Here is a 113,947-nt window from a genome sequence, read left to right as displayed (position 1 = left end):
GGCGACGAGCTCTTCGAGCTCTACAACGCCACCACCGGCGCAGTCGACGGCGGCTGGCAGGTCGGCCGCCACTGGGAGTCCCTCCCCCACCAGACCTGGTCGGCCACCGCGTACCTCCGCCTGATCCACGAGTCCCTCTTCGGCCTCCACTTCACCCCGTCCGGCATCACCATCTCCCCAGTGGTCCCCGAGGGCCTGGGCGACCTCCACTTGACAGGCCTCCCCTACCGCTCCGCCACCCTCGACCTCACCCTCACGGGCTCCGGCACCCACTCCCAGGTCCTGCTCGACGGCCGGCCAACCACCGCCGTACCGGCTGACCTGACCGGCCACCACACGCTGACAATCGAGGTCAGTTGACCGACTGCCACCACCCCCTGGCCGGCGGACGTCCGTAGGTAGAGCGTCGGCGGGCGGTTGTCCGTGGGTGGAAGTAGGGTCTGAGGTATGGACTTTCGGTATCTCGGAAACAGTGGACTGAAGGTCAGCGAGATCTCCTACGGGAACTGGCTGACCCACGGGTCGCAGGTGGAGAACGAGCAGGCCAAGGCCTGTGTGAAGGCGGCGCTCGAGGCCGGGATCACCACGTTCGACACCGCGGACACCTACGCGAACACCGCGGCGGAGACCGTGCTCGGCGAGGCGCTGGAGGGGCAGCGGCGGGAGTCGCTGGAGATCCTCACCAAGGTGTACTGGCCGACCGGCCCGGGCGGACCGAACGACGTCGGCCTGTCCCGCAAGCACATCCACGAGTCGGTCAACGCGTCGCTCAAGCGGCTCAAGACCGACTACGTCGACGTCTACCAGGCGCACCGGTTCGACACCGAGACGCCGCTCGAGGAGACGATGGAGGCCTTCGCCGACGTCGTCCGCCAGGGCAAGGCGCTCTACATCGGTACGTCGGAGTGGACCGCCGACCAGCTCCGCGAGGGCCACCGGCTGGCCCGCGAGCTGCGCGTCCCGCTGATCTCCAACCAGCCGCGGTACAACATGCTCTGGCGCGTCATCGAGGCCGAGGTCGTCCCGGCCTCGGAGGAGCTCGGCATCGGCCAGGTCGTGTTCTCCCCGATCGCGCAGGGTGTGCTGACCGGCAAGTACAAGGCGGGCCAGCAGCCGCCGGAGGGTTCGCGCGCGACCGATGCCAAGGGCGGCGCGAACATGATCGGCCGCTGGCTCAAGGACGACGTGCTCAACCGCGTCCAGGAGCTGCAGCCGATCGCCGACGAGGTCGGGCTGAGCCTGTCCCAGCTGGCCGTCGTCTGGGTCCTGCAGAACCAGAACGTCTCCTCGGCGATCATCGGCGCGTCCCGCCCCGAGCAGGTCATCGAGAACGTCAAGGCGTCCGGCGTGAAGCTCGAGGACGCGCTGCTGAAGCGGATCGACGAGGTGCTCGGCTCCGCGATCGAGAGCGACCCGGCCAAGACCGCGCAGGACGCGCCGCAGACCCGGCCGGGCTCGTGAGCTGGACGTGGCGGTTCGAGACCGCCGCCGGTGAGCCGGCCGACCCAGGCGACCTGGGAGCCACGGACTTCTCCGCCCAGGGCGACGCGGAGAGCTGGCTCGGCGAGATCTGGCGCGAACTGGCCGACCAGGGCGTGGCCCAGGTCTACCTGCTCGAGGACGACCGCGAGGTCTACGGCCCGATGAGCCTGGCCGCACAGGAGTAGCACCGAGCAGGAGCCCGTACGGCGAGGTGGTGGTCCACCGCCTCGCTGTACGGGCGCTCGGCGCGTGTGGGGTGGCGCACGTTCGGCGTACGGGCTCACGCGCGCCTGGGCGCGGCGGCGGTAAGCTGCGGCCGAACTACTGCTGTGCCGCAGGGAAGCCGGTCCGAAGCCGGCGCTGACCCGCAACCGTAGGCCGCACCCGGACTCCACCGGGCGGCGGTGAGCCGGAACACTGCGTCCAGGCAGCAGGCTCACCGACCCGCCGAGGACCGCGGGAGGAGCCGGCCCCGTGTTCCCGGCGGTGCACCTCTCCTCTCGCAGGCCCGGCCCGAGCGAGGACACACGAGATGACTGCACACCGGACCCCGCGCCTGGTCCTCAGCCTGCTGGCGGGTTTCCTGCTGGCGGGGACCGTCACCGTCAGCGCTGCCCAGGCCGGCGGCACCACGCAGACCGGCGGCACAGCCCAAGTCGGCACCACTACGCAGACCGGCGCCACCAGCCAGACCAGCGGCGCGGCTCACGTCGGCACCACCGCCCAGGCCGGCCGCACAGCCCCCGCAGGCGTCAGCTCGACCACCGAGGACGGCTTCCGGTTCTGGGGCTACTACCAGTGGACCAACGGCAAATGGGCGTTCGCGCAGAAGGGCTCCGACCAGGTCGTCCCGGCCGACGGCGCCGTCGAGGGCTGGCGGTACGCCCTCGGCGGCAACACCCCCCGCGTCCCCCGCGCGACCGGTGACTTCGAGGCGATCTGCGGCGCGACCCCCGCCGAGACCGGCAAGAAGCGCGTCGCCCTGATCGTCGACCCCGGCACGCCCGTCGACTCCGAGAGCGGCGTCGCCCCGCCGCCGGCGACCGGCACCTGTGTGGTGACCGACGCGAAGGCGACCGGCGCCAAGGTGCTGGCCGCGACCGGTCCGGTGCGGATCGAGAAGGGCCTGACCTGCGGCATCGAGGGCTACCCGGCGACCGGCTGCGGCACCGCGGTGAAGAACATCAAGGTCCCCGCGACCGACGCGCCGGTCACGCTGGAGATCGGTCCGGCCGTCGGCTCGGCCGCGTCCCCGACCCCCGCGCCGAACCCGACCAACGCCGCCCAGCCGCCGACCGCTGACGAGGACGAGGGCGGCGCTCCGGTGACCGGCATCATCGTCGCCGCGGTCGTCGTACTGCTGCTGGCCGGCGGTGGCTTCGTGCTGGCTCGCCGACGCGCGCAGAGCTGATCAGGTGCGCGCGGTCCACCACCTGACTCTCCCCCGGGCTCTGCACCCGGGGGCGTGGTGGTTGTGGGCCCTGGGCTTGGCCGTAGCCGCCAGCAGGACCCGCAATCCGGTCCTGCTCATCCTGATCCTAGCGGTGGCGGGCTTCGTCGTGGCCGCGCGCCGCAGCGACGCCCCCTGGGCCAACAGCTACCTGGCCTTCCTCAAGCTCGGCCTGGTGGTGATCGGCCTCCGCGTCGTACTGCAGGCGCTCCTGTCGACCCGCTCCCAGGGCAACACCCTGCTGTTCACCCTGCCGCAGGTCCCCCTGCCGGACTGGGCCAGCGGCGTGAAACTCGGCGGCGAGGTGACCGCCGAGGCCCTGGTCACCGCCCTGTACGACGGCGGCCAGCTCGCCGTCATGCTGTGCTGCATCGGCGCGGCCAACGCCCTGGCCAGCCCGCGCCGCCTGCTCAAGTCGTTGCCCGGGGCCCTCTACGAGATGGGCGTCGCCTGCGTGGTCGCACTCACCTTCGCGCCGCAGCTGGTCACCGACGCGCGCCGGATCCGCGGCGCCCGCCGCCTGCGCGGCCGCACCCGCGGCTCGTTCCGTACGACGGCCATGCCGGTCCTGGAAGGCGCCCTGGACCGTTCGGTCGAGCTGGCCGCGGCGATGGACTCCCGGGGCTACGGCCGTACGGCGCACGTCCCGCGCCGCCAACGCCAGATCACCGGTGCCTCGGTCCTGCTCGGTCTGCTCGGCATCATGCTCGGCGTCTACTCCCTGCTCACCGATGCGATGGCCGCACCGGCAGCAGGCGGGGCGCTGGCGTTCGGCGTACTGCTGGCGACCGGTGCGATGGCTGTCGGGCGGCAGCGGGTCACCCGCACCCGCTACCGGCCGGACCCGTGGGCCCTGCCGGAGTGGCTCGTCATCGCCTCCGGTGCACTCGCTGCGGCCGCGCTGATCATCGCAGCGGCTCGTGGTGTCGAGGGGCTGGTGCTGCCGGGTCCGCTGGTCGTGCCGCCGGTCCCGCTGCTGCCGGTGCTCGGCATCCTGATCGGCCTGGCCCCCGCGGTCGCAGCTCCTCCCCTGACCCGACGACGTGAGCTGGTGGCGGCATGATCGAGTTCGACCGGGTCACCGTCACGTACGACGGCGCCGCCGCGCCCGCGCTCCGGGACGTGAGCTTCACCGTGCCCGAGGGCGAGCTGGCGCTGGTGATCGGCCGGACCGGTTCCGGCAAGTCCACGCTGCTGCGGGCGATCAACGGGCTGGTCCCGCACTTCACCGGTGGGACGCTGGCCGGCCGGGTGCTGGTGAACGGCCGCGACACCAAGGACTACCGGCCGCGCGACCTGGCGGACGTGGTCGGCATCGTCGGGCAGGACCCGATGGCCGGGTTCGTCACCGACACGGTCGAGGACGAGCTGGCCTACAGCATGGAGTCGCTCGGCGTCCCGCCGGACGTGATGCGGCGCCGGGTGGAGGAGACACTCGACCTGCTCGGGCTGGCCGACGTACGGGACCGGCCGCTGACCGCACTGTCAGGCGGGCAGCGGCAGCGGACGGCCATCGGGGCTGCACTGACCTCTCACCCGGCTGTCCTCGTGCTGGACGAGCCGACGTCGGCGCTGGACCCGCAGGCGGCCGAAGAGGTGCTGGCCGCGCTGCAGCGGCTGGTGCACGACCTGGGCGTGACGGTGGTGATGGCCGAGCACAGGCTCGAGCGGGTGATCCAGTACGCCGACCGAGTGGTCGAGATCTCAGGCGCCGTCACCGGCGGGCTGCCGGCGGGGAGAGCCGGGGCGGTGTCGACCGGCCTTCCCGCTGACCTCATGGTGACTGCACCGGTCGCACCCCCGGTGGTGGAGCTGGGGCGACTGGCTGGATGGTCGCCGATGCCGCTGTCGGTGCGGGACGCACGCCGGGCGGCCGGCGTACTGCGGGAGCGGTTGGGCGACCACCGGCCGATCTCCCGGGTCGCGGTGATCGGCAAGGAGATTGCCCGGTGCAACGACCTGGTGGTCAGCTACGGGAACGTACCGGCCCTGCGGGGCGTCTCGCTGACGTTGCAGGCCGGTGAGGTGATCGCACTGATGGGCCGCAACGGCGCCGGCAAGTCCACGCTGCTCAACGCACTGGTGGGGCTCGTCCAGCCGCGCTCCGGCAGTGTGGCGGCCGCGGGGCTCGACCCACGGCGTACGAAGCCCAAGCAGTTGGTCAAGGCGGTCGGACTGGTACCGCAGGAGCCCGCTGACCTGCTGTACGCACCGACTGTGGCCGAGGAGTGCGCCGGAGCCGACAGCGACTTCCGGGTGGCGGCTGGTAGCTGCCGGGCGCTGCTGGAGCGGCTGGCTCCGGACGTCGACGACCAGATGCACCCGCGCGACCTGTCGGAGGGACAGCGGCTCTGCCTGGCGCTGGCCGTCGTACTGTGCGGTGCTCCTCCCCTGCTGCTGCTCGACGAGCCGACGCGCGGGCTGGACTACGGCGCGAAGCGGCGACTGGTCGAGATCCTGCGCGAGCTCGCTGCGGACGGGCACGCGGTCGTGCTGTCGACCCACGACGTCGAGATGGTCGCCGAGGTCGCGACGCGCGTCCTGGTCCTGGCCGACGGCGAACTGGTCAGCGACGGCGACACCGCGACAGTCATCGCCGGCTCCCCGGCGTTCGCGCCGCAGGTCGCCAAGATCCTTGCGCCGTTGCCGTTCCTGACCGTCGGCGAAGTCGCCACCGCGCTGGAGCGCGCCTCGTGACGACGCTGCAGGTGCCTTCGCGGCTGGTGCGGCTGAAGCCCCGCAGTACGGCGACGCTGCTGCTGGCGTCAGCGGTCGGCCTACTGGCGTTCGGCTGGCCGCTGATCTGGCAGACCGACCAGGGCGGCGCCTCCGCGCTCGGCCACACCACTGACGCGCCCTGGCTGTTCGTCCTGCTGCTGCCGTTGCTGGTGGCCGTCGTACTGGCTGAGCTGGCCGAGTCAGGCATCGACGCGAAGGTCATCTCCCTGCTCGGCATGCTGGCCGCAGTCGGCGCCGCACTGCGGGCGCTAGGGCCCGGCACGGCAGGGCTGGAGCCAGGCTTCTTCCTGCTCATCCTGGCCGGCCGAGCCTTCGGCGCGGGCTTCGGCTTCGTCCTGGGCGCTGTGTCGCTGCTGGCCGGTGCACTGATCAGCGGCGGTGTCGGGCCGTGGATGCCGTTCCAGATGCTCGCCTGCGCCTGGGTCGGCTGCCTGGCCGGCCTGCTGCCGCGGGTCGGTGGCCGGCTCGAGCTGCTCCTGCTGGCGGCGTACTCGCTCGTCGCCGGCATCCTGTACGGCGTGGTGATGAACCTCTGGTTCTGGCCGTACGCGACCTTCGGCAGCGACTTCTCGTTCATCCCCGGCGACGGCCTGGCCGAGAACTTGCACCGCTACTTCCTGTTCGTCGTCGCCACGTCGCTCGGCTGGGACATTCCGCGCGGCATCCTGTGCGCCGTACTGGTCCTCGCCCTGGGACGCCCGGTGCTGAAGGCCTTCCGCCGGACGGCGCGGAAGGCCGCGTTCGACGTACCCATCAGCTTCGACCGCACCGATGGCTGAGCTCGTCACCGGCCCCGACGGCGCGACCGTCGACGGCGTCCTGCGCCTCGGCGCCGCCGGCTTCACCCCGGCCGAGGGCTACCAAGTCACGAGCACCCGGACCGCGACCGGCATCCGGTACGACGTACTGACGCCCTCGGGCGACCAGCTCTCGTGGACCGCACCTGGGGCTGCACGGCGGACGCTCGTCCTCGGCGGGGCCCGCTCCGGCAAGTCGACGGAGGCCGAGCGGCTGCTCGCGGCGGCCGCGGACACCTTGTACGTCGCGACCGGCGGCGACGGCTCGGCGGATCCCGAGTGGGCCGACCGCATCGCCAAGCACCGCGCGCGCCGGCCGGCCTCGTGGGGGCTGGCGGAGACGATCGATCTCGTTCCCCTGCTGGCGTCCGACGGGCCGCCGTTGCTGATCGACTGCCTCACGTTGTGGCTCGCCCGCACGATGGACAGCTGCGACATCTGGGAGCGTCCGGAGAACGTGGATCAGGTCGAGCAGCGGATCGAGCAGCTCGCCGCCGCGTGGTCGGCCACGGCTCGCCAGGTAGTTGCCGTCAGCAATGAGGTCGGCTCGGGCGTGGTACCGGCCGACGCGGGCACGCGGTTGTTCCGCGACTTGATGGGCCGGCTGAACGCAACGATCTCCCGGGAGTCCGACACCGTCCTGTGGTGCGTGGCCGGACGGACGATCGCACTGTGAGAGGCACAGCATGAGGTACGACGGGCTGCGGCTGGCGTTCGGGACTTTGACGGTCCTGCCTACTCCAGCGCCTCGGCAGGTGGATCGGGCGACAGCCGGCGGAGCGATGCTGCTGGCGCCGGTGGCCGGCGTGGTGATCGGTGGGCTGGCGGCCGCGGTGGTCGCGATCGTCCAGGCCCTGCAGCCGGGCGCGGACCTGTTGGCGGCGGTGCTGGGGGTGGTCGCCCTGTGCGCGCTCTCCGGCGCACTCCACCTCGACGGGCTCGCGGACACGGCCGACGCCTTCGGCAGCCGCCGCGACCGGGAGACCAAGCTCCGCATCATGAAGCAGAGCGACATCGGCCCGTTCGGCGTGGTCGCGATCGCCGCCGTCCTGCTGATCGACGTCGCCGCCCTCACCACCTGCATCCAGGCGGGCTTCGGCTGGCAGGCCGTTCTCGTCGCGACCGTCGCCGGCCGGCTCACGCTCCCCTGGTCCTGCCGCGTCGGCGTACCGTCCGCACGGCCCGACGGCCTCGGCGCGATGGTCGCCGCCACGGTCCGCCCGTACGCCGCCGTACTGGTCACCTCGGCGGCCTTGGCCCTGCTCCTCGCGCTCGCCTGGCTCACTGCATCCACCACTGCACCGGCCCTCGTCGGCACCATCCTGACCGTATTGCTCGGCGTCGCCCTGGCCCTCGCCGCCACCCGCCGAGCCCGCGCCGCTCTGGGCGGCATCACCGGTGACACCCTCGGCGCGACCGTCGAACTCGCGGTCCCGATCGGCCTCCTCGCCCTCGCTTTGTCGCTCTGACTCCTGACTCTTCGGAGTCCGACCGCCACCGCGTGTAGTGCCTGGACAGCCCTCCGTGGGTTCCGGCGCGGGTGGGACTGATGGTGCATTAGTGTCGCGGCGGACGTCCTGACGGTCAGGACTACGCGTAACGGCGAGGACACATGGCGATCACGGTCAGACCGAGGGGCAGCATTCCGGCGACGGAATCCCTCCGATCCGTTATCTTTATGTAATGAACGCAACCCGCCCGGCACCTGGCTCACAGGCTTCGCTCCGCGAAGCCAACCGTGAGCGTGTTCTGGGGGTTGTCCGGCAGCACGGTCCGCTCACCCAGGTCGAGATCGCCGCCGCCTCCGGACTGTCCGCCGCCACGGTGTCGAACATGGTCAAGGAGCTCGACCAGGCCGGCCTGGTCGGGGTGTCGCCCAGCATCCGCAACGGCCGCCGCGCCGTCCTGGTGTCGCTCGCCTCCGGCGGCGGCCTGCTCGCCGGGGTCGCGTTCGGCGAGCGCGACGTCCGGGTCGCGATCGCGTCCGAGAGCCGCGAGATCCTCGCCGAGCAGCTGATGCCGCTGCAGGCCGACCACGTCGCCGACGACGGGATGGAACGCGCCGCCCGGCTGCTCGCCGACCTCGCCGAGACCGTCGGCCAGGGCGTCGAGGACATCGGCGCGATCGGGTTCGGCCTGCCGACGCCGGTCGACTCGGTCAGCGGCGAGGCCGGGTCCGACGCGGTCCTGCCCGGCTGGCGCGGGGTCAACATCGCCGCGGCGATGGCCGGGTACCTGCGCGCCCCGGTCGCGCTCGACAACACCGCCAACCTGGCCGCGCTCGGCGAGCTGCGGGCCGGCGCGCTGCGCGACGTACGGCACGGGTGCTACATCAAGTTCTCGTACGGCGTCGGCGCGGGCATCGTGCTCGGCGGCGAGGTGTTCCGCGGCTCGGCCGGTACGGCGGGCGAGATCGGCCACCTGACCATCGACGAGAACGGCCCGATCTGCCGCTGCGGCAACCGCGGCTGCCTGGACACCTTCGTCGGCTCCCGCGCGCTGCTCAACTCGCTCGCCGCCTCGCACGGCCCGCTGCGCCTGCGCGACGTCATCACCCGCGCCCTGGCCGGCGACCTCGGCTGCCGCCGCGTCGTCGAGGACGCCGGCCGCCGCGTCGGCGTCGCCGTGGCCGGCCTGGTCAACCTGTTCAACCCCGAGGTGATCGTCGTCGGCGGCAGGATGGCCGAGGCCGGCGACCTCATCCTCAACCCGATGCGCGAGGCCCTCGACCGCTGCGCCATCCCCAGCGCCGCCGCCACCGTCGACCTGCGCCCCGCCGAGCTCGGCGACGCCGCCGACGTCCTCGGCGCCATCGAACTGGCCTCCGTCCTCAGCCACACCCGCGTAGCCCGCGCGTAACGCGGCGGGAGGTTCCAGGCCTCGGCCCGTGAGCGCTCTCATGCTCCAAGGCATCTGTGTGACAACGATATTTCTATTTCTTGAATTCAAGGCTTGACGTCAAGCCTCGAGCGAGCTTGACTTCGATTAGGCCTACTCGGGCCCTCACGTCAAGGAGTCACCAGATGTCCGTTTCACCAACTCGTCTCGTCGGCCTCGGTATCGCCGTGTCGGCCCTGGCTGTGTCCCTGGTCGCCTGTGGATCGGACGACGGAGGCTCCGACTCGGCCGGCGGCTCGGGCGGCAAGAAGATCGCCCTGCTGCTCCCCGAGTCCAAGACCACCCGGTACGAGGCCCTCGACCGGCCGCTGTTCACCGAGGCTCTCAAGGCCGCCTGCGCCGACTGCGAGCTGATCTACAGCAACGCCGACCAGGACGCCGCCAAGCAGCAGACCCAGGCCGAGGCCGCGCTGACCCAGGGCGCCAACGTGCTCGTGCTCGACCCGGTCGACGGCAAGGCCGCCGCCGCGGTCGTCGCCTCCGCCAAGGGCCAGAACGTGCCCGTCATCGCCTACGACCGCTTCATCGAGGGCGCCAACTACTACGTCTCGTTCGACAACGAGACCGTCGGCAAGCTGCAGGCGCAGACCCTGGTCGACACCCTGAAGGCGGCCGGCAAGACCACCGGCAACCTGGCCATGATCAACGGCGCGCCGACCGACCCGAACGCGGCCGACTTCAAGAAGGGCGCGCACAGCGTGCTCGACACCAGCGGCTACAAGATCGCCGCCGAGTTCGACACCCCGGACTGGAGCCCGGACAAGGCCCAGGCCTGGATGGAAGGCCAGCTGAGCGCGATCAAGAACGGCCTGGTCGGCGTGTACGCCGCCAACGACGGCACCGCGGGCGGTGCGATCGCGGCCCTCAAGGGTGGCGGCGTGAACCCGCTCCCGCCGGTCACCGGTCAGGACTCCGAGCTCGCCGCGATCCAGCGGATCGTCGCCGGCGACCAGGCGATGACCATCTACAAGGCTGTCAAGCCGCAGGCCGAGGCCGCCGCGAAGGCCGCCGTCGCCCTGGCCGGTGGCGGCGAGGCCGAGTCGACCGGTGACTTCAAGGGCGTGAAGTCCACGATCCTGGACCCGATCGCCGTCACCAAGGCCAACATCAACGACACTGTGGTGAAGGACGGCATCTACAAGGTGACCGACATCTGCACCGCGTCGTTCGCGACCGCCTGCACGGCCGCCGGCCTCAAGTAAGGCAGCCCACCCCGGTTGGCACCCCCGGCTCTGAGGAGGCCGGGGGCGCCACCGGGGTGACGGCCGTGAACGAACCTCTCAGGAGCTGAATCGATGACTGTCACACCCACCCCCGTCGCCACCGGCACCGTGCTGGCGCTACGGGGCGTCTCCAAGCGCTTCGGCGCGGTCCAGGCCTTGAAGAACATCGAGCTGGACGTCCGGGCCGGCGAGGTGCTCGCCCTGGTCGGCGACAACGGCGCCGGCAAGTCGACGCTGGTCAAGACCATCGCCGGCGTCTACACCGCCGACGACGGCACGATGGTGTTCGACGGGCAGGAGGTACGGGTCGGCAGCCCTGCCGAGGCGCAGCAGCTCGGCATCGCCACCGTCTTCCAGGACCTGGCCCTGTGCGACAACCTCGACGTGGTCGCGAACCTGTACCTCGGTCGCGAGCTGCGCAAGGGCAAGGTGCTCGACGAGGTCGAGATGGAACGCTCCTCCTGGGAGCTGCTCCGCCAGCTGTCCGCGAAGATCCCCAGCGTCCGGATCCCGGTGGCCAGCCTGTCCGGCGGCCAGCGGCAGACCGTCGCGATCGCCCGCAGCCTGCTCGGCCAGCCCAAGGTCGTGATGCTGGACGAGCCGACCGCGGCGCTCGGCGTGGCCCAGACCGCCGAGGTGCTGAACCTGGTCGAGCGGCTGCGCGAACGCGGCCTCGCGGTCATCCTGATCAGTCACAACATGGCCGACGTGATGGCGGTGGCCGACCGGGTCGCCGTCCTGCGGCTCGGCCGCAACAACGGCGTCTTCACGGTCGCCGAGACCAAGACCCAGGACATCATCGCCGCCATCACCGGCGCGACGGACAACGCGGTCTCCGAGCGCGCGGCGCGCCGGACGCAGCAGGAAGGTACGGCATCATGACCACCCCGGTCGACGGTTCCAAGGCGGCCGTGCAGGACACGGTGCCCGAGGCAACGAACGGTGGCGCCGCGCTCCCGGCCGACCTGCAGGACGAGCGGCTGATCGCCAGCCACGGCCTCGGCGGCGCGGTCTCCGCCTTCACGGCGCGGCTGCGGACCGGTGATCTCGGCTCGGTCCCGGTCGTGGTCGGCCTGGTGATCATCTGGGCGGTGTTCCAGATCTCCAACAGCAACTTCCTGTCCAGCCGCAACCTGGTCAACCTGACCCTGCAGACCACGTCGGTCGGCGTGATCGCGATCGGCATCGTGCTGGTCCTGCTGCTCGGCGAGATCGACCTGTCGGTCGGTTCGGTCAGCGGCCTGGCGGCCGCCGTACTGGGTGTCACCTTCGTCAACGAGGGCTGGCCGCTGGTGCTCTCGCTGGTCGCCGGTGCGGGGCTCGGTCTGGTGATCGGGTTGTTCTACGCCGCGCTCTACAACCGGTTCGGGGTGCCCAGCTTCGTCATCACGCTGGCCGGCCTGCTCGGTTTCCTCGGTCTGCAGCTGCTGGTCCTGGGCAAGGAGGGTTCGCTCAACCTGCCCTTCGACTCCGCGCTCGTCGGGTTCGCGACCCGCAGCTTCCTGTCGCCCGCGCTGGCCTACGGGCTGATCGCGGTCGTCGTCGCCGTGTACGTGCTGACCCGGCTGCGCGGTAGAGGCGCCCGCGCCGCGGCCGGGCTGTCGGCCGCACCGACGTCGATGATCGCGATCAAGGCCGGCGCGCTCGCCCTGGTGCTGCTCGTACCGGTCCTGGTGCTGAACGGCGACCGCGGCGTCTCGTCGATGTTCGTGCTGTTCCTCGTCCTGGTGGTGGCGACGGACTTCGCGATCCGCCGGACCCGCTGGGGCCGCTCGGTGATGGCGGTCGGCGGCAACGTCGAGGCCGCTCGCCGGGCCGGCATCAACGTCCGGTTCATCTACCTGTCGGTGTTCGCCGCCTGCTCGACCTTCGCCGCCGTCGGCGGGCTGCTCGCCGCGGCCCGGCTGGTCGCGGTGAACCAGAGCAGCGGTGGCGCCGACACGAACCTGAACGCGATCGCCGCCGCCGTCATCGGCGGGACCAGCCTGTTCGGCGGCCGCGGTTCGGCGTACTCGGCACTGCTCGGCGCGCTGGTGATCATGTCGATCTCCAACGGCCTGGCGCTGCTCAGCCTGGACTCCAGCGTCCGCTACATGGTCACGGCCGGCGTACTCCTGGTCGCCGTGACGATCGACTCGCTCAGCCGCCGCAGCCGCCAGGCCCACGGCCGAGCCTGACTGTGCGATTTTTCTAGGCAGGTGGGTTGCTGCCTGACCCCTGCATCGGCAGCAGCCCGCCGTACCACCAACGGACCGCGACTCCCCCGCCCGGGAGTCGCGGTCCGTTCTCTGTACGCCGTACCGCCGTCGAGCGCCTTCGGAGGCACAATGTCGGCCATGAGCACACGACGGCCGCCGATCAAGGCGCAGGCCACCTCCGAGGACCAGACGGTCACCACGCTGGAGCTCTTCTTCGACCTGGTGTTCGTCTTCGCGCTGACCCAGATCACCGCGTTGATGGCGCACGACCTGACCTGGGGCGGCGCGGTCCGCGGGCTGCTGCTGATCGGGCTGCTGTGGTGGAGCTGGATCGGCTTCTCCTGGCTCTGCAACCTGGTCAAGGCCGACGAAGGCTCGGTCCGGACGGTGATGCTGCTGGCGATGGGAGCGATGTTCCTGATCGCGCTGGCCATCCCGGAGGCGTTCCACGACCTGCCGGGCGGGCTGCCGGGGCCGGTCGTGATCGCGATCGCGTACTTCCTGTTCCGGGCGCTGCACCTGGTGCTGTTCTGGGTGATCGCGGACGGCGACAAGACCCTGCGCCGTACGCTCGTCCGCTTCGCGCCGGCGATGCTGGCCGGTACGGCGTTGCTGCTGGTTGCGTCGCAGTTCGACGGCCGCACCCAGACGCTGCTGTGGGCCGCCGCGCTGGCCGCGGACTACGGCGGCACCTACCTGATCGACGCACGCGGCTGGCGGCTGCGCTCGGCCGGTCACTTCGCCGAGCGGCACGGGCTGATCGTGATCATCGCGCTGGGCGAGTCGATCGTCGCGATCGGCGTCGGCGTCACCGACCTGCCGATCTCCTGGCCGATCATCATCGCGTCGCTGCTCGGGCTGGCGGTCTCGGCGGCCCTGTGGTGGATCTACTTCGACGCGACCGTGCACTACGGCGAGCAGGCGCTCGCGGCCGAACCGCACGAGACCCGGCCGAAGCTGGCCCGGGACGCGTACACGTTCCTGCACTTCCCGATGGTGGCCGGCATCGTGCTGCTCGCGCTCGGACTGAAGAAGGTCCTCGAGTACGTCGGCGACACCGAGCACCACCACCTCGACGACCCGCTGAAGGGGATCGGGCTGTACGCGCTGTTCTTCGGCGTCGTGTTCTACCTGCTCGGCCATGTCGGGTTCAAGTACCGGACGACGCACACGATCGGATGGAGCCGGCTGATCACGGCCGCGCTCTGCGTCGTCGCGGTGTTCGCCCTGGCCAAGGTCCCGGCGCTCGGGCAGGTCGGCGGACTGGCGGTGCTGCTGGCCGGGCTGGTCGCGTTCGAGTCGGTGCGGTTCGCACAGGAGCGGGACGAGCTCCGGCACGGACATTCGAGCTAGCTGAAGGTTTCCCGCGCCGCGGCCGCTCCTAGGCTGCGGCGCGTGAAGCTCGTAGCAGACCAGCAGGAGTTGGCCGCCCGCGTCGGCTGGGTCGCCGGCGGACTCCCCCACCGCACCAGTACGCCGGTACTGCTCGGCTTGTTGTTCACGGCCGGCTCCAGCACGACCGTTGCCGGGACCGATCACGCGATGACCGCTCAGGTCAGGCTGGACTGCCAGGTCGATGCCGAGGGCACCTGCTTGGTCCCGGGCCGGATGCTCGCGGAGATCACCAAACTCCTACCACCCGGCCCGGTGGAACTGACCGCCGCCGACAACCGCTTCGTCGTGCGCAGCGGAGATGCTGTCTACTCGCTGCCGTTGCTACCGGTGGCCGACTACCCGACGAACACCGCCGAGCGGAGCCAGGCACCGCTCGTAGCCGAGCGAAGCGAAGGCGGGGGCGACGCTGCCTCCTCACCCTCCCCCCGTTCAGCGGTGGATGCTGGTGAGTTCGCCGTCGCGGTGGGGCAGGTGGGGGTTTCTGCTGCCCGGGACGATGTGGTGCCTGCGCTGGCCGGGATCAATCTCAGCTTCTCCGGCGACACCGTGGAGCTGGCGAGCACCGATCGGTACCGGCTGGGAATCGCTCAAGTCCGCCTGACTGAGACGGTGGCGGCGTTCGACGTACTGGTGCCCGCGAAGGCGCTCGGTGACCTGTCGCGCGCGTTCGCCGCCGACGGCGGGCAGGTGCTGCTGTCGCTGGCCGACGAGACCTTGCTGCTGCGCAACAACGACCGGTCCGCCTGGGTGCGCACGCTCAGCGGCCCGTACCTTCCGTACCGGCGGATCGTCCCCGCCGACACCCCGATCAGCGCGACCGTCGACCGAGCGGCCTTGCGCGACGTGGCGAAGCGGCTGAGCATCGTCGCGGACGGGATGACACCGATCTGGCTCGAGTACGGCGCAAGCTCGGTCCGCGTGTACGCCGGATCGGGTGACGACGCGTCCGGTGCCGAGACGCTTGCGATCACCGGCTCGGGTGATCCGCTGACGGTGGCGTTCACCGGCCGGCTGCTGCTGGACGCGATCAACTCGTTCACCGGTGATCGGCTGACCATGTCGTACACGGGCGGCCGTCAGCCCGCGGTGCTCACGAGCGAGCCGAACTACCTGCACGTCATCACACCGCGGCTACTCCCCCAGGCCTGACGACCGGCGACGGCGGGGAAGACATGACTCGGCCCCGGCCTGCGTGCAGCAGGGCGGGGCCGAGGTCGGCGTACTCAGGCCGTGGCGGCGGTCAGGTCGACCTTCGGCTCGGCGAAGTGACAGGCAGCGGTGTGCCCGTTCGTCGAGCGCGGCTTGATCTCCAGCAGCGGCTCCTGCGTGGCGCAGATGTCCTCCGCCTTCCAGCACCGGGTCCGGAACCGGCAGCCGCTCGGCGGGTCGATCGGCGACGGAACGTCCCCGACCAGCCGGATCCGCTCCTTCGGCGGGACACCACGGATGGTGCCCAGGTCGGGAGCGGCCGACAGCAGCGCCTGCGTGTACGGGTGCTGCGGAGCGGTGTAGATCTGCTCCCGCGGGCCCTGCTCGACGATCTTGCCCAGGTACATCACGGCCACGGTGTCGCAGAAGTGCCGGACCACGCCGAGGTCGTGCGCGATGAAGACGAACGCGATGCCCAGGTCGCGGCGCAGGTCCTCCATCAGGTTCATCACCTGCGCCTGGATCGACACGTCCAGCGCCGAGACCGGCTCGTCGGCGATGATCACCTCGGGCTCGACCGCGAGCGCCCGGGCGATGCCGATCCGCTGCCGCTGACCGCCGGAGAACTCGTTCGGGTAGCGGTTGTGGTGCTCGGGGTTCAGGCCGACCCGCTCCAGCAGCTCCTGGACACGCTCGAGCTCCTTGCCCTTCTTCACCAGGTTGTGCACCCGCAACGGCGTACTGATGATGTTGCTGACCGTCTGCCGCGGGTTCAGCGAGCTGTACGGGTCCTGGAAGACGATCTGCAGCTCCCGGCGGAACGGGCGCAGGTCCTTCTCCTTCAGCCGGGCGATGTCGGTGCCCTTGAACAGGATCTGGCCGGCCGTCGGGGTCAGCAGCCGGGTGATCATCCGGCCGGTGGTCGACTTGCCGCAGCCGGACTCGCCGACCAGGCCGAGGCTGCCGCCGGGGGCCAGGTCGAAGCTGACGCCGTCGACGGCCTGGACCACCTTGCGGGTCCGGCCGAGACCGGCGGCCTCCTTGATCGGGAAGTGCATCTTGAGGTCGCGGACCTGCAGCAGCGGCGTGGCCTGCGCGGCGGGTCGGGCGTCCTGCACGGGGTTGCTCATCTCTCTCCTCAGCCCAGTCTCGGTGCGACCTCGGCCTCGTAGATCGAGGCCTTGTCGTGCAGGTGGCAACGGGACGTGTGGGCACCGGCGCCGTCGACCGGCAGCAGCTCGGGCAGGTCGGTGGTGCAGCGCTCGCCCTTGACCCGCTCCTTGTAGGGGCAGCGGGGGTTGAACGAGCAGCCACTGGGCAGGTTCAGCAGGCTCGGCGGCAGACCCTTGATCGGGCGCAGCCGCTCGCTGGCCGCCGACACCGTCGGGATCGACTCCAGCAGGCCCCAGGTGTAGGGCATCCGCGGCTGGGCCAGGACGTCGGCGGCGGTGCCGTACTCGACGCAGCGGCCGGCGTACATGACCAGGACGTCGTCGGCCATCTCGGCCACCACGCCGAGGTCGTGCGTGATCAGCACGATCGCCGAGCCGAACTCCTTCTGCAGGTTGTTCAGCAGGTCCAGGATCTGCGCCTGGACGGTGACGTCGAGCGCGGTGGTCGGCTCGTCGGCGATCACCAGCTTCGGGTCGTTGACCAAGCCCATCGCGATCATCGCGCGCTGCCGCATACCGCCGGAGAACTCGTGCGGGTACTGCTTGAACCGGCGGACCGGGTTCGGGATGCCGACCAGGTCGAGCATCTCCAGGGCGCGCTTCTTGGCGACGTCCTTGGACACCTTGTGGTGCACCAGGTACGCCTCGGAGATCTGGTTGCCGACCGTGTAGAGCGGGTGCAGCGACGACTGCGGGTCCTGGAACACCATCGAGACGGCGTCGCCGCGGACCTTCATCAGGTCGCTCTCGGGCAGGCCGACGATCTCGTCGCCGCCGAGCTTGATCGAGCCGGTGATCCGGGTCCGCTTGCGGTCGTGCAGGCCCATCACGGCCATGCTGGAGACCGACTTGCCCGACCCGGACTCGCCGACGATCGCCAGCGTCCGGCCCAGCGGTACGGCGTACGACAGGCCGTTCACCGCGCTGACCAGGCCGTCGGCGGTCGGGAACTTGACCGTCAGATCGGTGACCTCGAGGTACGGCGTCTCGCCGCTCGGGCTGAGCGATCCGGCCCGGCGCTCGCGGGTCGCGATCGACGGTCCGCGGCCGGCGTCGGCTGCGTGCTCGCTCATCGGGTTACTGTCCTTCCCGGGCTCGTTGGTGGGTGTGCTCATGACAGCCTCACCCGCGGGTCGACGATGCTGTAGGCGACGTCGACCAGGAAGTTCATCGCGACCAGGATCACCGACGCGATCAGTACGGTGCCCATGATCACCGGCAGGTCGTAGGTCTGCAGGCTCTCCAGCACCAGGTTGCCCAGGCCGGGAAGGTCGAAGATGCGCTCGGTGAAGATCGCGCCGGCCAGGCTGCCGGCGATGTCCAGACCGAAGATCGTGATCACGGGGATGAGGCCCGAGCGCAGCGCGTGCTTGTAGGTCACCTTCCGGTCCGACAGACCCTTGGCCCGCGCGGTCCGGATGAAGTCCTCGCTCAGCGTCTCGACCATCGAGCCCCGCGAGTAGCGCGCGTACTGCGTGCAGTTGTAGACCCCGATCACCAGCCAGGGCGTCAGGAAGCCGAGGAACCACTTGGCCGGATTGTCCGTCAGTGGCGTGTAGCCACCGCGCGGCAGGATCGGGTAGAGGATCGTCAGGTAGAGCGAGACCATCAGCGCCACGATGTAGAACGGCACCGAGCTGAGCACCAGCGTGCTGGTCATCAGCACCCGGTCGCCCACGCTGCCGCGTCGTTTGGCGGCCATCGAGCCGACGAACACACCGATGGTCAGCACCAGGATGGCGTAGCCGGCGACCAGCGACACCGTGACCGGGATGCGCTCCTTCAGCATCTGGGTCACCGGGCGGTCGTTCTTGAACGAGAAGCCCAGACAGGGCACGTTGCACTTCTGCACGACACCGGCGGTCTCGAAGGTCCGCCCGGCGAAGATTCCCGCCGTGTACTCGGCGAACTGCTGCACCTTGGGTCTGTCGAGGTGCAGGTTCTCCTTGATCTCGTTGTAGCGCTCCTGGGTGCAGTTGCGCTCACCGCAGATCGCCGCGGCCGGGTCGGTCGGGGCGACGAAGAACAGCGTGAAGGTCGCGATAAGCGTGACCAGTACGACGCTGAGCGCGCTCACCAGCCGGCGCGCCACGAAGTAGAGCACGGGGGTTTTCTCCTCACCGATCGGGGTGGTGACCGAACCGAGGTCCGGTCACCACCCCACCATCAGATGATCAGACTGCTAGTTGTCCCGGCGTACCGGAACCTGTGGTTCCGGCGAACCGGATCAGGGCTGCTTCAGGTAGATCGAGGTGAACTCGGGCATGCCCTGCGTGACGTCGTTGATGACGTGACCGAGGTTCTTGCCGATCGGGAACGCGCTCGCGCTGTAGTACAGCGGGATCGCGGGCAGGAAGTCCTCGAGGATCTTGCGGTCGACCTTCGACCACTCCTTCAGCTGCTCGTCCGGGGTCAGTGCCGCGACCCGGTCGATCTCGGCGTCCAGGGCCTTGTCCTGGATCATGCCGATGCTGTTGTTCAGCTTGACCGCGTCGGACCGGAACAGCACCGGGAACCAGCTGGTTCCCTGCGGCCAGTCCGAGCACCAGCCCGCGGGGCCCTGACCGATGTTGACCGGAGCGTTCATGTCGTTGGTCAGGCTGCGGATCTTGGCCTTCGGCACACCGACCGACTTGACCTTGAAGCCGGCCGCGGTGAACACCTGGGTCCACAGCTGGTTCTGCTGCTGACGGATCTTGTCGTCGTTGGAGTAGTAGTAGCTCAGCTCGAAGTTCTCCTTGCCGAGCTCCTTCAGCTTGCCCTTGATCTCCTCCGCGACGGCCGGGTCCTCGGCGCCCTTACCGGATCCGGTCAGGCCCGGCAGCTCGAACTTCTCGTAGCCCGGGACGGCCGGCGGCAGGATGGTGGAGGCCGGGATGGCGCTGTCCGGGGTCAGACCGCGGACCTTGCGCCAGCTGGCGTACGGGAAGGCCTGCGCGACCAGCTTGCGGACCTCCATCGGGATCTTCCGCACGTCCATGCCGAGCACGATGGTGCAGGGCGAGTTACCGCGGACGATCTGGCTCTGGTCCTTGACCTCGGGCACCAGGCTGGCGTCGAGGTTGCTGTAGTTCAGCGCGTTCGCGTCGGCCCCGTTGCTGGCCAGCACCTGGCGCTGCACCTTGAGCAGGTCCTGGGAGAACTTGAAGTCCCACTTGTCGACGTACTGGTGCCGCACCGGGTCGGAGTTGGCGTCCCAGTTCGGGTTCTTGGTGAGCTTCAGCTGCGTCCCAGCGGTGTAGCTCTCGACCATGTACGGACCGGTCGTCATCGGCTTCTGGTCGTAGGACTGCTTGGTGTCCTTGGCCTTCGGGATCGGCGTGAACATCGGGAACGCCGCGTAGAACGGCAGGTCGTCGAACTTCTTCGCCAGGCGGATGACCAGGGTCGACTCGTCCGGGGTCTCGACGCCGGCGTAGTTGTCGCCGTCGGCGTACGGCCCCATGTACTTCTCGCCGTCCTTGAAGAACTGCTGCTGGTACGTCGGGCCGGAGTCGTACAGGTCGTGCGCGAACGACCGCTTGATCGCGTACGCGTAGTCGGCGGCCTTGACCGGCGAGCCGTCCATGTACTTGATGCCCTGCTTGAGCTTGAACGTCCAGGTCAGGCCGTCGGCCGACTTGGTGCCCAGGTCCTCGGCGAGGTCGGGGACGAGGACCGGCTTACCGGTCTTGTCGTCCAGCTTGTACTGGGTCAGCGCCCGGTACATCAGCTTGCCGATCTGGTTGCCGTCGACGTAGTAGATGTTGGTCGGGTCGAAGGTGCTCGGCGTGACGTCGGACAGCACCGTCGCGGTGCCGCCCTTCTTCGCGCCCTCGACCTCGGGGGCCGGGCCCTTCAGAGTCGGGTCGGTGGCCTTCTCCTGCGCCGTGCCCGCGTCGCCCGCTTTTCCGTTGTCGCCGCCGTTGTTCGACGACGGCGTGCCACAGGCCACGGCGGTCATCATGACCGTCGCCGCGACAGCGGTGATCCGCTTCCACTGCATTGTTGTCTTTCTCCTTTTCTGCCGCTGGGGCAACGCCGGGCTACCGGCGAGTCTTCGGGTCGAAGGCGTCACGGACCGCATCGCCCAGGAGGGCGAGGGCCAGCACGAGGGCCGTGATGCCGAGCACCGGCAGCCACAGGTACAGCGGGTCGGCCTTGAACCAGTTGGTCGCGGTGGCGATCGTCTGACCCCACGACGGGATCGGCTCGATCAGTCCAACGCCCAGGAACGAGAGCCCTGCCTCGGCCGTCACGTACGCCGGCAGCGCCAGCGACGCCGAGATCACGATCGGCGCGACCAGGTTCGGCAGCAGCTCCTTGAACAGCACCTGCCGCGTCGGCACACCGATCGCCTTCGCGGCCAGCACGAACTCACGCTCGCGCAGCGACAGCACCTCACCGCGGATGATCCGCGCCAGTCCCGCCCAGCCGAAGAACGACAGGACGAAGATCAGCACGAAGAACCGGGTCGAGGCCTGCTCGTCCGGGGTCAGGTTGAACGAACCGCCGCGCATGTTCTCCACGATCGGCACCATCGCGATCGCGAACAGCAGGTAGGGCAGGCTGAGGACGAAGTCGATGATCCAGGAGATCACCCGGTCCACCCAGCCGCCGAGGAAGCCGGCCAGCAGGCCCATCACCACGCCGACGGCGGTGCCGAACAGCGTCGCGACGAACGCGACGATCAGCGACGGGCGCGCGCCGTACACCCAGCGGGCGAAGTTGTCCCGGCCGGTCTTCGGCTCGACCCCGAACCAGTGGTCGGGGGTGATGCCGATGACCGGGAAGCCGTACTCGTCGACCAGGTCCGGGGAGAACGTGCTGATGTCGCCGCCCTCGAGCTTGGTCAGCAGCGGCGCGAAGATCGCGATCAGGACGAAGAACAGCACCACGAACACACAGATCACCGCGACCCGGTCCTTGCGGAGCCGGTCCATCGCGATCCGCGTCGGCGATTTCCCGTGCGCCACACTCGCGTCGCGTACGGGCTCCGCCGACGACGGGTGGTCCTCGACACCTACGGTCGAGTCGGGTGAACCGATGCTCATTCGCACTCCGTCAGCTCTGTCAGCCAGATTCCGGGATGGGACCGGCCACGGTCTGTAGATCGGGCCAGGCCCTGGGGTGGAACTACGTGCAGCCGAAATCCCTTGACAACGACCGCCGCCACAACCGCGCGCTAGCCTGCCCGACACTCCGGCACCTTGCCAGCCGCTTCCTGCAGCAGTGTACAAATCGTTACCGGAACGAGTACCAGGGCGGTACATTCGGAACGAATGTTCACGCTCCGCAACCGATCGTCCACAAATTGCGGCGGCACAGCACCGACAATGGCCATTTTGTGCCAGATTGTCACAGACAGTGCAGGAACCCGGCCGCTCGGTCGATGATGACAAAGAGTCACCAGCTCGCCCGGCGGCCGGCTTCGACCGACTACATCGGTCAGTCCTGGCGGACGTTGACGGTGACGAAGGGGGGCTTGACGACCTCGAAGGGCTCCTGGCGGCCGCGGATGTCGACGGTGACCTGGTCGCCTTCCTTGACGGTGGCGTCGAGCAGGGCGAGGGCGATGCCCTTCTTCAGGGTCGGGGAGAAGGTGCCCGAGGTGACCTCACCCAGCGGGCCGTCGGCGCCGGCGACCGTCATGTGCGGGCGGGGGATGCCGCGGCCGACGGCGCGCAGGCCGCGGAGGATGCGCCGCGGGCCGGCCTCCTTCTCGGCGCGTAGGGCGGCGTCGCCCCAGAAGTGCTCCTTCTTCCAGCCGACCGCCCAGCCCGAACGCGCCTGCACCGGCGTGATCTCCGGCGAGATGTCCTGCCCGTGCAGCGGGTACCCCATCTCGGTCCGCAGCGTGTCGCGCGCGCCCAGACCGGCCGGCACGATTCCGTACTGCTCCCCCGCGGTCAGCAAGGCGTCGAACACCGCGACGGCGGCGTCGTTCGGTACGACCAGCTCGTAGCCGCGCTCACCCGTGTAGCCCGTGCGGCACACCACGACCGGCGTACCGGCGAAGTCCGCGACGGCGAAGGCCATGTAGTCGTGGCCCGTCGGCAGCCCGATCGCGGCGACGACGTCGTCGGAGTGCGTGCCCTGGACGGCGAGGATCGCGTAGTCGTCGTGGGTGTTGGTCACCACGACCCCGTCCGGCGCCTGCTCGGCGAGCCGGCGGACGACCTCGGCCGTGTTCGCCGCGTTCGGGATCAGGAACACGTCGTCGTCCGCGTGCAGGTACGCGATCAGGTCGTCGACCACGCCGCCGTCCTCGGCACAGCACAGCGTGTACTGCGCCTGGCCGGGCCCGATCTTGCCCAGGTCGTTGGTCAGGCAGGAGTTCACGTACGCCGCGGCGCCCGGCCCCTTGACCGTCGCCTTGCCCAGGTGGCTGACGTCGAAGACGCCGACCGACGTCCGGACGGCGGTGTGCTCGGCCACCACCCCGCCGTACTCCAGGGGCATCTCCCAGCCACCGAACTCGGCGAACTTGGCTCCCAGGGCGACGTGCCGCTCGTGCAGCGGGGACTTCTTCAAGCTGGTCATGCAGCGGAACCTACCGGACCGCCCTACCGGCGCGGGATCGCCCGATGGGGCAGCCTCGATGGTGTGGCACGCATCTCCCGCCACGCTCCCACGTAGCATGCTGACGCAGCATTCACGTACCGTCACGACCGGCGCACCTGCCATCCGGTCAAGGAGGACTGAGGATTTCGTGAGCACCATCACCCTGAGCAAGTCAGATGCGGCCGGCGTCAAGACCGACGTCGTCGTCATCGGTGTCGTCAAGCTCGACGGCGGCGTCGCGCTGCCGGCCGGCACCGAGTCGCTGAACGCCGCGTACGACGGCCGGCTGGTGGAGGTGCTGTCCGGGCTCGGAGCCACCGGCAAGGCCGGTGAGGTCACCAAGGTTCCCGGCCCGAAGCCGGGCAAGTCGGCCACGCTGATCGCGGTCGGTCTCGGTGCCGCGCCGGACGGCGCGCTGAAGACCGAGGACCTGCGCACCGCCGCGGGCGTCGGCGTCCGGGCCGCGAAGACCGCGCAGTCGGTCGCGTTCGCGCTGCCGACGCCGGACGCCGACTGCGTCCGGGCCGTCGCCGAGGGCGCGCTGATCGGCCGCTACTCCTTCAACGCCTACAAGTCCGAGGCCTCGTCCGACGCCCCGGGCAACCTGACGCTGCTCACCGACCTGGCTCGCAACAAGGACGCCAAGGCGGCGCTGGAGCGCGCCCAGGTGGTCGCCGACGCGGTCCACCAGGTCCGCGACTGGGTGAACATGCCGCCCTCGGACCTGCACCCGGCCGAGTTCGCCGCGCACACGCAGAAGCTCGCCAAGGAGTACGGCGTCAAGGTCGAGGTGCTGGACGAGAAGGCCCTGGCCAAGGGCGGGTACGGCGGCATCCTCGGCGTCGGCCAGGGCTCGGACAACCCGCCGCGGCTGATCCGGCTCAGCTACACGCCGAAGAAGCCGGTCACGCACCTGGCGTTCGTCGGCAAGGGCATCACGTTCGACTCGGGCGGCCTGTCGCTGAAGACGGCGTCCGGGATGATCAGCATGAAGGCCGACATGGCCGGCGCGGCCGCGGTCGTCGGCGCGACGATCGCGATCGCGCGGCTCGGGCTGCCGGTCCAGGTCACGACGTACGCCGCGATGGCCGAGAACATGCCGTCGGGCTCGGCGGCGCGGCCGTCCGACGTCCTGACCATGTACGGCGGCAAGACGGTCGAGGTGCTGAACACCGACGCCGAGGGCCGGCTGGTGCTGGGTGACGCGCTGGTCCGCGCGTCCGAGGACGAGCCCGACCTGATCGTCGACGTGGCGACACTGACCGGTGCCTGTGTCGTTGCCCTGGGCACCAAGGTGGCCGGTGCGTTCGCGAACACCGACACCGCCCGCGACCGGGTCGTCGACGCCGCGCTCGCGGCCGGCGAGGCGATGTGGCCGCTGCCGATCCCGGCCGAGATGCTGGACAAGCTGCGCTCGCACTCGAAGGTCGCCGACCTGGCCAACATCACCGGCGAGCCGTGGGGCGGCGCCCTCGCCGCAGCCGCCTTCCTCGGCGACTTCGTTGCCGAGGGCATCGACTGGGTCCACCTCGACGTCGCCGGCCCCGCCTTCAACGACGGCGGCCCGTCGGGCTACACCCACACCGGCGGCACCGGCTACTCGGTCCGCACCCTGGTCGAGCTCGCCGCCGCAGCCAGCTGAGCTGACTTGTCCCGGCGCGCTCACCAGCGCGCCGGGACGGCAGTCGGCGCGCGGGCAGCTGGACCCTTCCTACCCGGCCGGGTAGCGGATCTCCAGCATCGTGCAGCCCTCGTCCGTGCTGTACGGGCCGTGCGGCATCCCCGGGTGTCTCGCGGCGTACTCACCTGGACCGAACGTCCGCTGGAGCGTGAGATCCGTCAGCGAGCCCTCCAGCAGGTAGACCTCCTCGAAGTACTCGTGCCGGATCACCTCGTCGGTCGTCGTCCCCGGAGCCCAGCGGGCGATCCGCGTGAGGTTGTCCTCGGGTCCTTCGCTCAGGATCCGTTGGCTGATGCCGTTCCCGGCGTCGGTCCATTCGACCTGGTCCACGGGAAAGAATTCGCGCTCAGCCTTCATTTCAGTCCCACGCCGCGGCGAGCTGCTCGACGGCGTACTCGATCCGGCTGGTCAGTCCGCGCGGGTCGGTGAGCTCCACCCGCCACGCGTCGGCGAACTGATCCACCCCCGCGATCATCGGGATCGTCCCACTCAACAGCACCGTCCCGGGCCGCAGCAGGTCGCCCAACTCCTTCACCCAGTACGACGGCGGCAGCAGCTGCGCCAGCGTGCCGTCCTGGATCAGCTGCTCCCCGTCGCCGTGCCGCACCCACGCCTTCAACGTGAACGCATCCAGCTCCCCCTCCACCGACGCCAGCGGCCACGCGACATCGCCCAGCGCGTCCGGCGCCGTCTGCTTGCTCCAGGCGACCCCGTGCACCTCCAGCGCCCGATCCGTGTGGTCGCACGCCACAGTCAGCAGCAGGTCGTCCGGCCCGTCGCCGACCACCAGCGCCCACTCCGCCTCCCCCGACGTCCGCCCGTGCGCGACCTGGACCACCTCCGGCCGGCTGACCAGCGACGCCGACAGCGGGTAGAGCGTCGGGATCCGGCCCGGCGCAGGCACACCCAGCTCGGCCAGCTCGTCGACGTGGTGCTGAACCTGCTCGGTGTCGCGCCCGGCGTACCCGGCGTTGAGGGCGTACCGCACCTCGATCTCCCGCACCGACCCGTCCGGGAGCGTGAATCGCAGAACCTGGGACATCAGAACCTCCACCGATTATCGTGCGGCAGCTTGCGTGAACACGTTGTATACGACGAGTATGGAGCATCGTCCCAAGGAGGTCCAATCGATGCCGACGCCCACAGGCAAGACGCCCGACGGCTCACCGCCCACCGGCTCCACGCCGGTCGCCCCCGGCCCGCAGCACCCGCCCGCCGCGGCTCAGGGCGATCGCCGGAGTCTGTACAAGGCCTTCGCCGCGAGCCTGTCCGGCACGTCGCTGGAGTGGTACGACTTCGCCGTCTACAGCTCCGCCGCCGCGCTCGTCTTCGGCGACCTGTTCTTCCCCGGCAGCGACCCGCTGACCGGAACCCTGCAGGCCTTCGCGACGTATGCCGTGGGGTACGTCGCCCGCCCGCTCGGCGGGATCTTCTTCGGCCGGCTGGGCGACGTCATCGGCCGCAAGCGCGTGCTCGTCGCGACCCTGCTGCTGATCGGCGTCGCCACCTTCTTCATCGGACTGCTCCCGACACACGCCCAGGCCGGTGCGATCGCGCCGACCCTGCTGGTGTTCCTGCGCTTCGTGCAGGGCGTCGGAGTCGGCGGTGAGTGGGGCGGAGCCGTCCTGCTCAGCAGTGAGTTCAGCCAGGCCGGCCAGCGCGGCTTCTGGGCGTCGGCCGCGCAGGTGGGGCCGCCGCTGGGCACGCTGATGGCCAACGGCGTGCTGGCTGTGCTGGCCGGCGCACTGTCCGAGGACGCGTTCCTGAGCTGGGGCTGGCGGGTCGCGTTCCTGCTGTCCGCCGTACTGGTCGGGTTCGGTCTGCTGATCCGGACCAAGCTGGAGGAGACTCCGGTGTTCAAGGAGTTGGAGGCGCGCGGCGACCGGCCGACCGCGCCGGTCACCGAGGTGCTGCGGACGCAGGGCCGCGGGCTGGTGGCGGCCATCCTGGCGCGGGTCGGGCCGGACGTGCTCTACGCGATGTTCGCCGTGTTCGTGCTGACCTACGCGACGCAGGAGCTCGACATGAGCCGCGGCCAGGCAGTGACCGCCGTACTGGTCGGCTCGGCGTTCCAGGTCGGGCTGATCCCGCTGTCGGGCTGGCTGTCCGACCGGTATGGGCGCCGGCTGATCTACGGGATCGGTGCGGTCGGCGGGGCGGTGTGGAGCGTGGTGTTCTTCGCCATCGCGTCGTCGCTGGCGACCGTGCTGCCCGGTGTGGTGATCGGGCTGGTGTTCCACTCGCTGATGTACGGGCCGCAGGCGGCGTTCGTGTCCGAGCAGTTCACCGCCCGGCTGCGCTACACCGGCAGCTCACTCGCGTACACCTTCGCGGGCGTCATCGGCGGAGCCTTAGCGCCACTGGCGTTCACGTACTTCCTGGCCAAGGCCGGTACGGGGTACGTGATCGCGGCGTACATCGTGGTGGCGTGCGTGGTGACACTGGTCGGGCTGCGCTTGGGCCGAGCGGTCCAGGACGACGTCGAAGCCGGCCCGCAGGACGCTGTGGCTACGGCATGACTCAGCCGTGCATGAGGATGCGGCCGGTGGTGTCGAGGTGGCGGAGGATCGCCGCCTCGGCTGCCGCGGTGTCGCCGGAGGCCAGGCCGTCCACGATGGCCTGGTGCTCGGTCAGGACTTCCTGGCGACGGGTGGCACTGCGCCGGAGCGCAACCACGCCCAGCAGCACGTGCCGTGCCCGCAGGCTGTCGTACAGGCGAATGAGCACCGAGTTGCCGGTCGCCCCGATCAGCAGCGCGTGGAACTGGCTGTCCAGCTCGATGAACTCCCTGGCATCGCCGGACTCCACGATCGAGCGCTGCTCCTCCAGGACCTCGGACATCAACGCGACCGGCGCCGTACCGGCCGCCTGGCAGCTCGTCGCCGCCCAGCACTCGATCACCCCGCGGGCCTGCATCATCTCGGCGATCTCCCGGCCCGGCACCGGCGCGACGAACGCGCCGCGGTGCGGGACCAGCTGCACCAGGTCCTCGGCCGCCAGCATCAGCAGCGCCTCGCGGACCGGCGTCCGGGAGACCCCGACCTCGGTCGCGACGGCCTGCTCGTTGATGAACGTGCCGGAGACCGCGGGGTCGCTCAGCACGGTCCCCCGCAGATACTGGTAGGCGCGGTCGCGGCCGGAGTCCCCACTCAATTGCATACTCAATGTATACAGCCTTGGAGGGTTCATGACATCTGTGTCCACGCTGCGGGTCGCCGCCGCCCAGATCCTGGCCGGCGCTGACCCGGTCGCCAATCTAGCCGGTGCGACCGACGCCGTACGCCGGGCCGCTGACGCCGGGGCCGAACTGGTCGCGCTGCCGGAGGCGACGCTCGCGGCGTTCGGGAGCGACCTGCGGGCGGTGGCCGAGCCGCTCGACGGGCCGTTCGCGACCGGGCTGCGCAAGGTCGCCGAGGAGACCGGCGTGGTCGTCGTCGCGGGGCTGTTCGAGCCGTCGGCCGACGGGCGGGTGTTCAACACGCTGCTGGCGACCGGGCCGGGCGTCGAGGCGTCGTACCGGAAGATCCACCTGTACGACGCCTTCGGCTCGCGGGAGTCGGATCTGGTTGCCCCTGGCAAGGAGCTGGTGACGTTCGCCCTTCGGGGCGTGACCGTCGGGCTGGCGACCTGCTACGACCTGCGGTTCGCGGACCAGTTCAGCGCGCTGGGGCGGCTGGGCGCGGAGCTGCTCGTCGTACCGGCTTCGTGGGGCGCCGGGCCGGGCAAGGAGGAGCAGTGGGACCTGCTGACCCGGGCACGCGCGTCGGACGCGCAGGCCTGGCTGCTGGCGTGCGACCAGGCGTGGACTCCGCCGGCCGGGACTGATCCGCTGGGCATCGGGCGGAGCGTGCTCGCCGACCCGCTGGGACGGGTGAACGCGCGGCTCGGCTCGGAGCCCGGCCTGTTGCTGGGCACGGTCGACACCGAGCTGGCTGCTTCAACCCGCCAACGCGTGCCGATCCTCTAGCCCGCCGGACCGCTAAGCCAGCCCGTTCTTCTTCTGGCGGGCGTTGTACTCACGCATCCGCGGCGGGTACCCCACCACGGCCGCGTCGTACGACGGGATCCCCAGCTTGTTGGCAAAGGTGTGCGCCCACTCGACGGAGGGCACCCGGCGCCGGGTCCACTCGCCGTCGACGGCGACCAGGAGCATCGTGTACTCCGTGACGGCGGTACGCGGCTCGACGAACCCCTCGACGCCCTGCCGCGTCTGGACGAACTCGCGCAGATGCGCCTGGTCGGGGTTGTCCGACTTGCGCAACGTGCCGGGCTTCTGCCGGCGACCGAACCACTTCATGGACAAAGTGTCCCCTATTCGTGCAAATTCGTCGCCGATCCAACGGAGCGCGCCCACCACGTGCCGCCGCGGCCACCCCTCGCTGCCGCCGTCCTCCTCGCCGAGGACGGCCACGACCGCGGCCGCACGTGGCTCCCGAACCGTCCGGTCCCCCGAGGACCCCCGCCTCCGGACGGCCCGTCGTACGGGCTGCTGAGTACGACGCGGTCCCGGCCGAAGAAGTTCGGACGGCGTCTCACTTCGCTCAGCCGCCTCGCCGGACACCGGACCGCCGCTCGGCACCCTGAGCGGACGCGCCGGCAAACAGCAGCCGCCGTACGGCGAGCCCGGGCACGACGCACCGCGCGCTCGGTGACAAGATGACGCCGGGCCGGAACTCCGCGACCCGGGGCCGCCCGCCGACCTGTTGACCCACGGAGGAACCTGTGACGACCACGGCAGACAGCAAGACCTACGACCTGGTGATTCTCGGCGGAGGCAGTGGCGGGTACGCCGCCGCGCTGCGCGCCGCCGTCCTCGGGAAGTCCGTTGCCCTCGTCGAGAAGGACAAGCTCGGCGGGACCTGCCTGCACCGTGGCTGCATCCCCACCAAGGCGCTGCTGCACGCCGCCGAGGTGGCCGACTCCGCCCGCGAGGGCGAGCAGTTCGGCGTCCGGACGACACTCGAGGGCGTCGACATGGGCGGCGTGAACAAGTACAAGGACGGCGTCGTCGACCGGCTGTTCAAGGGCCTGCAGGGGCAGATCAAGTCCCGCGGGATCACCGTGATCGAGGGCGAGGGACGGCTGACCTCCCCGACCACGGTCGAGGTCGGCGGCACGACGTACACGGGCAAGAACGTGATCATCGCCTCCGGCTCGTACTCGCGCTCGCTCCCCGGCCTCGAGCTCGACGGCCACCGCGTGATCGCCAGCGAGCACGCGCTGACGCTGGACCGCGTGCCGGAGTCCGCGGTAGTGCTCGGCGGCGGCGTGATCGGTGTCGAGTTCGCCAGCGCGTGGACCTCGTTCGGGACCAAGGTGACGGTCGTCGAGGCGCTGCCGCGACTCGTCCCGGCCGAGGACGCCGACTGCAGCAAGACGCTCGAGCGGGCGTTCCGCAAGCGCAAGATCGGCTTCAAGACCGGTACGTCGTTCGAGTCCGTCGAGGTGACCGACAACGGCGTCCGGGTGACCGTCGCCGGCGGCGAGGTGATCGAGGCCGAGCTGCTGCTGGTCGCGGTCGGCCGCGGCCCGAACACCGCCGGGCTCGGGTACGAGGAGGTCGGCGTCGCGCTCGACCGCGGCTTCGTCACGGTCGACGAGAACCTGCAGACCAGCGTGCCGGGCGTGTACGCCGTCGGCGACATCGTGCCCGGGCTGCAGCTCGCGCACCGCGGTTTCCAGCAGGGCATCTTCGTCGCCGAGCACCTCGCCGGGCTGAACCCGGCCCAGATCGACGAGGCCGGCATCCCGCGCGTCACCTACTCCGAGCCGGAGGTCGCGTCCGTCGGCCTGACCGAGGAGCAGGCGCGGACGGCGTACGGCGAGGTCGAGGTCCTCAACTACAACCTGGGCGGGAACGGCAAGAGCCAGATCCTGAAGACCCAGGGGTTCGTGAAGCTGGTCCGGGCCAAGGACGGCGCGGTGGTCGGCCTGCACATGGTCGGCTCCCGGGTCGGCGAACTGATCGGCGAGGCCCAGCTGATCTACAACTGGGAAGCGTTCCCGGCCGACGTCGCGCCGCTCGTGCACGCCCACCCGACCCAGAACGAGGCCCTCGGCGAAGCGCACCTCGCGCTGGCCGGAAAGCCTTTGCACTTCCACGAGTAAGTTGGTGGTGCGCCGCAACGGGCGTGTCCGCCGTGACCCGGCGGCGCCCCGTTCCGGCGGCACCGTAGGCTGACTTCGAGACCGATCGACGAAGGAGCAACGACCGTCATGCCGACCTCTGTATCCCTGCCGGCCCTCGGGGAGAGCGTCACCGAAGGAACCGTCACCCGCTGGCTCAAGCAGGTCGGTGACACGGTTGCCGTCGACGAACCCCTGCTGGAGGTCTCGACCGACAAGGTCGACACCGAGATCCCCTCCCCCGTGGCCGGCACCCTCCTGGAGATCAAGGCCGCCGAGGACGAAACCGTAGAGGTCGGCGCCGAACTGGCCGTCATCGGCGACGCCGGCGAATCCACCGGTGGCGACTCTGTCCCGGCAGACTCCGCCGACCAGGCCGGCGGGACCGAGTCCGCTCCCGCCGCCGACCAGCCCGCAGCTTCCGCCGAGGCCCCGGCCGCACAGCAGGCCGCCCCGGCCGAGCAGGCCCCCGCCGAGCAGCAGGCGCAGGCGGCCCCGGCCGAGCCGCAGGCGCAGGCCTCCGGCGACAACACCTCCAACTCTTCTCCGGCCGAAGCGGCCTCAGCCCCCGCAGCCTCCCCGGCCGCATCGGCACCGGCGGACACCCAAGCGTCCTCCGGCGGCTCCGGCTCCTCCGGTGGCACCTCTGTCACCCTCCCCGCCCTCGGCGAAAGCGTCACCGAAGGCACCGTCACCCGCTGGCTCAAGCAGGTCGGCGACGACGTAGCCGTCGACGAGCCGTTGCTCGAGGTCTCCACCGACAAGGTCGACACCGAGATCCCGTCGCCGGTCGCCGGCAAGCTCCTCGAGATCAAGGTCGCCGAAGACGAGACGGTAGAGGTAGGCGCCGAGCTGGCAGTAGTCGGCTCCGGCGACGCGGCCCCCGCCCAGGAGGCTCCGAAGCAGGAGCCCCCGGTCGAGCAGCCGAAGCAGGAAGCTCCCGCCCAGGAAGCCCAGGCCCCGGCCCCGGCTCCGGCAGCCCAGGCCCCCGCCCCGCAGGCGGCTCCGGCCCCCCAGGCCGCCCCGGCTCAGGCTCCCGCCCAGGCACCAACTGCTCAGGCTCCGGCCCCGCAGCAGGCCCCGCCGGCCCAGGCCCCCACGCAGGCCCCGGCCGCGCAGGCAGCCCCCGCCCCGCAGCCGACCCAGGCGCCCGCCGCCCAGGCCCCGGCAGCCCAGGCTCCGGCCGCCAGCTCCAACGGCTCCTCCTCCGAGGGTCCGAACTACGTCACCCCGCTGGTCCGCAAGCTCGCCGCGGAGAACAACGTCGACCTCGGCGCCGTACAGGGCACCGGCGTCGGCGGCCGCATCCGCAAGCAGGACGTCATCGCCGCGGCTGAAGCAGCCAAGGCCGCCCCGGCCCCCGCGGCAGCAGCCCCGGCAGCAGCGGCCCCCGCGGCCACGGCGCCGGTCAGCCCGCTGCGCGGCACCACCGAGAAGATGAGCCGGATCCGCAAGGCGATCGCCAGCCACATGGTGAACTCGCTGAAGGTCTCCGCCCAGCTGACCACGGTCGTCGAGGTCGATGTCACCGAGATCGCCAAGCTGCGCACCGCGAAGAAGAACGAGTTCTTCGCCCGCGAGGGCGTCAAGCTGTCCTTCCTGCCGTTCTTCGCGCTCGCCGCGATCGACGCGCTGAAGCAGTACCCGAAGCTCAACGCCTCGATCAACGAGGAGGCCGGCGAGGTCACGTACCACGCGGCCGAGCACCTGGGGATCGCCGTGGACGCCGAGAAGGGCCTGATGGTCCCGGTCGTGCACAACGCCGGCGACCTGAACATCGCCGGCCTGGCCAAGAAGATCGCCGACCTCGCCGACCGCACCCGCAACAACAAGGTGCTGCCGGACGAGATGGCGGGCGGTACGTTCACGATCACGAACACCGGCAGCCGCGGCGCCCTGTTCGACACCCCGATCCTGAACCAGCCCCAGGTCGGCATGCTCGGTACCGGCGCGGTCGTCAAGCGCCCGGTCGTCATCACCCACCCCGAGCTCGGCGAAACCATCGCGATCCGCCAGATGGTCTGCCTGGCCCTCACCTACGACCACCGCCTGGTCGACGGCGCCGACGCCGCCCGCTACCTGACGGCCGTCAAGTCCCGCCTGGAAGAAGCCCAGTTCGACGTCTGACCCCGGCACGGCGCCGAGCCCACCTCGGCGCCGCTCGGGCACGACCCCAGGCCTTGTGCACCATCCACCTGGGGTACGGCGCCAACACTCCTGGCGCCGTACCACCCAGGTCGGCCCAGTGCTCATCGCTCGGGGGCGTCAAATCACTTCAGCACCGTCCACCGGTCGCCCAACGCCAGCCCACCGGCCGGCTCAGCGCCCCAGTCCCACTGCAACCGACCCGCTCGGGCCACCCGCCCGCAGCGGGTCTTGCATTTCTCCTGCACCTACATGCTGCGCTTTCCCTGAGTTCCCCTCCCCCTCCCCGGCGCCCTCTCCACCACCTCACCGCACCTTCTCTCCGCACTTTCTCCACAGCAGCACACCGGCTACTCCCCTCCGCCCCACCCATTAACAGAGCCCACCCGATCTCCCCCAGCACCAACTGACCGTCCGTCTCCCTGGCCCGTTCTGCTCATCTCCCGGAGGTTCGCGTGAAGTACGTCCTGGCCGGCGCATCCGGCTTCCTCGGTACGGCGCTCGCCCGCGATCTCGTTGCCGACGGCCACCAAGTCACCCGCCTGGTACGCCGTACCCCCGCCTCCCCCGACGAACTCCAGTGGAACCCCACCACCGGCCAACTCGACCCCAAGCCCCTCGCCGGCGCCGACGTCCTCATCAACCTCGCCGGCGCGAACATCGGCCGCCCCTGGACGCCGACGTACCGCAAAACCATCCGCGAGAGCCGCGTCCGCACCACCGCCACCCTCGCCGAGGCGGCAGCCCAACTCGACCGCAAGCCCGCCTTCCTCACCCAGAGCGGCATCGGCGGCTACGGCACGGACTGCGGCGACGATCTCCTCACCGAGTCCTCCCCGCTCGGCGACGGTTTCCTCGCCGACGTAGTCCGCGTCTGGGAAGGCGCCGCCGACCCCGCCCGCGCTGCAGGCTGCCGAGTAGCCACCCTCCGCACCGGCATAGTCCTAGCCCGCCAGGCCCCCGCGTTCCAACTCCTCTCCCTCCCCTTCCGCCTAGGCGTAGGCGGCCGCCTGGGCCCCGGCACCCAGTACTTCCCCGTCGTCTCCCTCACCGACTGGCTCCGAGCCGTCCGCCACGTCGCCGAACACACCACCGTCGAAGGCCCGGTCAACATCACCCTCCCCACCCCCATCACCAACCAGACCCTCACCAAAACCCTCGCCGCCCAACTCCACCGCCCCGCCCTCATCCCCGTCCCCGCCAAAGCCCTCACCACCCTGCTGGGCGAGTTCGCCTGGGAACTCCTGGGCAGCAAACGAGCCCTCCCCACCACCCTCCAAACCACCGGCTTCACCTTCACCCACCCCTCTCCCCAACAGGCCATAGCAGCAGCCCTCACTGACTAGCCCGCCCTAGTCCGCGAACCCACCCGCCCACGCCCCAACCTGCTCTCGCCTGCCCTGCCCGTACCTCCACCCAACTCCCGCCCGACCTGCCGCGCGCACCGGCCAACTCCCGCCCTGCCCTGCCCGTCTGTCCGCCTGCCCGTCCCCGTCGATCCCCAACGCGACGCCGCAATCGCCGCGGCGAGCTGCCAGTTCCCCGGCGACGTTCTCGCTGTGCCAGGTCGACGTCTGGTTCGGCGCGACGAAGACCGCGCCACCCGCGAGATCGTGGAGAAGCTCCGCGCGGTGCGCTTGCTGTACTGACCAGACGCGGTGCGCTTGCTGTACTGACCAGACGCGGTGCGCTTGCTGTACTGACCAGACACGGTGCTTGAGGCCTAGTCGGGCCTGCTCGCCGCATGGCCTGCCCGGGCTGCTGATGTACGCCGCGGGGTTCGCCTTGGCCCGCGGTGATCGCGATCCAGCTTGCCTCGCCAGCGGGACGGCGCGGGCGGGCTCGAGGTCGTCTGCAGCAGGTTGGCAGCCTGCTGGAGTTGGGCGCGTTCTGCTGAGGTTCGTTTGCTCGTCGTCGGTACGCCCCTTCGGGCCGGACGGGGCTACTCGCCGGCGGTACGACGGGGGCGGGCTCGAGCTGGTCTGCGGCAGGTCGGCGGCGTCCCGGAGTTGGACGCGATCTGCCGAGGCTGGCCAGCTCTCCGTCGGCACGGCACCTCCGCCCGGATGGGCTCGCCAGCGTAACGGCGCGGTTGGGCTTGAGCTGGCCTGCGGAAGGTCAGCCGCGCTGGAGATGGGGCGCGATCTGCCGGACGCCGGCCATCCGCGGTGTCCGCGGGCGAACAGCTCGTCCAGGAACCGGCGCCGCTCGCTGAGGTTGGCTTGCTCGCCGTCGGTACCCCACTTCGGGCTGGATGGGCTACTCGCCCAGCGGTACGGCGCGGGTGGGCTCGGGCTGGTCTGCGGCAGGTCGGCGCCGCGCTGGAGTTGGGCGCGTTCTGCTGAGGTTGGCTAGCTCGGCGTCGGTACGCCGCTTGGGCTGGGTGGGCTACTCGCCAGCGGTACGGCCCGGGTGGGCTCGGGCTCCTCTGTGGCAGGTCGGCGGCGTGCTGGAGCTGGGCGGTTCTGCTGAGGTTGGCTAGCTCGCGTCGGTACGCCGCTTGGGGCTCGAGGGGCTACTCGCCAGCAGTGCGACGTGGGTGGGTTCGTCGGCCCGGTTCAGCACCAGCGGGGCGGGCGTCAGGTCTGCGGCCGGTCGGCGGCGTCCTGGAGTTGGGTGTGGGATCTGCGGTGGCTGAGGGGTGCTGGAGGGAGATGACTTCCGGGTCGGGGCTCGTTGGAGGGCTCGGGTGGGCCGGGTCGCGGGTGCTGGTTTCGGGGGCGGGAAGGTTGGCTTCTCGGGCCGTTAGCAGCTGCAGGCGGTGGGGGCTGGAGGTTGGTGAGGTTGGTTTGGGCGGCGTCGAGGGGTGACAGCATTTCGCTGGCGGTTATCGATGTTGCGGGGCGCTCGTCGCAGTACGACATTCGGATCAGTCTCCTGGGTTGCGTTTGTTTTCAAGGGGTTTAGGCGGGGGTGATGGTGGTGATGCGCCAGGTCTTGCCTGTTGGGGTGAGGGTGATTCGGCGGGTGGTGGGTGGGCCGGGTGGGAGTTGGGTCTTGCCGGTGGGGGTCAGGGCGGTGGCGGAGATGAGGCGGTCGGTGACTCGGAGGGTGATGGTGGGGCCGGGGGTGGGTTCTTGGGTGAGGTGCTCGATGTGGAAGCGGAGGTTGGCGATTCGGATCTTTTGGGCTTGGTAGGTGGCCAGGGCGGCTCGGTCTGTGGTCCAGGGGTGGCTGCCTGGTTGGTAGACCGTGTCCAGTTCGGCGGGGTTAAGGGTCCAGAAGGCGTGGGCTCGGCGTTGGTCGAGGGCTTCGAGGGTTTGTTGCCAGGCTTTGGAGTTGGGTGAGGGTGCGGGCGAGACCACGGGCGCTGGGCTGGCAGAGGTTGGGGTGGTGGGCGTGGGTGATGGGGGTGCGGCTGCTGCTGGGTTGGTGGTGGGGGTGTCGAGGATGCCGAGGGTGGTTAGCGCCAGGGCGGTGACTACTAGGGCCGCGAGGGCTGCGGCGGCTAGTACTCCGTAGGCGGTTCGGCGGGAACGGGGGGCTCGGTGGGTGGTGTTGGCGAGGATCTGGTTGAGGCGGGTGGTGTTGTCGCGGCGGGCTCGGCGGGTGCTGTCTCGGCGGGTGCTGTCTCGGCGGGGTTTGCGGCGGCTGTTGGGGCGGCGGGGGTGGGCGGTGGGGATCACGCTGGGGGTGGAGATTGGAGTCGGGGCGGGGGCCGGCCTTGGGGTGAGAAGGGGATTGGGCGTGGGTGGGAGTTCGGCGGCGGCGGAGTGGTCCGGGAAGGCGAGGTTGAGAGGGGTGGGTGGGGAGAGGTCCAAGACTTTGCGGGCCAGGGTTGGGACGGTGGTGTGGGTGAAGAGGGTGGCGGGGAACGGCGTGGTCGTGCCGGCGGCCAGCTGGGTGAGGGCTGACAGGGCTCTCACGTCGTCGGCTTGGGTGGTGGTGGGGTCTTGGGAGCGGAGGGCTGTGTCGGTGATGACGGGACGGCCGTCGGCGTCGAAGAGGATGTTGGCGGGGGTCAGGCGGCCGTGGTGGAGGCCTTTGTGATGGAGGAGTGAGAGGGCTTCGGCCAGAGGACTGATCAGGGTGACGAGCTCGCCCAGGGAGAGGTCGCCTCGTCGGCCCAAGAGGGCTGTGAGGTTGCCTGCCGGGATGTGCTGGCCGAAGAGGAGCCAGTCGGACTCGGACTGGCGGACTTCGATCAGGCGGGCGATGTGCGGGTGGTTGAGCGCGAGCAGGGTCGTGAGGTCCCGCTCGAAGACGGTGGGGTTGGTGATGGTCGGGGTGGGGATGCGTTTGAGAACGGCGTGGCGGCCGGAGGCGAGGTCGCGGACCAGCCAGACGGTGCCGGCCGATCCGGACCCGAGCTTCCGGCGCAAGCTGTAGCCGGCGATGTCGTCGAGTGCCATGCCAAGAGGGTGCACGAATCGTCGGTGTCGGCCGTTGAGTTATCCACAGGTGGGCGTCCGGGCGGGGGCCGTGGACAGTGGGCGACGTCGGGATGAGGGCGAGGCATACACTCGAACGCGTGAGGGCTATCAAGTACGTGGAGGCCGGGTTCGGCGCCGAGGCGGTTGACTACGAGCAGGCGTGGGACGAGCAGCGGCGGCTGCACACCGCGGTTGCCGAGGGCACCGGTGAGGACACGGTGATCCTGCTCGAGCACCCGCCGGTGTACACGGCCGGCAAGCGGACCGAGCCGCACGAGCGGCCCGTGGACGGTACGCCGGTGGTGGACGTGGACCGGGGCGGCAAGATCACGTGGCACGGGCCGGGGCAGCTCGTGGGGTACCCGATCGTCAAGCTGGCCTCGCACGTGTACGTGGTGGACTACGTTCGGCGGCTGGAGGAGGCCTTGATCGCGGTGTGCGCTGAGTTCGGCGTACAGACTGGGCGGGTCAAGGGGCGTAGTGGGGTTTGGGTTCCTGCCGACGAGCGTGGGCGCGAGCGGAAGATCGCGGCGATCGGGATCAGGGTGGCGCAGGGCGTGACCATGCACGGGTTCGCGCTGAACTGTGGCAACGATCTGGCGTGGTTCGACCGGATCGTGCCGTGCGGGATCTCGGACGCCGACGTGACGACGTTGTCCAAGGAGCTTGGGCGGGATGTCGGCGTGACCGAGGTGCTGGTGGCGGTACGGCGGGAGCTGGATCGGATGCTGGCGTGGGACGAGTACGAGCGGACGCCTGATCTGGATCACGTGGAGGCGGCGCCGGCGGGGATCACGTACGGGTTGGCTGTTAGTCCGTAGGTGCGCCGGGGAGCTGTTGTGTCTCCCGTGGGGTGAGCGTCGCTGCGGTGGCCGGTACTTGTGAGGCCGGCGGGGGATAGCATTGTCGCGAGGGCCCGGCGCCGACGAGCCCGCCGCCGAGGGCGTTGGGTGTTGGCCTTCGGGTGGGTTGGGCCTGGATTTATGGGGTTTTGAGGTTCGGTGACCGACCGTAGGTGAAGGTCGGGCGGGGCGCCGAAGTGTCGTCGCTGTCTGTGGGGGAAACGTCGCTACGGTGGGGACGTGTCCAAATTCCTTGGTTTCCTTCTCGGGATCGTCGTGGCGCTGGCGGGGCCGGCCGCGTTCGGAGTGCTGACTGCCGACGGCGGGATCGAGCTGAACGCGAAGGAGATGGCGCTTGCCTACGGCATCGGAGCGCTGATCTTCTGGGCCGTGGTGTCGTACTTCTCCGGGGCGGCCGCGCTCGGTGCCGCGCTGACGTTCGGCGCGATGATCTACGCGGTGCACTGGATCCCCAACCGGACGACGAACTTCCTGAACGACGTCCCGGGCGTGACCACCGGCATGATCGACGGCGTCAAGACGTACACGCTGAACGGCGTGGTGCCGATCCTCGCGGTGATCTCGCTGGTGTACGCCGTGCAGCTGATCGTGCAGTCGGTACGGCGGCGCCGGCGGGAGCGGGCCGAGGCCGAGCGGCGGCAGCGGGAGCAGGAGCTCGCGCAGGCGCAGCAGGAGGCTGAGGTCGCTGCTGTTTATGCGCCGCCGGTTGCTGCTGAGTATCCGCCGGCTGCCGCGGACAATCGGTTCCAGAACTTCGGGAACACGAGCTACGACGACCTGTTCGACGACGAGCCGGCGCCGGTGCAGCCGCGGAGCCAGGCGGACGAGCACACGATGCAGTTCGCTGAGGCGGATGCGCGGGGCGGGCGGGAGACCACCGCGGTGGTCGGTGCGGTGAGCAACGATGCGGACGAGACGGTGCAGGTCGCGCCGGAGCGGGACGAGCCGCAGCGGGTTGAAGCGCAGCAGAGCGACCCGGAGGACACGCAGCTCGTTGCAGCGGGCGAGAGCCCGCAGGCCGACGAGACGCAGGTCGTTGCCGGGGACCAACGCCCGCAGGCTGAGGAGACGCAGGTTGTCGCGGCTGACTCGGATGCGACGCAGCAAGTGCCGGTGAATCGGGACGAGACGCAGCAGGTGCCGGTTGCCGAGGCGCCTGAAGCTGTTGAGGACGACAAGGACGATGAGCCGCCGGCCGCAGCAACGCCGACAGCGGCGGGGGCGACTGCGGTTGGAGTGAGCCCGGCACCGGCTGCACCGCCGGCCAACCCCCCGACGCAAGCAGCACCGCCGGTCGAGGCTCCGAAGGCAGAAGAGCCGAAGGTGGAAGCACCCAAGCCCGAGGCCCTGCGGCCCGAGCCTCCCCAGCCCGCAGCCCCGCAGCCCGAGACCCCGCAGCCTGAGGCCCCCAAGAACCACGGCCAGCAGTCCTTCGTGCGGCCCAAGGAAGAGGTCGGGCAGCAGTACCGCGAGCGGATGGACGATCCCGAAGACACCGGAGAGTTCTTCGTCGGCCAGTTCAGACCAGCAGGAGCTTGAGCACCCGCACCACCTACACAAACAAAGGCCCGGCCGCTACCAAGCGACCGGGCCTTCGTTGTGCGCCTCAGGCAACGTGCATGCGTTGGTGCTGCCCCCAGCGGGCGTGTTCGGCGAAAGCCTCGTCGTACGCGTGGATGGCCATCTGGCACACGTCCGACGCCATCTGCGCCCGCGGCGAGTCGGTGCTCCACGCCAGCAGTAGGCGGCGATGGATCGGATCACCGGCGATCGGCCGCGTGGTCACGTCGCTGGAGAGCATCCGGTACGACGTCGGCGAGATCAGCGCGACGCCCTGACCGCTGGTCACGAAGCCCATCAGGACCGACGTGTCGACCGAGTGGTGCTCGATGCGCGGGGTGAAGCCGGCCTGCTCGCACGAGGCGCGGAACAGGACGTGGAAACCGCTGTCGTCCGGCGGTTCACCGATCCACTCCTCCCCCGCCAGGTCGGCGAGGTCGATGTCGCCGCGGTGCCGGCTGGCGATCGCCTTCGGGTGGTCGGCGGCCAGTACGACGTACGCCGATTCGGACTCGACGATCGTGCACGCATCGACGCCGGTCGGCAGCCGCAGCTCGAAGCCGGGGAACTCGCGCAGCAGCGCGAAGTCGAGCCGGCCGCTCTCCAGCTGCTGCAGCAGCACGCTGGTCGACCACTCGACCTCGATGCTGACCTGCTCGATCTCGCCGTGGTCGCGCAGCCGGGAAGCGATCCCGGACATCGGCGCGGTCGGGAAGCCGCCGAGCCGGACCGCGCTGGACTCCACCGCGGTCATCGCGGAGACCGTCGCGGACAGGTGATCGACGTCGACCAGAATCGCCCGGGCCCGGTCCACGGCGTACCGGCCGAGTGGGGTCGGGGTGACGCCGGTGCGGGAGCGCTCGAACAGCTCACCGCCGAACGCCGACTCGATCCGTTTCAGCTGCGCGGTCAGACTGGGCTGACTCACCTTCATCCAGCGGGCGGCCCGACCGACGGACCCCGCTTCTGCCACCAGGACCACCACCCGCAGGTGGCGCAGCTCGACGTTCATGCATTGGGACCGTAGTCGAGGTTACGCCGCAGTACACAGTTGACGCGTGTTGCGGTTATGTCACAGCCGGGCAATTGTCTGTAACGTTTGCCCGGCTGTGACGATAAGTAACAGCGGTCAGGACGTCTTGAGGGTCAGCGCCTCTCGGTAACCGAGTTTGCGCCCGGTCTGCAGCAGGGTCCGCTCGTAGAGCTTCGCCCCGAGCCGGATGATCAGCACCGTCGCGGCCAGCAGCAGCACGATCGCCACCAGCGGCTGCCACAGCGGCACGTCCTCGGTCAGCATCCGCCCGGGCATCGCCATCGACGACGCGATCGGTACGAACGACGCCCAGGTCTTGGCCGTCCCGCCGGCGAAGACCGAGAAGAAGAACGGGACCATCAGGATCATCTGCCCCGGCAGCGTGGTCGAGCCGAGATCCTCCTGCCGGGTGGCCAGCGAGCCGGCAACGGCCCACAGTCCGGCCAGCGCCAGGAACCCGAGCACGAAGAACACCACGAACCAGCCCGCGACCGGCGCGATCACCTCGAGGATGTCGGCCTGCCCGGTCACCAGCAGCCCGATCAGCGACGCGGCCGCGATCACGACGATCTGCGACAGCGCCATCACCGTGTTGCCGACCACCTTGCCCCACAGCAGCGCCCGGATCGGGATCGCGGCGGCCAGGATCTCGACCACCCGGCTCTCCTTCTCCTGGACGACGCTCTGCGCGATCATCATGCCGAAGCCGAGCGCGGTCATGTAGAAGGCCAGCGCGAGCCCGATGTTGACGAACTCGGCCACGATCTCGGGCAGCGGTCCGGGGTTGAGCAGCTGCTCCTGCACCGTCGTACCAGCCTGCAGCTGCTCGGGCGTCAGCCCCGCCTTCGCGGCGTTGTCGAACATCCCCAGGTTGGTCACCGCCTCGCGCAGCGCGTTCTGGAGTCCGCTGTCGACCTGGTCGTCCCCGAGTACGACGTACCCGTTGTCGGCCGGCAGCAGCGCCGCCTTCGCGTCACCGGAGGTCACGGCCTGCTCGGCCGCGGCGCGGTCGGCCACCCGGGTCGTCTCGAGCGCGTCGTCCCCGTTGAACTGGTCGGCCGCCTGCACGATCCGCGCGCCGGCGTCGTTGACGACGGCGATCTTGTCCGGCGAACCGTTGCCGGAGATCAGCGCCGGGACGATCACGGCCAGCATCACCACGACCAGCATGAACAACGTCGAGCCGATGAACGTCTTGTCCCGCAGCTTCGTGCTGATCTCCCGCAGCGCCACCAGCTGCCACGGATGCCGCAAACCCTGCTTCTGGTCGTTCATCGGGTCGCCTCCCGGAAGACGTCGCTCAACGCCACGCGCTCGGGCCCGAACTCGAGCACCTGCCCGCGACTCATCGCCTGCTGCAGAACTTGTTGCTCCTGGCCCGCTTCGACCACGTCGAAGAGCCCGGACGAGCCGTCCACGTCGCGCACCTTGATCCCCCGGACGTCGCGCAGCCAGCCCGCGTCGACATCGGTGACCAGCCGGTACGTCGTACTGGAGCCGGCCGACAGCGAGGCCACCGACCCGGCCGCGACGACCTTGCCGCGGGAGAGCACGACCAGGTCGTCGCAGAGACGTTCGACCAGTTCGAGCTGGTGGCTGGAGAACAGCACCGGCACCTCCGGCGTGACCTCCTCGCGGAGCAGGTCGACCATCGCGTCGACGGCCAGCGGGTCGAGCCCGCTGAACGGCTCGTCGAGCACCAGCGCGATCGGCTCGTGCACGAGCGCGGCGGCGATCTGGACGCGCTGCTGGTTGCCCAGCGACAGCGTCTCCAGCGTGTCGCCGGACCGCTCGGTCAGGCCGAGCCGGTCGATGATCTTGTCGGTCCGCTCCCCCGCCCGCACCGGGTCGAGCCCGTGCAGCCGGCCGAAGAAGACCAGCTGGTCGCGGATCTTCATCTTCGGGTACAGCCCGCGCTCCTCCGGCATGTAGCCGAAGTCGCTGCGGATCGCGTGGGTCAGCGGTGCGCCGTCCCACAGCGCCTGCCCCGCCGAGGGTGCGAGCACCCCGAGCATGATCCGCATCGTCGTCGTCTTACCGGCTCCGTTGGCCCCGACGAAACCGGTCATCCGCCCTGGTACGACGTCGAACGTCACGTCGTCGAGTGCGAGGTGATCACCGAACCGCCGGGTCAGCCCAGCAACGCTCAGCATCCTGTTCACCGTTCCTCTGCTGCTTCGGCCCCCGGACCAGGCAACCAGCGCCCAGCCACTCCCGCCGTGGGAGTGGTACCAACGCTAGTCAGCCGGAGGCGTCCGCACGTCGGTCCTTAGTGTGACCAGCGGGGTCATCCGCAGGAGGGATCCCGGTGCCAGGCGGTCAGCTTGGCGGGGTTGAGGATCAGCCACAGGTGGGTGACGACCTCGTCGGCGACGTCCAGGCACAGCACCGCCTGGGCGCGGCCGGAGCGCCGTACGACGATCGCCGGCAGGCCGTTGACGCGCTCGACGGACAGGTCGGCGCCGGGGCGGGTGCAGTGGACGGTGATCACCCGGGCGATCTCTCCGACGCCGTGGACAGGCCGCAGCGGTACGGCGACCTGCCCGCCGCCGTCGGAGACCAGTACGGCGCCGGGCGCGAGCAGGGGTTCCACCTGTCCCGACCGCAGGGCCGCGACGAGGTGGTCGATCATCAGCCCACCCCAGCGAGCTTGGTCGGGTTCATCTGCCAGTAGATCCGGTCGATGCCCTCGGCCGAGGCCACCACGGTGACCATGGCGAACAGCCGGCCGTCGAGCCGCAGCAGGGCCGACGACGAGCCGTTGACCGTGGCAAGCTCCACATCGACACCGACCCAGAAGCGGTCGGCGAAAGCCCTGTAGTACTTGGCGACCCGCTCCGCCCCGTGCACCGGGAACTTGGAGGCCCGGACGATCCCACCGCCGTCGGAGTAGCTGGACACGTCCGCAGCGAACAGGCTCTCCAGTGCGACCAGGTCGCCCGTCCGGGCAGCGCTGACGAAGGCACTGAGCAGCCGGCGCTGCTCCCCCTCGTCAACCGGCGTACGGCGCTCGCCGGTGACCCGCTTGCGTCCACGGCTGACCAGCTGACGCACAGCCAGTTCGCTGAGCTGCACGATCTCCGCGATCTGCGGGTACGGGTAGTCGAAGGCCTCCCGCAGTACGTACGCCGCCCGCTCGTTCGGCGACAGCCGCTCCAGCAGAATCAGTACGGCGAACTCCAGCGCCTCCCCGCGCTCCGCACCGAGCAGCGGGTCGGCGCTGGTGTCCACCGGCTCCGGCAGCCACGGCCCGATGTACGTCTCGCGACGGACCCGGGCGGACGTCGCCGCGTTGATCGCCAGCCGGGTGGTCGCCGTCGCCAGGTACGCCGCGGGGTTGGCCACGGCGCTGCGGTCACAGGTTTGCCAGCGCAGCCAGACGTCCTGGACCAGGTCCTCGGCCTCGGTCGCGCTGGACAGCATCCGGTAGGCGATGCCGAACAGCCGCGGCCGCAGCTCGTTGAAGACCCGGGCCGCTTCCTCCAGGTCGTCGTTCACAGGCCTATCTTCACTCCCCAACCCGGTCCGTAGGTACGTCGCTCTGCAGCGCCCCCGCGCAGGACGCAGCGCTCGCCGGGTCGGCTCATCGCTCGGCCTGGCCCTTGACCCAGTCGGCGTAGTGGATGTGACCCAGCTGGGCCTCGCCCTCGGGGACCAGGCTGCCCTCGAGCAGTTCCGAGCCGAAGTACGTCGCGTGCTCGTCGGCGACCACCTCGCGCGCGTCACCGGCCAGCGACAGCGCCTCGCGGACGAACTCGTCCATCCGGACCTGGTCCGGACCGGCGATCTCCGTCCGGCCGTTCAGCGGCGTACCGACAGCGACCTTGGCGACCGCGTCGGCCACGTCGTCGCCGGCCATCGGCTGGTACTTCACCGGCGCGATCCGCACCTGCGACCCGGTAGTCGCCGCGTCGGCGATACCGATCGTGAACTCGAAGAACTGGGTCGCGTGCACCAGCGAGAACGGCACGCCGGAGCTGGTGATCAGGTTCTCCTGCGCGATCTTGGCCGCGAAGTACCCGTTGTCCGGCAGCCGCTCGGTGCCGACGATCGACAGCGCGACGTGGTGCCCGACGCCGGCCTTCCGCTCCGCGGCCAGCACGTTCGTGGTCGAGGTGGTGAAGAACTCCAGCACCGCGGCCGGCTCGAACGACGGCGAGTTCGACACGTCGACGACCACGTCCGCGCCGGTCAGCACCTCGTCCAGGCCCTCGCCGGTGAGCGTGTTGACCCCCGTGTTCGGCGCGGCCGCGACCGCGTCGTGCCCGTGCGCGGCGAAGCGGCGGATCAGCTTGGACCCGATCAGCCCGGTGCCGCCGATGACGACGATCTTCATGTCCGTCTCCTGTTGGTCGCGGGGGCCTGGTGCCGCCCGGTCACCAGCAAAGACAGGACAGCTGGGTCGCCTGTGACCGATCGGGGGAAGGTTTCTCGAGCGACCTCGGTCACAGACCGGGCCGCTGATTGCTCCGTACGCCGGGGTGCTGGTTGCTGTGGTTTCAGGAGGCGGCGTCGTCGCCCGGGACGACCAGGCCGCACTCGTAGGCGAACACCACCGCCTGGACGCGGTCGCGCAGGCCGAGCTTGAGCAGGACGCGGGAGACGTGGGTCTTGACCGTGGCCTCGCCGACGAACAGCTGGCCGGCGATCTCGGTGTTGGTCAGGCCGCGGGCGATCAGGCCGAGCACCTCGCGCTCGCGGTCGGTCAGGTCGGCGACCAGGTCCGGCCGGTAGACGCGCTCGCCGCCGCCGGAGAACCGCTTGATCACCCGGCGGGTGACCTCCGGGGCGAGCAGGGCGTGGCCGGAGTGGACGACCTGGATCGCCTCGACCAGGTCCTCGGGGGCGGTGTTCTTGAGCAGGAACCCGCTGGCGCCCGCGCCGAGCGACTCGAACAGGTAGTCGTCGCGGTCGAAGGTGGTCAGGATGACGACCTTGCCGGCGTCGGCGGCGACGATCCGCTGGGTGGCGGCGATGCCGTCGAGGCCGGGCATCTGGACGTCCATCAGTACGACGTCCGGGCGCAGCTCGAGCGCGAGCTCGACGGCCTTCTCCCCGTCGGAGGCCTCGCCGACGACCTCGATGTCGGCCTCGACCGACAGGATCATCCGGAAACCCGCGCGGACCAGGTCCTGGTCGTCGACGAGCAGCACCCGCATCGGCGCGGCGGTCCCGGTCTCACTCACTGAGCTGCTCCTTCACGGTCTTGCACGGAATGGTCAGTCTCCCCTGCCCCCGGGTCGAGGGAAGGGGAGACGGCCTCCGGGACGGCGCCGCCCGGGCTCGTCGCTGACGCGACCTCGGCGCCGCCGCCCGGGCCAGGCGGGCTCTCCGGGCTGACCAGCCCGGCCGGGAGCGTGCGCTCGCCGACCGCCGAACCATCCGCACCGCCCGGGCGGGCCGCTCCGGCCGTGCCCTCGTCGCCTGCCGAACCATCCGCACCGCCCGGCGCCGCCACCAGGGGAATCCTCGCCCGGACCCGGAACCCACCCACCGGGCGCGGCCCGATCTCGGACTCCCCGCCCAGGAGCGCGACCCGTTCCCGGACGCCGACGTGGCCGAGGCGGGAACCGACCGGTGCGTGCTTGGGTCGGCCGTCGTCGATCACCTCGACCTCGATCGCGTCCTTCAGGTACCGCAGCGTCACGTGGGCGGACCGCGCGGTCGAGTGCCGCCGGACGTTGGTGAGCGCCTCCTGGGCGATCCGGTAGACCGACACCGAGATCGTCTCCGGTACCTTCACCGGCTGCCCGATCTGGTGGAACCCGACCTCCAGTCCCTCCACGCTCGCCTCGACGACCAGTGCCGGCAGCCGGTCCGCGCCCGCCTGCGGCGCCTTCCCGACCGGTACGCCGAGCTCGGCGTCGTCGAGATCCGGATCGGCCGCGCGCAGCATCCCGAGCAGCTGACGCATCTCGTTGACCGCCGTCCGGCTGGAGTTCTCGATCACGCTCAGCGCGTTCTTGGCCGCGTCCGGGTCCTTGTCCATCACCCGCCGCGCCCCGCCGGCCTGGATCCCGATGCTGCTGATGTGGTGCGCGACCACGTCGTGCAGCTCGCGGGAGATCCGCAACCGCTCGTCGATCACCGCGCGCCGGGCGTTGGCCTGCTGCTGCGCGGCGAGCTCGGCGGCCTGCTGCTGCAGCTCGTGCCGCTGCCGGGCCACACCCCACGACGTACGGCCCCAGAAGTACGCGCCGAAGAAGTAGAGGACGTTGATCGCGAGCGTGATGACGACGCCCGAGACGTACGGCCCGAGCAGCGTGTCGTTGGCGCCCTTGAACTCGTCGGTGCGCAGCGCCCGGACGAACCCGAGCGCCAGCCACCCGAACATCCCCGCCAGGACGAGCGCCACCGAGACCTTCATCAGGCGCCGGTCCCGCGACCACGCGACCGCCGCGTAGATCGCCATGAACGCGGTCGCCTGGGTGACGACGTTGCTGGTGAAGGCGAACGTCGCCCGCTCCCCCATCACCACGAACAGCACCGACACGACCACCAGGACCGGGATCGGCCAGCGCCGGCGGAAGCACAGCGCCAGGGGCCCGGCCGCGCTCAGCACGTACGGCTCGATCCCGCCGATGCCCAGATCGGCCGGCATCGGCGACATGCCCCGGGCCAGCTCGGTCCCGATCACGCCCGCGAGCGCCAGCACCAGGCCCAGCAGTACGTCGTACCGCTGCTCCTTGGCGGTCGGAGCGGGCCGGACCCAGCCCTGGACGGTCGTCCCGGTCTTCGGCGGCGTGCCGGGCTCGGAACGCACCGGCTGAGGACTTGACATAAGTCACCAGCCTACGGGTGGGAAGGCCCTGACACCCCCGGCGTACTCTGGGGGGCGTGACGATCGCCCCAGAAGGACGCAAGATGCTCAGGCTCGAGGTGCGCAACGCGGAGACCCCGATCGAGCGCAAACCCGAGTGGATCAAGACGCGCGCCAAGATGGGCCCGGAGTACCAGAAGCTGCAGGCGCTGGTGAAGTCCGAGGAGCTCCACACGGTGTGTCAGGAGGCCGGCTGCCCGAACATCTTCGAGTGCTGGGAAGACCGTGAGGCCACCTTCCTGATCGGTGGGGACCAGTGCACCCGGCGCTGCGACTTCTGCCAGATCGACACCGGCAAACCGCAGGAGCTGGACCGCGACGAGCCCCGCCGCGTGGCCGAGTCCGTCGTCAAGATGGGCCTGCGGTACGCGACGGTGACCGGTGTCGCGCGCGACGACCTCGACGACGGCGGAGCTTGGCTGTACGCCGAGACGATCCGCCAGATCCACGCGCTGAACCCGGGCACCGGCGTCGAGATGCTCGCCCCCGACTTCAACGCGGTCCCGGAGCAGCTGGCCGAGGTCTTCTCGTCGCGGCCGGAGGTGTTCGCGCACAACGTCGAGACGGTGCCGCGGATCTTCCGCCGGATCCGCCCGGGCTTCCGGTACGAGCGCTCGCTCGACGTCATCACCCAGGCCCGCGACTACGGCCTGGTCACCAAGTCGAACCTGATCCTCGGCATGGGCGAGACCCGCGAGGAGGTCAGCCAGGCGCTGACCGACCTGCACGGGGCCGGCTGCGAGATCATCACCATCACCCAGTACCTGCGCCCGTCGGTGCGGCACCACCCGGTCGAGCGGTGGGTCCGGCCGGAGGAGTTCGTCGAGCTGCAGGCCGAAGGCGAGCAGATCGGGTTCGCCGGAGTTCTGTCCGGCCCGCTCGTCCGTTCGTCGTACCGGGCCGGACGCCTGTACCGTCAGGCGGTGGAGTCGCGGATGACCTCCGCCACCCGGGATGCTTAGCACGACCCCGTCGAGCGAGAGATTGACAAGGTAGAGATGGCCAAGAACGACGCGTCCGCCGAGAAGACCAGCCGGCTGAAGCAGATCCGGTCGGCGTACCAGCTGACCAAGAAGTCCGACCCGTGGATCGGGCTGCTGCTCGCCGGGATCTTTCTCGGCGTGGTCGCCGTGTTCGTCGCGCTCGGCCTCCTGGTCGGCCCGCCGCTGATCTGGATCCCGCTCGGTGTCGCGCTCGGCTTCCTGGCCGCCACGATCGTCTTCGGCCGCCGGGTCGAGAAGGCGGCGTACAGCCAGATCGAGGGCCAGGCCGGTGCGGCCGCCTCGGCGCTGCAGACGCTGCGTCGCGGCTGGAACGTGTCGCCCGCCGTCGCGGTCACCAAGAACGCCGACATCGTGCACCGCGTCGTCGGCCGGCCGGGCATCGTCCTGGTCGGCGAGGGACAGGCCAGCCGGGTCAAGAACCTGCTCACCGCCGAGCAGAAGAAGCACAGCCGGGTCGCCGGCGGCGCGCCGGTGATCACGGTGATGGCCGGCAGCGGCGAGGGCGAGATCGACATCCGCAAGCTGACCAAGCACGTGATGAAGCTCCCGCAGGCGCTGCAGCCGTCCGAGATCACCGACCTGCTGCAGCGGCTGAAGGCGCTGGACGCCGTCCGCCCGCAGGTCCCGATGCCGAAGGGGCCGGTCCCGACCAGCCTCAAGGGCGCCCGCCAGGCGATGAAGGGCCGCTGACCCGGCTCTGACGACTGCCACGTCACAAGTACCGGCCACCTGATAGGTGGCCGGTACTTGTTGATTTCGGGCCTACTCGTTCGTCAGGTCATCATCCAACCTGGTGAACAAGGAGGTTCCCGATGACCGTCGACGACGTGTTCCCGATCCTGACCAGCGCCGACCTGTCCCGGCTGCTGCCGTTCTACACCGACGTCCTCGGTGGCGAGCTGGTGTACCAGTTCCCGCCCGAGGGCCCACCGGCGTACGTGAGCGTGCAGTTCGGCAAGGCCTCGGTCGGCCTCGGCCACGACCCCGACTTCGTCCGTACGCCGGGCCGCCCGCCGATCGCCCTCTGGCTCTACACCGACGACCTCGACGGCCTCGTCGCGGCGATCCGGGAGGCCGGCGGGCCGATCACCCAGGAGCCGACCGACCAGCCGTGGGGCGAGCGGGAGGCCCGGGCCGAGGACCCGGACGGCAACCACCTGTATCTGGGGCAACGCGCTGGGTAGATCGGCGTGGCGCTGGTCTGGGCCGGAATCCCGTGGGTAACCGATGGGCGTTGACGCCGTTTGTCTTGGGTGAGGACAATCCTGTGCCTGGTGTCGCACCATCCGTGCGCCGATCGACCGTAGAGTGCGCCAGGACGGATCTAGGGGCGAGGACGGGAAATGACCGATGTGATGCCGGCGGTGCACCAGCCGGAGGCCACGACCTGGCCGAGCCTGGTGGCACCCCGTTCGAACCCGGTCCGCCGGGCCGGCGCGCTGGCGGCGATCCGGATCATCGCCAAGGACCTGCCCGCCTCGATCGCGATCGACAACCGGCGGTACGGGCTGGGCGGGCCGGCGATGCGCGTGCACCGCAGCGGCCCGTTCCTGGACCGGCTCGGCCAGGACGCGGGCTCCGGGTTCGGCGAGGCCTTCCTGGCCGGCGACTGGGACCCGGAGCCGGGCACCGACCTGGCCGACCTGCTGGTCCCGTTCGCCCAGCGGTTCAGCAACGAGGAGACCCGGCACCTGCTGCCGAAGTGGGCCCAGTCGCTGCGCTGGCTGGTGACCAAGTCCCAGCCCGGTGAGCAGGAGAACGACCGGGCCGGCGCCCGGGAGAACATCAGCCGGCACTACGACCTGAGCAACGCGATGTTCTCGGAGTTCCTCGATCCGACGCTGACCTACTCGGCGGCGTACTTCGGTACGGCGGACCCGCTGGCCGATCTCGGCACCGCGTCGTACGACGAACTGACGCCCGCCCAGCTGCACAAGCTCGACGCGATCCTCGACGCGGCCGGGGTCCGGTCGGGCTCCCGGGTGCTCGACATCGGCTGCGGCTGGGCCAGTCTGGCGATCCGCGCGGCCCAGCGCGGCGCCTGGGTCACCGCGATCACCATCGCCTCCCAGCAGGCCCTGCTCGCCCAGCGCCGGATCGCCGACGCCGGTGTGAGCGACCGGGTCCAGGTCGCGCTGCGGGACTACCGCGACCAGATCGGCGAGTTCGACGCCGTCCTGAGCGTGGAGATGATCGAGGCGGTCGGCGAGAAGTACTGGCCGGTCTACTTCGACGCGATCGAACGGCGGCTCGCGCCGGACGGCGTCGCCGTCGTCCAGGCGATCGTGATGCCGCACGAGCGGATGCTGGCCACCCGCAACACCTTCACCTGGGTGCAGAAGTACATCTTCCCGGGCGGGCTGATCCCGTCGGTGAAGGTGATCAAGGAGGTCACCAACCAGCACACCGGGCTGCACGCGCAGGTGCTGCGCTCACTCGGCCCGGACTACGCGCGGACCCTGCGGATCTGGCGCAACCGCTTCGTCGACCAGTGGCCGAGCATCTCCGCCCTCGGCTTCGACGACACGTTCGGGCGGATGTGGGAGTTCTACCTGGCCTACTCCGAGGCGGGCTTCCGCTCGGGGTACCTGGACGACGTGCAACTGCTGCTGACCCGCCGTTAGACGTTGTGCAGGTCGACGATCGCGCGACCGTTGCCGACGTACTCGACCCGGAGGGTGAGGCCCGGCCCGTCCTGCGAGCGCGGGACCGGCTGGGAACCGCCGAACGTACCGCTCATGCCGCCGCCACCGAAGGTGACCGGCGCGCCCGGGCCGAGCTGACCGCTGCCGCCGCCGAACTGGCCGCTCAGCTCGAAGTGCGCGAACTTGTCGATCTTGGTGATCACCAGCTTGCCGCCGCGGAACTTGATCGTCGTCCGGCCGGACACCTGGACCTGGCAGTCGGCGTCGCGGCAGGCGGCCAGGTTGGTGCCGTCCTTCGCCTTCGGCGGCGCCACGGGCTTGGGTTTCGGCTTCGGCGTGGGAGTCGGCGTCGGGCTCGGGGTGTCGCTCGGCGTCGGTGACGAGGCCGACGTACTCGGCGCTGTCGCGCTCGGGCCTGATGCACTCGGCGCACCGGAGTCGTCTCCGGAGCCGCAGGCGGTCAGGAGCAGAGCAACAGCCAGCGTGGCGGTGATCACCTTCATGGTTGCCATCCTGCCGTAACCTGGCGCGGCCTCGACCGGGCTGGCAGCTTGCGGTCAGCGCCGTACGACGATCGTGCCCGCGGCGCGGTCGTGCAGGCCGCGGCGGTCGCGGTCGTACACGACGGCGGGCAGCACCAGGCAGATCAGGAACGCGCGGATCACCCCGGCGAGCAGGCCGGGCTGCGCCGTGTACCCCGGGCCGCTCACGCCGGCCCGGACCACCCGCAGACCGCAGATCCGGTGGCCGAGCGTGAAGCCCGCGAGCCCGGCCAGCACGGCCGACATCGCGAAGAACGTGACCAGTTGGGCGGTGTTGTAATCGTTGCCACCGGCCCATATCGGCTTGCCGGTGATCGCCGAGGCGATCAGCCCGGCGAGCAGCCAGTCGATCAGCAGCGCGAGCAGCCGGCGGCCCCAGCCGGTGACCGAGCCCGGGCCGTCCTCGGGCAGGCCGAGACGGTTGCCCGGATAACGGAACTCTTCGGCGGGTCCTGTCCCCGGCTGTGCGGATGATGCCATAGTGGCTAGCCTACGGAGGGGCGCGGCAGATCTCACCTGCCTCCCCCACCTCGCCAGTGGGTCAGCGCGGACACGCTGGGCTTAACATCCGCGAAACATCTGCGTCACGGCCGAGTAATTGGCAGGGCCTACGTTCAGGTGAATCTCTGAGCCACCCCGAGGAGTATGTATGTTTTCCAGCGCTGAGGAGCTGCTCGCCTACGTCAAGGACGAGGGCGTCGCATTCATCGACGTCCGGTTCTGCGACCTGCCGGGCATCATGCAGCACTTCACCGTCCCGGTGTCGTCGTTCGGTCCCGAGGTCTTCGAGGACGGCCTGCAGTTCGACGGTTCGTCGATCCGCGGCTTCCAGCAGATCCACGAGTCGGACATGTCGCTGCTGCCCGACCCGACGACCGCGTACCTGGACCCGTTCCGCAAGGACAAGACGCTGGTCATCAACTTCTTCGTGCACGACCCGCTGACCGGTGAGGCGTACTCGCGCGACCCGCGCAACATCGCCCGCAAGGCGCAGGAGTACCTGAAGTCGACCGGGATCGCCGACACCGCGTTCTTCGCGCCCGAGGCGGAGTTCTACGTCTTCGACGACGTCCGCTTCGAGACCAAGGCGAACGAGGGCTACTACCACATCGACTCCGTGGCCGGCGCCTGGAACACCGGCCGGGTCGAGGAGGGCGGTAACCGCGGGTACAAGGTCCGCTACAAGGGTGGGTACTTCCCCGCGCCGCCGGTCGACCACTTCGCCGACCTGCGCAACGACATCACCAAGCACCTCGAGGACTCCGGGCTGATCGTCGAGCGCGCCCACCACGAGGTCGGCACCGCGGGCCAGGCGGAGATCAACTACCGCTTCAGCGAGCTGCTGAACGCCGCCGACGACGTGATGAAGTTCAAGTACATCGTCAAGAACACCGCGTGGGACGCCGGCAAGACCGCGACCTTCATGCCGAAGCCGATCTTCGGCGACAACGGCTCGGGCATGCACTGCCACCAGTCGCTGTGGGCCAACGGCGACCCGCTGTTCTACGACGAGTCCGGGTACGGCGGCCTGTCCGACACCGCCCGCTGGTACATCGGCGGCCTGCTCAAGCACGCCCCGTCGCTGCTGGCCTTCACCAACCCGACGGTGAACTCCTACCACCGCCTGGTCCCCGGCTTCGAGGCCCCGGTCAACCTGGTCTACTCCCAGCGCAACCGCTCGGCCTGCATCCGGATCCCGATCACCGGCTCGAACCCGAAGGCCAAGCGCATCGAGTTCCGCTGCCCCGACCCGTCGGCCAACCCGTACCTGGCCTTCGCGGCCCAGCTGCTGGCCGGCATCGACGGCATCCGCAACAAGATCGAGCCGGCCGACCCGATCGACAAGGACCTCTACGAGCTCCCGCCCGAGGAGCACGCGTCGGTCAACCAGGTCCCCACCTCCCTGCCGGCCGTGATCGACGCCCTCGAGGCCGACCACGAGTTCCTGCTCGAGGGTGACGTCTTCACCGCCGACCTGATCGAGACCTGGATCGACTTCAAGCGCGAGAACGAGATCGCCCCGATCCAGCTCCGCCCCCACCCCCACGAGTTCGAGCTGTACTACGACGTGTGATCCGTAGCCGTCACCACCTCGGGCCCACCCGCTTCGCGCGGGTGGGCCCGAGGTTTTTCGCAGAGTTTCCTGTACGGCGTACCGACGCCACCGCGCGGCGGGTGGCCGGTTCACAGAGATCTCCCAGGAACTCTCAGCAGTCGGTCAGGGGCGCGGGTCAGGCTGCGGGGATGACGACGATCGAAGTACGTGGGTTGACCAAGACGTACGGGCCGGACCTGGTGGTGGACGACCTGTCGTTCACCGTCGAGCCCGGGCACGTGACCGGGTTCCTCGGGCCGAACGGTGCCGGGAAGTCCACGACGATGCGGATGATCCTGGGGCTGGCCGCGCCGACGAAGGGGTCGGTCCGGGTCGGTGGCCGCGAGTACGCGCGGTTACCGGTGCCGCTGACCGAGGTGGGCGCGTTGCTCGACGCCGCGGCGCTGCACCCGGCGCGCCGGGCCGACGACCACCTGCTCGCGATCGCGCAGAGCAACGGCATCGGGCGCCGCCGGGTGGCCGAGGTCCTGACCATGGTCGGGCTGGACAAGATCGGTCGCCGCCGGGCCGGCGGCTTCTCGCTCGGCATGCGGCAGCGGCTCGGCATCGCGGCGGCGTTGCTCGGCGACCCGCGGATCCTGATCTTCGACGAGCCGGTCAACGGGCTCGACCCGGAGGGCATCCGGTGGATCCGCGACTTCATGCGCAAGCTGGCGGCCGACGGCCGCTCGGTGCTGTGCTCGAGCCACCTGATGAGCGAGATGGCCGTCACCGCCGACCACCTGGTGGTGATCGGCCGCGGCCGGCTGATCGCGGACACCAGCATGAGCGAGTTCACCCGCTCGCACGGCGACGGCACCGTGCTGGTCCGGGCCCAGGTCGCCGACGAGCTCGCCCGGCACCTGACCGCCGCAGGCGGCGTCGTACGGGGTGGGCCGGAGCGTTCGCTGATCGTCACCGGGCTCGACTCCACCGAGATCGGGCGGCTCGCCGCGGTGCACGGCGTCGCGTTGTCCGAGTTGACTCCGCGGACGCCGTCGCTCGAGGACGTGTTCATGGAACTGACCCAGGACAGCGTCGAGTACGCCGGAGCCGCCGTATGAGCGCCGTCGCGGCCGTCCGGTCCCAGCTGCGGTTCGTCGACCTGCTGCGCTCGGAGTGGACGAAGCTGCGCAGCCTGCCCTCGGTCTGGTGGACGCTGCTGGCGATGGTGGTGTTCAGCACGGCCATCACCCTGCTCGTCTGCGGTGGCGACCAGGGCAGGTACAGCGCATTGAGTCCCGGCGACCAGCTGGCCTGGGATCCGACCGCTCTGTCGCTCAACAGCTTCTTCATGGCTCAGCTGTGCATCAGCGTGCTCGGCATCCTGGTCGTCACCTCGGAGTACGCGACCGGCACCATCCGTACGTCGCTGTCGGCGATGCCGCGTCGCGGATGGTTGCTGGCGGCAAAGACCTTGGTGTTCGCGGCCGTCGCTCTGCTGGCCGGTCAGCTGACGTCGTTCGTCGCCTTCCTCGCCGGTCAGGCGATGCTCGACCGTCACCACGGCTCTCCCACCGCGGCGCTGACCGATCCGGAAGTCCTCACGGCCGTCTCCGGTACCGGTCTGTATCTGGCCGCCGTCGGCCTGCTCGCGGTCGCGGTCGGAACTCTGACCCGGGCCACCGCGGGCGGTCTGGCCGTCCAGGTCGGGATCACGCTGCTCGTGCCGGCCTTCGGTGGCGCGCTTCCGTCCTGGGCGCAGCAGGCCTTCGCGTACTGGCCGTCGCTCGGCGGGCCGGAGATCCGGAGGCTGCTGCCGACTCCGGAGTACCCCGACGCGTGGACGAACCTGGCCGGGATGACCGCCGGGATCGCGGTGGTGCTGGTGGTGGCTTCGGTCGTCTTCCGGCGCCGCGAGGTCTGATGATCTTCGGTGCGGACGCCCGGATCCCCGGCAGCGTCTCCGTAGTCTGGCGACCATGGACGACGGGGAAGCGGCAGTGATCCGGCCGGGCGGCGCCGAGCGTCTGCTGGTGGTGGACGACGAGGCGACAGTCCGCGAACTGCTGTCGGCGACGCTGCGGTTCGCGGGGTTCTCGGTCGCTTCGGCGTCCACCGGCGCCGAGGCGGTCGCCGCCGCCACCCGCGAACCACCGGACCTCGTACTGCTCGATGTGATGCTGCCCGACCTGGACGGCTTCGAGGTCGTCCGGCAGCTGCGGGACCGGCCGGGTCACCCGGTGCCGGTACTTTTCCTGACAGCCCGCGACCGGCAGGCCGACAAGGTGACCGGGCTGTCCCTCGGAGCCGACGACTACGTGACCAAGCCGTTCGACCTCGAGGAGCTGATCGCCCGGATCCGGGCGATTCTGCGGCGTACGTACGGCGTACCGGCCGCACGGCTGACCGTCGGCGACCTCGAGCTCGACGTCGAGGGCCATCAGGTCACGCGGGCGGGCCGCGCGATCCGCCTGTCGGCGACGGAGTTCCGCCTGCTGCACTACCTGATGCAGAACGCCGGTCACGTCGTCTCCAAGGCGCAGATCCTCGACCGGGTCTGGGCCTACGACTTCGGCGGTGACGCCAGCATCGTCGACACCTACATCTCGTACCTGCGCCGCAAGGCCGACACCGGCGAGCCGAAACTCATCCAGACGGTGCACGGCATCGGCTACGTGATGCGCGAGCCGCGACGGTGAGGCGGCTGTCGCTGCGGTCCCGGTTGCTCCTGATCACCCTGCTCCTGCTCGTGGTCGGCCTCGCCACGGGCAGCACGATTGTCAACGCACGGCTGCAGGACCATCTCCGGACCAGGCTGGATTCCGAACTCCGCTCGGTCGGGCAACTGCTGCAGACGTCCGGTGCCCCGACCGACCCGGAGCGCGCGGACGCCAACGCCCGACAGCTGGCACTGGGACTGGATCTGTTCGGCAGCCCGTACTTCGTGTTCCTCGACCCGGCCGGCGCGGTCGTCGGCGAGGTCAGCTCACCGCGGATCGGTTCGGAGCAGCTCCCGCGGGTGGAGGACCTCCGCAAGGTTCCGCCGGATGGACCCGCCGTCGTCGTCACCTCGTCCGACGGAAACGCCCGGTGGCGTGCGATCGCGCTGCCCCGGCCGTCCGGCTCAGTGGTGGTGGCGGGCTCGTTCGCCGAGGCGGACTCCACCGTCGCCCGCGTCCGGCGCAGCAGCGTGATCGCGGGATCCCTCACCCTGGCCGCGCTGGCCGTCGCCGGCTGGTTCGCGGTGAACGGCGGTCTGCGGCCACTGCGCCGGATCGAGCAGACCGCCGCCGCCATCGCGGGCGGCGACCTGTCGCGCCGGGTGCCCGATCTGGCCGCGCCCGGCACCGAGATCGGCCGGCTGGCCGGCTCGCTGAACACCATGCTGGGTCAGCTGGAGCAGGCGTTCGCCGATCGGTCGGCCTCCGAAGCCCGGATGCGCACGTTCGTCTCCGACGTCAGCCACGAGCTGCGCACCCCGCTGTTCGGCATCAAGGGCTTCACCGAGCTGTACCGGATGGGCGCACTGCCCGAACCCGCCGACGTCGACGCGACGATGCGCCGGATCGAGCAGGAGGCCGGGCGGCTGGCCGGGCTGACCGAGGACCTGCTGCTGCTCGCGCAGCTCGACGAGGCGCCGGACTCCTTGCTCGAGCCGGGCCCGATGGACCTGCGGACACTGGCCAACGACGCCCGGCACGATCTGCAGGCGCTGGATCCGTCGCGGCCGGTCGAGCTGACCGGGCCCGGTGGTGGCCCACCCGGCCCGGCGCCGGTGTGGGGCGACGAGGCCCGGCTGCGTCAGGTCGTCACCAACCTGGTCGGCAACGCGGTCGCTCACACCCCGGCCGGTACGCCGGTCCGCATCGGCGTCGGTAGTGCGGACGGTCGCGCCGTCCTGGAGATCTCCGACCAGGGTCCGGGAATGAGTGCGGACCAGGCGAGCCGCGTGTTCGACCGCTTCTACCGGGTGGACCGCTCCCGCAGCCGGTCCGGCGGTGCCAACGCCGGCCTCGGCCTGGCGATCGCGCGGTCCTTGGCCCAGGCCCACGGCGGCGAGGTCGAACTGCTCACCGCCGTGGGCGAAGGCGCCTGCTTCCGGATCACGCTCCCGCTGGCTACCTGAGCTACCCGGCGTACGTCGCGCTGAGGTGGTACAGCCGCCCGCCCCAGCCCTCCTCGGGGAACGAGTCCGAGATGCGCACGTAGGCGGCCTTGTCCGGGCCAAGATGCGGCGTCAGGTCAATCGTGTGCGCAGCCTTGTTCGAGCTGTCGTGGATGTGCCGGGTCTCCCGCGCCACCGTGGTCCACTGCCGGCCGTCGCCGCTCGCCTCGACGACGTATTCGTTGTCGAGCGTCAGCGTCGTGGAGGCCGACGTGGTGCCGGACGGGAACGGGAAGCGGTAGACGAAGTACGCGTTGCCGTCGGCGAAGCGGTTCTGGACGCCGTTGCTCTGCGAGCCGCCGGCGTCGTGCAGCCAGGGCAGCTCGGCCGCGGTGCCGGTGTCGAAGTCCACTGAGCGCGCCACCAGGATCTCCGCCTGGGTGGTGAACGCGAGGAGCGGACCGGACGTCGCCTTCACGGTCACCGGATAGCGGCCGTCCGCCGTACCGGCGGGAATCGTCACCTCGAGCGCGACCTCGGCCTGTGCCGGTACGGCGTTGCCCTTCGGGCGCAGGGTCACGGACGCCCGGCGCGGCGTGACCGTCCACCCCGCGGGAGCCGACGCCCGGACGTCGGCGGTGATTCGCTGACCCGCAGGCGCCGTGGCCTGGAGCCGAGCCGTCAGCTTGACCTTCGTCGCACTTGCACTGGACGCCATCACCACGGGCTGCGCCGGAGTCATGGTCGCGGACAGGGACCGCACCGGCGGTCGCGCCGGTACGTCGGCGATCAGCGCGCTGAGCGCACTGGCCTGGGTCCGCCAGTCGACGACGTTCGGTTCGCCACCGGACCACCGCAGCCCGAGCCGTCCGGCCGCGTCGCGGTTGTCCCAGACGCTTGCGGCCTGCCGGGCCTGGAAAGCGAGGTAGCGCCGGTCGTGCGTGGTGTCCGTCAGGTCCATCCAGTAGCGCTGGAAGATTCCCTTGAACTGCTTCTGGTTGTCGTCGCAGGACTTGCCGGGCGCCTCGCAGGACTCGGTGAGAATCCCGTTCGGGGCCAGCCCGCCGGCGCGCACCGCGGCGTCGGCCAACCGCCGTACGGTGGTCAGCAGCCGGGGATCGCGGGTCGCGCGCCACAGCTCGAGGCCGGAGCCGATCGCCAGGCCCTGGTTGTAGGTCCAGACCGTCTCGTTGTTGCTCTTGCAGGTGCTGGTGGTCAAGCCGTCGTTCACCAGGCCGTCGGCGTTGATCAGGCCACTGCCGGTGAGCCACTTCCAGCCCTGCTGCGCGCGGCCGAGCCAGTGCCGGTCGGCCGGGATCCGGTTGTGCAGCTCGGCGGTGAGCCGGATCCAGAGGCCGTTGGTGACGGCGTTCTTGTAGGTCCGCTCGGCGTCCCACCAGACACCACCGCCGCAGGTGTCGTCCCAGTAGTCCTCGACGTACTTCGCGATCGTGACCGCCATGTCGAGGTACTTGCGGTTCTTGGTCAGGTCGTAGGCCTGAATCCAGGTCAGCGCCCACCACTCGGAGTCGTCGATGGCACGGCTGGTGAAGTTGCCGAGCAGCGGATCACCCGACAGGTAGCCGGCCGGGAAGACGCCCTTGTCCTTCTCGAACGTGTTGTCCAGGTGCCACAGGTAGCGGCGGTCGCCGGTGCGCTGCATGTAGTCACCGACGGTCTGCAGGGCGACGGCCGAGTTCCACCAGCTGGACGGGAACCACGCCTTGACCGGCTCGTACGAGCTCATCAGGACGTCGGCCGCGACCCGGGCCCGCGCGGTCGCGGTCGGGCCGTCGGCACCTCCCCCGGGATCGGCTCCGGCCGGCAGGACGGGCACCAGCCCGACGGCCAGCGTTGCCGCGCCGGCGGTCAGCGCGCGCAGGACACGTGAACGACTCAGGATCATGGGCGGATCTCCTCGAGGTTCCAGGCGGCTCGGCCGACCAGAATTGGAAACGTTTCCTTCGGCGTGCGTCAGTATCGTCACCACCGCGGACAACGATGTCAATGGCGAAGCAAAGGCACGCGGCGAGGGTGCTCGCGCCGGCCGGCGACGAGGGGCTCGACATGGCCGCGGCCGGTCCGCCGGTGGACGCGGCCAGTGCGCATCGCCCGGTGGTGTACGCGACCGGTACTGCGGGCGACGTGTTCCTCTGCCACCCCTTCCTCGTCCACGCCGCCTCGTGGCCGCATCGGGGCACGACACCGCGGATCATCACCCAGCCGGGGATCGCGCTGCTGGAACCGTTCGCGCTGGCGGACCGCAGTACGGCGTACCCGGTGGAAGCGGCGATCCTGGACGCGTTCGCCGGCCAGAAGGCGAGCTGAGCCTGAATCCGTGGATCTTGTGTGGTCCACTGGCGTGTTCCGCGACGACTGGTCCCGATTGTGACCACTGGCCCGATGTACCGCGGCAGTCGTGGGGAACGGGAGCAGTCGGCCGAGCCCCCGGGTGCGCCGGGTGCGCCGATTGCGCCGATTGCGCCGATTGCGCCGATTGCGCCGGCGGGAGCGTGCTCTGTCCGTGAGACGACCTAAGTCGAGTAATTGAGCTGTAATAAGCTTCTTCGCGTCGCGACAGCCGCTTCCGTCGGCGGTTGTCCTGGGTCGAAAGGTCGGCGCATGAGCCTCGAGTTCCTCTGGTACATCCCCAACCAGGTGCAGCCCGGACACCGGGGTGACGACACCACCGAAGGGCACAACAGTCTGGAGCGGTTGACCGGCCTCGCGCGGTTGACCGAGGAGCACGGGTGGGGCGGTGCGCTGCTCGGGACCGGCTGGGGGCGGCCGGACACGCTGACCGTCGCGACGGCGCTCGCCGCGCGGACCACGACGTTCCAGCCGCTGGCCGCGATCCGGCCGGGCTACTGGCACCCCGCGCACTTCGCGTCGGCCGCGAGCACGCTCGACGGACTGAGCGACGGGCGGCTGCTGATCAACATCGTGTCCGGGCAGGACAACCTCGCGGCGTACGGCGACAGCGAGGGCGACCAGGCGCAGCGGTACACGCGGACCAAGGAGTTCCTCCAGCTCGTACGACGGTTGTGGACCGAGGAGGACGTCACCTTCACCGGCGAGCACTTCCAGGTCACCAACTCGACCGTCGCCACCCGGCCGGTCGCCAGAGAAGGCCGGCCGCACCCTCGCCTGTACTTCGGCGGCGCCTCTCCCGCCGCCGAACGCGTCTCGGCCACCGACGCCGACGTCCAGCTCTTCTGGGGCGAGCCGCTCGACGGCATCGCCGAACGCATCGACCGCCTCGACGGCCTGCAGCAGGAGCTCGGTCGTGAGCACAAGCCGCTGGAGTACGGCCTCCGCATCACCACACTGATCCGCGACACCACCGAAGAGGCCTGGGCCGACGCCGAGGCCAAGGTCGAGAAGATGGCACAGGACACCAACTTCCGCGACACCCACGGCCCCAACGCCCGGCGGTTCAAGGCCGTCGGCCAGCAACGCCTCCTCGAGCTCGCCGAGCGCGGCGACGTGCTCGACGACAACCTCTACACCGCCCCCGGCAAGTACGGCGGCGGAGGCGCCGGCACCACCTGGCTCGTCGGCTCCGCCGAGGACGTCGCCAAGTCGCTGCGCAAGTACCAGGACCTCGGCCTCAGCCACTTCATCCTGTCGGACACGCCGTACCGCGAGGAGATCATCCGCGTCGGCGACCAACTCCTCCCGCTCCTCAGCCAGTAACCCCAAGTTTTCGCCTGGTCCCTCGACGCGGCCACCGGGAGTGAGTAGGTTCCTCGGACGGTGAGGTTTACCTGGGGGCTGGGTGGGGACTACACCCAGTACGAGCTTTGCCACTGTCGGTGAAGACGTGAGGCGTGTGAGGTGTTGTTTTGGCCCGACCGATGACGGCTGACCAGACGGTGGCGGCGTTGCGGAAGTGGGGGGTCAAGTTCCGGGAGTACCCGGGATGGCGGACGCGAGGCCGGCCCGGCGCGTTCGGGGACGTGCGCGGGGTGATGGTGCACCACACCGGCAGCAACTCCCAGAGCGACGACTACCTGAACTTCCTGTTCGTGCGCGGCCGGGCCGAGGAGGGCATCCCCGGGCCGTTGTGCAACGTGTCGACCGACATGGACGGCGACCTGCACGTCGGCGCGGTCGGCCGGGCCAACCACGCCGGCCGCGGGTCGCAGACCACGCTGAGCCGGGTGACCGCGCAGAACTACGCCGGCTACGCGTCCGAGCTGAGACCGGGCGCCGACAACGTCGACGGCAACGCGCACTACTACGGCAACGAGGTCCGGTACGACGGCGCGCGGGCGATGACCGCGGCGGCGTACCGCACGGCGTTGCTGCACGCCGCCGCGGTCTGCGACTTCCACGGCTGGAACGCGCTCGCGGTGATCGGTCACCGCGAGCACACCCGCCGCAAGACCGACCCGGGCCGTAACCCGATGAACAAGTTCCGTACCGACCTGGCCGCCGTACTGCGGGCCGGACCCGATGGAGACGACATGGCAAACGCCGACGAGGTACTCGCCGAGCTGCGCAAGTTCCAGACCGCGGAGGCCCAGCGGTACGCCGATCTGGCCAACCGCGTGCAAGCCCTGACCGACCAGGAGGAGGGCCGGTACGCCGACCTGCAGCGCCGCGTCCAGGGCCTGGTCAACCAGGAGGCCGGCCGCTACGAGGACTACGTCCGCCGGTTCAACGCGATCCTCGCCGCCCTGCCGAACGGCGCGAGCCAGCAGACCGCACCGGAAGCGGTTCCGGAATCCGACGACCCTTCTTCTACCTCTTGAATTAAGTAAAGAAGTTCGTTTTCCTTTGAGGTCATTCCCTTTCAGAGGAGAACACCCATGCCTGGAGTCGCCCCGCTCCGTCGACCGCCGCGTGCCCGCGCGGCGGTCGCGGCGTCTCTGGTGGCCGCCGTCGTCGCCACCGCTCTGTCCGTGGTGACCTCACCGGCCGCCATCGCCGCCATCTCCCCCACCGGCTGGAACACCGTCGCCGCCAAGCACAGCGGCAAGTGCGTCGACGCCCGCGCGGCCGGTACGGCGAACGGCACCGCCGTCCAGCAGTACGCCTGCAACTCCAGCACCGCCCAGCAGTGGCAGTTCCAGCCGACCTCCGACGGCTACGTGCGGATCAACGCGCGCAACGCCCCGGCCCAGGTGCTGGACGTCAGCAACGTCTCCGCCGCCGACGGCGCGCTGATCCACTTGTGGGCCTTCGGCAACGGCAACAACCAGCAGTTCCGCCCGGTCGAGGAGGCCGACGGCGCGTACCACCTCGTCAACCGCAACAGCGGCAAGTGCCTCGACGTCCCGTCCGCCGCGACCGCGGACAGCGTCCAGCTGCAGCAGTACACCTGCAACGGCAGCGCCGCCCAATCGTTCAGGATCAGCCCTGTGGACGGCACGCCCCCGACCAACCCGCCCGGTACGCCGGACCTCGGCCCGAACGTCTCGGTCTTCGACCCGTCGATGCCTGCCAGCCAGATCCAGGGCCGCCTGGACCAGGTGTTCGACCAGCAGGAGGAGAACCAGTACGGCGAACAGCGCTACGCCCTCCTCTTCAAGCCCGGCAACTACAACGTCAGCGCGAACGTCGGCTTCTTCACCCAGGTCGCGGGCCTCGGCCTGACGCCGGGCAGCGTGAACATCAACGGCGCCGTGCACGTCGAGGCCGACTGGTTCCCACCGCAGAACGCGACCCACAACTTCTGGCGCGGCGCCGAGGGCCTGACGGTCACCCCGCCCGGCGGGCTCGACCGGTGGGCGGTCAGCCAGGCGTCGGCGTACCGGCGGATGCATCTGAAGGGCAACCTCGCGCTGGACGACGGCGGCTGGGCCAGCGGCGGCTTCATGGCCGACATGCTCGTCGACGGCCAGGTCCGGTCGGGCAGCCAGCAGCAGTGGCTGTCGCGCAACACCAACTGGGGCAGCTGGACCGGCCAGAACTGGAACATGGTCTTCGTCGGCGCGCAGAACGCGCCGGCCGGCAACTTCCCGAACCCGCCGTACACGAAGGTCGCGCAGACGCCGGTGGTCCGGGAGAAGCCGTACCTCTACATCGACAACGCCGGTGCGTACCAGGTGTTCGTCCCGGCGATCCGGACGAACTCGGCCGGCCCGAGCTGGACCAGCGGCAACCCCGCGGGCCAGTCGCTGCCGATCAGCCAGTTCTACATCGCCAAACCGGGCGTCTCGGCCGCGACACTGAACGCGGAACTTGCCGCGGGCAAGAATCTCCTGTTCACCCCGGGCATCTTCCGGCTCAGCGAGCCGCTGCGGATCACCCGGCCGGACACCGTCGCACTGGGCCTCGGCCTGGCCACGGTGATGCCGACCAACGGCAACAGCGCGATCACCGTCGCGGACGTGGACGGCGTCAAGATCGCCGGCCTGCTGATCGACGCGGCGCCGACGAACTCGGCGCTGCTGATGGAGGTCGGCCAGACCGGTGCCTCGGCCGACCACAGCGCGAACCCGACGTCGCTGCACGACGTGTACTTCCGGATTGGCGGTTCAGCGGTCGGCCGGGCGACCGAGACGCTGCGGATCAACAGCGACCACGTGATCCTCGACCACGCGTGGCTGTGGCGCGGTGACCACTCGATCGGCGTCGGCTGGGGCACCAACACCGCCGACACCGGCCTGGTCGTCAACGGCGACAACGTCACGGCGTACGGGCTGTTCGTCGAGCACTACCAGAAGTACCAGACGATCTGGAACGGCAACGGCGGCCGGACGTACTTCTACCAGAACGAGATGCCGTACGACCCGCCGAACCAGGGCGCCTGGATGAACGGGTCCACCCGCGGGTACGCCGCGTACAAGGTGGCCGACTCGGTCACCACGCACGAGGCGTGGGGGCTCGGCAGCTACTGCGTCTTCACCAGCGACGCCAGCATCGTCGCCGAACGCGCCTTCGAGGTGCCGAACAAGGCCGGCGTGAAGTTCCACAACATGGTCACGGTCTCGCTCGGCGGCCGCGGCACGATCAACCACGTCATCAACAACACCGGCGGTCCGTCCAACTCGAGCACCAACGTCGCCCAGTGGGTCAACTACCCCTAGCGGATCGGCCCGGCAGCAGCCCGCTCAGGCGGGCTGCTGCTGGGTCGCGCAGTGGATCGTCCCGCCGGCGTTCGCGAGCCCGTCCGTGGTGATCTGTACGACGATCCGATCCGGGTACAGCTCCGAGAGCAGGTCGTACGCCGCCTGGTCGGCGTCGAGATCCCCGAACTGCCCGAGCACCACGCACCCGTTGGCCTCGTAGTACCCGACATACCCGGTCGCGGCCGTCTCGGCGAACTCGTCGGCACCGCGCTCGGTGATCGGCAGCGCGCGGTTGCGCGCCTGGTACGCCGCGAAGACCTGCTCCGGGTCGGGCGGCTGCACCGCGTGCAGCGTCAGGCGATCCGCACCACCGAGCAGCAAGGCGCGCTCGTTCGCCGGCAGCGTGTTGATCCGGTCCACTCCCGCGCGCAGCGCGCGCTGGTCGGGCTCGTCCTCCGGATCGTCCGACGCGGCGTACAGGAGATTGCCAGGGGCAACGAATCGGGCAAGGAAGTCCACGTGCCAGTCGGTCAGCTCGATCCCCGGCCGCCCCGGCATCCACAGCATCCGCTCGACCCCGAACACCCGCCGCAGCTCCGCCTCGACCTGCGCCTTCGTGCGACCCGGGTTCCGGTTCGGGTTGAGAATGCAGCTCTCGGTCGCGACCCCCAGACCGGCGCCGTTGACCTCCAGCCCGCCGCCTTCCATCGTCAACCAGGTCCGCACGACCTGCACGTCACCCTGGACAGCGATCCCCGCCGCGACGCCACGGTCCCGCGTGACCGGTTGATCCCGGATCCCGTTCCGCGTCTTGACCGGGTCCTTGCGCCAGCCCGGCAGCCCGGTGCGCGGCGGCCACTGCCCCCAGCCGTTGAAGTTCAGGTCGACGCCGTGCAGTCGTCCACCCGCGTCGCGGACGAAGACCGGCGCGGTGTCGCGCGCCCACAGGTCGTTCAGCGGCATCCGGACGAACTCCACGCTCCCGATCGCAGGCAGCTTCTCACCACCCGCGTAGATCCGGCCGGACCGATCGAGCTCGTCGCCCACCTGATCCTTCACCGAGCGTCCAGCGGTGCATTCCGCCAGGAACCGTCGCGCCTCGGCCTCGTCGGCCGCGGAGTTCACCAGCAGCACGACCGGCTCGAACCGCGCGATCGTCGCCGCGAGCCGGACCAGGTCCTGCCGCGCGACGATCCGGCTGTTGCGCAGATCCCGCCCGTACGGCGAAACGGAGTCCTCACCCCACACGCCCGGCGTCGCGCCGTACGCCATCCAGGTCACCTCGTGCGGCCCACCCTCGGCCGGCATCCGGAACCCCGTCGCCCCAGGCCCGCCCGACGGCGTCCCGCCGGGGGTCCCGCTCGCGGGCGTCCCGCTCGTCGGCCGCGCGTCCCCGTTCGGCTCCTCGCGGCACCCACCCACGACCATCCCCAGTCCCGCCACTCCCGTGGCACGCAGCAGCTCCCGCCGGCCCAGCATCGTTCACTCCCCGTTCGATCGTCGCGCCGATGATCGCACGAGAGCTGTTCACACCGAGTAGTAGAAAAGTTACAGAAACCGCGACACCATGGTGAACGAACTCCCGCCCCGTTCACGAAGGTGAGACCTCATGAGCCCGATCAGTCGTCGAACACTCATGCTCGGCGGACTCGCGGCGGCCGGTGCCGCGGCCGTCCCCGCCTACTCCTCCAGCGTCCTCAACGCCACCGCCGCCGTCCCGTACCCGTTCCAGCTCGGCGTCGCCTCCGGCGAACCCGACGCGAGCAGCGTCGTCCTCTGGACCCGGCTCGCGCCCGCTCCGCTCAACGCCGACGGCCAGGGCGGTATGGCCAACGCCAACGTCGCCGTCGACTGGCAGGTCTCCACCGACGACCGGTTCAGCACCCTGGTCGCGTCCGGCTCGGTGACCGCGACGTACGCCGCCGCCCACTCCGTGCACGTCGTCGCCGCCGGGCTCAACCCCGACGCCGACTACTTCTACCGCTTCCGCGCCCAGGGCCACCTCTCCCCCGTCGGCCGGACCCGGACCGCCCCCGCGCCGGGCACGAACGGCCGCGATCTGGTGATGGCGTTCACCTCCTGCTCGCACTACGAGGAGGGTTACTTCACCGTCTACCGCCGGATGGCCGAGGACAACCCGGGCGTCATCCTGCACCTCGGCGACTACATCTACGAGTACGGCGCGACGACCGGCCGGCCGCGGCTGCACGCCGGTGCGTCGGAGATCGTGTCGCTGGCCGACTACCGCCGCCGGTACGCGCAGTACAAGTCCGACCCGGACCTGCAGGCGGCGCACGCGGCCGCGCCGTGGATCGTCGTCCCGGACGACCACGAGGTCGAGAACAACCGGGCCGGCAACATCCGCGCCGACAGCACGCCGTCGCTGAGCGCGGCGCAGTGGACCGCGCGGCAGAGCGCGGCGTACAAGGCGTACTACGAGAACCTGCCGCTGCGTCCCGCGCAGGCGCCGAGCGGCGCGAGCATCCCGCTGTACCGGAAGCTGCCGTGGGGCAAGCTGGCCAGCTTCCACATGCTCGACACCCGGCAGTACCGCAACGACCAGGCCTGCGGCGACGGCTGGAAGATCTGCTCGGACGCCGACCTGGCCAGCCGCAGTCTGCCGGGCAACACGCAGGAGACCTGGCTGCTGAACAACCTCGCCCAGCGCGGCGCGACCTGGGACCTGCTCGGCCAGCAGGTGTTCTTCGCGCGCCGGTTCAACTCGACCGGCGCGAGCATGGACTCGTGGGACGGCTACCGCGCCTCCCGCGCCCGGATCCAGCAGGGCTGGGTGGACCGCGGCGTGCGCAACCCGGTCGTCCTGACCGGTGACGTGCACCGCGCCTGGGCGAGCAACTTGGTTGCCGACTACAACAACCCGGCGTCGGCAGTGATCGGCCAGGAGCTCGTCACCAGCTCGGTGTCGTCCAGCGGCGACGGCGACGGCGCGACCACGATCCCGGACGTCGGCACGAACCCGTGGCTGAAGTTCTACAACAACCGGCGCGGCTACATCCGGACGACGCTCAGCCCGACGCAGCTGCGGGCCGACTTCCGGGCGGTCGCGAAGGTCACCGAGCACGGCGCCGCCGCGACCACGGTGAAGTCGTTCGTCGTCGAAGAGGGCCGGCCCGGCCTGCAGACGGTCTGAGGGGAAACGACCATGAAGAAGAAGCTTCTGGGGATCACCGTCGCGTCGGTCCTGCTCAGTACCACCGGCGTCCTGACCGCGCACGCCGCCGTCGCGGCACCGACCTGGGTGACCGCGAACAGCACCGCCACCGGCGACCAGGACGTCGCGGCGATCGCGACCAACCGGACCGGGTACGTCGCCGTGGTCTGGGAGGACGACCGCGACACCACCGCCGCGGAGGACAACGCGCACAGCGAGATCTACCTCCGGCTGTTCCGCAACGGCACCGCCGTGTACGAGAAGAAGCTGTCGGCCGCCGGCGGCAGCGGCGTCACCAACTGGCGGCACTTGACGCCGGACGTCGGCCTGGACGACAAGGGCAACGCCGTCGTGGTGTGGGCCGACGACCCGGACGGCAACGGCTACTACAACGTCCCGTACCGGGTCGTGAACACAGCCGGGACCGTGACCGCGTCGGGCAGCGCGAACAGCAACTCGGACGGCCAGCAGATCAAGCCGCGCGTCGCCGTCGACCCGGACGGCGCTCCGTCGAGCGCGGCCGTCGCGTTCACCGTGGCCTGGGAAGACATCCAGACCGGTACGCCGGCCACGATCAAGGCGGCCGGCTTCACCGGTCCGACCACGCGCGCCTGGGAGGTGACCGCGTCAGCGACAACCGGCCAGCACCACACCCCGGACGTCGCGGTCTCGGCCTCCGGCGACGCCGTCGTGGTCTGGGACGACGACGACGACGCCAACGCGTCGTACGACGTCGGATTGGTCCGGCTCGCGCGGACCAACGGCGCGGTCAACCTGACTCGTCGTACGGCGAACGCCACGCTCGCCGGCGAGCAGACGCGTGCGTCGGTCGCGGCGAACTTCAACGGCGACTTCGCGGTCGCGTGGCAGTCCGGTACGACGACCGCCACCCGATCCTTCACGTCGACCGGCACCGCGCGCCACGCCGATCTCCAGGTCGCCACGGCGGCGACGCAACCCTCGATCGGCATCGACGACCAGGCCAACTCGGTCGTCGGCTGGACCACCCAGGCCACCGACCTCGACGTCTGGGTCCGCGGCTTCGGCCCGGACGGCAGCGACACCGGCCGGTTGTCCGCCCAGCGCCTCAGCCAACTCACCGCCGGCCGCCAGGAGCAGGTCGCCGTCGCCGTCTCCCCGTGGTCGGAGGTCGCCGTCGCCTACACCGACGACAACGACGGCAACACCTTCGACCAGGTCATCCTCGGCCACAGCTTCGCCAACAACGGCTGGTGACCAGCTAGGGCTTGCGGCAGACGAGGTACACGTGGAGGAGCTCGGCCGCGGTCGTCGACCACGGTTCGGCCAGCGGGGTCAGCAGGTCGTGCTGCGCCGCCGGGTAGCTGTCGGCCCAGCCGGCCGCGGCCAGCTCCTTCAGGATCCAGTCCAGCGGGACGACGATGTTCGTCATCGTCGTCTCGAACCGGTCGTACCGGCCGTCGGCGGCGCGGACCACGCCCGAGATCCGGTAGAAGCCCATCCCGGCCGCCTCGTTCAGCGCGCCGCGGAACAGCAGCATCGCCTCGTCGGTGTCGCGGATCTGGACCTTGTTCATCCCGCTCAGCCCCTTGACCGTCGCGAGGTCGAACACGAACAACCCGCCCGGCTCGACCGCCCGGAACACGCAGCGCAGGTAGGCCGCGACCTGGTCCAGATCCGCCAGGTGGTTCGGGATGTCGTACGTCGACACCACCACCGGGTACGGCGCGTCGACCGCGAAGTCCGCGGCGTCGCCGGATCGCAGGTCGGCGTTGGGCCCGAGCCGCTGCCGCGCCCGGTCGAGCATCGCCGGTGACTGGTCGAGCCCGGTCACCCGATAGCCCTCCCGGGTGAGCCGTTCGGCGACGATCCCGGTGCCGCAGCCGACGTCGAGGACCCGGCGGCCGTCCGGCACCGCGGCCCGGATCAAGGTCAGCAACGAGTCGGCGGCCTTCGTGGGGTACGGCGACCAGAACTGGTCGTAGGCCTCGGCGAATCCTTCGACATAGCTGTCGGTCACGATCGTGCTCCCGCTTCTTGGGTCGATTCGAGGTGCCGGACTCCCGGGACGAGCGCTGCCGCCGTACCGGCCAGCACCACCACACCGCCGAACAGCAGCAGCGCGGGGGCCGCGCCGAGGCCGGTGGCAAGGACACCGGCGGCGATCGAGCCGACCGGTTTCAGCGACAAGGCCGCCAGGTACTCGTACGCGCCGACCCTGGACAACAGCTCGGCCGGGATCCCGTTCTGTACGGCGGTTTCCCACAGGACGCCGAAGACGTCCATCGCGACGCCGGAACAGAAGGCCGCGGCGGCGACCACCGGCACCGGCAGTTCCAGGCCCAGCGCGATCAGCGGCAACGCCAGCAGCGGCGTCATGGCGGTGGCGACCACCAGCGGCCGGCGGGGGCGGATCCGGAGGACCACGAAGACTCCGGCCAGCATCCCCGCGGCGTACCCGACGAGCACGATCGACCAGAGCACCGATCCGCCGGGCCGGTCCCGGAGCAGGACCGGCCCGAGGACGCCGAACCCGGCCGTCGACGCGGCATTGATGAACGCGGCGGCGCAGACCGTTGCCCACAGCCACTGTCTCCGGCTGAACTCCCGCCACCCGGTGCGCAGCTCGGTCAGCACGTCGCGGCGCTCGGTGCGGACGGTCACCGGGAGCTTCAAGGCGCCGAGCAGGATCGCGGCGACGACGTACGTGGCCGCGTCGACGGCCAGGGCGACGCCTGGTCCGAGCAGGGCCACCGTCGCGCCGGCGGCGAACAGTCCGGCGATCCGGGCGCAGTTCGTACCGAGCTTCAACTGGGCGTTCGCCCGCTGTCGATCGCCCTCCCCCACCACCTCGGCCATCACACCGGTCAGCGACGGAAGCAGGAGCGCGGAGGCCACGCCGGTCACGAACGCCGCGCCGGTGAGCATGCCGATCGGTGCCCAGCCGGTGAGCAGCATCGCCGCCAGCGCGGCGTACCCGGCGGCGGCCATCAACTCGGCGACGACCAGGACCCGGTACCGCGGGAAGCGGTCGCCGATCACTCCGCCCAGGAGCACCAGTGCCAACTGCGGGACGGTCTGCGCGGCCAGGACCGTCGCCAGTACGCCCGGAGTCGCGCCGGGCAGCGCCAGCACGCCGAAGGCGATCGCGATCGGCCCGAACGCGTTGCCCAGCACCGAGACGGTCCGGGCCGAGAACAGCAGCCAGAGGCGTGGCGTCATGCGCGATCCGGTGTTCCGATCGGCTGCCAGTGGTCCACGGGCCGGCCGTCGTACAGCACGGTGAAGCCGATGCCGCGGCGCATCAACGTCTTGGCCAGCGGGCAGATGTGCGCCGGCAGCAACCGGTCGCCGGCGAGAACCGGGCCGGCCTCCGGATCCCAGGGCTGGTGACAGCCGTCGAGCAGGTCGGCGTGTGCGGCCGAGACGCTGATCGCCACCTCGTCGAGCCCGCACGCACCGATGGCCGCAAGGCCGGCGTCCAGGGTCGAGTAGGCGCCGGCCACCACTTCGGTGATGCCGGGCACGTCCATCGCCGCCTCGGCGGTCGGCGTACCACCCGCGCTGACGACCTGACAGTCGATGCCCTCGGCCCGGATCTGCTCGGCGAGATCAACCAGCATGCGGGCGTGCCTGCGACCGAGAGCGGCGCGGTCGTCGATGTCCGCGCGCGACTCCGGGGCCGGGTATCCGGTGACGCCGTCCAGCAGGATGCCGGGCGTCTCAGCTGCCAGCCTGGCGAGCGGCAGTACGCCGTCCTCGCCGGTGTGCCGGACGTCGATCCGCACCCCGATCTCCGTCCCGGCGCCGACTGCCAGCGCGCCCAGACCTCGGATGGTCTCGGCTTGGTCGACATGTACGGCGAAGCGATCGAGCCGGTCCGCGGCCTCGACGTACAAGGGCCAGCGCCACGGCTCGGGCCAAGGCCACGCGACCACCACATCGGTAATGCCGGCCGCGGCCAGCCCGATCGCGGCCCGCGCGTTGATCACGGCAGCTCCGACGCTGCCCGCGGACACCTGGAGCGTCGTCAGCTCGGTGGTCCGGTGTGCCTTGGTATGCGCCCGGACCACACATCCCGCGGCAGCCGCCTGCTGGTGGAAGCGCTCGAGGTTGCGGTTGACCTGCTGGAGGTCCAGGGCGACGGCGGGATCAGGCATCGGCTCCCGACTGACGGTCGGACTGAGAAGCACGGCGGAACCCGGCACCACGAACACCAGGTGCCGCCGCACTCCACGGGCTGGTGGTCAGGCCTCTTCCGGCGGATCGATGCAGAACATGGCACGCTCCTCCCTGTCATGACGGGTCAGCACAGGTGCAGGAGCTTAAGACAGCACCCACCACATCGGAAGACCTCAACCAGGATGCTTCTTTCCCCCGTGGACCTCGACAAACCGACCGGGCCGAACGCAAGTGGCTCATCCGCGAGGCGCGGCCGAACGGCCCGGGCGGGCGTTCTTGACCAGGACGAACAGCATCGTCAGTTGCGCCGCGGACAAGACGATCAGGATCGGGACGCGAAACCACTCCGGATAGCTGAAGCCGCCACAGCCCAGGATCACGCCGTTGATGTCGGCCCGGCAGGCCGACGTGGACAGGCTCCCGAGCATGAGCACCGGAAGGTACCCGAAAGGCACCACGAGTGTGCCCAAAAGCTTCTCCTCGCGGGTCCACCGGTCCGAGGTCCACAGCAACGCGACGCCGACGATCCAGCCCGCCAGGTAGAGGAAGCCACCGAACGGCAGGAGCAGCAGCGTGGCCACGTCGCGGCTGCGGTACCGCGGCTGACGTTTGACCAGCACCAGCCCGTCGGTCGCGGCGGCGACGATCTCGTCGGGGTCACCGAGCCGGGCCAGCATCGCCTTGACCTGCTCCGGACTCTCCACGCCGGCCGCTCGCTCCTCGGCGATGTGCGCGGTCACCTCGGCGACCAGGTCGTTGCGCCGATCGGCCGGCAGCGGCTCGGCCGCCTTGGCCAGGTACTTCAGGTACGCGGCGACCAGCTGGTCGGTGTCGTGCTGCACCGTCATCGACTTCTCCTCAGCCCCAGAACGGAATCGACCGAGCCGCGGAACCGCTCCCAGTCGACGATGAAGGCGGCCAGCGCGGCGGTCCCCGCGGCCGTGGACGTGTAGTAGCGACGCGGCGGCCCGGACTCCGACTCGCGCCAGACGGTGTCGACCAGCCCCTCGCGCCGGAGCCGGGCGAGCAACGGGTAGAGCGTGCCCTCGGTCGTCACCAGACCGTCGACCTGCCCCAGCGCCTTCACCAGCTCGAACCCGTACCGCTGCTCGTCGTCCTGCAGCAGCGCGAGTACGCAGTACTCGAGCGTGCCACGCCGGAGCTGGCTGAACACCTTCTCCGCTACCATGCGAAACAAGGTACCTCGGTAGACCTAGCTGCGCCAGAGCCGCGCTCCGGACTGTCCTATCTGTGGCTCATCCGCGAGGCGCGGCTGGAGGCGCCGGGGCGTCCGTTTTCGGGCGGAGGCTGAACATGAAGGCCAGGACGATGCCGGGGATCACGTAGCACCACAGGGGTGGTAGGCCGAAGAGGACCGGCAGCAGGCACAGGAGCAGGAGGTCGAAGCCACGGATCGGTTGCGAGAACAAGCCCGGCGGGATCGCGCCCATGGGTGACGCGACCAGCGGGCCGGCGTACGACGGTGGTCGGGCGGACGCCTGCCGGACGACGCCGGTCAGGATGCCGGCCGCGACCGCGAAGGTTGTTGGCGCGTCACCCAGCGCCGGGCCGGCTGCGAGCGTCCAGAGGATCACGAAACCTGCCGGTACGACGGACATCGCGATGCGCAGGTCCTTCAGGTCCATCCCGAGCGCGCGCACCAGCCCGGTCGACCGGCAGACCGAGCGCAGTCCGTCCATCAACGGCCGCGCCGCCACGAACCCGGCGAAGCCCGCCGCGATCGGCACCAGGACGTCGTACCCGGTCCCGGCCACGGCGTACGGGACGACGAGCAGCCCGGCGCCAACGATCAACCGCCGTGGCCAGCGCAGTACGCGGCGGAACTCGCGATGGATGATCGCCTGCACCCGCTCGCCCCGCCCGCGCCGCGACTTCAGCCGCCCGACCGTCCGCCAGTGCCGCCCGGCCACGATGTCGGCCAGCAAACTCACGTCCATGGTGATCGCCGCCCCGGCCATCCCGGCCAGCAGGTCCCCACCGGCGACCAGACTCTGCTTGGGCAGCCGCGCCAACGAGCGAGCCGTCATCACCACCGCCGCTGCAGCGACCACCAGGCACGCCGCGCCGAGGACAAGAACCCGCTGCTGCTGGAGAGACAACCCGGACGAGGTCCCGGTGCCGTAGACGGTGGCGATCAGCGTCTCCGCAGACGATTCTTGCCAGGCCGCGTTCTCCCGGGCCTCGATCGCGAGGGCGAGCGCCGCGATCGCCGCCAGTACGAGAAAGCCGTCCGCGATCCGCAGAGTCCACTTGACGGCCGTCGGCGACTGCTGAGCCCACACGGTCGCGCACGCGACACACACGAGGAGCGCGGTCGCGACCATCGTCGCCTCGATCACCGCCCACAGCGACGCACCGAACACCGCGAAGCCCACCACCGCGAACAACGCGCCCAGAACCGCCGCGACGGTGATCACGAGTCGGTAGGCCGGACGCAGTACCGCGCCGCGGTCGACCGGCGTCGCGAGCAACCAGAATCCCGTGGCCCGGGAGGCCGACACCGGACCGACGCTGAGCAGAATCCGCAGCATGCCCGCCACGAGGAGTGGGAGGAGGATGAAGGGGACGTAGTCGACGACCAGGGAGCAGGACGTGTTCGCGCAGGACGCGGAGTTCTCGTTCAGGTGCCGTACGACGTTCCCACCCGACGCACCAAGCATGGCCAGCGCGAAGATCACCAGGTAGATGTCCTCGAACTGCTGCCAGAACGTGCGGTCGGCCTTGCCGCGCCGCACCTTGCGCATCCACCGTCGCAGCTCGGCCGAGCGCGGGATCGGACCGAAGTCGGCCGGGTCGAAGACCACCGGTCCGTCGGCGGCGCTCAAGGCAGCGGGGTGAGTTCGACGCGGGCGTCCGCCACGGCCTGCACCAGGGCCGGATCATGACTCGCGAACACCACCGACGTCCCCGCTTTCTTCTCCGCGACGAGCCGCTCGGCCAGCCACGCCACACCGGCCGTGTCCAGCCGCTGCTCCGGCTCGTCCAGCACGAGCAGCTTCCGCGGCCGCACCAGCGCGGTCGCCAGCGCCAGCCTCCGGCGCTGACCCGACGACAGCGAGCCGGGCAGTTGATCGGCCGCCGGCAGCAGCCCGACGTCGTCCAGCAACGTGTCGACCAGGTCCTCCGGCTCCGGGTTCCCGTGCGCGCGGGCGAGCAGGTCGAGGTGCTCGGCCGCGGTCAGATCCGGGAAGAAGTCCAGGTCGTCCAGCAGCGCGGCGACATCGCGCCGGACCGTCTCCGCGCGTTCGTCGATCGGTACGCCGTCCAGCAGGATCGTGCCGGCCGCGGGTTCGTGCGCGCCGACGATGCAGCGCAGCACGGTCGTCTTGCCCGCGCCGTTCGGGCCGACCAGCGCGACCGCCCGGCCGGCGGCGAGGCTGAAGGTCAGGTCCTCGATCACCGGGCGGTCGGCGTACAGGTGCCGCAGGCCGGTGACCGCGAGCCGGGGAGCCGCCTTGGTCATCGCTTGCGGACCAGCGTCAGCCCGTCGCCGATGCCGAGCATCACCACGTCGACGCGGTCGTCGGCCGCGATGTGGGCGTTGAACTCCTTGCGGTCGACCGGGTCCTCCTCGTGGACGCCAACCACGCGGCCGCCGGCCAGCGTGTTGTCGAACAGCAGTAGCCCATTCGGCCGGATCCGCGGGACCAGGTGCTCGAAGTACTCGATGTAGGCCGGCTTGTCGGCGTCGACGAAGGCCAGGTCGAACTCGCCGTCCAGCTCGGCGGCGGACTCGTGCGCGTCACCGATCCGCAGGTCGATCCGGTCCGCGACCCCGGCCCGCTCCCAGTACTTGCGGCCGATCGAGGTCCACTCGTCGCTGACGTCGAGGCAGATCAGCTGCCCGTCCTCGGGCAGGCCGCGCGAGATCGCCAGCGCGGAGAAGCCGGTGAAGGTCCCGATCTCGACCGCGCGCCGGGCCGAGATCAGCCGGGTCAGCGTGGTCAGCAGCGCGGCCTGGTCGGCCGTGGTCAGCATCCCGGCGGCGGAGCCGAGCTGCTGCGTCTCGGCGACCAGTTCGGTCGCGATCTCGTCCAGCGGCATCCCGTGCGCCACCATGTAGTCGTGCAGCTGGTCGGTCACCTGGACCTGGTTGCCCATTCGCTTGCCGCCGTTTCCTCGTGATGTTCGGTCGCCTGTAGTCTCTACGGGTTGCCCGACAGCTCGACACCGACCCCTCCGAGGAGAACCCCAGCATGCAGATCGCCGTCGCCGGATCGATCGCGACCGACATCCTGATGACGTTCCCAGGACGCTTCAAGGACCAGTTCGTCGGCGAGCAGATGCACAAGGTCTCGCTGTCGTTCCTGGTCGACGAACTGGTCGTGCACCGCGGTGGTGTCGGCGCCAACATCTGCTACGGGATGGCCCAGCTCGGCCGCCCGTCCCTGCTGGTCGGCTCGGTCGGCGCCGACTTCGCCGAGTACGGCGCGGCGCTGACCGAGGCCGGCGTCGACGTCTCCCACGTCCGCGTCTGCGAGAACGTGCACACCGCCCGCTTCACCTGTACGACGGACCTGGACGCGAACCAGATCGCCTCGTTCTACACCGGCGCGATGGCCGAGGCCCGCGAGATCGACCTGGCCGAGATCCACGCCAAGACCGGCGGCGTCGACCTGGTGCTGATCGGCGCCGACGACCCGGACGGCATGCTCAAGCACACCCGGCTGGCCAAGGAGAACGGCATCGCCGTCGCCGCCGACCCGTCGCAGCAGCTGGCCCGGATGGACGGCGAGCAGATCCGCGAGCTGATCGACGGCGCGACGTACCTGTTCAGCAACGAGTACGAGTCCGGCCTGATGGCGCAGAAGACCGGCTGGAGCCAGGACGAGATCCTCAGCCGCGTCGGCGTCCGGGTCACCACCCACGGCGGCGACGGCGTCGTGATCGAGAACGCCGACGGCGTGCTCGCCAAGATCCCCGCCGTACCGGCTCCCGGCCTGGTCGACCCGACCGGCGGCGGCGACGCCTTCCGCGCCGGCTACCTGACCGGCCGCGCGGCCGGTCTCGACCACGAGGCCGCCGCCCAGATCGGCTGCACGCTGGCCACCACCGTGCTCGAGACGGTCGGCACCCAGGAGTACACGCTGGACCGCCCGGCCTTCCTCAAGCGCCTCGGCTCGGCCTACGGCGACGAGGCTGCCGCCACGGCCGCCTCCACCCTCAACCTGTGAGGTAGTTCGGGATGACTGCAGCAGTGGCGGCGGCGTCGGGTGAGTTCACCATCGGCGGGGACCTGACGGTTCGGCGGCTCGGGTACGGGACCATGCAGCTGCCGGGCGACGGCGTCTGGGGTGACGCCAAGGATCCGGACGAAGCCGTCCGGGTGCTGCGGCGAGCGGTCGAGCTCGGCGTGAACTTCATCGACACGGCGGACTCGTACGGTCCGTTCACCGCGGATCTGCTGCTCAAGAAGGCGCTGCACCCGTACGCCGACGACCTGGTGATCGCCACGAAGGCCGGGTACGTGCGGACCGGGCCGGACGGATGGGTTCCTCTCGGCCGGCCGGAGTTCCTGCGCCAGCAGGTCGAGCTGAACCTGCGGCATCTCGGCCTGGAGCGGATCGACCTGCTCCAGCTGCACCGGATCGACGAGAACGTCCCGGTCGCCGACCAGGTCGGTGAGCTGGCCGCGCTCCAGCAGGAGGGCAAGATCCGGCACATCGGCCTGTCCGAGGTCAGCGTGGAGCAGATCGAGGAAGCCGGCCGCACGGCGCGGATCGTCTCCGTACAGAACCTCTACAACCTCGCCCAGCGCGACGCCGAGCCGGTCCTGGAGTACGCCGAGCAGAACGACCTCGGCTTCATCCCCTGGTTCCCCCTGGCCACCGGCGCCCTGGCCCGCGCCGGCGGACCGCTCGACCAACTCGCCGAGGACCACACCGCGTCCCCGTCCCAGCTCGCGCTGGCCTGGTTGCTCAAGCGCTCCCCCGTGATGCTGCCGATCCCCGGCACGTCGTCGGTCGCCCACGTCGAGGACAACCTCGCCGCCGCCGAGGTCGAGCTCACCGACGAGGAGTTCACCCGCCTCACCGAAGCGGTCAGCTGACCTCCGGTCCCGACACGGTTGCCGGAGGCGTTCGTCACCCGACGCACAGGCGGCGTCGAACGTCCGCGGGAACCGGCGGCGACCGGTTGGCCAACAGTCCGCTCAACCGTTGACAGCGGCCGACCGGCGAGCGTTAGGTCGAGATCTGTGCGTACAAATCTGCGTCCCACTGATCCCTCCGCCCTCCTCCCGCCCAACCGGCGGCAATTCCTCGGGATGACCGGTCTCGGCCTCGCCGGTGGCGCCATCCTGCCGGCGACCGCCGAGGCCGCGCCGTCCGGCGAACACCTCGACACCACCTCACTCCGGTTCGCGGTGATCACCGACACCCACGCGGACGTCGTGCTGCCCGACCGGTCCAAGGACCTGCACCGGATGCTCACCGTCGCCCAGGGCCTGAACCCCGACTTCGTCCTGCACTGCGGCGACATCACCGACTACGGCGTCGACGACGAGTTCGCGCTCTACCGTTCGTCGATCCCGGCCGGCCTGTGGGACCGGATGCGGCACGTGCCCGGCAACCACGAGTCCCGCTGGACCCCCGACGCGTTCGAGACCTACCGCCGGTACTTCGGCCCCGAGTGGTCGTCGTTCGAGCAGCACGGCCTCCGCGTCGTCGGCCTCGCGCCGATGCAGCTGCTGCAGGAGCCCGGCCTGTTCGGCGCGGACGGGTTCGACCACGTGTCCCGCGCGCTGCGCGGCCACGACGTGCCGACCGCGATGTTCCTGCACTACCCGCTCGGCGCGGACAACTACTACGTGAACGACACCGAGGACTTCCTCGACCGGATCGCCGGGCACCGGGTCCGCGCGATCTTCGCCGGTCACATCCACCGCCAGCAGGTCGCGGCGTTCAACGGGCTCACCCAGGTCGCGATGCGCAACACGTACGCCGTCCCCAGCTTCTACTGGGTCGAGCGTACGGCGGACGGCAGCCGCCTCGACGTCACCGAGGTCGCCGTACCGGTCACCGGCTCCCCGACCTCGACACCCGTCGCAACGATCCCGCTCGGCCGCACCGGCCCGGGCGAGGCGCTCGAACCGAAGCACGCAACGGTCCACACCACGCAGCAGTCGATCACCGTGTCGGCTGCCTTCAAGACCGCGCCGGCGCAGGTCCTCGCGCAGGTGTACCCGCAGAACGTGTTCAGCGGCAGCAACGCCGGTACGTGGGTCCCGCTCGCCCGAAACGGCAACACCTGGCGAGGAGACCTGAACGCGACCGCTCTGCCGCCCGGCGAGCACCGCGTCCAACTACGGGCCATCGGCAACGATGGCGCCGCCTTCGACCGCACCTTGCAGGCAAAGCTCAGGGCGAACTCCGCAACAGTCTCCTGGACCGCCAAGCTCGACGGTGCGATCCAGGGCGCACTGCTCCCCACCAGCACCGGCTTCGTCGCGGCAACCACCGGCGGTCAGGTCCAGGCCTTCTCGGCCCACGGCCGGTCCGTCACCCGTCGATGGCGCCGCAGCGTCGGCGCCGTCCACCGAGCCCCTGCCTTGATGGATCGCACCGTCCTTGTGCCTTCCGCCGACCACAAGGTCTACGCACTGGACGCATCGACAGGCTCGACCACGTGGTCCACCAACCTGAACGCCCCCGTCCTGTCCACTCCACTGATGACCAAGATCGACGGCCGGCACCGCATCCTCGTGGCTGCCGGTGGGCGCCTGTACTGCCTCGACTCCCGCGGCCGCATCCTCTGGTCCGGAGACCTGCACGGCCTGTTCGCCGGTCGCGTCGCGTGCGACGGCGAGCGCGTCTTCGCCGGTGGCGGTGACGGCAGGGCCCGTGCGTTCGACGCCCGCACCGGCGCCGAGCTCTGGGCCGTGTCGATCACCACCAGGACCACGCCGTACCAGCTACTGATCTACGGCGCCTGGAACGACGAGCTCGATCTGCTGCCCGACGGTTCCGTCCTGGTCGCGACCGTCTCCGCCGCACTCGCGCTCGACCCCGTGACCGGGGCGGTCCGCTGGCAGAAGGCCGGCAGCTACATCTACACGCCGTCCCGGCTCACGGCGTACGGGCTCCTGCTGATCGATGAGCAGGGCAACGTCGTGATGACCGATCCCGCGACCGGTGCCACCCGCTGGACGATCCGGCCCGTACTCCGTGCGTTCGAGTCCGGCCCGGCCCTGTCCCGCGACGGCAAGACGGCCTGGCTGGTCGGCACCACCGGCCTGCTCACGCGGATCGACCTCGCGACCGGGACCGCGGAGTCCGTCCTCCAGGTGAGCAAGGCCAACACCTTCTCCACGCCCACCCTGATCGCCGACCGCACGCTGGTGATCGGCTTCCAGGACGGCGTACTGCGGGGTGTGACGGGCCTATGACCCGAGCGTGAGGCCCTCGGGCGTGAGCTGATCGGCCCGCAGCTTGCGGTGGTTCACGAACACCGTGGGAAGGTCGAGGACCTCACGCTCGACGGTCGTCTCCTCAAGGGAAGCGAGCCAGCCCTGGTAACCGTTCGCCGCCAGGGCCTCGCGAAACCCCGGGACGCCGAGCTTGTTGCCGAGCTCGACCAGTTGGTCATCGGTCCACGCCTTGTCCGGATCGTCGTAGATCGCCCGGACGAATCCGCGGGCGTGACCGTTGGCGGCGGCGACGGCGAACGCGGTGGCCAGCTGCGGCGAGCCGGAGTGCATGACGGTCATCGGCCAGTAGGTCAGGGTGGCGGTGCCGTCCGCGACCAGGCGGTCCAGCGTCGCCCCGGCCGACTCCTCGAACTCGCCGCAGGGAACGCAGCGGAAGTCCAGGTAGAAGTCGATGTTCGTGGTGGCGCCGGCCTTCCCGATCGTCACGCCCCGGCCGGCGGTTCCCGGCCCGGTGATCACCGCAGGCTCCGGCCGGGCAGTGTCGACGTGCACCGGGGAGTGGCTGCGCCAGTAGCCGACGCCGACCACAGAGACGATCGCGAGCATCAGCACGACCGCGACGACGCCGAACTCGTACGGTGCACGTAGCGTCCGAAGGAACTGCAGGCGTCCGAAGAAGCCGAGGCTATAGCGCACCCTTCTTCGGACGCATCTCGATTCTTCGGACGCTACGGACCAGAGGATGACCGCGCAGAGCAGACCCACGACGCCTTCGGCGATCGCTTCGAGGAGGTAGTCGGTGCGCCCCGCACCGAGGACCGCTCCCACGGCTGCGAGGACCAGGACCGGCAAGACCCCAGCGCGGCCGGAGTCAGCGACCGGCAGCGCCGGCTTGGATGCTGCCGGCAACCAGCGCACGGCGACCAGGTACCAGATCCCGGCGAGCAGGGTCGCTCCGATCACGTCGCTCGGCCGATGCCAGCTCAGGTTCTGCACCGCGGCCGCGACGAACGCCAGCCAGGTCGCACCGGCGGCAACGGCGTACGGGCGGGCGCGTGGACCGCAGACCAGCGCCACGCCGATCGCAACCCCCGCGGTGATCGCGACATGGCCGCTGGGAAAGCTGACCTCGGTCAGCGACTCGGGCGCACCGGAGATCTCGGGCCGAGGCAGGACGAACCGGTTGAGGACGAACGTACTGACCGCCGTGGCCGCCGGTACGAAAGCTCCTGCGACAGCGAGCCGCCACTGCCGGCGCAGGACGGCGATCAGGACGATCAGCACGATCCCGACGACGAGCGTGGCCTCCTCGCCCCGCAGCGGCGGCGGCCCGATCGAGTACCGGATGCCGGAGATCCAGGTCTCGCTGCTGAACCCCCGGATCATCGCGTTCTCGACGGACTGGCCGTACGGCGTACAGACCGCGAGGAGATAGAGCACCATGAAGGCGACGGCGAGCTTCAGAGGCCGCTTCATCGGAGCCGGGTGTTCTTCCGGGTCGTCAGCACCAGCACGGGCAGCGCCGCGAGCAGAGCCAGTACGGCGGTGACGCTCGGCTGCGCGTGGTAGGCGAGCACGGTCGGATCGGTGAGGATCGCCTCGGCCCGAACGATGCCGAAGGCACCGATCGGCACCACCCAGCGGAAGTCGCGAGTCTGGTACGTCGCGAGACCGGCGCCGATCACCAGCACGATCTCGAGGACGAACTGCCCCCGCTGGAACCACGGATCACCGGCCGTGAGATGGAGGCCCCCGGCAACGAAAGCGGCGACCGCGAGCGGAATCAGCCAGGCGTAGGACGACGACCGCACCCGACGACGACGGACCGTCAGCACCGCACTGATCACTACCAACAGGATCGGCAGCACGAGGTGGTGGGCAAGGATCGGCGCACCCAGCCCGTAGTAGCTCGGGCCGACCACACCTTGGCTGCCGAAGACGTCCGAGCTGCCGATGGTGAGCCCGGCGTAGACCATCGCCGCGGCAGCCGGCACGGCGATCCAGGCCCGGCCGCGCAGCAACGCGACGAAGGCGATCAGCGGCAGCAAACCGTACGGAAGCAGGCGCGTCCGCGTGCCCTCGCCGACGGCCCACGGGAGCCGGCCGTTGAAGTGGAAGTTGATCGCGTGCGCGGCCGGGTCGATGTGCAGCGTCCAGTTCCACACGTCCTGCAGATAAGGCGCCAGCGCGAGCAGAGCCAGCCAGAGCCCGGCCAGCCGCAGTCCGGCCGGCCACCAGGTCCCGGTGGTGGCTGCTTGGACCCGAGCCCGCAGCGCGCTCCCCAGCAAGGCGGCCGCCTCACGCGGCGGTGGCCACTCGCGCCCGGGATGAGCGTCCGCGAGACAGTCCAGCAGCTCGTCGCCGCGATTGTCGCGATAGGCCTTCGGGTAGGCCAGCAGGACCAGCCGGTTCACGCTTGCGCCGTACGGGATCGCTTGATGACGACGTTCGCCGCCTGCTGCAGCCGGGCCGCCTCGCGCTGCAGGGCCGCGCTGCCGTCGTCGGTCAGCCGGTAGTACCGACGGGCGCGGCCGTCCACGATCGCCTCGCCGTCGGCCACCACCAGCCCCGCCCGCTCAAGCCGCTCCAAGGCGCCGTACAAGGTCCCGACGGCGAGCCGCAGCCGCCCGTCGGTCGCCTCCTCGGTGGCCTTGATGATCCCGTACCCGTGCAGCGGCCCGTCCTGCAGTGCGGCCAGCAGGAAGTACTGCGCCTCGGTCAGCGATGCGTCCTTCATGCGACCGACTATATATCGCTCGACGAACTATGCGACGCAGGGCCCGCTCACAGCCGCGGGTCGACCGGTTCCGACTCCAGGGCCAGTACGGCGAACACGCACTCGTGGATCCGCCACAGCGGTTCGCCACGGGCGGCGCGTTCCAGCGACTCCAGGCCGAGCGCGTACTCGCGCAGGGCGAGCGAGCGCTTGTGGCCCAGGTTCCGGTTGCGGAGGCGCTCGAAGTTGGCCGGTTCGGTGTAGTCGGGGCCGTAGATGATCCGCAGGTACTCCTGCCCGCGGACCTTCAGCCCCGGCTGCGCCAGCCACTTCCCGGTCCGGACCAGGTTCGCGGCCGGTTTCACGACCATGCCCTCGCCACCCGCGCCGGTCAGCTCCTCCCACCACGCGATCCCGTCCGCCCACGAGTCCGCGTCGACGAACAGCCGGCGCGTCGCCGTGACCAGACCGGGGCCCGCGGCAACCATCCGGTCCGCGATCCCGAGGTGCCAGGCGTGCGGCCGGTCGTGGTACGTCGCGCCCTCCGACGCCAGCACCTGGAACGGCGCCACGCGCACGCCCTCCAGCCCGTCGGTCGGCCAGCAGTACCGTCGGTACGCCGCGCTGAACAGGTCCGCGTTCGCCGTACGGCGTTGCGTCCGCTCGAGCAGGTCCCCGACGTCGAGCCCGGCCTCCTGCGCCGTCTCCAGCGCCGAGGTTGCCACCGGCAACGACGATCGCGCGGCCGCGCCGACCGCGGCGTACTGGTTGCGCAGCAGCTCGCCGGCCTTCACGCTCCACGGCAGCAGCTCGGCGTCGAGCAGCAGCCAGGAGGTGTCGAGCTCGTCGAAGAGCCCAGCCCCGGCGACGACCTCGCGGAGCCCGAGCAGCAGCTCGTCGGTCAGCTCCGGCGCGAAGAACGACCGCCCGGTCCGCGTGTGCACCGCGCCGCGACCGGCCAGGCCGAACCGCTTCTCGGCGACGTCGTCGTCCCGCGTCAGCAGCACGACCGCGCGCGACCCCATGTGCTTCTCCTCGCACACGAGCTCGGTGACGCCCTGACCCTGGTACGCCTCGAAGGCCTGCCGCGGGTGCTCCAGCAGCCCCGGCTCCGGCGAGGTCGCGACTGGGCTCATCGTCGGCGGCAGGTAGAGCAGGAACCGCGGGTCGATCGCGAACCGGCTCATCACCTCCAGCGCCGCACCCGCTTGCTCGGCGCGCACGCTGAGCCGTCCGTGCGTCGTGGTCTCGATCACCCGGCGCCCGGTGACGTCGGTGATGTCGAGCACGTCGGGCTCGCGCTGCGGCGCGCTCGGGACGTGCAGTGGCTTGGCCGGCTCGTAGTACTGCTCAGCAGCCTGTACGGCGACCAGCTCGCGCTCCGGGTACCGCAGCGCGCTCAGCGCGCCGCCGAACACGACACCGGTGTCCAGGCAGATCGTGTTGTTGATCCACTCCGGCTCCGGCGTCGGGGTGTGCCCGTAGACGACCATCGCGCGGCCGCGGTAGTCCTGCGCCCACGGGTAGCGGACCGGCAGGCCGAACTCGTCGGTCTCGCCGGTCGTCTCGCCGTACAGGCAGAACGCGCGAACCCGCCCGGAGGCGCGACCGTGCATCCGCTCGACCAGCCCCGCGTGCGAGACCACGAGGTTGCCGTCGTCGAACACGTAGTGCGAGACCAGCCCGTCGATGAAGGTGTCCACCTGCGCCCGGAACTCGTCGGGTTCGGCCGCCAGCTGCTCGAGCGACTCCGCGAGCCCGTGCGAGGTCTTCACCTTCTTGCCCCGCAGAGCCTTCAGCAGCTTGTCCTCGTGGTTGCCGGGCACACAGTACGCGTTGCCCGAAGCAACCATCCCCATCACCAGCCGGAGCACACCGGGAGTGTCGGGCCCCCGGTCGACCAGGTCACCGACGAACACCACTCTTCTGTCAGTAGAAGAAGTAGCGTCAATCGCACGTCCCTCAGCATCCCGGGTGATCGTGTAGTTCAACTCACCCAGCAGCTGCTCGAGCTCCGCGCGGCAGCCGTGGATGTCGCCGATGATGTCGAACGGCCCCACCTGGTCCTTCAGGTCGTTGAACAGCCGGGTCCGCTCGATCGTCACCGCCTCGACCGCCTCCACGGTCTCCAGCACGTGCACCCCGCGAAACCCCTCCCGCCGCAGACTCCGCAGCCCACGCCGCAGCTGCGACCGCTGCCGCCCGACGACCCGCGCACCGAAGTCCCGATCCGGCCGCTGCTCGTTGCGCTCCAGACACACCTTCTCCGGCAGGTCCAGCACGATCGCCACCGGCAGGACGTCGTGCTCCCGCGCCAGCGCGACCAGCTCCTTGCGTGCCTCCGGCTGCACGTTGGTCGCGTCGATCACGGTCAGCCGCCCGGCCGCGAGCCGCTTGGCCGCGATGAAGTGCAGCACCGCGAACGCGTCCTTGGTCGCCGCCTGGTCGTTCTCGTCGTCCGACACCAGCCCGCGGCAGAAGTCACTCGAGATCACCTCGGTCCCGAGGAAGTGCTTGCGCGCGAACGTCGACTTGCCCGACCCGCTCGCCCCGACCAGTACGACGAGGCTGAGCGCCGGTACACCGATCGTCGCCATCAGACGCTCTCCTTCCGGAACACAGCGAGCTGGGTCGGCGGCCCGACCTCCGGGTCGTCCGGCCCGACCGAGCGGAACGTCACGCCGTACCCGTACAGCGCGCACACCTCGGCCGCCCACCCGTGGAACTCCTCGCGCGTCCACTCGAACCGGTGGTCCGGGTGCCGGAAAGCACCGGCCGCGAGCGTCTCGTACCGGACGTTGTGCTCGGAGTTCGGCGTGGTCACGATGACAGCCCCCGGCCGCGCCGCCCCGAAGACGGCCTGCGCGAGCGCCGGCAGCCGCGGCGGATCGACATGCTCGACGACCTCCATCAGGACGGCGGCGTCCAAGCCCGAGAGCCGGGCGTCGGCGTACGTGACCGACGACTGGAACAGGCGCAGCCGCTCGCGCTTGCGGTCCGACATCTCGTCGACGTGCAGCCGCCGCTCGGCCAGCGTCAGCGACCGCGCCGACACGTCCGTCGCCACGACCTCGTCGAACTGCCCGTCCTTCAGCAGCAGCCCGACCAGCTGACCCTCTCCACACCCCAGGTCGGCGACCCGGTGCGCGCCCAGCTCCTTCAGTACGCCGACCACGGCCTCCCGCCGTTGCACCGCCAGCGAAGGCGGCGCGTCAGCCTGAACGACCTCTTCGGCCGGCTCTTCGTCCTCGAGCGACAGCCCGTCGGCCTCGGTCAACCGCTCGAGCGCCTGATCGGTCAGCGCTCGCCGGTGCGCCAGGTACCGCCGGCTGATCAGCTCCTTGTCCGGATGCGTCCCCAGCCACCCGTCCCCGGCCTTCACCAGCTTGTCGATCTCGTCCGGCCCGACCCAGTAGTGCTTGGCGTCGTCGAGCACCGGGAGCAGCACGTACAGATGATTCAGCGCGTCCGCCAGCCGCAGTACGCCGCTCAGCCGCAGGTCGACGTACCGGGAATCGCCCCACTCCGGGATCTCCGGATCCAGCGGGACCGGCCGGGCATCCACAGTCCACCCGAGCGGCGCGAAGAGCCGTTCGGCCAGCGCTGCCCCGCCGCGGCACGGCAGCGCCGGGACGTGCAGCTCCAGCTCGATCGGCCGCGCCGCCAGCTCCGGGCGCGCGTCGCACCGCCCGTTCATCGCCGTCCGGAACAGCTTGCCCAGCGCGACCGCGAGCAGGCTGGAGGCGGCGTAGGGCCGGTCGTTCACGTACTGCCCGAGCGTGAACCCCTCCGCCGCGCGGCCCCGTCCGGACCGGACCAGCGCGATCGGGTCGACCTCGAGCAGGACGGCCGCCGTACAGGCCTGGTCGGTGGCCTCCGGGTAGATCACATGAGCTGTCCCGCTGGTGACGTCGACCGACTGCGGTCGCGCCGGGTTCTTGTGCAGCAGGAAACCGAGCTCGGCCGCCGGGGCGCCGAGACCGCTGGACGTGGTGGCGATGGTCAGGAACACGGCTCATTCGACCACGCCGGCAGTCCGAACGCCGCGTCCTTTTGTCCCACGGATCCGACCACTCACCGAGACACGCGGACAAGCTCTGGCGCGTCCGGGCGGTTTGGTTCTAGCTTGTTTTCCAGAAGATGAGTCGCTACGGACCGTCCTTCCCCGCTGACAGTCGGTACCTGTCCCCGGTTTGTGGCGAGCACCCACCCGCGCCGAATCCCGGGGAAAGGACCATGGTTACAGCTCCCTCAGGCCGCCTGGCCACCGCGACCGCAGAGGTCCGCCGGTGAAACCCCAGACCTTCGAACTCGTTCGTTTCACCGACGTCAGCGGCGTCTCCGGCACCGGGGTGGTGGCCGAAGGGTGCGTCTTCACCGACGGCTCGGTGGCGCTGCGCTGGCACGGCGACAACCCCTCCACCGCCGTCTGGCCGGACCTCTCCTCGATCCTCGCCGTGCACGGCCACTGCGGCGCCACGGTCGTGCGCTGGCTGGACGTCTCCGAGATGGAGACCGTGCCCGGCACCGACCTGCTCCCCGGCGAGGTCGCCCACATCCTGGCGACGGGCCGCCTCACCCACCACCCACCCCCAGCCGTCGCCACGGCGTAGCGCGCACCCACTCCAAGTAGTCGCCACCAACGCATGGCCACGCCCGTGCGCAGGACCAGCGACTAGGCAGAAATACCGGTCAGCGCGAAGAACTCCTGCCGCGACGCCGGATTCTCGCGCAGCGAGCCGTGCACGGCCGACGTGACCGTCGTCGACCCCGCCGCGCGCACCCCGCGCAACGACATGCACTGGTGCTCGGCCTCGATTACGACGCCCACGCCCTTCGGCGCGAGATGATCCTGCAGCCAGTCGGCGACCTGCTTGGTCAGCCGCTCCTGCACCTGCAGGTCACGCGCGAACAGCTCCACCACGCGGGCCAGCTTCGACAGCCCGAGAATCCGCTCCCCCGGCAGGTACCCCACGTGCGCCACACCCTGGAACGGCAGCATGTGGTGCTCGCACAGCGACTGCACGGGGATGTCCCGCGCCAGCACCAGCTCGTCGTACCCCTCGTCGTTCGGGAACGTGGTCAGGTCGAACTCCCGCGGCGTCAGCATCTCGGCGTACGCCGACGCCACCCGGCGCGGCGTCTCGGCCAGGTGCGCGCCGTCCGGGTCGCGGCCCAGCGCGACCAGCAGGTCGGCCACCGCGCGTTCCGCGGCCGGCAGGTCGATCTCGGGGCGTCCGCCCACGACGTGCAGCTTCGTCGGCACCGCCGTGGTCGGCTCGGCGAGCTCGGTCCGGATCGTCGTCATGCGCCCCTCCTGATCATCGAAGGCGATCAGTTTACTGTTTTGTCAACCGAAGTTGGCGATAGAATCATCCCGTGGACCGACAGGCCAATCTCCAGGCGGTCGCCGCCCTCGACGAACCGACCCGCCGCCGCCTCTACGAGTACGTCGTCGCGGCCGCCGCCGCGGTCAGCCGTGACGACGCGGCCACCGCGCTGGCGCTGCCGCGCAACACGGCCGCCTTCCACCTCGACAAACTCGCCGCCGAGGGCCTGCTCACGGTGGTCCACGCACGCCGTACCGGCCGCACGGGCCCCGGCGCCGGGCGCCCCGCGAAGCTCTACCGCCGGTCGGACACCGAGATCGCGGTCTCCCTGCCCGAACGCCAGTACGCCGTCGCCGGCCACCTCCTCGCGGGCGCCATCACGGACGCGGAGTCCACCGGCGACTCTCCCCGCGCCGCCCTGGAACGCCAGGCCCACACCTACGGCAAGTCCCTCACCGGCGACTCCATCCTGGAAGTCCTGGCCGGCCAAGGTTTCGAGCCTCACCCCGAGGGCGAGTCGATCGCCCTGTCCAACTGCCCCTTCCGGGCGCTCGCCAAGGCCCACGGCTCGCTGGTCTGCGCGATGACACTGCACCTGGTCAGAGGCGTTCTGGCCGGTCGCCCTGACTCTGGTCTCAGAGCAGAGCTCGAGCCCACGCCGAACCATTGCTGTGTCCGCCTGCAGCACTCCGGGGTGTCCGACCACTAGTCTGGTCAGAGTGGCGAAGAGCAAGCAGAGTTCGGTGGGCACCCCGGCGACGGTCACGCTGACCAAGGCCGGGATCACCTTCAGCACGCACTCCTACGAGCACGACCCCGCCGCGAAGTCGTACGGGCTGGAGGCGGCCGAAGCGCTCGGGCTGAAGACCGCGCAGGTGTTCAAGACCCTGCTCGTCGACGTCGACGGCAAGCTCGCGGTCGGCGTCGTCCCGGTGGACCGGCAGCTCGACCTGAAGGCCGTCGCCGCCGCGCTCGACGGGAAGAAGGCGACGATGGCCGACCCGGCCGCCGCCGAGCGGACCACCGGGTACGTCGTCGGCGGGATCAGCCCGATCGGCCAGAAGCGCCGGCTGCCGACCGTCGTCGACGCCACCGCGACCGAGCACGACACGGTCTACGTCTCCGGCGGCCGCCGGGGGCTCGACCTCGGCCTGGCACCGGCCGACCTGATCACCGTCACCGCCGCCCGGACCGCGCCGATCGCCCGCTGACCAGACGAGGAGCCTGCCGGCATGGACGAACCGAACATCGAGACCACGCCGTCGTTGCGCGGCTTCCTCGAGCTGTACGCCGCCGGCTTCGTCGAGCGCGAGGAGATGCTGTCCGCCGTGGCGTCCTGGCCGTTCGAGGACGAGAAGACCGATCCCGAACCGGCCGACCAGGACAACACGCTCGCCGTCGTCTCCGCCGCCCGGATCCTCGGCCAGCTGTCCCGCGAGGACATCGAGGAGATCCAGCGCCGGCTCGAGGGCCCGCCTAACTTCTCCTGACGTTCTGCAGCACCGCCGTCCCGCGGAACACGTTCAGCCCGAACTGCCCGGACGCGATCTCGCCGTCGCTCGCCGAGATCACCTGCTGCCCGTCCAGCCAGACCGTGAACTGCGAGCCCACGGCCTTCACCTTCAGGTGGTACGTCCGGTTCCGCTCGATCGGCGCCGGGAACGCCGCGATGTCCCGGCCCGGCCGCCACAGCTTCACCACGCCGGCGTCCGCGTCGATGTTCACCGTGTAGTGCCGGCTCGCGTCCTTCGACGCCCGGAACGTCAGCGCCGCCGCCGTACCGGACACCAGCCGGACGTCACCCTCCAGCGTGAAGTCCGACCCACTGGCCTTGCTCAGGTAGAACGCGTCGCCCGACGCCTGCCCCTGCTTGCCACCGGTCGCGTCCGTCCAGTTCCCCGACGCCGGGTACCAGTCCCCCGCGATGTTCGTCTTCAGCGTCGACTCGCCCGGCCGCTTCCAGATCGACGACAGGTCGTGGATCTTCAGCGACTCCAGCCGAACCTTGCCGTCGACAACCAACTCGACGCCGTCACCGCCCGGCAGACTGTCGAAGTTCACGTTCCGGCTCTGGTAGACCTCACCGTCGTTGCCGAAGACCTCCAGCTGCCCGCGGTCCACCAGCAGCCGCAGCTTCACCCGGCCGCCTTCGGCCCGCAACGGCGTACCGTCGAGCGTGCCCTTGGCAACGTCGTACACGACGTCCCGGTCCGACCAGCCGTCCGGACTCGTGTGCAACCGGAACCCGACCGACCGCGCCTGCCGGACGTCGACCGACGCCTCGATCTCGTACGTGTCCGCCTGTACGCCGGCCAGCAGCCGCTTCGCCGAGTCCTTGTCCAGCGTCCGCCCGACCCACGACCGCGTCGACTCCCGCAGCCCGGCGATCTCCGGCACCGGCGTACTCACGACCCGTGGCTGACCGCCGGTCGACCGCAGCCGTTGCTCGACCGGGAAGCTCGCGTTCCCGGTCCAGCTCGTGCCCTGGTTCTGGCCCTGCCAGGCCATCGACACCACCCGGTCCGTCGGCAGGTTCTCGAAGGTCAGCGCCGCGTAGTACCCGGCGCCGGCGTACGTGTCGGTCTGGTTGATCTTCTGCGGCACCGGCTGCGTGGTCCGGAAGGTGCCGTCGGTGAACGACCCGACGACGTACTCGCCGCCGCCGTCGCTCAGCACCCACCGGTGCCCGCCCTCGTACGGCATCCGCACCATGTCCGGGCACTCGAACAGCCAGTCCGCCTGGTAGCGCGAGGCGAACGTCCAGTCGAGCAGGTTCGCCGACGTGTAGAAGTCGGCGCCGTTGCCGCCCTGGTCGGTCCAGACGACCATCCCCCAGCGCTGCGCGTCCGGGTCCCAGAACACCTTCGGATCGCGGCTGGTCTTGGCCGGCGGCACCACCACCTTCTTGCCGTCGGCAAACGTCGAGAAGGTGTTGCCGCCGTCGAGGCTGTAGAAGACCGTGACGCCGTTCGTGCCCGAGTACACGACGATCGGATCGTCGTCGCCGGCCTTCAGCCCGGTCACGTTGCGGGTGTCGACGACGCCACCGCCCGACCACAGATCGCCCGGATGCACGCCCGGTTCGAGCGCGATCGGCTTCTGCTGCCAGTGCACGAGATCGGTGCTGGTCGCGTGCCCCCAGTGCATCGTGTCCCACGCCAGACCGTGCGGGTTGTGCTGGTAGTAGAGGTGATAGACGCCGCGGTAGTACAGCGGCGCGTTCACGTCGTTCATCCAGCCGCCGCGCGAGCTGAAGTGGAACTGCCCGCGGTTGTCCTCCTGGTAGTTCGTCACCGGGTACGGGAACTCCGGCTCCGGGACCTGCCGCACACCGCCGCTCACCACTCCGAGGAAAGCAGCTGCCAACGCCACTGCCTTGATGATCATCGGCCACCTCCAGAGATCTCGGCCGGGCGATCCGCCAGGTCCGGTGGCGCGTCCGGATCGCCGATCCGCAACGCGCCGGTCATCAGGGACACCACCTGGCTCATCGACGCGTCGTCCGGCCGTACGACGGCCGCCCGCCGGCCGAGCCGATGGATGTGGATCCGGTCCGCCAGCTCGAACACCTGCGGCATGTCGTGGCTGATCAGTACCACCGGCAGCCCGCGATCGCGGATCCGCCGGATCAGGTCGAGCACCAGCCGCGACTCCTTCACGCCGAGCGCGGCCGTCGGCTCGTCCATGATCACCATCCGGCTGCCGAACATCGCGGCCCGCGCCACCGCGACGGCCTGGCGCTGACCGCCCGACAGGGTCTCGACGATCTGCCCGATGTGCTGCACGGTCTCGATGCCGAGGGCATCCAGCTGCTCCTGCGCCTGCCGGCGCATCGCCGGTTTGTCGAGCAACCGCAGTACGCCGCCGAGCGGACCCGGCCGGCGCAGTTCGCGCCCGAGGAACAGGTTCGCCGCGATGTCCATCGCCGGCGCGAGCGCGAGGGTCTGGTGCACGGTCTCGATCCCGGCCCGGCGCGCGTCGAGCGGGGAGTGGAACCGGGTCTCCTCGCCGTCGAGCAGGATCGTGCCCTCGTCCGGGACCAGCGCGCCGGACAGCGCCTTGATCAGGCTCGACTTGCCGGCGCCGTTGTCGCCGACGACGGCGAGCACCTCCCCGGCGTACAGGTCGAAGTCGGCGCCGTCGATCGCGGTCACCCGGCCGTACCGCTTGACCAGGCCACGAGCTTGCAGTGCTGGTGTCGTCATCGGGACCTCCGGCGGGCGAGCTGGTCGAAGGCGACGGCCGCGATCACCAGTACGCCGGTGGCGACGTCCTGGTACAGGCTGTCGATCCCGGCCTGGGTCAGGCCGCTGCGCAGGACGGCGACGATCAGCGCGCCGACCACCGTGCCGAGCACGCTGCCGCGGCCGCCGAACAGGCTGGTGCCGCCGATCACGACGGCGGTGATGCTGTCCAGGTTGCCGGTCTGGAAGGCGTTCGGATCGGCGTTCGGGATCCGGCCGAGGGCCTGCCAGGCGGCGAACGCGTAGATCACGCCGGCGATCAGGTACACGCTGAACCGGGTCCGGCCGACGTGGATCCCGGTCAGCCGGGCCGCCTCCGGATCGTTGCCCAGGGCATACACATGCTTGCCCCACGAGGTCTGCGTCAGCGCGTACCAGACCAGGACGAACATGACGACGGCCAGCGTCATCCCGTGCGTGACCTTGATCTGACCGAACAGGTAGCCGCCCTCACCGAGCACGTTCAGCACCGGGTCGGTGACCGGCCACGAGTTGCCCTGCGAGTACAACCGCCCGGCCGCCAGGACGACGGTGAGCATGCCGAGCGTCACGATGAACGGCGGCAGGTTGAGCCACGTCACCAGACCGCCGGAGACACCGCCGAGCAGCGCGCAGACGACGAACCCGACGATCAGCGCGAGCACCGGACTGCTCCCCTCGGTCACCAGCCGGGCGAACAGCATCGTGCCGAGGACCATGATCGCGGCGTTGGCCAGGTCGATCCCGCTGGTCAGCACGATCAGCGTCTGGCCGAGCGCCAGCGTCGCCACCACGAGCGACTGCTGGACGACGAGCGAGAGGTTGTCGACGGACAGGAACGTGCTGGTGGTCAGCGAGAACACGATGATCGCGACGACCAGCGCGCCCAGCGGACCGAGGGCGGGGTTGTGCAGGAACGCTTCAGCTGGGCGGGCTCGCAGCCGGCCCACGCTCGACGTGGTCATCGGTCACCCCCAGCAGTTCTGGGCGCCCCACGCGGTGTCCTTGCTGTCCAGGCCCGGCAGCGGCTTGTCCGTGATCAGCTGCGCGCCGGTGTCCTGGAACCCGCTCGGCTTGGTCCCGTCCTTGCTGAAGGCAACGACCGCGTCGACGCCCTGCTCGGCCATCTTCTTCGGGAACTGCATCACCGTCGCCAGGTACTTGCCGGCCTTCACGTCGGCCACGCCCTGACACCCGCCGTCGATCGATCCGACCGCGACCTTCCCGGCCAGGCCCTTCGCCGTCAGCGCCGCCACCGCACCGCGCGCGGCCGGCTCGTTCAGCGTGTAGACGGCGTTCACGGACGCGTCGCGCTGGAGCAGGTTCTCCATCGCGGCCTGCGCCTTGTTCTGGTCGCCGTTGGTCGGCGCCGCGCCGAGGATCTCCGGAGCGCCGTCCTTCAGGCCCATGCCTTGCAGGAACCCGCGGTGCCGCTGCTCGTCCACGGTTCCGCCCGGCGTACCGTCCATCAGCAGCAGCTTCGGCGGCGTCTGGCCGAGCGTGGCCTTGACGTACTTGCCCTGCAGCTCACCGGCGGTGACGTTGTTCGTCGCGTACGTCGCGTCGACGGCGTCCTTCGGGTCGGTCTCGGTGTCCAGGGCGATCACCAGAACGCCCTTCTCCTTGGCCTGCTTGAGCGCGCCGAGAATGCCGGTGGAGTTGCTCGGCGTGATCAGGATGCCCTTGACGCCCTGCTGGACCAGGTTCTCGATCGCGGCGACCTGGCCCTCGTTGTCGCCGTCGAACTTGCCGGCGACCGCGATCACCTCGGCGTTCTGGGTGCCCGCGTGCGCCTTGGCCGACTCGCGGAGCTTGACGAAGTACGGGTTGGTGTCGGTCTTGGTGACCAGGCCGATCTTGACCGGGCCGGAGCTGTCGCCACCGGAGTCGCTGCCGGACTTGGTCGCCGTACAGGCGGTGGCGGCCAGCAGCGTGGGGACGACCAGGCAGGCGAGAAGCGTGCTGGAGCGGGACATCGGCCCTCCAGGGGATCGGAGCAGGCGGGTTTGAATCGCGAAGCTAGACCTGTCCGCGCACTGGTCGCAGGCTTTGCGCAAAGCCTTGCGCAAAGCACGCTGAGCGACGACGATTCGACCGATGGTCACGATGACCGAGGTTGCCCGGGCCGCCGACGTGTCGGTCAGCACGGTCTCGCACGTCGTCAACGGCACCCGCCTGGTCGCGCCGAGGACCCGCGAACGCGTCCTCCGGGCGATGCGCGTGCTCGGCTACCAGCACCACCCGATCGCGCGCTCGCTGTCGGCCGGCACGAACCAGACCATCGGCCTGGCGCTGACGGCGGCCTCCAACCCGTACTGGGTCGAGCTGATCCAGGGCATCGACGGCGAGGCCACCCGCGCCGGGCTCAACCTGATCATCGTCGACACCCGCGACGACGCCCGCCACGAGTCGGCCGCCGTCGCGAACCTGCTCGCCCACCACATCGAGGGCCTCGTCATCGCCCCCGCCGACGGCTGGCGCGATCTCACGCTGCCGTTGCTGCGCGACCGCCCGGTCCCGTACGTCGTCGTCGACCGCATCGACCCCGAGCTCCGGGTCGACCAGGTCGGCGTGGAGAACGAGGCCTCCACCGCGGCCGTCGTCGACCACCTGATCTCAGTCGGCCACCACCGCATCGGCCTGGTCGCCGGCATCCCCGGCCTGTCCACCAGCGCCGAACGCCTCCGCGGCTACCACCTGGCTCACCAGCGCGCCGACCTCCCCGTCGATCCCGCGCTGATCGTCGACGGCTCCTCCACCAGCGAAGGCGGCCGCAAAGCCACCTTCGCCCTGCTCGACCTCCCCGATCCCCCGACCGCGGTCTTCGCCGCCAACAACAACATGACCATCGGCACCCTCGCGGCTCTCAAAGCCGCCGGCATCAAGGTCCCCCGCGACCTGGCCGTCGCAGCCTTCGACGACTTCGCCTGGGCCGACCTCTTCAGCCCAGGCCTCACCACCGTCGCCCAGCCGTCCACCGCCATCGGTGCCCGAGCCGTCCAACTCCTCCTCCGCCGCATGCACGACCCCGACGCTCCGCCGCAGACAGTCCGGCTGCCCGCCGAGATCATGCACCGCCAGTCCTGCGGGTGCTCCCCGAAGAACTAGCGACGGACCGACGCCCACCCCGCACCGATCAGCCCGTGACGCTCGGGCGGCCGGTTTCCGCGTGGCCGGTCAGGCGGCGGCGGTAGGTGGTGTCCTCGGCGACGGTGAGCTCGACGTCGTACCAGCCCTTGTCGGTGGGCCAGGGCAACGTCTTCGCCTGCCGGCCGCGCAGCGACTGGGTGACGCTGTGGCTGCCGTAGCCCTTCGACTTCAGCTTCACCGTGAGCGGCTTGCTGCTGCGGTTCTCGAGCTCCAGGCGGAGGTCGCCGTGCTTGATCTCGAGGCGTACGTCGAGGCCGGCCGCGACGCCTTCGGTGGTGCCGGCGAGCTCGACCCAGAAGCGGTTCGGGCCCTGGACGGCAATCTCGAACGGGCCGTCGACCTCGATCGGGAACGCCTTCACCGTCCGGACGTCGACGTGCTCGGGCGCCGCCAGTTCACCGGAGTACGGGTAGACCGCGAAGTGCGCGGCGACGTCGCCGTCGTTCTCCAGCCGGAGCTTGAGGACGCCGTTGACGACCGCGCCGGAGACCGACGGCTGGTACGGCAGCGCGCGGGCCGGGCGACGGCCGGGCTCCTGCAACGGCAGCGCCTGGTCGGCCGGCGGCGTCGGCTTCCACCGCGCGATCGGCGCCGGCACCGCGCCCGGCTTGTCGACCGATGGTTGCCGGTAGCCCCGATCGAAGTCGAACGCCGACGTCAGGTCGCCGCACGCCGTCCGGCGCCACTTGCTGATGTTCGGCTCACGGACGCCGGTCCAGGTCTCCAGGAAGCGGATCACCGACGTGTGGTCGAAGACCTGCGAGTTCACGTGCCCGCCGATCGTCCACGGCGACACCACCGTCATCGGCACCCGCGGGCCGAGCCCGATCGGCTTGCCGTCGAACCAGTCGTCGTCGTTGCCGGACGCCGGCCGCGGCGCGACCGGCGGCGGCACGTGGTCGAAGTACCCGTCGTTCTCGTCGAAGTTGATCAGCAGCACGGTCTTCGACCAGACCTCGGGGTCCTCGGCGATCGCGTCGAGGAGGTCGTAGACCAGGTTCGCGCTGCCCACCGGCGTCGACGAGCCCGGGTGCTCGGAGTCGACCGCGGACGGGACCAGCCAGCTGACCTGCGGCAGCGTCCCGGCCTTGATGTCCTTGCGCAGCCGCGGCACCAGCGATTCCGGCTCGGACCGGAACATCGCCTTGCGGAACAGCGTCTGCTCCTTCTTCGGCAGCTTCTTCACCGCCGCGTCGAGCTGCCGCAACGCCGTCGCGCGCTCCTCGGGCGTCTTGGCGAACAGCTTGTCGTAGAACTCCTCGGTGGTCCGGTACCCGCCCGGCACGGTCGCCAGGATCTTGCGGCCGAGCTCCTTGAAGGTCTTGAAGTACTCGACGGCGTTGTCGGTGAAGTTGTCCCACTCCTGGTAGATCTGCCAGGAGACGCCGGCCCGCTCGAGCCGTTCCGGGTACGCCGTCCAGTCGTAGCCCGCGTGCGCGTAGTCGTACGCCGCGTTGGTGACCGCGCGGTTCGCCGTACCGGGCTCGTAGCCGGTCGTGCCGGACCACAGGTAGTTGCGGTTCGGGTTGGTCGAGCCGTTGACCGAGCAGTGGTAGGCGTCGCAGATCGTGAAGGTCTCGGCCAGCTCGTACTGCAGCGGGATGTCGCGGCGCTCGTAGTGGGTCATCGCGGCGGAGGTCTTGGCCGCGACCCAGTCGTCGTTCCAGCCGTTGCCCCAGGCCTGGGTCGCGTCGCTGAACCCGTGCGGGAGCGCACCCAGGTACTGGATGTCACCCGGCGCCCGCCCCTCGGCCGCGGCGGCCTCACGGATCGAGAACGGCAGCACCTCACCACCACCGGCGACCGGCTGGTGGAACACGGACTTGCCGTTGCGCAGCCGCAGCGGCCGGCGGTCGCCGTACCCGCGGACGCCGCGCAGGGTGCCGTAGTAGTGGTCGAAGGAACGGTTCTCCTGCATCAGCACGATCACGTGCTCGACGGCCTTCAGGCCACCCTTGCGCAACGGTTGCGCCATCGCGCTGTGCAACGACGGCGGAAGCAACGACAACGCCGCCCCACCAGCGGCGGACCCGAGAACGAGACGGCGGGAGATCTCAGTCATACCTGCAGATTAGATCCGGATTTCCGGCCTGGGTGAACGCCTCAGGTCCGCTCCGTGAAGATCTCCCGTCCGGTTGCTCCACGGAGCGCCGGTGGTGAGTGCCTAGCCGGCCCACCACCGACGCTCCTGGCGGCGGTCAGCCGATCTTGACGGCGGTGGCCTGGCCGGAGACCGTGATCTGGCCGGCGCCGAAGGCGCTGCGGTCCTCGTTGTAGCCGAAGCCGTAGACCTTGAGCGTGGTCGGGCCGGTGACCGTGACCGTGGCGGTGCTCGAGCCGGTCAGCTCGACGAAGCCGGCCTTGGAGACCGGGCTGCCCATGATGGTGCCCGCATCCTTGCTGTCGCCGTCGTACCGGACGACGAGGCTCGGGTACGTGTCGGTGGTCGGCGTCACGTAGCCCTCCGACCCGGCGTCCTTGCGGTCGAACTTCGCCTGGGTGTTGACCAGGTACGTGCCGGCGGCGGGCAGCTTCAGCTCGCCGACGGTGGTCTTGTTCGCGGCGAACGGGCCGCCGATCTTCTCGATCGCCTTCGGCGCGAACGTCGCGCTGGTGCCCTTGCCGTTGCCGAGCTGGTTCTTCAGGTTCGCGTCCAGCCCGATCTCGTGCACCGACCCGTTGTAGACGGTCGTGAACCACTCGACCATCCCCGGACCGAGGTTGTCGCCGTACACGCTGCCCTTGCCCAGGTGCCAGTTCGTGACGGCGCCCTTGGCGTTCGGGATCGATCCCCCCGCGTCGCGTGCCGCCGGAACCGACGGCTGCGGCGCGGACTGAGCCGCGTCCGCGGACGACATCACGAGAATGCCCCCACCTCCGGCCAGTGCCAGCGCCGAGATCCCCGCTACTGCCTTCTTCGTGATCCGCACAGTGCTTCCCCTCCACAGGTTGACGGCCTCGTTGCCATCAACTCCCTCGATGCGGGCAGCGAGCAAGAAGTTGCGCGGATCACACACTCCGGCGTGTCGGACGCCCGATCAGCCGGCCCGGCGCCGGGCCAGTACGGCGTCGCGCAGGCCCTCGAGCACCTGCTCGGTGGTGTCCCAGCCGAGGCAGGCGTCGGTGATGGACTGGCCGTACGTGAGGTCGTGGCCCGGCTCCAGGTTCTGGCGGCCCTCGACCAGGAACGACTCCAGCATCACGCCGACGACGGCCTGGTTGCCGGCGGCGACCTGCGCGCCGATCTCGGCGGCGACCTCGGGCTGGCGGCGGTGGTCCTTGCGGGAGTTGCCGTGGCTCGCGTCGATGACGACCCGCTCCGGCAGACCGGCGTTCCGGAGCAGCTCCTGCGCACCGGCGACGGAGTCGGCGTCGTAGTTCGGGCCCGCGTCGGAACCGCGCAGGACCAGGTGGCAGTCGGGATTGCCCCGCGTGTGCAGGATCGCCGGCGTACCGTCGTGCGCGATCCCGGTGAACACGTGCGGTACGGCGGCCGCCTTGATCGCGTCGACGGCGGTCGCGATGCTGCCGTCGGGACGGTTCTTCATGCCGATCGGCATCGACAGGCCGGACGACAGCTGCCGGTGCACCTGCGACTCGACGGTCCGGGCGCCGATCGCGCCCCACCCGACGGTGTCCGCGATGTACTGCGGCGTGATCGGGTCGAGGAACTCGCACCCGACCGGGAGGCCCTGCGCGAGCACCTCGAGCAGCAGCTTGCGGGCGATCCGGAGCCCGGAGTTCACGTCACCGGAACCGTCCAGGCCCGGGTCGTTGATCAGGCCCTTCCAGCCGAGCGTGGAGCGCGGCTTCTCGAAGTACACCCGCATCACCACGAGCAGGCCGTCGGACAGCCGCTCGGCGACCGGGCGCAGGCGTTCGGCGTACTCGAGCGCCGCGCCGGCGTCGTGCACCGAGCACGGGCCGACGACGACCAGGAGGCGGTCGTCAGTGCCGTTCAGTACGTCGGCCACGGCGTCGCGGCCCTGTACGACGGTCTTGGCGAGGTCGTCGGTCAGCGGCAGCTCGGCGTGCAACGCCTGCGGCGTGACGAGCGGGACTGTCTTCTCGATCCGGCGATCGACGACCGGGGACGGACCTGCCTGCGGCGGCTGGGTGTTCATCACGGGGAGACCTTTCCGCCGGCGACCGAACCCGAAGCCAGCGCCGGCTGACATGAGAAAAGGCAAGGACGGATGTCCTTGCCTCGAGCCGGCTCTGGGTGTTACGTCGGGGCGTCAGCGATCGGCTGAGTCGCCCGGCACCAGGGCCGGCCACTCAAAAAACTGCCAATAGCAACGCTTCACCTGACAGAGCGTAGCACCTGGCCCAGCCCGAATTCCGTGGCGGTCGCGAGGCGGGACGTGGTTGTGTCCTCGCGTGCCCATCAGACTCGCCCGCCCCGCCGACCTCCCGATCCTGCAGGACATCGAGACCGCGAGCGGTGAACTCTTCCGCCGGATCGGGATGACCGCCGTCGCCGACCACGCGCCGCCGGCCCTGCACGTCCTGCGCGGCTACCAGCGGGCCGGCCGCGCCTGGGTGGCCGTCGACGCGGGCAACCGACCGGTCGGCTTCCTCCTGGTCAAGGTGATCGGCGGCGCCGCGCACATCGAGCAGGTCACCGTTCATCCCGATCACCAGCGTCAGGGTCTGGGCCGGGCGCTGATCGGTGCCGCTGACCGGTGGGCGGTGGAGAAGTTGCTTCCGGCCCTCACGCTGAGCACCTTTCGTGAGGTCGCCTGGAACGCGCCGTACTACGCGGGGCTGGGCTTCCATGAGTTGGCCGAGGACGACTTGACGCCGGAGTTGCTGGAGCTCCGCGCGGAGGAGGCCACGATCGGGCTGGAGCCTGCCGACCGTGTCTTCATGCGCCGCGCGACGCGCTGACTTACGGCGTACTGGCTGAGACGGCAGGGGTCAGGGGGTGAGACCCGGCTGTCCCACCAGTAACCGGGGTGGGCGGTGGGTCGTTGAGGGTCGCAACAACATGTCGAGGCATCTAAGGGGTCGAAGTACGGTGGCGAGTCCGCTCGGGGGTCTGGTTCGGCACGGTGGGTTCCGGCGCGGAGCGGGCTGGTGATGCCGCGGACGTTCGAGCTCGTCCGGCACCGGGACCTCAGCGGCGTCTCGGGGACCGGAGTGGTCGCCGAGGGATGCGTGTTCACCGACGGCTCGGTGGCGTTGCGATGGCGAGGCAACAATCCCGCGACGGCGGTCTGGCCCGATCTCGACTCGGTCCTCGCCGTTCACGGCCACCACGGCGCGACGGAGGTTCACTGGCTGGAGGGCTGGACGGATCCCTCCCCGCCGCTGGACCCACCCGAGCTGCGCGGCCGGCCCCCTCTCGGCGAACGCGGCGCCAGACCGCTCCAGGACTTCCACAACCCACCGCCACCGGCGTACCGGGCACCACTCGACGAGGCCGACAGCAGTACGCCGACGGCAGGCATCGCAGACGCCGCCCACTCACCGCTCGACGGGACCACCATCCTGCCCAGGCTCGCGGGGCTGGACCACGCGACTCCCCTGGGCGACGCAGAGGCTGACGACCAGGCGGCGCTGGACGAGCTGTTCGGGGTGCAGCACGCGGTGCGACCGCCCGGCGGGCCGACCGACCCACTGCCGGGTGGGCATGTCCGCGGCTGGGCCGGCGCGCGGCATCTGCGATGAAGGCGACACCACGCGGACCGCGACGCGAAGCTTCCGAGTCAGGTAGAACAGGCTCGTGATCCAGATCTACCTGGTGCGGCACGGCGCACCGGACTACACACCGGTCGAGGGCCGCGGCTGGCCGGGCATGGCGGCCGACTCGGCTCCGCTCAGCGCCGAAGGCGTCAAGCAGGCCGAGGCACTCGCCGACCTGCTCAGCGGCATCGGTGCGACGTACCTGATCAGCTCGCCGTTCACCCGCGCCCTGCAGAGTGCCTCGATCATCGGCCACCGGCTCGCGCTCGGCGTGAAGGTCGACTACGAACTGCGCGACTGGCTGCCGAACAGCACCGGCACGTGGCGCGGCGTCGCCGACGTACGGGCTGCCCAGGCCGAGCTCGACGAGTACGGCGGCGAGTGGCCCGACGGCATCCCGCGCCCGTGGGAGCCGCTGTCCGCGGTCCGCGAGCGGGCCCGTGCCGCCATCGCCCGCCACACCGCGAGCACCGACGGCCCGGTCCTCGCGATCACCCATGCCATGGTCGTCCGCGCCCTCACCGGCACCGAGGACATCGCCCACGGCGCCCACGAGTACTACCGCTACGACCCCGCCGACACCGCGTGACCGCCGAGGTCGGCCTCGGGCGGACCCTGGCGGTGATCGCCGCCGGTGGTGTGGTCGGGTCGCTGGCCCGGTACGGGTTGGCCGAGGCTTGGCCGCACCAGCTCGGCGGGTTTCCCTGGGCGACGTTCGTCACGAACGTCGTCGGGTGTTTCCTGATCGGCGTACTGCTGGCGCGGATCACCCCTCAGACCCACCCGCTGCTCCGGCCCTTCGTCGGGACCGGGGTCCTGGGCGGGTTCACGACGTTCTCGACATTTGCCGTCGACACCGATCGGTTGCTGCCCGATCACGCGGTCGTTGCCCTGGTCTACTTCTTCGGGACGCTGGCCGCCGCGCTGGTCGCGGTCTGGGCCGGGGACCGGGTGGCACGATGAACCTCCTGCTCGTCGCCGTGGGCGCGGCGGTCGGAGCTCCGCTGCGGTTTCTCACCGACCGGTACGTCGTCGCCCGCATCCTGCGCGGCGCGCGACCGTTCCCGTGGGGAACGCTGACGGTCAACGTGCTCGGCAGCTTCGTCCTCGGTCTACTCACCGGCGTCACCGACCACACGACGACGCTCCTGGTCGGCGTCGGGTTCTGCGGCGCGTTCACGACGTACAGCACCTTCGCTGCCGAGACCCTGCAACTCGCCCGCGGCGGTAACCGCGCGGGCGCGGTCCTCAACGCCGTCCTCAACCTCGGCGTCGGCCTGGCCGCCGCGATCCTCGGCGCGACGATCACCTAGCCGCTTCAGCCAGGGCGGACCGCGCCGACGAGAGCGTTCACTGCGTCGGAGAGCGAGTTCACCCAGCCCGTCGGCTTGCCGACCGCCTGCCAGCCCGGGCCACCGACCACCACCGCGTACGACGGCCGCGTGCGCGCCAGCGTCCCCAGCGCCGCCAGGTCCGCCGTCTCCGGCGCGCTCGACCACACGAACACCGCGGCCGGCCTGATCCGGCGTACGGCGGACGACAACGACGTCACGGGCGTCGCGGCGCCCAGCGTCCGGACCTTCACCCCGCGCTCGGCCAGGGCGGCCGCGACGGCCAGCAGCGGCAGCGCGTGGTCCTCCCGCTCGAGGCACGCCAGGACGACAGGACGCTCCACGTCGTCCGGCCGGTTCCGCTCGACCGCCCGCCGGGTGTGATATCTCAGGCCACCAGCGACCGCGTCCGAGGCGAGGCGCTCGACCTCGATGCAATCGCCGGTCCGCTCCCACTGGTCGCCGACCTCGACGAGCAGCGGCATGAGCCGGCTCGTCCAGGCTTCGACCGCGCCCGACCGGTCGAGGCTGCGCGCGACCTCGTAGGTGAGCCGCTCGGAATCCATCGCGTTCGCCAGCGAGAACAGGTCGGCGGGCGGCTTCGAGGCCTCGCGTCGGGCCCTGGCGGGCGGCTGGAAAGCTGCCACGGCAGTCATCTGCGGGCCCGCGGCAACCGACGTGGCGGATGTCACAGCCGGTGACGGCACCGGGTATCTGCGGTCACGCACCTCGGCCGCGGCCTCGGCCGTCGGCACCCCCTGGTCGACCAGTCGCAGCATCGCCCGCAGCCGGGCCAGGTCCTCCGCGTCGTACCGGCGGTGACCGCCTGTACTGCGGGCGCTCGGGCTCAATCCGTACCGGCGTTCCCAGCTCCGCAGCGTCGGCGCGGCGATCCCCAGACGGCGCGCGGCGGCCCCGACGGTGAGGGTCTCGGAGGCGGGTCGCACGGCGTTCATCATGCCTGTTTCAGCTTCCGATTCGGGGGAAATCAGGGCGAATTCGCCAAGGGCCGATAACGAATCGACCGAAGTTCGAGACGACAAGGGTTGAACTCCGCATGAGTTGAGCATAGTTTTCACCGAGCGCCCGTCCGCGCTCACGGTGAGTCAAGGAGGTTGCCATGTCGAGAGGGATGCCTCGCCTACCCCGCCCGCTCATGGATCTGTGGGACTGGCAGTCGCAAGCCGCTTGCCGCGACGTCAACCCGGAGCTGTTCTTCTCCCCCGAATCGGAGCGTGGCGTCCGCAAACGCGCGCGCGAGATGGTGGCGAAGTCACTCTGCGGTACCTGCCCGGTCCAGCCCGAGTGCCGTCAGCACGCACTCTCCGTCGGAGAGCCGTACGGCGTCTGGGGCGGGACCACGGAATCCGAGCGGGACAACAACGTCGTCCTCGCCGAGCACAGGAAGTCCGCCTGACGGCCGCCGGGTGACGATCCACCCCGACTCTTCCAGGCTCGGCCTGCTCCGGCCCGGACCCAACCCCGGTCGTTCCTGCTCCGGAGGTTGAACACCCACCAGCACCGAGCTCCTCGGGCGTGCCCTCGCACGTCCGGGGACCGGTGGGGTCACGCGGAAACCCCAGCTCCTGAAGGGCCCCGAGCCCTCACCCCCTGGCCGACTCCGCCTGTCACCCCACCACCCCGGGCGCTGCCCCGTGGCACCTACCCGGCACCAGCCCGTGGCACCCACCCGGCGCTGACCCGTGGCACCGCCCGGCGCTGACCCGTGGCACCGCCCGGCGCTGACCCGTGGCACCGCCCGGCGCTGACCCGTGGCACCCACTCGGCGCTGGCCCGTGGCACCCACTCCGGCCCGGCACCACTCGGCTCCTGCAGTTCGTTTTCCGGCCGGTGCGGGCTCAGCCACTGCAGACCTTGTCGGCCGCATGGTCGCCGGCCTCACCTCAGCCGGCTACTGCTTGCCGTCGTCAGACTCGGTGGGGGCTTCTTTGCCGGTGTCCTCGGCCTTGCCCTTGGCGGGCTTGTCCTTCGACTGCTTGTCCTTCGCAGGCTTCTCCTTGGACGGCTTCTCATCCTCCGGCCGCGGCGCGGATCCACCCATGCGGGGATCCCGGAAGCGCTCGAGCGTCGCGAGGAAGTCCGGGTCGTCGTCGGGCGCGACCGGGCGGCCGGGTGCCGGCGTACGCCGGACCGGGCGTTCGGGGCGGCCTGCGTTCCGCGACATCAGCAGCCAGACGATCGGGCCCGCGAAGGGCACGACGACGATCAGGACGAGCCACACCAGCTTGGGCAGGTAGGGAACGTCCTCGGCACGCGTCTGGATGCAGGAGAACAGCGCGTAGACGGTCAGGGCCAGACTGATCAGGAACGGCAGATATCGCACGCCTCCACAGTACGGCGCCTTTTCCAGCACGCGACCCCGACGGCGCGGCCGATCACCTTTCGGCTCGCCAACGAACGCCGGATCAGCCCGCGATCGACTCCAGTTCCTTGTCCTCCGCACGTTCCGCGGCCGACCGCCGTACGCCGTACGCGACGACCCCTGCCCACAGCGCCACCAGCACGCCGTACACCGCGAACCGCGCCCCGGTCCCGACCTCGAGCCCCTTCAGCAGCGTCCGCGCGTTGGTGAGGATCAGGACGAGCCCGACACCGACCCCCAGCCACTGTGTCGCGAGCCGCGACACCAGCCACGCCGCGAGCGGTGCCGCGATCACGCCGCCGATCAGCAGCGCCGCGACGATCTCGTACGGGATGTTCTCGTTGCCCAGGCCGAACAGGAAGCCCAGGCTGGCCGCGACCGACACGATGAACTCCGCGGCATTGACCGACCCGACCGTCTTCCGCGGCGCCAGCTTCCCGCTCCCGAGCAGCGCCGACGTGGCCACCGGACCCCAGCCGCCACCACCGGTCGCGTCGACGAACCCGGCGACCAGCCCGAGCGGCCCCAGGAACCGCCCGCCCACGCGCCCCTGGATCACGCCGCGCACCTTGCCGGTGGCGAACCGCGCCAGGATGTAGACCCCCAGCAGGATCAGCAACGCCGCAACCCACAGCGACGCCGACTCGGTCGACAGGTTCGACAGGAACGTCGCCCCCGCGAAAGCACCGACCCCACCCGGTACGCCGATCAGCGCCACCACGCGCCAGTCCACGTTGCCGAACCGCCAGTGCGACAGCCCGGACGCCAGCGTCGTCCCCACCTCGCTCAGGTGCACGGACGCGGAGGCGACGGCCGGCGTGATGCCGGTGATCAGCAGCGCCGTGGTGGCGGTGACGCCGTACGCCATGCCGAGCGTGCCGTCGACGAGCTGGGCCACGGATCCGAGCAGGGCGATCAGGATGAGACGACGCACAGAACTGCTCCTTGGGACGGAGGAGGACGTCCGTCAAGGAAAGCAGACAAAGTCACCCAAGTAGGCCGGGTTTCAGATGCCGAGACTTGGTGCTATTTCCTCCCCTGGGTCAGCCCACGCGCCCGCAGTACGGAGTTCTCCAGCGGCCGGAACACCGCGAGCTCGATCCCGACGCCGACCACGAAGATCAGCAGGATCCCGGCGAACACCATCGAGATGTCCGACAGCGACATCGCGTTGTGCAGGTACTGCCCGAGCCCTTCGCCCAGGTCCGGCGACGTCGCGATCAGCTCGGCGGCCATCAGCGACCGCCACGAGAACGCCCAACCCTGCTTGAGTCCCCCGAGGAATCCGGGCAGCGCGGCCGGCAGCAGGATGTACCGGATGCCGCTCCACCGGCCCGCGCCGAGCGCCTTGCCGACCCGCGGCAGGATCGGCGGCACCTGGTCCAGGCCGGACACCAGCCCGTTCGCGATCGACGGTACGGCGCCGAGCAGGACGACCCAGTAGATGGCCCGGTCGTTGAGCCCGAACCACAGGATCGCCGCCGGCACCCAGGCCACCGAGGGAAGGCTCTGCAGCCCGGACACCAGCGGCCCGATCCCGCGCCGGACGACGGTGATGTTCGCGATCGCCAGGCCGAGCGGTACGGCGATCAGCAGCGAGATCCCGAATCCGATCACGGCCCGGTGCACCGACGTCCAGAACAGCTCGAGGATGTCCCCGGAGGTCACCAGCTGCCAGATCTGGGTCCCGACGTCGGCGGGCGCGGGCAGCTTGAACTCCGGCCAGAACGCCGCGGCCCAGAGCAGCTGCCAGACCAGCACGAACAGGGCGATCGCACCGATCGGCGGCAGGACCCGTACGACGATCCGCCGCAGCACCGTCTCCCGGTGCAGATCCACCGGGGTGTCGAGCGCGTCCAGACCTGCTTCGACCGAACCGGCGTCGACCGGCCGGACCCGGGTGGCCTCAGGCGGCATGGCTGCTGATCACCTCGCGGAGCGCGGCGTTGACCTCGTCCACCGCGCCGGTTTCGGCGCCGTCGGTGAGCCCGTCGACGTTCCACTCCCGCACCACCCGGCCCGGCCGCGAGGACAGCAGGACGACGCGCTGGCCGAGCCGCACCGCCTCGCGGACGTCGTGGGTGATCGCGTCGAGGGCGGAGAACGGCTCGTCCATCAGCAGCAGCGACGGCTTGCCCGCGCCGGAACCGGTGTGGTCGGTGGTCGAGGCCAGCGCGCGGGCGAGCGCGACCCGCTGCCGCATCCCGCCGGACAGCTCGTGCGGCCGCTTGTCGCCCACTCCGCCGAGGCGGACGAGCTCGAGCAGCTCAGCCGCCGTGGCCCGGCGGGCCGCCTTGCCGACGCCGGCCATCCGCAGCGGCAGCTCGATGTTGCCCGCGGCGGTGAGCCACGGCATCAGCGCCGCCTCCTGGAAGACGACCGCCGGCCGGGACGAGTTCAGCTCGATCCGGCCGGTGGTCGGCTGGTCGAGCCCGGCCACCAGGTTGAGCAGCGTCGTCTTGCCGCAGCCCGACGCGCCGAGCAGGCAGACGAACTCCCCCGGCGCGACCGCGAGGTCGACCTGGTCGAGCGCGACCACGGCCTTGCCGCCCTGCCCGAACGTCTTGCCGACCTGGTGGAAACGGACGGGCGTCACGGCCGCGGCCACCGGCCTGGTCTCGATCGTTGAGGTCATCGTGTTCCCCCTCGGAACGGTTACTTCTTGTCCAGACCGGCGGCGTCGACGGTCGGCTGCCCGGCCTTGGTGAGCACCTCGTTCAGCGGCCCGAAGTCGGCGAACCCGGACACGTCTGGCGCTTCCTTCGCGATCGCGGCGGTGACCTGGTCCTTGGCCAGCTGCGGGAACTGGCCCGCGATCGGGTCGGCGGTGATCTTGATGTTGGCGAAGGCGCGATCGATGACCTCCGGCTTCAGCGCCTTGCCGGTCAGCTCGAGCAGCTGGGCGTTGACCACCTTCTTCGCGGCGGCCTCGTCCTTGGTGCTGTAGTCGATCGCCCCGACCAGACCGGTCAGCAGCGCCTTGACCGACTGCGGGTGCTCCTGCAGGAACTTGGTCCGCACGATCAGCACGGTGGTCGGGAACTTGCCGTCGGGCCACAGCTCGGCCTCGTCCAGCAGCACCTTCGCGCCGGCGTCCAGCACCAGCCGCGACGACCAGGGCTCGGGCAGCCAGGCGGCGTCGACGTCACCCTTCTTGAACGCGTCCAGCGTCTGCGCGTTCTCCAGGTTGGTGACCTTCACCTTGCCGGTCAGGTTCTTCTCGGCCAGCCACTTCTTCAGCGACACGTCCTGGGTGTTGCCCAGCTGCGGGGTGACCACCGTCTTGCCGGCCAGGTCCTCGGGCTTGGTGATGGTCGGCTTGACCACCAGCTGCGCGCCGCCGGACGTCGTACCGGCGATCAGCCGGACCGCTTCGCCGTTGGACTTCGCGTAGGCGTTGATCGCCGGGCCGGAGCCGATGAAGGAGGCGTCCAGCGAGCCGCCGAGCAGCGCGCCGACGGCCTCCGGGCCGGCGTTGAACTTGGTCGGCACCAGCTTGGTGCTGCCGAGCTCCTTGGTGAACAGGCCCTGGTCGAGCCCGACCAGCGCCGCCGCGTGGGTGACGTTCGGGAAGTAGCCGAGCCGCAGCTCGGTGGCCGGGCCCTTGTCCGTCGAGGCGACCGGCTGCTCGTTGCTGTCGGCGCGCGAGCAGCCGGCGGCGACGGTCATCAGCGCCACGGCGGCGGCGAGCAAGCGGGTACGGCGGAAGTTGTTCCTCACAGTGGTGACCTTCAGCTGCGGGCGATCCTGGGCGGAATCGCGATCTGTCGTCGGACCTGGCTCGGGGGGGACCTGGGCTGAGGACCATGAAAGCAAACAAAACCGACCGACTCAGTCCACTATCAGCATCTGAGACACCGGGTTCGGCCCGTGGACGACCCATCATTTTCGCCGCCGGCTCCGAAGGACTTCCGCGATCCAGCCAGAAGTTGTTCAGAACTTATGCACCCGGAAGGCTTTCCCCATGAGCGGTCATCGTGAGTCGGTGGCCGTGGTCGGGTCCGGCGTCGCCGGGTTGACCGCGGCGTACCTGCTGAGCCGGACGTGTCGGGTCACCGTCTTCGAGGCGGACGTCCGGCCCGGCGGGCACGCGCACACCCACGACGTCACGGACTCGGCCGGCGGCACGCACCGGGTCGACAGCGGTTTCATCGTGCACAACGAGCAGACCTACCCGTACCTGCTCAAGCTCTTCGCCGAGCTCGGCGTGGGCACCCGCCCGACCGAGATGAGCATGAGCGTCCACTGCGACGGCTGCGGTCTCGAGTACGCCGGGGGCCGCGGCGCCGGATCGATCCTGAGCCAGCCGCGCCGGCTCGCCGATCCCCGCTTCGTCCGCATGCTCACCGAGATCCCCCGCTTCCACCGCGCGGCCCGCGCTGTCCTGAACGACGGCGACGACAGCCTCACCTGGGCAGGGTTCCTGCAGCAGCGCGGCTTCTCCAAGTACTTCGTCCGGCACTTCGCCGTGCCGCTGGTCGCCTGCGTCTGGTCGTCGGGCACGGCCGACGCCGGGCTGTACCCGGCGCGCTACCTGTTCCGCTTCCTCGACCACCACGGCATGCTGACCGTCGGCGGCTCGCCAACCTGGCGCACGGTCGAGGGCGGTTCCGGCGCGTACGTCGACCAGGTGGTCGCCGCGATCGGCGACGTCCGCACGGCGACTCCCGTCCGCTCGGTGCTGCGGCACGACGACGGCGTCGAGGTCGTCACCGGCGACACGACCCACGCCTTCGACCGCATCGTCCTCGCGACGCACGCCGACACGACGCTCGACCTGCTCGTCGACGCGACGCCCGAGGAGAAGGCCCTGCTCGGCGCGTTCCGCTACTCGGTCAACCCGACCTGGCTGCACACCGACACCTCCGTCCTGCCCGCCGTACGACGTGCGCGGTCGTCCTGGAACTACCGGATGCGCGACTGCCACGCCGACCAGCCGCAGGTCCTGGTCAGCTACTGGATGAATCGCCTGCAGGGCTTCGACTCCGCCGACGAGCACCTGGTCACCCTCAACCCGGACGGCTGGGTCGACCCGGCCAAGGTCACCAGCCGGATGACGTACGCGCACCCGGTCTTCACTCCCGAGTCCGTCGCCGCGGCCGAGCAGCTCACGTCGGCCGGCGGACCACGGCTCGCCTTCGCGGGCGCGCACCTGGGCTGGGGGTTCCACGAGGACGGCTGCCGCTCGGGTGTCGAGGCAGCCTCCCGGCTGGGGGTCAGGTGGTAGACCTTCCCACGCTGCCCGCGATCGTCCCCGGGCACGTCAGTCACTCGCGCCGGGTGCCGAAGCGGCACCGGTTCCGCTACCGGACGTACCAGTGGCTCGTCGACGTCACCGACCTGCCCCGCCGCGGGTGGCTCGGCTCGTTCCGCGCCGCCGACCACCTGGGCGATCCGAACCGGTCCCTGCGCGACAACGTCGCCCACTTCACCGCCGCGCACGGCGTGGAGCTGCGACCGGACGATCGCGTCGTGATGCTGTCCAACGCCCGTACCTTCGGCTACGTCTTCGACCCACTCACCGTCTTCTGGTGCCTGACCGCCGCCGGCGACCTGCGCTGCGTCGTCCTCGAGATCCACAACACGTACGGCGAACGCCACGCCCAGCTCGGCCGCGCCACCCAGTTCAGCCTGGACAAGCAGTTCTACGTCTCCCCCTTCTTCACCGTCGAAGGCCGGTACGACGTGACGCTGCGCCTCGAGCCCGGCCGGCTGGCGGTCGCGATCGACCTGCACCAGCACGACCAGCGCGTCTTCTCCGCGGCGTTCACCGGTACGCCGCGCCCCGCCGCGCGGCGAGCTGTTCTCGCGACGGTCTTACGGAACCCTTTCGTCACCCACCAGATCGCAACTCTGATCCGAATCCATGGAGTGTGGCTCTGGTTCCGCCGGTTACCGGTGGTGCAGCGCCGCCCGCACACCCCACCGGAAGGAGTCGCACGATGACCATCGACGAGCGCTGGCCAGACATCGTCAAAAGTCCCAGAAGTTCTGTTCGTGCAGCCGCGGCGCGGCAGGTCCTCCGAGGTGCCGTTCGCGACCTCGCAGTGCAAGTGGTGCTGCCCGACGGCCGGCGCCTCGGCCGCGGCGGACCGGTGATGGAGATCGTCTCCGACAGGTTCTTCCACCGGATCGGTGCCGACCTCAAGATCGGCTTCGGCGAGGCCTACATGGCCGGCGACTGGCGGGCCGCGCCCGGCACCGACCTGGCCGAGCTGCTGACCGTCTTCGCCCGCCGGCTCAGCACGCTCGTCCCGCCGACGCTCCAGCGCTTCCGCAAGGTGATCGAGCAGCGCATGCCGACCTCCGAGCTGAACGACCGCACGGGCGCGCGCTCCAACATCGCCCGCCACTACGACCTGTCCAACGACCTGTTCGCGACCTTCCTCGACCCGACCATGTCGTACTCGTCAGCGCTCTTCGACGACACCGACGACCTCGAGCAGGCGCAGGTCCGCAAGATCGACAACGTGCTCGACCTGGCCGGCGTACGGGAGGGCTCGCGCGTTCTGGAGATCGGGACCGGCTGGGGTCAGCTCGCGATCCAGGCGGCCGGCCGTGGCGCGACCGTCACGTCGATCACGCTGTCCACCGAGCAGCGCGACCTCGCGCGCAAGCGGATCGCCGAGGCGGGCGTGGACGCGACCGTCGAGCTGTGCGACTACCGCGACGCCGCCGGCCGGTACGACGCGGTGGTGAGCGTCGAGATGATCGAGGCCGTCGGCGAGCGGTACTGGGCCGAGTACTTCGCGACCGTCGACCGCCTGCTCGTGCCCGGCGGGCGGTTCGGCCTGCAGGCGATCACGATGCCCGACGACCGGCTGCGCGCGACCCGGCACGCGCAGGGCTGGATCCACAAGTACATCTTCCCCGGCGGCCTGATCCCTTCCCTGGAGGCGATCGACCGCTCGGCCGGCCGTCTCGCCGTGATCGATCAGCACAAGTTCGGCGCCGACTACGCCCGGACCCTGCGCCTGTGGCGCGACCGCTTCACCGAGCAGGCCGCGGAGGTCGACGCGCTCGGATTCGACGAGACCTTCCGCCGGATGTGGGAGTTCTACCTCGCGTACTCCGAAGCAGGTTTCCGCTCCGGGTACCTCGACGTCGTCCAGCTCGCCTTGACCCGAAGGACCTGACATGGATCTCACCGGCCGCAAGATCTGGGTCGTCGGCGCCTCCTCCGGCATCGGCGCCGCCCTCGCGCACGAGCTGCACCAGCGCGGCGCGCGGGTCGCGATCTCCGCCCGCCGCGAGGACAAGCTGAAGGAGGTCGCCGGCCACCAGTTGGCGATCAGCACCGTCGACGTCACCGACCAGGAGTCCGTCCGCCGGGCCGCCCACGACGTGGCCCAGCAACTCGGCGGGCTCGACATCCTGATCTTCAGCGCCGGCTACTGGGCCCAGATGGACGACTTCGACGCGGCGTCCTTCCAGAAGCACCTCGACGTCAACCTCACCGGCCTGGCCAACACCCTCGACACCGTCATCCCGCGCCTGCAGGGCGGCGGCATGATCGTCGGCATCGCGTCGGTCGCCGGCTACCGCGGCCTGCCCGGCGCCGAGGCGTACGGCGCGACCAAGGCCGCCCAGATCAACCTGCTCGAGGCCCTGCGCGCCAAACTCCGCCCGGACGGCATCGACGTCCTCACCGTCTGCCCCGGCTTCGTCGAGACCGAGATGACCGAGACCAACTCGTTCCCGATGCCGTTCATCATCAAGGCCGACCAGGCCGCCCGCGCGATCGCGGACGGCATCGAGCGCCAGTCCGCGCGGATCGTCTTCCCCTGGCAGATGGACCTCCTGATGCGCTTCGCCAAACTCGTCCCCGACCGGCTGTGGGCCTTGGCTCTCACCCCTCGATCCTGATCTGTCCAGATGCGGTCACAGGTGTTGCCCTCACCTGCTGCAGGTACGTACGGTCCTCCGGGATCGACCGCCTGATGTGAGGAGCTCACCCCGTGGCCACACCAGCTTTTCCGGACGGCTGGGCCCCCGGCGGCCCGCTCGACGTGGCGAAGCTCACGGTCGAGTACGCCGACCGCCCGCTCGGCCTCGACGAGCCCCGCCCGCGCCTCGCCTGGATCGCCACCGCCCCCGGCTTCGGAGCCACCCAGTCGGCGTACCAGGTCCTCGTCGCCACCAGCCCGGACCTCCTCACCCCTGAGCAGGCCGACGTCTGGGACTCCGGCAAGGTCACCGGTGACGCCATCCAGCTCGAGTACGACGGCCCGCAGCTCGCGCCGCGCACCCGCTACCACTGGGCCGTCCGCCTCTGGGACGGCCTGGAGCGCGAGAGCAAGTGGAGCCGTCCGAGCTGGTTCGAGACCGCCCTGCTCGACGACGGCTGGCAGGACGCCCGCTGGATCGGCGCCTCCACCGAAGCCGCTCCCCTGCTCCGCCGCGC

The 113,947-nt window shown here is 70.4% G+C and carries 107 protein-coding genes (2 of these 107 only partly in view); 57 read left to right on the top strand and 50 right to left on the bottom strand.

Translation table 11 applies throughout. The features are described 5' to 3' along the window. The 15 genes from HDA39_RS04065 to dnaN all read left to right on the top strand — a co-directional run. Positions 1-360, top strand: partial view of an MGH1-like glycoside hydrolase domain-containing protein gene (locus HDA39_RS04065; protein ID WP_184793900.1) — the 3' end only. The gene continues 969 nt to the left of window position 1, outside the view; only the last 360 of its 1,329 coding nucleotides appear in the window; the start codon falls outside the window, past its left edge; the stop codon is at positions 358-360. A gap of 87 nt (positions 361-447) precedes the next feature. After that, positions 448-1,461, top strand: coding sequence for an aldo/keto reductase family protein (locus HDA39_RS04060; protein ID WP_184793899.1), 1,014 nt, complete (start codon positions 448-450; stop codon positions 1,459-1,461). Continuing rightward, positions 1,458-1,667 carry a hypothetical protein gene (locus HDA39_RS04055; RefSeq protein ID WP_184793898.1) on the top strand — a complete coding sequence of 70 codons (210 nt, stop codon included), beginning with the start codon at positions 1,458-1,460 and terminating at the stop codon, positions 1,665-1,667. The genes HDA39_RS04060 and HDA39_RS04055 overlap by 4 nt, the downstream gene beginning before the upstream one ends. 347 nt (positions 1,668-2,014) lie before the next feature. Beyond that, positions 2,015-2,893 carry an SCO2322 family protein gene (locus tag HDA39_RS04050; protein ID WP_238355969.1) on the top strand — a complete coding sequence of 293 codons (879 nt, stop codon included), beginning with the start codon at positions 2,015-2,017 and terminating at the stop codon, positions 2,891-2,893. A gap of 4 nt (positions 2,894-2,897) precedes the next feature. Beyond that, positions 2,898-3,995, top strand: a complete 1,098-nt coding sequence (locus HDA39_RS04045) for a CbiQ family ECF transporter T component (RefSeq protein WP_184793897.1) — start codon at positions 2,898-2,900, stop codon at positions 3,993-3,995. Continuing rightward, positions 3,992-5,629: an ABC transporter ATP-binding protein gene (locus HDA39_RS04040; protein WP_184793896.1), complete on the top strand. Its 1,638-nt coding sequence runs from the start codon at positions 3,992-3,994 to the stop codon at positions 5,627-5,629. Before HDA39_RS04045 ends, HDA39_RS04040 begins: the two co-directional genes overlap by 4 nt. Next, positions 5,626-6,450, top strand: coding sequence for an ECF transporter S component (locus HDA39_RS04035; protein WP_184793895.1), 825 nt, complete (start codon positions 5,626-5,628; stop codon positions 6,448-6,450). Before HDA39_RS04040 ends, HDA39_RS04035 begins: the two co-directional genes overlap by 4 nt. Next, positions 6,443-7,144, top strand: coding sequence for a bifunctional adenosylcobinamide kinase/adenosylcobinamide-phosphate guanylyltransferase (locus tag HDA39_RS04030; RefSeq protein WP_184793894.1), 702 nt, complete (start codon positions 6,443-6,445; stop codon positions 7,142-7,144). Before HDA39_RS04035 ends, HDA39_RS04030 begins: the two co-directional genes overlap by 8 nt. 10 nt (positions 7,145-7,154) lie before the next feature. After that, positions 7,155-7,937 (top strand): adenosylcobinamide-GDP ribazoletransferase, encoded by a 783-nt coding sequence (locus HDA39_RS04025; RefSeq protein ID WP_184793893.1) that lies wholly within the window; start codon positions 7,155-7,157, stop codon positions 7,935-7,937. A gap of 214 nt (positions 7,938-8,151) precedes the next feature. Then, positions 8,152-9,327, top strand: a complete 1,176-nt coding sequence (locus HDA39_RS04020) for an ROK family transcriptional regulator (protein WP_184793892.1) — start codon at positions 8,152-8,154, stop codon at positions 9,325-9,327. A gap of 164 nt (positions 9,328-9,491) precedes the next feature. After that, positions 9,492-10,568, top strand: coding sequence for a substrate-binding domain-containing protein (locus HDA39_RS04015; RefSeq protein ID WP_184793891.1), 1,077 nt, complete (start codon positions 9,492-9,494; stop codon positions 10,566-10,568). Positions 10,569-10,661: 93 nt separating this feature from the next. Next, the gene (locus HDA39_RS04010) at positions 10,662-11,471 is read left to right on the top strand and encodes an ATP-binding cassette domain-containing protein (protein WP_184793890.1); all 810 of its coding nucleotides are present in this window, start codon (positions 10,662-10,664) and stop codon (positions 11,469-11,471) included. Further along, positions 11,468-12,766 (top strand): sugar ABC transporter permease, encoded by a 1,299-nt coding sequence (locus tag HDA39_RS04005; RefSeq protein WP_202892859.1) that lies wholly within the window; start codon positions 11,468-11,470, stop codon positions 12,764-12,766. Before HDA39_RS04010 ends, HDA39_RS04005 begins: the two co-directional genes overlap by 4 nt. 159 nt (positions 12,767-12,925) lie before the next feature. Continuing rightward, a complete protein-coding gene (locus HDA39_RS04000; RefSeq protein WP_184793889.1) occupies positions 12,926-14,140 on the top strand; it encodes a low temperature requirement protein A in 1,215 nt (404 codons plus the stop codon). Positions 14,141-14,182: 42 nt separating this feature from the next. Beyond that, positions 14,183-15,331 (top strand): DNA polymerase III subunit beta, encoded by a 1,149-nt coding sequence (gene dnaN / locus HDA39_RS03995; protein WP_184793888.1) that lies wholly within the window; start codon positions 14,183-14,185, stop codon positions 15,329-15,331. A 74-nt stretch (positions 15,332-15,405) separates the two neighbouring features. On the opposite strand, the gene HDA39_RS03990 is transcribed toward dnaN, so the two are convergent. The 6 genes from HDA39_RS03990 to gcvT form a co-directional block, all read right to left on the bottom strand. Next, positions 15,406-16,461 carry an ABC transporter ATP-binding protein gene (locus HDA39_RS03990; RefSeq protein ID WP_184793887.1) on the bottom strand — a complete coding sequence of 352 codons (1,056 nt, stop codon included), beginning with the start codon at positions 16,459-16,461 and terminating at the stop codon, positions 15,406-15,408. 8 nt (positions 16,462-16,469) lie between these two features. After that, on the bottom strand, positions 16,470-17,576 hold the full coding sequence (locus HDA39_RS03985; protein WP_238355968.1) for an ABC transporter ATP-binding protein: 1,107 nt from the start codon (positions 17,574-17,576) through the stop codon (positions 16,470-16,472). A gap of 38 nt (positions 17,577-17,614) precedes the next feature. Then, positions 17,615-18,607 carry an ABC transporter permease subunit gene (locus HDA39_RS03980; protein ID WP_184793886.1) on the bottom strand — a complete coding sequence of 331 codons (993 nt, stop codon included), beginning with the start codon at positions 18,605-18,607 and terminating at the stop codon, positions 17,615-17,617. Between the two features lie 123 nt (positions 18,608-18,730). Then, on the bottom strand, positions 18,731-20,488 hold the full coding sequence (locus HDA39_RS03975; protein ID WP_184793885.1) for an ABC transporter substrate-binding protein: 1,758 nt from the start codon (positions 20,486-20,488) through the stop codon (positions 18,731-18,733). 40 nt (positions 20,489-20,528) lie between these two features. Next, complete coding sequence (locus HDA39_RS03970; RefSeq protein ID WP_184793884.1) at positions 20,529-21,536, bottom strand: ABC transporter permease; 1,008 nt, start codon at positions 21,534-21,536, stop codon at positions 20,529-20,531. Between the two features lie 394 nt (positions 21,537-21,930). Then, positions 21,931-23,025 carry a glycine cleavage system aminomethyltransferase GcvT gene (gene gcvT / locus HDA39_RS03965; RefSeq protein ID WP_184793883.1) on the bottom strand — a complete coding sequence of 365 codons (1,095 nt, stop codon included), beginning with the start codon at positions 23,023-23,025 and terminating at the stop codon, positions 21,931-21,933. A 169-nt stretch (positions 23,026-23,194) separates the two neighbouring features. Between gcvT and HDA39_RS03960 the strand changes: the two genes are divergently transcribed. Then, positions 23,195-24,688, top strand: a complete 1,494-nt coding sequence (locus HDA39_RS03960; protein WP_184793882.1) for a leucyl aminopeptidase — start codon at positions 23,195-23,197, stop codon at positions 24,686-24,688. A 69-nt stretch (positions 24,689-24,757) separates the two neighbouring features. Here HDA39_RS03960 and HDA39_RS03955 read toward each other — a convergent pair whose 3' ends face one another. Both HDA39_RS03955 and HDA39_RS03950 read right to left on the bottom strand, forming a co-directional pair. Further along, positions 24,758-25,057 (bottom strand): cupin domain-containing protein, encoded by a 300-nt coding sequence (locus HDA39_RS03955; RefSeq protein WP_337925614.1) that lies wholly within the window; start codon positions 25,055-25,057, stop codon positions 24,758-24,760. Between the two features lie 28 nt (positions 25,058-25,085). Next, complete coding sequence (locus HDA39_RS03950; RefSeq protein WP_184793880.1) at positions 25,086-25,769, bottom strand: DUF2848 domain-containing protein; 684 nt, start codon at positions 25,767-25,769, stop codon at positions 25,086-25,088. Positions 25,770-25,857: 88 nt separating this feature from the next. Between HDA39_RS03950 and HDA39_RS03945 the strand changes: the two genes are divergently transcribed. Further along, complete coding sequence (locus HDA39_RS03945; protein ID WP_238355967.1) at positions 25,858-27,246, top strand: MFS transporter; 1,389 nt, start codon at positions 25,858-25,860, stop codon at positions 27,244-27,246. Between the two features lies 1 nt (position 27,247). Here HDA39_RS03945 and HDA39_RS03940 read toward each other — a convergent pair whose 3' ends face one another. Then, a complete protein-coding gene (locus tag HDA39_RS03940) occupies positions 27,248-27,886 on the bottom strand; it encodes a GntR family transcriptional regulator (RefSeq protein ID WP_184793879.1) in 639 nt (212 codons plus the stop codon). Between the two features lie 28 nt (positions 27,887-27,914). On the opposite strand from HDA39_RS03940, the gene HDA39_RS03935 reads away from it, so the two are divergent. Then, positions 27,915-28,694 carry a carbon-nitrogen hydrolase family protein gene (locus HDA39_RS03935; RefSeq protein WP_184793878.1) on the top strand — a complete coding sequence of 260 codons (780 nt, stop codon included), beginning with the start codon at positions 27,915-27,917 and terminating at the stop codon, positions 28,692-28,694. Between the two features lie 12 nt (positions 28,695-28,706). Here HDA39_RS03935 and HDA39_RS03930 read toward each other — a convergent pair whose 3' ends face one another. Beyond that, a complete protein-coding gene (locus HDA39_RS03930) occupies positions 28,707-29,024 on the bottom strand; it encodes a hypothetical protein (protein WP_184793877.1) in 318 nt (105 codons plus the stop codon). A 425-nt stretch (positions 29,025-29,449) separates the two neighbouring features. Between HDA39_RS03930 and lpdA the strand changes: the two genes are divergently transcribed. From lpdA to HDA39_RS03915, 3 genes are all read left to right on the top strand, one after another. Further along, the gene (lpdA, locus tag HDA39_RS03925; RefSeq protein WP_184793876.1) at positions 29,450-30,835 is read left to right on the top strand and encodes a dihydrolipoyl dehydrogenase; all 1,386 of its coding nucleotides are present in this window, start codon (positions 29,450-29,452) and stop codon (positions 30,833-30,835) included. Between the two features lie 108 nt (positions 30,836-30,943). Further along, a complete protein-coding gene (gene sucB / locus HDA39_RS03920; RefSeq protein WP_184793875.1) occupies positions 30,944-32,980 on the top strand; it encodes a 2-oxoglutarate dehydrogenase, E2 component, dihydrolipoamide succinyltransferase in 2,037 nt (678 codons plus the stop codon). A 473-nt stretch (positions 32,981-33,453) separates the two neighbouring features. Then, on the top strand, positions 33,454-34,344 hold the full coding sequence (locus tag HDA39_RS03915) for a TIGR01777 family oxidoreductase (RefSeq protein WP_184793874.1): 891 nt from the start codon (positions 33,454-33,456) through the stop codon (positions 34,342-34,344). Between the two features lie 1,557 nt (positions 34,345-35,901). On the opposite strand, the gene HDA39_RS43020 is transcribed toward HDA39_RS03915, so the two are convergent. After that, entirely contained in the window at positions 35,902-37,350 is a 1,449-nt protein-coding gene (locus HDA39_RS43020; RefSeq protein ID WP_184793873.1) for a protein kinase domain-containing protein, read from the bottom strand. 119 nt (positions 37,351-37,469) lie between these two features. Between HDA39_RS43020 and lipB the strand changes: the two genes are divergently transcribed. Both lipB and HDA39_RS03900 read left to right on the top strand, forming a co-directional pair. Then, positions 37,470-38,192, top strand: a complete 723-nt coding sequence (lipB, locus tag HDA39_RS03905; RefSeq protein WP_184793872.1) for a lipoyl(octanoyl) transferase LipB — start codon at positions 37,470-37,472, stop codon at positions 38,190-38,192. Between the two features lie 261 nt (positions 38,193-38,453). Then, on the top strand, positions 38,454-39,773 hold the full coding sequence (locus HDA39_RS03900) for a hypothetical protein (protein ID WP_184793871.1): 1,320 nt from the start codon (positions 38,454-38,456) through the stop codon (positions 39,771-39,773). A 67-nt stretch (positions 39,774-39,840) separates the two neighbouring features. Here HDA39_RS03900 and HDA39_RS03895 read toward each other — a convergent pair whose 3' ends face one another. The 8 genes from HDA39_RS03895 to HDA39_RS03860 all read right to left on the bottom strand — a co-directional run bounded on the left by HDA39_RS03895 (position 39,841) and on the right by HDA39_RS03860 (position 47,608). Next, entirely contained in the window at positions 39,841-40,806 is a 966-nt protein-coding gene (locus HDA39_RS03895; RefSeq protein WP_184793870.1) for a LysR family transcriptional regulator, read from the bottom strand. A gap of 117 nt (positions 40,807-40,923) precedes the next feature. Next, positions 40,924-42,102: an ABC transporter permease gene (locus HDA39_RS03890; RefSeq protein WP_184793869.1), complete on the bottom strand. Its 1,179-nt coding sequence runs from the start codon at positions 42,100-42,102 to the stop codon at positions 40,924-40,926. Next, the gene (locus tag HDA39_RS03885; RefSeq protein WP_184793868.1) at positions 42,099-42,980 is read right to left on the bottom strand and encodes an ABC transporter ATP-binding protein; all 882 of its coding nucleotides are present in this window, start codon (positions 42,978-42,980) and stop codon (positions 42,099-42,101) included. Before HDA39_RS03885 ends, HDA39_RS03890 begins: the two co-directional genes overlap by 4 nt. Positions 42,981-43,114: 134 nt before the next feature. Beyond that, positions 43,115-43,459, bottom strand: a complete 345-nt coding sequence (locus tag HDA39_RS03880; RefSeq protein ID WP_184793867.1) for a sigma-70 family RNA polymerase sigma factor family protein — start codon at positions 43,457-43,459, stop codon at positions 43,115-43,117. Next, positions 43,459-44,325 (bottom strand): RNA polymerase sigma-70 factor, encoded by an 867-nt coding sequence (locus HDA39_RS03875; RefSeq protein ID WP_184793866.1) that lies wholly within the window; start codon positions 44,323-44,325, stop codon positions 43,459-43,461. Before HDA39_RS03875 ends, HDA39_RS03880 begins: the two co-directional genes overlap by 1 nt. Positions 44,326-44,410: 85 nt before the next feature. Further along, positions 44,411-45,163 (bottom strand): SDR family oxidoreductase, encoded by a 753-nt coding sequence (locus tag HDA39_RS03870; RefSeq protein WP_184793865.1) that lies wholly within the window; start codon positions 45,161-45,163, stop codon positions 44,411-44,413. A gap of 163 nt (positions 45,164-45,326) precedes the next feature. Beyond that, a complete protein-coding gene (locus tag HDA39_RS03865; protein WP_337925613.1) occupies positions 45,327-46,013 on the bottom strand; it encodes a response regulator transcription factor in 687 nt (228 codons plus the stop codon). After that, positions 46,010-47,608: a sensor histidine kinase gene (locus tag HDA39_RS03860; protein WP_184793864.1), complete on the bottom strand. Its 1,599-nt coding sequence runs from the start codon at positions 47,606-47,608 to the stop codon at positions 46,010-46,012. The genes HDA39_RS03865 and HDA39_RS03860 overlap by 4 nt, the downstream gene beginning before the upstream one ends. 56 nt (positions 47,609-47,664) lie before the next feature. Here HDA39_RS03860 and lipA point away from each other — a divergent pair, with 56 nt between their 5' ends. From lipA to HDA39_RS03840, 4 genes are all read left to right on the top strand, one after another. Then, positions 47,665-48,609, top strand: a complete 945-nt coding sequence (lipA, locus tag HDA39_RS03855) for a lipoyl synthase (protein WP_460658506.1) — start codon at positions 47,665-47,667, stop codon at positions 48,607-48,609. Positions 48,610-48,645: 36 nt separating this feature from the next. After that, positions 48,646-49,341 (top strand): DUF4191 domain-containing protein, encoded by a 696-nt coding sequence (locus HDA39_RS03850; RefSeq protein WP_184793863.1) that lies wholly within the window; start codon positions 48,646-48,648, stop codon positions 49,339-49,341. A 122-nt stretch (positions 49,342-49,463) separates the two neighbouring features. Beyond that, entirely contained in the window at positions 49,464-49,835 is a 372-nt protein-coding gene (locus HDA39_RS03845; protein WP_184793862.1) for a VOC family protein, read from the top strand. A gap of 159 nt (positions 49,836-49,994) precedes the next feature. Then, positions 49,995-51,275 (top strand): SAM-dependent methyltransferase, encoded by a 1,281-nt coding sequence (locus HDA39_RS03840; RefSeq protein ID WP_184793861.1) that lies wholly within the window; start codon positions 49,995-49,997, stop codon positions 51,273-51,275. Here HDA39_RS03840 and HDA39_RS03835 read toward each other — a convergent pair. Together HDA39_RS03835 and HDA39_RS03830 are read right to left on the bottom strand one after the other, a co-directional pair. Beyond that, positions 51,272-51,799: a hypothetical protein gene (locus HDA39_RS03835; protein ID WP_184793860.1), complete on the bottom strand. Its 528-nt coding sequence runs from the start codon at positions 51,797-51,799 to the stop codon at positions 51,272-51,274. The two genes, HDA39_RS03840 and HDA39_RS03835, sit on opposite strands and share 4 nt — an antisense overlap. Positions 51,800-51,853: 54 nt before the next feature. Beyond that, positions 51,854-52,318, bottom strand: coding sequence for an RDD family protein (locus tag HDA39_RS03830; protein ID WP_184793859.1), 465 nt, complete (start codon positions 52,316-52,318; stop codon positions 51,854-51,856). A 169-nt stretch (positions 52,319-52,487) separates the two neighbouring features. On the opposite strand from HDA39_RS03830, the gene glnA reads away from it, so the two are divergent. From glnA to HDA39_RS03805, 5 genes are all read left to right on the top strand, one after another. Further along, positions 52,488-53,912 carry a type I glutamate--ammonia ligase gene (gene glnA / locus HDA39_RS03825; RefSeq protein WP_184793858.1) on the top strand — a complete coding sequence of 475 codons (1,425 nt, stop codon included), beginning with the start codon at positions 52,488-52,490 and terminating at the stop codon, positions 53,910-53,912. Positions 53,913-54,082: 170 nt separating this feature from the next. Next, positions 54,083-54,997 carry an ABC transporter ATP-binding protein gene (locus HDA39_RS03820; protein WP_184793857.1) on the top strand — a complete coding sequence of 305 codons (915 nt, stop codon included), beginning with the start codon at positions 54,083-54,085 and terminating at the stop codon, positions 54,995-54,997. After that, positions 54,994-55,800 carry an ABC transporter permease gene (locus HDA39_RS03815; RefSeq protein WP_184793856.1) on the top strand — a complete coding sequence of 269 codons (807 nt, stop codon included), beginning with the start codon at positions 54,994-54,996 and terminating at the stop codon, positions 55,798-55,800. Before HDA39_RS03820 ends, HDA39_RS03815 begins: the two co-directional genes overlap by 4 nt. A 55-nt stretch (positions 55,801-55,855) precedes the next feature. Beyond that, a complete protein-coding gene (locus HDA39_RS03810) occupies positions 55,856-56,575 on the top strand; it encodes a response regulator transcription factor (RefSeq protein ID WP_184793855.1) in 720 nt (239 codons plus the stop codon). Further along, positions 56,572-58,002, top strand: coding sequence for an ATP-binding protein (locus HDA39_RS03805; RefSeq protein ID WP_184793854.1), 1,431 nt, complete (start codon positions 56,572-56,574; stop codon positions 58,000-58,002). The genes HDA39_RS03810 and HDA39_RS03805 overlap by 4 nt, the downstream gene beginning before the upstream one ends. A 1-nt stretch (position 58,003) precedes the next feature. Here the strand turns inward: HDA39_RS03805 and HDA39_RS03800 are convergent, their stop codons facing one another. Then, positions 58,004-59,887: a glycoside hydrolase family 76 protein gene (locus HDA39_RS03800; protein ID WP_184793853.1), complete on the bottom strand. Its 1,884-nt coding sequence runs from the start codon at positions 59,885-59,887 to the stop codon at positions 58,004-58,006. A gap of 101 nt (positions 59,888-59,988) precedes the next feature. Between HDA39_RS03800 and HDA39_RS03795 the strand changes: the two genes are divergently transcribed. From HDA39_RS03795 to HDA39_RS03780, 4 genes are all read left to right on the top strand, one after another. Further along, positions 59,989-60,309, top strand: a complete 321-nt coding sequence (locus HDA39_RS03795; protein ID WP_184793852.1) for a hypothetical protein — start codon at positions 59,989-59,991, stop codon at positions 60,307-60,309. A 294-nt stretch (positions 60,310-60,603) separates the two neighbouring features. Next, positions 60,604-61,677 carry an LLM class flavin-dependent oxidoreductase gene (locus HDA39_RS03790; protein ID WP_184793851.1) on the top strand — a complete coding sequence of 358 codons (1,074 nt, stop codon included), beginning with the start codon at positions 60,604-60,606 and terminating at the stop codon, positions 61,675-61,677. Positions 61,678-61,838: 161 nt separating this feature from the next. Then, the gene (locus tag HDA39_RS03785) at positions 61,839-62,738 is read left to right on the top strand and encodes a peptidoglycan recognition protein family protein (protein WP_184793850.1); all 900 of its coding nucleotides are present in this window, start codon (positions 61,839-61,841) and stop codon (positions 62,736-62,738) included. 57 nt (positions 62,739-62,795) lie between these two features. Then, positions 62,796-65,018, top strand: coding sequence for an RICIN domain-containing protein (locus HDA39_RS03780; RefSeq protein WP_184793849.1), 2,223 nt, complete (start codon positions 62,796-62,798; stop codon positions 65,016-65,018). 24 nt (positions 65,019-65,042) lie between these two features. On the opposite strand, the gene HDA39_RS03775 is transcribed toward HDA39_RS03780, so the two are convergent. After that, positions 65,043-66,479: an agmatine deiminase family protein gene (locus tag HDA39_RS03775; protein WP_184793848.1), complete on the bottom strand. Its 1,437-nt coding sequence runs from the start codon at positions 66,477-66,479 to the stop codon at positions 65,043-65,045. Positions 66,480-66,609: 130 nt separating this feature from the next. Here HDA39_RS03775 and HDA39_RS03770 point away from each other — a divergent pair, with 130 nt between their 5' ends. Next, positions 66,610-68,151 carry an alkaline phosphatase D family protein gene (locus tag HDA39_RS03770; RefSeq protein WP_184793847.1) on the top strand — a complete coding sequence of 514 codons (1,542 nt, stop codon included), beginning with the start codon at positions 66,610-66,612 and terminating at the stop codon, positions 68,149-68,151. A 12-nt stretch (positions 68,152-68,163) separates the two neighbouring features. Continuing rightward, positions 68,164-69,408 (top strand): hypothetical protein, encoded by a 1,245-nt coding sequence (locus tag HDA39_RS03765; RefSeq protein ID WP_184793846.1) that lies wholly within the window; start codon positions 68,164-68,166, stop codon positions 69,406-69,408. A gap of 4 nt (positions 69,409-69,412) precedes the next feature. Here the strand turns inward: HDA39_RS03765 and HDA39_RS03760 are convergent, their stop codons facing one another. The 8 genes from HDA39_RS03760 to HDA39_RS03725 form a co-directional block, all read right to left on the bottom strand. Continuing rightward, a complete protein-coding gene (locus HDA39_RS03760) occupies positions 69,413-70,171 on the bottom strand; it encodes a methyltransferase domain-containing protein (RefSeq protein WP_184793845.1) in 759 nt (252 codons plus the stop codon). Continuing rightward, the gene (locus HDA39_RS03755) at positions 70,168-71,373 is read right to left on the bottom strand and encodes an MFS transporter (protein ID WP_184793844.1); all 1,206 of its coding nucleotides are present in this window, start codon (positions 71,371-71,373) and stop codon (positions 70,168-70,170) included. Before HDA39_RS03755 ends, HDA39_RS03760 begins: the two co-directional genes overlap by 4 nt. Next, positions 71,370-72,311, bottom strand: a complete 942-nt coding sequence (locus tag HDA39_RS03750) for an alanine racemase (protein WP_184793843.1) — start codon at positions 72,309-72,311, stop codon at positions 71,370-71,372. Before HDA39_RS03750 ends, HDA39_RS03755 begins: the two co-directional genes overlap by 4 nt. A gap of 258 nt (positions 72,312-72,569) precedes the next feature. After that, positions 72,570-73,181: an HAAS signaling domain-containing protein gene (locus HDA39_RS03745; protein WP_184793842.1), complete on the bottom strand. Its 612-nt coding sequence runs from the start codon at positions 73,179-73,181 to the stop codon at positions 72,570-72,572. Beyond that, positions 73,178-73,522 carry a PadR family transcriptional regulator gene (locus HDA39_RS03740; RefSeq protein ID WP_184793841.1) on the bottom strand — a complete coding sequence of 115 codons (345 nt, stop codon included), beginning with the start codon at positions 73,520-73,522 and terminating at the stop codon, positions 73,178-73,180. The genes HDA39_RS03745 and HDA39_RS03740 overlap by 4 nt, the downstream gene beginning before the upstream one ends. Before the next feature lie 67 nt (positions 73,523-73,589). Beyond that, the gene (locus HDA39_RS03735) at positions 73,590-75,179 is read right to left on the bottom strand and encodes a DUF6297 family protein (RefSeq protein ID WP_202892856.1); all 1,590 of its coding nucleotides are present in this window, start codon (positions 75,177-75,179) and stop codon (positions 73,590-73,592) included. Then, on the bottom strand, positions 75,176-75,817 hold the full coding sequence (locus tag HDA39_RS03730; protein ID WP_184793840.1) for an ABC transporter ATP-binding protein: 642 nt from the start codon (positions 75,815-75,817) through the stop codon (positions 75,176-75,178). The genes HDA39_RS03735 and HDA39_RS03730 overlap by 4 nt, the downstream gene beginning before the upstream one ends. Continuing rightward, the gene (locus HDA39_RS03725) at positions 75,814-76,455 is read right to left on the bottom strand and encodes an O-methyltransferase (protein WP_184793839.1); all 642 of its coding nucleotides are present in this window, start codon (positions 76,453-76,455) and stop codon (positions 75,814-75,816) included. Before HDA39_RS03725 ends, HDA39_RS03730 begins: the two co-directional genes overlap by 4 nt. A 95-nt stretch (positions 76,456-76,550) precedes the next feature. Here HDA39_RS03725 and HDA39_RS03720 point away from each other — a divergent pair, with 95 nt between their 5' ends. The 3 genes from HDA39_RS03720 to HDA39_RS03710 all read left to right on the top strand — a co-directional run bounded on the left by HDA39_RS03720 (position 76,551) and on the right by HDA39_RS03710 (position 80,740). Further along, complete coding sequence (locus HDA39_RS03720; RefSeq protein WP_184793838.1) at positions 76,551-77,528, top strand: carbohydrate kinase family protein; 978 nt, start codon at positions 76,551-76,553, stop codon at positions 77,526-77,528. Between the two features lie 11 nt (positions 77,529-77,539). Next, on the top strand, positions 77,540-78,403 hold the full coding sequence (locus tag HDA39_RS03715) for an aldo/keto reductase (RefSeq protein ID WP_184793837.1): 864 nt from the start codon (positions 77,540-77,542) through the stop codon (positions 78,401-78,403). Between the two features lie 216 nt (positions 78,404-78,619). Continuing rightward, positions 78,620-80,740, top strand: coding sequence for an outer membrane protein assembly factor BamB family protein (locus HDA39_RS03710; protein WP_184793836.1), 2,121 nt, complete (start codon positions 78,620-78,622; stop codon positions 80,738-80,740). Here HDA39_RS03710 and HDA39_RS03705 read toward each other — a convergent pair. From HDA39_RS03705 to HDA39_RS03685, 5 genes are read right to left on the bottom strand one after another with little or no spacing between them, the layout of a single operon-like run. Beyond that, positions 80,735-82,198, bottom strand: coding sequence for a thioredoxin domain-containing protein (locus tag HDA39_RS03705; RefSeq protein ID WP_184793835.1), 1,464 nt, complete (start codon positions 82,196-82,198; stop codon positions 80,735-80,737). The genes HDA39_RS03710 and HDA39_RS03705 overlap by 6 nt on opposite strands. Then, entirely contained in the window at positions 82,195-83,136 is a 942-nt protein-coding gene (locus tag HDA39_RS03700) for a hypothetical protein (RefSeq protein WP_184793834.1), read from the bottom strand. The genes HDA39_RS03705 and HDA39_RS03700 overlap by 4 nt, the downstream gene beginning before the upstream one ends. Beyond that, positions 83,133-83,459 carry a PadR family transcriptional regulator gene (locus HDA39_RS03695; RefSeq protein ID WP_184793833.1) on the bottom strand — a complete coding sequence of 109 codons (327 nt, stop codon included), beginning with the start codon at positions 83,457-83,459 and terminating at the stop codon, positions 83,133-83,135. Before HDA39_RS03695 ends, HDA39_RS03700 begins: the two co-directional genes overlap by 4 nt. Before the next feature lie 47 nt (positions 83,460-83,506). After that, positions 83,507-86,035 (bottom strand): polynucleotide kinase-phosphatase, encoded by a 2,529-nt coding sequence (locus HDA39_RS03690; RefSeq protein WP_184793832.1) that lies wholly within the window; start codon positions 86,033-86,035, stop codon positions 83,507-83,509. After that, entirely contained in the window at positions 86,035-87,450 is a 1,416-nt protein-coding gene (locus HDA39_RS03685) for a 3' terminal RNA ribose 2'-O-methyltransferase Hen1 (protein WP_184793831.1), read from the bottom strand. The genes HDA39_RS03690 and HDA39_RS03685 overlap by 1 nt, the downstream gene beginning before the upstream one ends. 277 nt (positions 87,451-87,727) lie before the next feature. Between HDA39_RS03685 and HDA39_RS03680 the strand changes: the two genes are divergently transcribed. Continuing rightward, positions 87,728-88,051 carry a hypothetical protein gene (locus tag HDA39_RS03680; protein WP_184793830.1) on the top strand — a complete coding sequence of 108 codons (324 nt, stop codon included), beginning with the start codon at positions 87,728-87,730 and terminating at the stop codon, positions 88,049-88,051. A gap of 62 nt (positions 88,052-88,113) precedes the next feature. On the opposite strand, the gene folE is transcribed toward HDA39_RS03680, so the two are convergent. Next, complete coding sequence (folE, locus tag HDA39_RS03675; RefSeq protein WP_184793829.1) at positions 88,114-88,746, bottom strand: GTP cyclohydrolase I FolE; 633 nt, start codon at positions 88,744-88,746, stop codon at positions 88,114-88,116. Positions 88,747-88,817: 71 nt separating this feature from the next. Here folE and HDA39_RS03670 point away from each other — a divergent pair, with 71 nt between their 5' ends. Genes HDA39_RS03670 through HDA39_RS03660 form a run of 3 tightly spaced genes read left to right on the top strand, consistent with a single transcriptional unit; the run spans position 88,818 to position 90,258 of the window. Next, on the top strand, positions 88,818-89,477 hold the full coding sequence (locus HDA39_RS03670; protein WP_184793828.1) for a helix-turn-helix domain-containing protein: 660 nt from the start codon (positions 88,818-88,820) through the stop codon (positions 89,475-89,477). Between the two features lie 10 nt (positions 89,478-89,487). Beyond that, the gene (gene ybaK / locus HDA39_RS03665; protein WP_184793827.1) at positions 89,488-89,979 is read left to right on the top strand and encodes a Cys-tRNA(Pro) deacylase; all 492 of its coding nucleotides are present in this window, start codon (positions 89,488-89,490) and stop codon (positions 89,977-89,979) included. Between the two features lie 21 nt (positions 89,980-90,000). Next, positions 90,001-90,258, top strand: coding sequence for a hypothetical protein (locus HDA39_RS03660; RefSeq protein ID WP_184793826.1), 258 nt, complete (start codon positions 90,001-90,003; stop codon positions 90,256-90,258). Here HDA39_RS03660 and HDA39_RS03655 read toward each other — a convergent pair. Genes HDA39_RS03655 through HDA39_RS03640 form a run of 4 tightly spaced genes read right to left on the bottom strand, consistent with a single transcriptional unit; the run spans position 90,245 to position 94,967 of the window. Continuing rightward, a complete protein-coding gene (locus tag HDA39_RS03655) occupies positions 90,245-92,155 on the bottom strand; it encodes a glycoside hydrolase family 32 protein (RefSeq protein WP_184793825.1) in 1,911 nt (636 codons plus the stop codon). The genes HDA39_RS03660 and HDA39_RS03655 overlap by 14 nt on opposite strands. Continuing rightward, complete coding sequence (locus tag HDA39_RS03650) at positions 92,152-92,973, bottom strand: ATP-binding cassette domain-containing protein (protein WP_184793824.1); 822 nt, start codon at positions 92,971-92,973, stop codon at positions 92,152-92,154. Before HDA39_RS03650 ends, HDA39_RS03655 begins: the two co-directional genes overlap by 4 nt. Continuing rightward, a complete protein-coding gene (locus HDA39_RS03645) occupies positions 92,970-93,956 on the bottom strand; it encodes an ABC transporter permease (protein ID WP_184793823.1) in 987 nt (328 codons plus the stop codon). The genes HDA39_RS03650 and HDA39_RS03645 overlap by 4 nt, the downstream gene beginning before the upstream one ends. A 3-nt stretch (positions 93,957-93,959) precedes the next feature. Next, a complete protein-coding gene (locus HDA39_RS03640) occupies positions 93,960-94,967 on the bottom strand; it encodes a substrate-binding domain-containing protein (protein ID WP_184793822.1) in 1,008 nt (335 codons plus the stop codon). A gap of 121 nt (positions 94,968-95,088) precedes the next feature. On the opposite strand from HDA39_RS03640, the gene HDA39_RS03635 reads away from it, so the two are divergent. After that, positions 95,089-96,099, top strand: a complete 1,011-nt coding sequence (locus HDA39_RS03635; protein ID WP_184793821.1) for a LacI family DNA-binding transcriptional regulator — start codon at positions 95,089-95,091, stop codon at positions 96,097-96,099. Positions 96,100-96,127: 28 nt separating this feature from the next. On the opposite strand, the gene HDA39_RS03630 is transcribed toward HDA39_RS03635, so the two are convergent. From HDA39_RS03630 to HDA39_RS03620, 3 genes are all read right to left on the bottom strand, one after another. Then, positions 96,128-98,203, bottom strand: coding sequence for a phosphocholine-specific phospholipase C (locus HDA39_RS03630; RefSeq protein WP_184793820.1), 2,076 nt, complete (start codon positions 98,201-98,203; stop codon positions 96,128-96,130). 136 nt (positions 98,204-98,339) lie between these two features. After that, positions 98,340-99,071 (bottom strand): hypothetical protein, encoded by a 732-nt coding sequence (locus HDA39_RS03625; RefSeq protein ID WP_184793819.1) that lies wholly within the window; start codon positions 99,069-99,071, stop codon positions 98,340-98,342. 108 nt (positions 99,072-99,179) lie between these two features. Then, positions 99,180-100,265: a 3-deoxy-7-phosphoheptulonate synthase gene (locus HDA39_RS03620; RefSeq protein WP_184793818.1), complete on the bottom strand. Its 1,086-nt coding sequence runs from the start codon at positions 100,263-100,265 to the stop codon at positions 99,180-99,182. 256 nt (positions 100,266-100,521) lie between these two features. Here HDA39_RS03620 and HDA39_RS03615 point away from each other — a divergent pair, with 256 nt between their 5' ends. The 5 genes from HDA39_RS03615 (at position 100,522) to crcB (ending at position 103,142) form a co-directional block, all read left to right on the top strand. Next, entirely contained in the window at positions 100,522-101,031 is a 510-nt protein-coding gene (locus HDA39_RS03615; protein ID WP_337925612.1) for a GNAT family N-acetyltransferase, read from the top strand. A 192-nt stretch (positions 101,032-101,223) separates the two neighbouring features. Further along, positions 101,224-101,814, top strand: a complete 591-nt coding sequence (locus tag HDA39_RS42075) for a hypothetical protein (protein WP_238355966.1) — start codon at positions 101,224-101,226, stop codon at positions 101,812-101,814. A 55-nt stretch (positions 101,815-101,869) separates the two neighbouring features. Then, positions 101,870-102,418, top strand: a complete 549-nt coding sequence (locus tag HDA39_RS03605) for a histidine phosphatase family protein (protein WP_184793817.1) — start codon at positions 101,870-101,872, stop codon at positions 102,416-102,418. Next, complete coding sequence (locus tag HDA39_RS03600) at positions 102,415-102,792, top strand: CrcB family protein (RefSeq protein ID WP_184793816.1); 378 nt, start codon at positions 102,415-102,417, stop codon at positions 102,790-102,792. The genes HDA39_RS03605 and HDA39_RS03600 overlap by 4 nt, the downstream gene beginning before the upstream one ends. Next, positions 102,789-103,142 (top strand): fluoride efflux transporter CrcB, encoded by a 354-nt coding sequence (gene crcB, locus HDA39_RS03595; protein WP_184793815.1) that lies wholly within the window; start codon positions 102,789-102,791, stop codon positions 103,140-103,142. Before HDA39_RS03600 ends, crcB begins: the two co-directional genes overlap by 4 nt. 5 nt (positions 103,143-103,147) lie before the next feature. Here the strand turns inward: crcB and HDA39_RS03590 are convergent, their stop codons facing one another. Beyond that, positions 103,148-104,107 (bottom strand): MerR family transcriptional regulator, encoded by a 960-nt coding sequence (locus HDA39_RS03590; RefSeq protein WP_184793814.1) that lies wholly within the window; start codon positions 104,105-104,107, stop codon positions 103,148-103,150. 173 nt (positions 104,108-104,280) lie between these two features. Between HDA39_RS03590 and HDA39_RS03585 the strand changes: the two genes are divergently transcribed. Then, positions 104,281-104,577, top strand: a complete 297-nt coding sequence (locus HDA39_RS03585; RefSeq protein WP_077017062.1) for a WhiB family transcriptional regulator — start codon at positions 104,281-104,283, stop codon at positions 104,575-104,577. A gap of 495 nt (positions 104,578-105,072) precedes the next feature. Here HDA39_RS03585 and HDA39_RS03580 read toward each other — a convergent pair whose 3' ends face one another. The 5 genes from HDA39_RS03580 to HDA39_RS03560 form a co-directional block, all read right to left on the bottom strand. Continuing rightward, positions 105,073-105,504, bottom strand: coding sequence for a PLDc N-terminal domain-containing protein (locus tag HDA39_RS03580; RefSeq protein WP_184793813.1), 432 nt, complete (start codon positions 105,502-105,504; stop codon positions 105,073-105,075). An 82-nt stretch (positions 105,505-105,586) separates the two neighbouring features. Beyond that, positions 105,587-106,477, bottom strand: a complete 891-nt coding sequence (locus tag HDA39_RS03575) for a TSUP family transporter (RefSeq protein WP_184793812.1) — start codon at positions 106,475-106,477, stop codon at positions 105,587-105,589. A gap of 92 nt (positions 106,478-106,569) precedes the next feature. Continuing rightward, positions 106,570-107,460, bottom strand: a complete 891-nt coding sequence (locus HDA39_RS03570) for an ABC transporter permease (RefSeq protein ID WP_184793811.1) — start codon at positions 107,458-107,460, stop codon at positions 106,570-106,572. Beyond that, on the bottom strand, positions 107,450-108,178 hold the full coding sequence (locus HDA39_RS03565; RefSeq protein WP_184793810.1) for an ABC transporter ATP-binding protein: 729 nt from the start codon (positions 108,176-108,178) through the stop codon (positions 107,450-107,452). Before HDA39_RS03565 ends, HDA39_RS03570 begins: the two co-directional genes overlap by 11 nt. 20 nt (positions 108,179-108,198) lie before the next feature. Next, positions 108,199-109,263 (bottom strand): ABC transporter substrate-binding protein, encoded by a 1,065-nt coding sequence (locus HDA39_RS03560; RefSeq protein ID WP_337925611.1) that lies wholly within the window; start codon positions 109,261-109,263, stop codon positions 108,199-108,201. 244 nt (positions 109,264-109,507) lie between these two features. Between HDA39_RS03560 and HDA39_RS03555 the strand changes: the two genes are divergently transcribed. From HDA39_RS03555 to HDA39_RS03535, 5 genes are all read left to right on the top strand, one after another. After that, positions 109,508-110,770: an NAD(P)/FAD-dependent oxidoreductase gene (locus HDA39_RS03555; protein WP_184793809.1), complete on the top strand. Its 1,263-nt coding sequence runs from the start codon at positions 109,508-109,510 to the stop codon at positions 110,768-110,770. Then, positions 110,764-111,489 (top strand): DUF1365 domain-containing protein, encoded by a 726-nt coding sequence (locus HDA39_RS03550; RefSeq protein ID WP_337925610.1) that lies wholly within the window; start codon positions 110,764-110,766, stop codon positions 111,487-111,489. The genes HDA39_RS03555 and HDA39_RS03550 overlap by 7 nt, the downstream gene beginning before the upstream one ends. Continuing rightward, the gene (locus tag HDA39_RS03545; protein ID WP_184793808.1) at positions 111,486-112,679 is read left to right on the top strand and encodes an SAM-dependent methyltransferase; all 1,194 of its coding nucleotides are present in this window, start codon (positions 111,486-111,488) and stop codon (positions 112,677-112,679) included. The genes HDA39_RS03550 and HDA39_RS03545 overlap by 4 nt, the downstream gene beginning before the upstream one ends. Position 112,680: 1 nt before the next feature. After that, positions 112,681-113,409, top strand: coding sequence for an SDR family NAD(P)-dependent oxidoreductase (locus HDA39_RS03540; protein WP_184793807.1), 729 nt, complete (start codon positions 112,681-112,683; stop codon positions 113,407-113,409). Positions 113,410-113,501: 92 nt separating this feature from the next. Then, positions 113,502-113,947: the 5' portion of a family 78 glycoside hydrolase catalytic domain gene (locus HDA39_RS03535; RefSeq protein ID WP_184793806.1), read on the top strand. The gene runs 2,197 nt beyond the window's last position; the window shows 446 of its 2,643 coding nt (coding positions 1-446); it begins with the start codon at positions 113,502-113,504; its stop codon lies off the right edge, out of view.

It is taken from the genome of Kribbella italica, from assembly GCF_014205135.1.
Classification (GTDB): Bacteria; Actinomycetota; Actinomycetes; order Propionibacteriales; family Kribbellaceae; genus Kribbella; species Kribbella italica.
Note: the sequence above shows the minus strand (reverse complement) of the source record. Positions and strands in the feature narration are given on the sequence as shown.

Bases quoted from the DNA above. Each gene is read 5' to 3' on its own strand.
- HDA39_RS04060 (WP_184793899.1), top strand. From the start codon at position 448: ATGGACTTTCGGTATCTCGGAAACAGTGGACTGAAGGTCAGCGAGATC.
- HDA39_RS04050 (WP_238355969.1), top strand. From the start codon at position 2,015: ATGACTGCACACCGGACCCCGCGCCTGGTCCTCAGCCTGCTGGCGGGT.
- HDA39_RS04040 (WP_184793896.1), top strand. From the start codon at position 3,992: ATGATCGAGTTCGACCGGGTCACCGTCACGTACGACGGCGCCGCCGCG.
- HDA39_RS04030 (WP_184793894.1), top strand. From the start codon at position 6,443: ATGGCTGAGCTCGTCACCGGCCCCGACGGCGCGACCGTCGACGGCGTC.
- HDA39_RS04025 (WP_184793893.1), top strand. From the start codon at position 7,155: ATGAGGTACGACGGGCTGCGGCTGGCGTTCGGGACTTTGACGGTCCTG.
- HDA39_RS04020 (WP_184793892.1), top strand. From the start codon at position 8,152: ATGAACGCAACCCGCCCGGCACCTGGCTCACAGGCTTCGCTCCGCGAA.
- HDA39_RS04015 (WP_184793891.1), top strand. From the start codon at position 9,492: ATGTCCGTTTCACCAACTCGTCTCGTCGGCCTCGGTATCGCCGTGTCG.
- HDA39_RS04010 (WP_184793890.1), top strand. From the start codon at position 10,662: ATGACTGTCACACCCACCCCCGTCGCCACCGGCACCGTGCTGGCGCTA.
- HDA39_RS04005 (WP_202892859.1), top strand. From the start codon at position 11,468: ATGACCACCCCGGTCGACGGTTCCAAGGCGGCCGTGCAGGACACGGTG.
- HDA39_RS04000 (WP_184793889.1), top strand. From the start codon at position 12,926: ATGAGCACACGACGGCCGCCGATCAAGGCGCAGGCCACCTCCGAGGAC.
- HDA39_RS03990 (WP_184793887.1), bottom strand. From the start codon at position 16,461: ATGAGCAACCCCGTGCAGGACGCCCGACCCGCCGCGCAGGCCACGCCG.
- HDA39_RS03985 (WP_238355968.1), bottom strand. From the start codon at position 17,576: ATGAGCGAGCACGCAGCCGACGCCGGCCGCGGACCGTCGATCGCGACC.
- HDA39_RS03975 (WP_184793885.1), bottom strand. From the start codon at position 20,488: ATGCAGTGGAAGCGGATCACCGCTGTCGCGGCGACGGTCATGATGACC.
- HDA39_RS03970 (WP_184793884.1), bottom strand. From the start codon at position 21,536: ATGAGCATCGGTTCACCCGACTCGACCGTAGGTGTCGAGGACCACCCG.
- gcvT (WP_184793883.1), bottom strand. From the start codon at position 23,025: ATGACCAGCTTGAAGAAGTCCCCGCTGCACGAGCGGCACGTCGCCCTG.
- HDA39_RS03950 (WP_184793880.1), bottom strand. From the start codon at position 25,769: ATGTCCCAGGTTCTGCGATTCACGCTCCCGGACGGGTCGGTGCGGGAG.
- HDA39_RS03945 (WP_238355967.1), top strand. From the start codon at position 25,858: ATGCCGACGCCCACAGGCAAGACGCCCGACGGCTCACCGCCCACCGGC.
- HDA39_RS03940 (WP_184793879.1), bottom strand. From the start codon at position 27,886: ATGCAATTGAGTGGGGACTCCGGCCGCGACCGCGCCTACCAGTATCTG.
- HDA39_RS03935 (WP_184793878.1), top strand. From the start codon at position 27,915: ATGACATCTGTGTCCACGCTGCGGGTCGCCGCCGCCCAGATCCTGGCC.
- HDA39_RS03930 (WP_184793877.1), bottom strand. From the start codon at position 29,024: ATGAAGTGGTTCGGTCGCCGGCAGAAGCCCGGCACGTTGCGCAAGTCG.
- sucB (WP_184793875.1), top strand. From the start codon at position 30,944: ATGCCGACCTCTGTATCCCTGCCGGCCCTCGGGGAGAGCGTCACCGAA.
- HDA39_RS43020 (WP_184793873.1), bottom strand. From the start codon at position 37,350: ATGGCACTCGACGACATCGCCGGCTACAGCTTGCGCCGGAAGCTCGGG.
- HDA39_RS03895 (WP_184793870.1), bottom strand. From the start codon at position 40,806: ATGAACGTCGAGCTGCGCCACCTGCGGGTGGTGGTCCTGGTGGCAGAA.
- HDA39_RS03890 (WP_184793869.1), bottom strand. From the start codon at position 42,102: ATGAACGACCAGAAGCAGGGTTTGCGGCATCCGTGGCAGCTGGTGGCG.
- HDA39_RS03885 (WP_184793868.1), bottom strand. From the start codon at position 42,980: ATGCTGAGCGTTGCTGGGCTGACCCGGCGGTTCGGTGATCACCTCGCA.
- HDA39_RS03880 (WP_184793867.1), bottom strand. From the start codon at position 43,459: ATGATCGACCACCTCGTCGCGGCCCTGCGGTCGGGACAGGTGGAACCC.
- HDA39_RS03870 (WP_184793865.1), bottom strand. From the start codon at position 45,163: ATGAAGATCGTCGTCATCGGCGGCACCGGGCTGATCGGGTCCAAGCTG.
- HDA39_RS03860 (WP_184793864.1), bottom strand. From the start codon at position 47,608: ATGTCAAGTCCTCAGCCGGTGCGTTCCGAGCCCGGCACGCCGCCGAAG.
- HDA39_RS03850 (WP_184793863.1), top strand. From the start codon at position 48,646: ATGGCCAAGAACGACGCGTCCGCCGAGAAGACCAGCCGGCTGAAGCAG.
- HDA39_RS03845 (WP_184793862.1), top strand. From the start codon at position 49,464: ATGACCGTCGACGACGTGTTCCCGATCCTGACCAGCGCCGACCTGTCC.
- HDA39_RS03840 (WP_184793861.1), top strand. From the start codon at position 49,995: ATGACCGATGTGATGCCGGCGGTGCACCAGCCGGAGGCCACGACCTGG.
- HDA39_RS03835 (WP_184793860.1), bottom strand. From the start codon at position 51,799: ATGAAGGTGATCACCGCCACGCTGGCTGTTGCTCTGCTCCTGACCGCC.
- HDA39_RS03830 (WP_184793859.1), bottom strand. From the start codon at position 52,318: ATGGCATCATCCGCACAGCCGGGGACAGGACCCGCCGAAGAGTTCCGT.
- glnA (WP_184793858.1), top strand. From the start codon at position 52,488: ATGTTTTCCAGCGCTGAGGAGCTGCTCGCCTACGTCAAGGACGAGGGC.
- HDA39_RS03820 (WP_184793857.1), top strand. From the start codon at position 54,083: ATGACGACGATCGAAGTACGTGGGTTGACCAAGACGTACGGGCCGGAC.
- HDA39_RS03815 (WP_184793856.1), top strand. From the start codon at position 54,994: ATGAGCGCCGTCGCGGCCGTCCGGTCCCAGCTGCGGTTCGTCGACCTG.
- HDA39_RS03810 (WP_184793855.1), top strand. From the start codon at position 55,856: ATGGACGACGGGGAAGCGGCAGTGATCCGGCCGGGCGGCGCCGAGCGT.
- HDA39_RS03800 (WP_184793853.1), bottom strand. From the start codon at position 59,887: ATGATCCTGAGTCGTTCACGTGTCCTGCGCGCGCTGACCGCCGGCGCG.
- HDA39_RS03795 (WP_184793852.1), top strand. From the start codon at position 59,989: ATGGCGAAGCAAAGGCACGCGGCGAGGGTGCTCGCGCCGGCCGGCGAC.
- HDA39_RS03790 (WP_184793851.1), top strand. From the start codon at position 60,604: ATGAGCCTCGAGTTCCTCTGGTACATCCCCAACCAGGTGCAGCCCGGA.
- HDA39_RS03785 (WP_184793850.1), top strand. From the start codon at position 61,839: ATGACGGCTGACCAGACGGTGGCGGCGTTGCGGAAGTGGGGGGTCAAG.
- HDA39_RS03780 (WP_184793849.1), top strand. From the start codon at position 62,796: ATGCCTGGAGTCGCCCCGCTCCGTCGACCGCCGCGTGCCCGCGCGGCG.
- HDA39_RS03775 (WP_184793848.1), bottom strand. From the start codon at position 66,479: ATGCTGGGCCGGCGGGAGCTGCTGCGTGCCACGGGAGTGGCGGGACTG.
- HDA39_RS03770 (WP_184793847.1), top strand. From the start codon at position 66,610: ATGAGCCCGATCAGTCGTCGAACACTCATGCTCGGCGGACTCGCGGCG.
- HDA39_RS03765 (WP_184793846.1), top strand. From the start codon at position 68,164: ATGAAGAAGAAGCTTCTGGGGATCACCGTCGCGTCGGTCCTGCTCAGT.
- HDA39_RS03755 (WP_184793844.1), bottom strand. From the start codon at position 71,373: ATGACGCCACGCCTCTGGCTGCTGTTCTCGGCCCGGACCGTCTCGGTG.
- HDA39_RS03750 (WP_184793843.1), bottom strand. From the start codon at position 72,311: ATGCCTGATCCCGCCGTCGCCCTGGACCTCCAGCAGGTCAACCGCAAC.
- HDA39_RS03745 (WP_184793842.1), bottom strand. From the start codon at position 73,181: ATGACGGTGCAGCACGACACCGACCAGCTGGTCGCCGCGTACCTGAAG.
- HDA39_RS03740 (WP_184793841.1), bottom strand. From the start codon at position 73,522: ATGGTAGCGGAGAAGGTGTTCAGCCAGCTCCGGCGTGGCACGCTCGAG.
- HDA39_RS03730 (WP_184793840.1), bottom strand. From the start codon at position 75,817: ATGACCAAGGCGGCTCCCCGGCTCGCGGTCACCGGCCTGCGGCACCTG.
- HDA39_RS03725 (WP_184793839.1), bottom strand. From the start codon at position 76,455: ATGGGCAACCAGGTCCAGGTGACCGACCAGCTGCACGACTACATGGTG.
- HDA39_RS03720 (WP_184793838.1), top strand. From the start codon at position 76,551: ATGCAGATCGCCGTCGCCGGATCGATCGCGACCGACATCCTGATGACG.
- HDA39_RS03715 (WP_184793837.1), top strand. From the start codon at position 77,540: ATGACTGCAGCAGTGGCGGCGGCGTCGGGTGAGTTCACCATCGGCGGG.
- HDA39_RS03710 (WP_184793836.1), top strand. From the start codon at position 78,620: ATGACCGGTCTCGGCCTCGCCGGTGGCGCCATCCTGCCGGCGACCGCC.
- HDA39_RS03705 (WP_184793835.1), bottom strand. From the start codon at position 82,198: ATGAAGCGGCCTCTGAAGCTCGCCGTCGCCTTCATGGTGCTCTATCTC.
- HDA39_RS03695 (WP_184793833.1), bottom strand. From the start codon at position 83,459: ATGAAGGACGCATCGCTGACCGAGGCGCAGTACTTCCTGCTGGCCGCA.
- HDA39_RS03690 (WP_184793832.1), bottom strand. From the start codon at position 86,035: ATGGCGACGATCGGTGTACCGGCGCTCAGCCTCGTCGTACTGGTCGGG.
- folE (WP_184793829.1), bottom strand. From the start codon at position 88,746: ATGACGACGATCCGGACCGAGCTCGCCGAGCCGACCACGGCGGTGCCG.
- HDA39_RS03660 (WP_184793826.1), top strand. From the start codon at position 90,001: ATGGACGAACCGAACATCGAGACCACGCCGTCGTTGCGCGGCTTCCTC.
- HDA39_RS03655 (WP_184793825.1), bottom strand. From the start codon at position 92,155: ATGATCATCAAGGCAGTGGCGTTGGCAGCTGCTTTCCTCGGAGTGGTG.
- HDA39_RS03650 (WP_184793824.1), bottom strand. From the start codon at position 92,973: ATGACGACACCAGCACTGCAAGCTCGTGGCCTGGTCAAGCGGTACGGC.
- HDA39_RS03645 (WP_184793823.1), bottom strand. From the start codon at position 93,956: ATGACCACGTCGAGCGTGGGCCGGCTGCGAGCCCGCCCAGCTGAAGCG.
- HDA39_RS03640 (WP_184793822.1), bottom strand. From the start codon at position 94,967: ATGTCCCGCTCCAGCACGCTTCTCGCCTGCCTGGTCGTCCCCACGCTG.
- HDA39_RS03635 (WP_184793821.1), top strand. From the start codon at position 95,089: ATGGTCACGATGACCGAGGTTGCCCGGGCCGCCGACGTGTCGGTCAGC.
- HDA39_RS03630 (WP_184793820.1), bottom strand. From the start codon at position 98,203: ATGACTGAGATCTCCCGCCGTCTCGTTCTCGGGTCCGCCGCTGGTGGG.
- HDA39_RS03620 (WP_184793818.1), bottom strand. From the start codon at position 100,265: ATGAACACCCAGCCGCCGCAGGCAGGTCCGTCCCCGGTCGTCGATCGC.
- HDA39_RS42075 (WP_238355966.1), top strand. From the start codon at position 101,224: ATGCCGCGGACGTTCGAGCTCGTCCGGCACCGGGACCTCAGCGGCGTC.
- crcB (WP_184793815.1), top strand. From the start codon at position 102,789: ATGAACCTCCTGCTCGTCGCCGTGGGCGCGGCGGTCGGAGCTCCGCTG.
- HDA39_RS03585 (WP_077017062.1), top strand. From the start codon at position 104,281: ATGTCGAGAGGGATGCCTCGCCTACCCCGCCCGCTCATGGATCTGTGG.
- HDA39_RS03570 (WP_184793811.1), bottom strand. From the start codon at position 107,460: ATGCCGCCTGAGGCCACCCGGGTCCGGCCGGTCGACGCCGGTTCGGTC.
- HDA39_RS03565 (WP_184793810.1), bottom strand. From the start codon at position 108,178: ATGACCTCAACGATCGAGACCAGGCCGGTGGCCGCGGCCGTGACGCCC.
- HDA39_RS03555 (WP_184793809.1), top strand. From the start codon at position 109,508: ATGAGCGGTCATCGTGAGTCGGTGGCCGTGGTCGGGTCCGGCGTCGCC.
- HDA39_RS03545 (WP_184793808.1), top strand. From the start codon at position 111,486: ATGACCATCGACGAGCGCTGGCCAGACATCGTCAAAAGTCCCAGAAGT.
- HDA39_RS03540 (WP_184793807.1), top strand. From the start codon at position 112,681: ATGGATCTCACCGGCCGCAAGATCTGGGTCGTCGGCGCCTCCTCCGGC.